The sequence below is a fragment of the Pseudomonas sp. NBRC 111139 genome, assembly GCF_001753955.1.
GTDB classification, from domain to species: Bacteria; Pseudomonadota; Gammaproteobacteria; order Pseudomonadales; family Pseudomonadaceae; genus Aquipseudomonas; species Aquipseudomonas alloputida.
In genome coordinates this window covers 1-113,945 of record NZ_BCBP01000024.1, presented here as the reverse complement: position 1 = coordinate 113,945, position 113,945 = coordinate 1, and the positions used below count along the sequence as shown (strand labels likewise).

General features: G+C 63.6%; 103 protein-coding genes, 1 pseudogene and 1 riboswitch (1 of these 105 running past the window's edge). Of the genes and pseudogenes, 47 read left to right on the top strand and 57 right to left on the bottom strand.

Annotated features, from left to right (window positions below):
* The 3 genes from BJQ17_RS08535 to BJQ17_RS08525 all read left to right on the top strand — a co-directional run.
* On the top strand, positions 1–283 hold the final stretch of the coding sequence (locus tag BJQ17_RS08535; protein ID WP_070095892.1) for an MFS transporter. Its footprint begins 923 nt before the window's first position; only the last 283 of its 1,206 coding nucleotides appear in the window; its start codon lies beyond the left edge, outside the window; the stop codon is at positions 281–283.
* Between the two features lie 81 nt (positions 284–364).
* Complete coding sequence (locus BJQ17_RS08530; RefSeq protein WP_003248033.1) at positions 365–910, top strand: cupin domain-containing protein; 546 nt, start codon at positions 365–367, stop codon at positions 908–910.
* A gap of 2 nt (positions 911–912) precedes the next feature.
* On the top strand, positions 913–1,212 hold the full coding sequence (locus BJQ17_RS08525; protein WP_012052548.1) for a hypothetical protein: 300 nt from the start codon (positions 913–915) through the stop codon (positions 1,210–1,212).
* Here the strand turns inward: BJQ17_RS08525 and BJQ17_RS08520 are convergent.
* Together BJQ17_RS08520 and BJQ17_RS08515 are read right to left on the bottom strand one after the other, a co-directional pair.
* Complete coding sequence (locus BJQ17_RS08520) at positions 1,185–1,799, bottom strand: 2-hydroxychromene-2-carboxylate isomerase (protein ID WP_003248019.1); 615 nt, start codon at positions 1,797–1,799, stop codon at positions 1,185–1,187. The two genes, BJQ17_RS08525 and BJQ17_RS08520, sit on opposite strands and share 28 nt — an antisense overlap.
* 29 nt (positions 1,800–1,828) lie before the next feature.
* The gene (locus BJQ17_RS08515) at positions 1,829–2,560 is read right to left on the bottom strand and encodes an SDR family oxidoreductase (protein ID WP_014859932.1); all 732 of its coding nucleotides are present in this window, start codon (positions 2,558–2,560) and stop codon (positions 1,829–1,831) included.
* Between the two features lie 89 nt (positions 2,561–2,649).
* Between BJQ17_RS08515 and BJQ17_RS08510 the strand changes: the two genes are divergently transcribed.
* Entirely contained in the window at positions 2,650–3,213 is a 564-nt protein-coding gene (locus BJQ17_RS08510; protein WP_070095891.1) for a TetR/AcrR family transcriptional regulator, read from the top strand.
* On the top strand, positions 3,200–3,793 hold the full coding sequence (locus tag BJQ17_RS08505; RefSeq protein WP_014859933.1) for a DUF4157 domain-containing protein: 594 nt from the start codon (positions 3,200–3,202) through the stop codon (positions 3,791–3,793). Before BJQ17_RS08510 ends, BJQ17_RS08505 begins: the two co-directional genes overlap by 14 nt.
* Positions 3,794–4,054: 261 nt before the next feature.
* Here the strand turns inward: BJQ17_RS08505 and BJQ17_RS08500 are convergent, their stop codons facing one another.
* The 5 genes from BJQ17_RS08500 to peaA all read right to left on the bottom strand — a co-directional run bounded on the left by BJQ17_RS08500 (position 4,055) and on the right by peaA (position 10,382).
* Complete coding sequence (locus BJQ17_RS08500; RefSeq protein ID WP_003248011.1) at positions 4,055–5,728, bottom strand: fatty acid CoA ligase family protein; 1,674 nt, start codon at positions 5,726–5,728, stop codon at positions 4,055–4,057.
* Between the two features lie 134 nt (positions 5,729–5,862).
* Positions 5,863–6,981, bottom strand: a complete 1,119-nt coding sequence (peaD, locus tag BJQ17_RS08495; RefSeq protein ID WP_003248009.1) for a quinohemoprotein amine dehydrogenase subunit beta — start codon at positions 6,979–6,981, stop codon at positions 5,863–5,865.
* A gap of 31 nt (positions 6,982–7,012) precedes the next feature.
* On the bottom strand, positions 7,013–7,336 hold the full coding sequence (gene qhpC / locus BJQ17_RS08490; RefSeq protein WP_003248007.1) for a quinohemoprotein amine dehydrogenase subunit gamma: 324 nt from the start codon (positions 7,334–7,336) through the stop codon (positions 7,013–7,015).
* 1 nt (position 7,337) lies between these two features.
* A complete protein-coding gene (gene peaB / locus BJQ17_RS08485; protein ID WP_014859936.1) occupies positions 7,338–8,768 on the bottom strand; it encodes a quinohemoprotein amine dehydrogenase maturation protein in 1,431 nt (476 codons plus the stop codon).
* A 48-nt stretch (positions 8,769–8,816) separates the two neighbouring features.
* Positions 8,817–10,382 (bottom strand): quinohemoprotein amine dehydrogenase subunit alpha, encoded by a 1,566-nt coding sequence (peaA, locus tag BJQ17_RS08480; RefSeq protein ID WP_070095898.1) that lies wholly within the window; start codon positions 10,380–10,382, stop codon positions 8,817–8,819.
* A 403-nt stretch (positions 10,383–10,785) separates the two neighbouring features.
* Here peaA and BJQ17_RS08475 point away from each other — a divergent pair, with 403 nt between their 5' ends.
* The 5 genes from BJQ17_RS08475 to BJQ17_RS08455 all read left to right on the top strand — a co-directional run bounded on the left by BJQ17_RS08475 (position 10,786) and on the right by BJQ17_RS08455 (position 16,336).
* Entirely contained in the window at positions 10,786–12,279 is a 1,494-nt protein-coding gene (locus BJQ17_RS08475; RefSeq protein WP_003248002.1) for an aldehyde dehydrogenase, read from the top strand.
* Positions 12,280–12,418: 139 nt separating this feature from the next.
* On the top strand, positions 12,419–13,732 hold the full coding sequence (locus BJQ17_RS08470; protein WP_070095890.1) for a hypothetical protein: 1,314 nt from the start codon (positions 12,419–12,421) through the stop codon (positions 13,730–13,732).
* 208 nt (positions 13,733–13,940) lie between these two features.
* Positions 13,941–14,462, top strand: coding sequence for a 2,4'-dihydroxyacetophenone dioxygenase family protein (locus tag BJQ17_RS08465; RefSeq protein WP_004575243.1), 522 nt, complete (start codon positions 13,941–13,943; stop codon positions 14,460–14,462).
* Between the two features lie 34 nt (positions 14,463–14,496).
* Positions 14,497–15,315 carry an SDR family NAD(P)-dependent oxidoreductase gene (locus BJQ17_RS08460; protein ID WP_004575242.1) on the top strand — a complete coding sequence of 273 codons (819 nt, stop codon included), beginning with the start codon at positions 14,497–14,499 and terminating at the stop codon, positions 15,313–15,315.
* Positions 15,316–15,325: 10 nt separating this feature from the next.
* Positions 15,326–16,336 (top strand): alcohol dehydrogenase catalytic domain-containing protein, encoded by a 1,011-nt coding sequence (locus BJQ17_RS08455; protein ID WP_004575241.1) that lies wholly within the window; start codon positions 15,326–15,328, stop codon positions 16,334–16,336.
* A gap of 59 nt (positions 16,337–16,395) precedes the next feature.
* On the opposite strand, the gene BJQ17_RS08450 is transcribed toward BJQ17_RS08455, so the two are convergent.
* On the bottom strand, positions 16,396–17,670 hold the full coding sequence (locus BJQ17_RS08450) for a carbohydrate porin (RefSeq protein ID WP_070095889.1): 1,275 nt from the start codon (positions 17,668–17,670) through the stop codon (positions 16,396–16,398).
* Between the two features lie 194 nt (positions 17,671–17,864).
* A complete protein-coding gene (locus tag BJQ17_RS08445; RefSeq protein ID WP_004575239.1) occupies positions 17,865–19,604 on the bottom strand; it encodes a sigma-54-dependent Fis family transcriptional regulator in 1,740 nt (579 codons plus the stop codon).
* A 251-nt stretch (positions 19,605–19,855) separates the two neighbouring features.
* Between BJQ17_RS08445 and BJQ17_RS08440 the strand changes: the two genes are divergently transcribed.
* Positions 19,856–21,109: an MFS transporter gene (locus BJQ17_RS08440; protein WP_070095888.1), complete on the top strand. Its 1,254-nt coding sequence runs from the start codon at positions 19,856–19,858 to the stop codon at positions 21,107–21,109.
* A gap of 52 nt (positions 21,110–21,161) precedes the next feature.
* Here BJQ17_RS08440 and BJQ17_RS08435 read toward each other — a convergent pair whose 3' ends face one another.
* From BJQ17_RS08435 to BJQ17_RS08410, 6 genes and pseudogenes are all read right to left on the bottom strand, one after another.
* Positions 21,162–22,454 carry an NAD(P)/FAD-dependent oxidoreductase gene (locus BJQ17_RS08435; RefSeq protein ID WP_070095887.1) on the bottom strand — a complete coding sequence of 431 codons (1,293 nt, stop codon included), beginning with the start codon at positions 22,452–22,454 and terminating at the stop codon, positions 21,162–21,164.
* Complete coding sequence (locus BJQ17_RS08430) at positions 22,447–23,124, bottom strand: S8 family serine peptidase (protein WP_070095886.1); 678 nt, start codon at positions 23,122–23,124, stop codon at positions 22,447–22,449. Before BJQ17_RS08430 ends, BJQ17_RS08435 begins: the two co-directional genes overlap by 8 nt.
* The gene (locus BJQ17_RS08425; RefSeq protein ID WP_003247992.1) at positions 23,114–24,847 is read right to left on the bottom strand and encodes an ABC transporter ATP-binding protein; all 1,734 of its coding nucleotides are present in this window, start codon (positions 24,845–24,847) and stop codon (positions 23,114–23,116) included. The genes BJQ17_RS08430 and BJQ17_RS08425 overlap by 11 nt, the downstream gene beginning before the upstream one ends.
* Before the next feature lies 1 nt (position 24,848).
* A complete protein-coding gene (locus BJQ17_RS08420; protein ID WP_070095885.1) occupies positions 24,849–26,759 on the bottom strand; it encodes a sigma-54-dependent Fis family transcriptional regulator in 1,911 nt (636 codons plus the stop codon).
* A 342-nt stretch (positions 26,760–27,101) separates the two neighbouring features.
* Complete coding sequence (locus tag BJQ17_RS08415; protein ID WP_029380666.1) at positions 27,102–27,338, bottom strand: hypothetical protein; 237 nt, start codon at positions 27,336–27,338, stop codon at positions 27,102–27,104.
* A gap of 342 nt (positions 27,339–27,680) precedes the next feature.
* Positions 27,681–28,071: pseudogene (locus tag BJQ17_RS08410) on the bottom strand (CsgG/HfaB family protein); the annotation flags it as partial.
* Between the two features lie 221 nt (positions 28,072–28,292).
* Between BJQ17_RS08410 and BJQ17_RS08405 the strand changes: the two are divergent.
* From BJQ17_RS08405 to BJQ17_RS29815, 6 genes are all read left to right on the top strand, one after another.
* Complete coding sequence (locus BJQ17_RS08405; RefSeq protein WP_003247984.1) at positions 28,293–30,395, top strand: type VI secretion system Vgr family protein; 2,103 nt, start codon at positions 28,293–28,295, stop codon at positions 30,393–30,395.
* Positions 30,392–30,967 carry a DUF4123 domain-containing protein gene (locus BJQ17_RS08400; protein WP_003247981.1) on the top strand — a complete coding sequence of 192 codons (576 nt, stop codon included), beginning with the start codon at positions 30,392–30,394 and terminating at the stop codon, positions 30,965–30,967. The genes BJQ17_RS08405 and BJQ17_RS08400 overlap by 4 nt, the downstream gene beginning before the upstream one ends.
* Entirely contained in the window at positions 30,964–31,806 is an 843-nt protein-coding gene (locus BJQ17_RS08395) for a hypothetical protein (protein WP_003247980.1), read from the top strand. The genes BJQ17_RS08400 and BJQ17_RS08395 overlap by 4 nt, the downstream gene beginning before the upstream one ends.
* Positions 31,799–33,670, top strand: coding sequence for a hypothetical protein (locus BJQ17_RS32040; RefSeq protein ID WP_232435425.1), 1,872 nt, complete (start codon positions 31,799–31,801; stop codon positions 33,668–33,670). Before BJQ17_RS08395 ends, BJQ17_RS32040 begins: the two co-directional genes overlap by 8 nt.
* A 422-nt stretch (positions 33,671–34,092) precedes the next feature.
* Positions 34,093–34,614, top strand: coding sequence for a hypothetical protein (locus tag BJQ17_RS08385; RefSeq protein WP_256559502.1), 522 nt, complete (start codon positions 34,093–34,095; stop codon positions 34,612–34,614).
* Between the two features lie 3 nt (positions 34,615–34,617).
* Positions 34,618–34,890, top strand: coding sequence for a PAAR domain-containing protein (locus tag BJQ17_RS29815; protein ID WP_004574333.1), 273 nt, complete (start codon positions 34,618–34,620; stop codon positions 34,888–34,890).
* A 245-nt stretch (positions 34,891–35,135) separates the two neighbouring features.
* On the opposite strand, the gene BJQ17_RS08380 is transcribed toward BJQ17_RS29815, so the two are convergent.
* From BJQ17_RS08380 to mnxG, 20 genes are all read right to left on the bottom strand, one after another.
* Complete coding sequence (locus BJQ17_RS08380; protein WP_003247974.1) at positions 35,136–35,372, bottom strand: hypothetical protein; 237 nt, start codon at positions 35,370–35,372, stop codon at positions 35,136–35,138.
* Between the two features lie 68 nt (positions 35,373–35,440).
* Positions 35,441–36,292, bottom strand: coding sequence for a CsgG/HfaB family protein (locus tag BJQ17_RS08375; RefSeq protein ID WP_012052154.1), 852 nt, complete (start codon positions 36,290–36,292; stop codon positions 35,441–35,443).
* Between the two features lie 34 nt (positions 36,293–36,326).
* Positions 36,327–36,740 carry a curli assembly protein CsgF gene (locus tag BJQ17_RS08370; RefSeq protein ID WP_003247970.1) on the bottom strand — a complete coding sequence of 138 codons (414 nt, stop codon included), beginning with the start codon at positions 36,738–36,740 and terminating at the stop codon, positions 36,327–36,329.
* Positions 36,737–37,138, bottom strand: coding sequence for a curli production assembly/transport protein CsgE (gene csgE, locus BJQ17_RS08365; RefSeq protein ID WP_070095883.1), 402 nt, complete (start codon positions 37,136–37,138; stop codon positions 36,737–36,739). The genes BJQ17_RS08370 and csgE overlap by 4 nt, the downstream gene beginning before the upstream one ends.
* Complete coding sequence (locus BJQ17_RS08360; protein WP_003247967.1) at positions 37,135–37,662, bottom strand: type II secretion system protein; 528 nt, start codon at positions 37,660–37,662, stop codon at positions 37,135–37,137. The genes csgE and BJQ17_RS08360 overlap by 4 nt, the downstream gene beginning before the upstream one ends.
* Complete coding sequence (locus BJQ17_RS08355) at positions 37,637–38,011, bottom strand: type II secretion system protein (protein WP_003247965.1); 375 nt, start codon at positions 38,009–38,011, stop codon at positions 37,637–37,639. The genes BJQ17_RS08360 and BJQ17_RS08355 overlap by 26 nt, the downstream gene beginning before the upstream one ends.
* A gap of 5 nt (positions 38,012–38,016) precedes the next feature.
* Positions 38,017–38,496 (bottom strand): type II secretion system protein, encoded by a 480-nt coding sequence (locus tag BJQ17_RS08350; protein WP_003247963.1) that lies wholly within the window; start codon positions 38,494–38,496, stop codon positions 38,017–38,019.
* Positions 38,493–40,358 (bottom strand): secretin N-terminal domain-containing protein, encoded by a 1,866-nt coding sequence (locus BJQ17_RS08345; RefSeq protein ID WP_070095882.1) that lies wholly within the window; start codon positions 40,356–40,358, stop codon positions 38,493–38,495. Before BJQ17_RS08345 ends, BJQ17_RS08350 begins: the two co-directional genes overlap by 4 nt.
* Entirely contained in the window at positions 40,355–40,861 is a 507-nt protein-coding gene (locus BJQ17_RS08340) for a hypothetical protein (RefSeq protein ID WP_070095881.1), read from the bottom strand. The genes BJQ17_RS08345 and BJQ17_RS08340 overlap by 4 nt, the downstream gene beginning before the upstream one ends.
* Positions 40,861–41,424 (bottom strand): type 4a pilus biogenesis protein PilO, encoded by a 564-nt coding sequence (gene pilO, locus BJQ17_RS08335; RefSeq protein WP_070095880.1) that lies wholly within the window; start codon positions 41,422–41,424, stop codon positions 40,861–40,863. Before pilO ends, BJQ17_RS08340 begins: the two co-directional genes overlap by 1 nt.
* Complete coding sequence (locus tag BJQ17_RS08330) at positions 41,411–41,953, bottom strand: pilus assembly protein (RefSeq protein ID WP_070095879.1); 543 nt, start codon at positions 41,951–41,953, stop codon at positions 41,411–41,413. The genes pilO and BJQ17_RS08330 overlap by 14 nt, the downstream gene beginning before the upstream one ends.
* Before the next feature lies 1 nt (position 41,954).
* Positions 41,955–42,734, bottom strand: a complete 780-nt coding sequence (locus BJQ17_RS08325) for a hypothetical protein (protein WP_003247953.1) — start codon at positions 42,732–42,734, stop codon at positions 41,955–41,957.
* Positions 42,718–44,400, bottom strand: coding sequence for a GspE/PulE family protein (locus BJQ17_RS08320; RefSeq protein ID WP_070095878.1), 1,683 nt, complete (start codon positions 44,398–44,400; stop codon positions 42,718–42,720). Before BJQ17_RS08320 ends, BJQ17_RS08325 begins: the two co-directional genes overlap by 17 nt.
* Before the next feature lie 60 nt (positions 44,401–44,460).
* Positions 44,461–44,994 (bottom strand): response regulator, encoded by a 534-nt coding sequence (locus BJQ17_RS08315; RefSeq protein WP_019437656.1) that lies wholly within the window; start codon positions 44,992–44,994, stop codon positions 44,461–44,463.
* Positions 44,995–45,243: 249 nt separating this feature from the next.
* Entirely contained in the window at positions 45,244–45,885 is a 642-nt protein-coding gene (locus BJQ17_RS08310; RefSeq protein WP_070095877.1) for a SurA N-terminal domain-containing protein, read from the bottom strand.
* Positions 45,886–45,897: 12 nt separating this feature from the next.
* Positions 45,898–47,388 (bottom strand): ABC transporter substrate-binding protein, encoded by a 1,491-nt coding sequence (locus BJQ17_RS08305; protein WP_256559501.1) that lies wholly within the window; start codon positions 47,386–47,388, stop codon positions 45,898–45,900.
* Positions 47,389–47,582: 194 nt separating this feature from the next.
* Positions 47,583–48,248, bottom strand: a complete 666-nt coding sequence (locus BJQ17_RS08300; RefSeq protein ID WP_012052145.1) for an SCO family protein — start codon at positions 48,246–48,248, stop codon at positions 47,583–47,585.
* Complete coding sequence (locus BJQ17_RS08295) at positions 48,245–48,901, bottom strand: SCO family protein (RefSeq protein ID WP_070095875.1); 657 nt, start codon at positions 48,899–48,901, stop codon at positions 48,245–48,247. The genes BJQ17_RS08300 and BJQ17_RS08295 overlap by 4 nt, the downstream gene beginning before the upstream one ends.
* Positions 48,898–50,874, bottom strand: coding sequence for a cytochrome D1 domain-containing protein (locus tag BJQ17_RS08290; protein ID WP_003247941.1), 1,977 nt, complete (start codon positions 50,872–50,874; stop codon positions 48,898–48,900). Before BJQ17_RS08290 ends, BJQ17_RS08295 begins: the two co-directional genes overlap by 4 nt.
* 18 nt (positions 50,875–50,892) lie before the next feature.
* Positions 50,893–56,736, bottom strand: a complete 5,844-nt coding sequence (gene mnxG, locus BJQ17_RS08285; RefSeq protein ID WP_070095874.1) for a manganese-oxidizing multicopper oxidase MnxG — start codon at positions 56,734–56,736, stop codon at positions 50,893–50,895.
* A gap of 328 nt (positions 56,737–57,064) precedes the next feature.
* On the opposite strand from mnxG, the gene BJQ17_RS08280 reads away from it, so the two are divergent.
* Both BJQ17_RS08280 and BJQ17_RS08275 read left to right on the top strand, forming a co-directional pair.
* On the top strand, positions 57,065–58,138 hold the full coding sequence (locus tag BJQ17_RS08280) for an enoyl-CoA hydratase/isomerase family protein (protein ID WP_070095873.1): 1,074 nt from the start codon (positions 57,065–57,067) through the stop codon (positions 58,136–58,138).
* Positions 58,139–58,154: 16 nt separating this feature from the next.
* Positions 58,155–59,306: an acyl-CoA dehydrogenase family protein gene (locus BJQ17_RS08275; RefSeq protein WP_014590771.1), complete on the top strand. Its 1,152-nt coding sequence runs from the start codon at positions 58,155–58,157 to the stop codon at positions 59,304–59,306.
* A gap of 101 nt (positions 59,307–59,407) precedes the next feature.
* Here BJQ17_RS08275 and BJQ17_RS08270 read toward each other — a convergent pair whose 3' ends face one another.
* Positions 59,408–60,340, bottom strand: coding sequence for a LysR family transcriptional regulator (locus BJQ17_RS08270; RefSeq protein WP_003247933.1), 933 nt, complete (start codon positions 60,338–60,340; stop codon positions 59,408–59,410).
* Between the two features lie 124 nt (positions 60,341–60,464).
* Between BJQ17_RS08270 and BJQ17_RS08265 the strand changes: the two genes are divergently transcribed.
* Entirely contained in the window at positions 60,465–60,725 is a 261-nt protein-coding gene (locus BJQ17_RS08265) for a DUF2790 domain-containing protein (RefSeq protein ID WP_003247932.1), read from the top strand.
* Position 60,726: 1 nt separating this feature from the next.
* On the opposite strand, the gene BJQ17_RS08260 is transcribed toward BJQ17_RS08265, so the two are convergent.
* Positions 60,727–61,413, bottom strand: coding sequence for a tRNA (adenine(22)-N(1))-methyltransferase TrmK (locus tag BJQ17_RS08260; protein WP_070095872.1), 687 nt, complete (start codon positions 61,411–61,413; stop codon positions 60,727–60,729).
* 136 nt (positions 61,414–61,549) lie between these two features.
* Here BJQ17_RS08260 and BJQ17_RS08255 point away from each other — a divergent pair, with 136 nt between their 5' ends.
* Positions 61,550–61,930 carry a RidA family protein gene (locus BJQ17_RS08255; RefSeq protein WP_004577524.1) on the top strand — a complete coding sequence of 127 codons (381 nt, stop codon included), beginning with the start codon at positions 61,550–61,552 and terminating at the stop codon, positions 61,928–61,930.
* A gap of 214 nt (positions 61,931–62,144) precedes the next feature.
* A complete protein-coding gene (locus BJQ17_RS08250) occupies positions 62,145–64,145 on the top strand; it encodes a U32 family peptidase (protein WP_003247926.1) in 2,001 nt (666 codons plus the stop codon).
* 458 nt (positions 64,146–64,603) lie between these two features.
* Here BJQ17_RS08250 and BJQ17_RS08245 read toward each other — a convergent pair whose 3' ends face one another.
* Positions 64,604–65,929, bottom strand: coding sequence for a sigma-54 dependent transcriptional regulator (locus BJQ17_RS08245; RefSeq protein WP_003247925.1), 1,326 nt, complete (start codon positions 65,927–65,929; stop codon positions 64,604–64,606).
* Positions 65,930–66,269: 340 nt separating this feature from the next.
* Here BJQ17_RS08245 and BJQ17_RS08240 point away from each other — a divergent pair, with 340 nt between their 5' ends.
* Entirely contained in the window at positions 66,270–66,536 is a 267-nt protein-coding gene (locus BJQ17_RS08240; protein ID WP_003247923.1) for a hypothetical protein, read from the top strand.
* A 106-nt stretch (positions 66,537–66,642) separates the two neighbouring features.
* Here BJQ17_RS08240 and BJQ17_RS08235 read toward each other — a convergent pair whose 3' ends face one another.
* The 4 genes from BJQ17_RS08235 to cobW all read right to left on the bottom strand — a co-directional run bounded on the left by BJQ17_RS08235 (position 66,643) and on the right by cobW (position 73,158).
* Entirely contained in the window at positions 66,643–67,233 is a 591-nt protein-coding gene (locus BJQ17_RS08235) for a VWA domain-containing protein (RefSeq protein WP_012052138.1), read from the bottom strand.
* Positions 67,234–67,310: 77 nt separating this feature from the next.
* Complete coding sequence (locus tag BJQ17_RS08230) at positions 67,311–68,324, bottom strand: ATP-binding protein (RefSeq protein WP_004577135.1); 1,014 nt, start codon at positions 68,322–68,324, stop codon at positions 67,311–67,313.
* Between the two features lies 1 nt (position 68,325).
* Positions 68,326–72,087 carry a cobaltochelatase subunit CobN gene (gene cobN, locus BJQ17_RS08225; RefSeq protein ID WP_070095871.1) on the bottom strand — a complete coding sequence of 1,254 codons (3,762 nt, stop codon included), beginning with the start codon at positions 72,085–72,087 and terminating at the stop codon, positions 68,326–68,328.
* A 3-nt stretch (positions 72,088–72,090) separates the two neighbouring features.
* Positions 72,091–73,158: a cobalamin biosynthesis protein CobW gene (gene cobW, locus BJQ17_RS08220; protein ID WP_003247913.1), complete on the bottom strand. Its 1,068-nt coding sequence runs from the start codon at positions 73,156–73,158 to the stop codon at positions 72,091–72,093.
* Positions 73,159–73,257: 99 nt separating this feature from the next.
* Positions 73,258–73,475: riboswitch (cobalamin riboswitch) on the bottom strand.
* A 99-nt stretch (positions 73,476–73,574) separates the two neighbouring features.
* Here cobW and BJQ17_RS08215 point away from each other — a divergent pair.
* The 3 genes from BJQ17_RS08215 to BJQ17_RS08205 all read left to right on the top strand — a co-directional run bounded on the left by BJQ17_RS08215 (position 73,575) and on the right by BJQ17_RS08205 (position 75,473).
* Positions 73,575–73,952: a glyoxalase superfamily protein gene (locus tag BJQ17_RS08215; RefSeq protein WP_010954367.1), complete on the top strand. Its 378-nt coding sequence runs from the start codon at positions 73,575–73,577 to the stop codon at positions 73,950–73,952.
* The gene (locus BJQ17_RS08210; RefSeq protein WP_003247908.1) at positions 73,949–74,308 is read left to right on the top strand and encodes a hypothetical protein; all 360 of its coding nucleotides are present in this window, start codon (positions 73,949–73,951) and stop codon (positions 74,306–74,308) included. The genes BJQ17_RS08215 and BJQ17_RS08210 overlap by 4 nt, the downstream gene beginning before the upstream one ends.
* Before the next feature lie 145 nt (positions 74,309–74,453).
* Complete coding sequence (locus BJQ17_RS08205) at positions 74,454–75,473, top strand: branched-chain amino acid aminotransferase (RefSeq protein WP_003247906.1); 1,020 nt, start codon at positions 74,454–74,456, stop codon at positions 75,471–75,473.
* Between the two features lie 684 nt (positions 75,474–76,157).
* On the opposite strand, the gene BJQ17_RS08200 is transcribed toward BJQ17_RS08205, so the two are convergent.
* Positions 76,158–76,586: a multidrug/biocide efflux PACE transporter gene (locus tag BJQ17_RS08200; RefSeq protein ID WP_003247903.1), complete on the bottom strand. Its 429-nt coding sequence runs from the start codon at positions 76,584–76,586 to the stop codon at positions 76,158–76,160.
* 92 nt (positions 76,587–76,678) lie between these two features.
* Here BJQ17_RS08200 and BJQ17_RS08195 point away from each other — a divergent pair, with 92 nt between their 5' ends.
* From BJQ17_RS08195 to BJQ17_RS08180, 4 genes are all read left to right on the top strand, one after another.
* Entirely contained in the window at positions 76,679–77,533 is an 855-nt protein-coding gene (locus BJQ17_RS08195; RefSeq protein WP_003247901.1) for a LysR family transcriptional regulator, read from the top strand.
* Between the two features lie 154 nt (positions 77,534–77,687).
* Positions 77,688–79,433 (top strand): hydantoinase B/oxoprolinase family protein, encoded by a 1,746-nt coding sequence (locus BJQ17_RS08190; protein ID WP_070095870.1) that lies wholly within the window; start codon positions 77,688–77,690, stop codon positions 79,431–79,433.
* A 13-nt stretch (positions 79,434–79,446) separates the two neighbouring features.
* Positions 79,447–81,531, top strand: coding sequence for a hydantoinase/oxoprolinase family protein (locus tag BJQ17_RS08185; protein ID WP_070095869.1), 2,085 nt, complete (start codon positions 79,447–79,449; stop codon positions 81,529–81,531).
* Positions 81,532–81,679: 148 nt separating this feature from the next.
* Positions 81,680–82,636, top strand: a complete 957-nt coding sequence (locus BJQ17_RS08180) for a helix-turn-helix domain-containing protein (RefSeq protein WP_003247896.1) — start codon at positions 81,680–81,682, stop codon at positions 82,634–82,636.
* 59 nt (positions 82,637–82,695) lie between these two features.
* Here BJQ17_RS08180 and BJQ17_RS08175 read toward each other — a convergent pair whose 3' ends face one another.
* Both BJQ17_RS08175 and BJQ17_RS08170 read right to left on the bottom strand, forming a co-directional pair.
* A complete protein-coding gene (locus BJQ17_RS08175) occupies positions 82,696–83,589 on the bottom strand; it encodes a DUF2950 domain-containing protein (RefSeq protein WP_070095868.1) in 894 nt (297 codons plus the stop codon).
* Positions 83,586–85,046 (bottom strand): DUF3300 domain-containing protein, encoded by a 1,461-nt coding sequence (locus BJQ17_RS08170; RefSeq protein WP_070095867.1) that lies wholly within the window; start codon positions 85,044–85,046, stop codon positions 83,586–83,588. Before BJQ17_RS08170 ends, BJQ17_RS08175 begins: the two co-directional genes overlap by 4 nt.
* A gap of 245 nt (positions 85,047–85,291) precedes the next feature.
* Between BJQ17_RS08170 and BJQ17_RS08165 the strand changes: the two genes are divergently transcribed.
* Entirely contained in the window at positions 85,292–85,543 is a 252-nt protein-coding gene (locus BJQ17_RS08165; RefSeq protein WP_054889559.1) for a hypothetical protein, read from the top strand.
* 81 nt (positions 85,544–85,624) lie between these two features.
* Positions 85,625–86,344, top strand: coding sequence for a TorF family putative porin (locus tag BJQ17_RS08160; RefSeq protein ID WP_003247889.1), 720 nt, complete (start codon positions 85,625–85,627; stop codon positions 86,342–86,344).
* Here the strand turns inward: BJQ17_RS08160 and BJQ17_RS08155 are convergent.
* Positions 86,341–87,213: a DMT family transporter gene (locus tag BJQ17_RS08155; protein ID WP_070095866.1), complete on the bottom strand. Its 873-nt coding sequence runs from the start codon at positions 87,211–87,213 to the stop codon at positions 86,341–86,343. The genes BJQ17_RS08160 and BJQ17_RS08155 overlap by 4 nt on opposite strands.
* 135 nt (positions 87,214–87,348) lie before the next feature.
* A complete protein-coding gene (locus BJQ17_RS08150) occupies positions 87,349–87,771 on the bottom strand; it encodes a RidA family protein (RefSeq protein WP_003247881.1) in 423 nt (140 codons plus the stop codon).
* Between the two features lie 189 nt (positions 87,772–87,960).
* Here BJQ17_RS08150 and BJQ17_RS08145 point away from each other — a divergent pair, with 189 nt between their 5' ends.
* Positions 87,961–88,287 carry a hypothetical protein gene (locus BJQ17_RS08145; protein WP_003247879.1) on the top strand — a complete coding sequence of 109 codons (327 nt, stop codon included), beginning with the start codon at positions 87,961–87,963 and terminating at the stop codon, positions 88,285–88,287.
* A gap of 44 nt (positions 88,288–88,331) precedes the next feature.
* On the opposite strand, the gene BJQ17_RS08140 is transcribed toward BJQ17_RS08145, so the two are convergent.
* Together BJQ17_RS08140 and BJQ17_RS08135 are read right to left on the bottom strand one after the other, a co-directional pair.
* Complete coding sequence (locus BJQ17_RS08140; RefSeq protein WP_003247877.1) at positions 88,332–88,544, bottom strand: PLDc N-terminal domain-containing protein; 213 nt, start codon at positions 88,542–88,544, stop codon at positions 88,332–88,334.
* A gap of 103 nt (positions 88,545–88,647) precedes the next feature.
* Entirely contained in the window at positions 88,648–89,118 is a 471-nt protein-coding gene (locus BJQ17_RS08135; protein WP_012052122.1) for a hypothetical protein, read from the bottom strand.
* A 161-nt stretch (positions 89,119–89,279) separates the two neighbouring features.
* Between BJQ17_RS08135 and BJQ17_RS08130 the strand changes: the two genes are divergently transcribed.
* The gene (locus BJQ17_RS08130) at positions 89,280–90,287 is read left to right on the top strand and encodes a GlxA family transcriptional regulator (protein WP_003247873.1); all 1,008 of its coding nucleotides are present in this window, start codon (positions 89,280–89,282) and stop codon (positions 90,285–90,287) included.
* 38 nt (positions 90,288–90,325) lie between these two features.
* Here BJQ17_RS08130 and BJQ17_RS08125 read toward each other — a convergent pair whose 3' ends face one another.
* Positions 90,326–91,009: a TetR/AcrR family transcriptional regulator gene (locus BJQ17_RS08125; RefSeq protein ID WP_004577026.1), complete on the bottom strand. Its 684-nt coding sequence runs from the start codon at positions 91,007–91,009 to the stop codon at positions 90,326–90,328.
* 148 nt (positions 91,010–91,157) lie between these two features.
* Positions 91,158–92,048: a hypothetical protein gene (locus BJQ17_RS08120; protein WP_003247870.1), complete on the bottom strand. Its 891-nt coding sequence runs from the start codon at positions 92,046–92,048 to the stop codon at positions 91,158–91,160.
* A 260-nt stretch (positions 92,049–92,308) separates the two neighbouring features.
* Here BJQ17_RS08120 and BJQ17_RS08115 point away from each other — a divergent pair, with 260 nt between their 5' ends.
* From BJQ17_RS08115 to BJQ17_RS08100, 4 genes are all read left to right on the top strand, one after another.
* Entirely contained in the window at positions 92,309–93,289 is a 981-nt protein-coding gene (locus BJQ17_RS08115) for an aliphatic sulfonate ABC transporter substrate-binding protein (RefSeq protein WP_003247868.1), read from the top strand.
* A 16-nt stretch (positions 93,290–93,305) separates the two neighbouring features.
* Complete coding sequence (locus tag BJQ17_RS08110; protein ID WP_070095865.1) at positions 93,306–94,670, top strand: LLM class flavin-dependent oxidoreductase; 1,365 nt, start codon at positions 93,306–93,308, stop codon at positions 94,668–94,670.
* 133 nt (positions 94,671–94,803) lie between these two features.
* A complete protein-coding gene (locus BJQ17_RS08105; protein WP_003247865.1) occupies positions 94,804–95,640 on the top strand; it encodes a bifunctional allantoicase/(S)-ureidoglycine aminohydrolase in 837 nt (278 codons plus the stop codon).
* Between the two features lie 89 nt (positions 95,641–95,729).
* Positions 95,730–96,329, top strand: a complete 600-nt coding sequence (locus tag BJQ17_RS08100; RefSeq protein ID WP_060545450.1) for an START domain-containing protein — start codon at positions 95,730–95,732, stop codon at positions 96,327–96,329.
* Positions 96,330–96,403: 74 nt separating this feature from the next.
* Here the strand turns inward: BJQ17_RS08100 and BJQ17_RS08095 are convergent, their stop codons facing one another.
* Positions 96,404–96,826, bottom strand: a complete 423-nt coding sequence (locus BJQ17_RS08095) for an Lrp/AsnC family transcriptional regulator (protein ID WP_003247861.1) — start codon at positions 96,824–96,826, stop codon at positions 96,404–96,406.
* 187 nt (positions 96,827–97,013) lie between these two features.
* Between BJQ17_RS08095 and BJQ17_RS08090 the strand changes: the two genes are divergently transcribed.
* Positions 97,014–98,066 carry an ornithine cyclodeaminase gene (locus BJQ17_RS08090; protein ID WP_054889557.1) on the top strand — a complete coding sequence of 351 codons (1,053 nt, stop codon included), beginning with the start codon at positions 97,014–97,016 and terminating at the stop codon, positions 98,064–98,066.
* A 152-nt stretch (positions 98,067–98,218) separates the two neighbouring features.
* On the opposite strand, the gene BJQ17_RS08085 is transcribed toward BJQ17_RS08090, so the two are convergent.
* From BJQ17_RS08085 to pobA, 3 genes are all read right to left on the bottom strand, one after another.
* Positions 98,219–99,100 (bottom strand): LysR substrate-binding domain-containing protein, encoded by an 882-nt coding sequence (locus BJQ17_RS08085; RefSeq protein WP_003247855.1) that lies wholly within the window; start codon positions 99,098–99,100, stop codon positions 98,219–98,221.
* 44 nt (positions 99,101–99,144) lie between these two features.
* Positions 99,145–100,935, bottom strand: coding sequence for a gamma-glutamyltransferase (ggt, locus tag BJQ17_RS08080; RefSeq protein WP_070095864.1), 1,791 nt, complete (start codon positions 100,933–100,935; stop codon positions 99,145–99,147).
* A 149-nt stretch (positions 100,936–101,084) separates the two neighbouring features.
* Entirely contained in the window at positions 101,085–102,272 is a 1,188-nt protein-coding gene (pobA, locus tag BJQ17_RS08075) for a 4-hydroxybenzoate 3-monooxygenase (protein ID WP_014753390.1), read from the bottom strand.
* A 173-nt stretch (positions 102,273–102,445) separates the two neighbouring features.
* Here pobA and BJQ17_RS08070 point away from each other — a divergent pair, with 173 nt between their 5' ends.
* The 3 genes from BJQ17_RS08070 (at position 102,446) to BJQ17_RS08060 (ending at position 104,717) form a co-directional block, all read left to right on the top strand.
* Complete coding sequence (locus tag BJQ17_RS08070; RefSeq protein ID WP_003247849.1) at positions 102,446–103,324, top strand: helix-turn-helix domain-containing protein; 879 nt, start codon at positions 102,446–102,448, stop codon at positions 103,322–103,324.
* 75 nt (positions 103,325–103,399) lie between these two features.
* Positions 103,400–103,798, top strand: a complete 399-nt coding sequence (locus BJQ17_RS08065; protein WP_003247847.1) for a MerR family DNA-binding transcriptional regulator — start codon at positions 103,400–103,402, stop codon at positions 103,796–103,798.
* A 19-nt stretch (positions 103,799–103,817) separates the two neighbouring features.
* Complete coding sequence (locus tag BJQ17_RS08060; RefSeq protein WP_003247838.1) at positions 103,818–104,717, top strand: hydroxymethylglutaryl-CoA lyase; 900 nt, start codon at positions 103,818–103,820, stop codon at positions 104,715–104,717.
* Positions 104,718–105,249: 532 nt separating this feature from the next.
* Here BJQ17_RS08060 and BJQ17_RS08055 read toward each other — a convergent pair.
* Complete coding sequence (locus BJQ17_RS08055) at positions 105,250–105,768, bottom strand: MgtC/SapB family protein (RefSeq protein ID WP_003247836.1); 519 nt, start codon at positions 105,766–105,768, stop codon at positions 105,250–105,252.
* Between the two features lie 169 nt (positions 105,769–105,937).
* On the opposite strand from BJQ17_RS08055, the gene BJQ17_RS08050 reads away from it, so the two are divergent.
* From BJQ17_RS08050 to BJQ17_RS08030, 5 genes are all read left to right on the top strand, one after another.
* Complete coding sequence (locus BJQ17_RS08050; protein ID WP_003247835.1) at positions 105,938–106,177, top strand: DUF3203 family protein; 240 nt, start codon at positions 105,938–105,940, stop codon at positions 106,175–106,177.
* A 121-nt stretch (positions 106,178–106,298) separates the two neighbouring features.
* Positions 106,299–107,702 (top strand): cytochrome c oxidase accessory protein CcoG, encoded by a 1,404-nt coding sequence (gene ccoG / locus BJQ17_RS08045; protein WP_070095863.1) that lies wholly within the window; start codon positions 106,299–106,301, stop codon positions 107,700–107,702.
* 50 nt (positions 107,703–107,752) lie between these two features.
* Positions 107,753–109,162 carry a GntR family transcriptional regulator MpaR gene (mapR, locus tag BJQ17_RS08040; RefSeq protein ID WP_054889555.1) on the top strand — a complete coding sequence of 470 codons (1,410 nt, stop codon included), beginning with the start codon at positions 107,753–107,755 and terminating at the stop codon, positions 109,160–109,162.
* Between the two features lie 57 nt (positions 109,163–109,219).
* A complete protein-coding gene (locus BJQ17_RS08035) occupies positions 109,220–110,881 on the top strand; it encodes a PAS domain-containing sensor histidine kinase (RefSeq protein ID WP_070095862.1) in 1,662 nt (553 codons plus the stop codon).
* Positions 110,882–110,943: 62 nt separating this feature from the next.
* Positions 110,944–113,010, top strand: a complete 2,067-nt coding sequence (locus BJQ17_RS08030; RefSeq protein ID WP_003247824.1) for a PAS domain-containing protein — start codon at positions 110,944–110,946, stop codon at positions 113,008–113,010.
* Positions 113,011–113,019: 9 nt separating this feature from the next.
* Here the strand turns inward: BJQ17_RS08030 and BJQ17_RS08025 are convergent, their stop codons facing one another.
* Positions 113,020–113,766 carry an SDR family oxidoreductase gene (locus BJQ17_RS08025; RefSeq protein ID WP_003247822.1) on the bottom strand — a complete coding sequence of 249 codons (747 nt, stop codon included), beginning with the start codon at positions 113,764–113,766 and terminating at the stop codon, positions 113,020–113,022.
* Positions 113,767–113,945 lie beyond the last annotated feature (179 nt).

Here is a 113,945-nt window from a genome sequence, read left to right as displayed (position 1 = left end):
GGCCACCACGGCCCCCTGGCTGTGGGCTTGCTATTTTGTTGCGGCGGCCGGCATGGGCTTCGTCTTCCCGGCGTTTTCGGCACTGGCGGCCAATGCCATGCAGGCCTCCGAACAAGGCGCCACGGCCGGCTCCATTGGCGCCGCCCAAGGCATGGGCGCGGTGATCGGGCCGCTCGCCGGTACCTTGGTGTATGCCCTTGATCCGCGCTTGCCATTCATGGCCGTGGCCGTGCTGTTGCTGCTGGTCGGGCTATGGCCAATGCCGCGTGAGCAGCGGGTTTGAGAAGCACAGCGCGCAAGGGCGCAGAGTGTGTTTTAATGCGCATCGCTCATTATTATTGACACCTCTGATTACAAGGCGGCTATGGACACGGGGACGCGACTCAAACTGGTGCGTGAACGCAACAACCTCTCCCAACGGGAACTGGCCCGTCGCAGCGGGCTGACCAATTCGACGATCTCGCAGATCGAGCAGAATCGCGTCAGCCCTTCGGTCAGCTCCCTGAAAAAACTGCTCGAGGGCATCCCCATGAGCCTGGCGGAGTTTTTCAGCTTCGACGAGCCGGTGCGTGAGGAACGCTACGTATTCCGTGGTGGCGAACAACCCGACCTGGGCCGCAATGGCCTGCGCATGCTGCTGGTCGGCGCCAGCGTCGAAGGCCGCCAAATGCGCATGCTGCGTGAGCTGTACGCACCCGGCGCCGACTCTGGCGAGCCGATCGTGCACGCTGAAGGCGAAGAATGCGGGTTGGTCACCCGTGGCACCGTCGAGCTGTGGGTCGACGGCCAGGTCAGCGTCCTCAATTCGGGCGACGGCTACTACATCCCCACGACCCTGCCGCACAGTTTCAAGAACATCGGCCCGGATGAGGCCGAGATCATCAGCGCCAACACGCCGGCGAATTTCTGATCTTGACGCACAGACCGTCACTGAGCGCCCGGGATGTCTATCAGTGCCTGCGTAATGTGGCCCTTGGCGTGCACCACCTTGAGGTGGCTGCACGCCGCGAGGGTGGCTTGGTCGATGTCGGTATCCAGGGCTGGCAACTGACGTTGGCCTTGGATACTGAAGGCTTGGCGCATTGCGTTCATTGCCAAGCCCCCGGCGGCGAACAGGCCGGGCTCGAGCACTGGCAGCGCTATGGCACCAACCCCACCGACCTGCTCAGCCTGTGGGAGCGCACTCAGCTGGAGAGGCTGCTGGCCCCCTGACGCAGCGCCTCCTCGACAAAGTCCAGGCGGTCCTGGCCGAAGAACATGCCATCACCGACAAAACAGGTGGGCGCGCCAAACACCCCGCGCGCCACAGCGGCCTCGGTGGCCTGCTTTAGCGCAGCTTTTACTTCGCTGTCAGCGGCCAGGGCATGAAAAACCTGCGGGTCGAAGCCTGCCTGCACGAGTGTTTCATTCAGCACAGCGCTGTCGCTCAGGTTGCGGCGCTGTACCCACAGCCCGGTGAACAGCACCGATAGCAATGCCTCGAACCGATCCGGTGAATGCAACTGGGTACCTGTCACGCCGCGCATCAACGTCAGGGTATTGACCGGAAAGCCCGGCGGCACCCCGAACGGCACACCGTAGCGTTGGGCAAAGCGTGCCAGGTCGGTGAACATGTAGCGCCCTTTGGCCGGGATCATGGCCGGCGAAGCATTGCCGGTAGCCTGGAAAACCCCGCCAAGCAGCATTGGCCGGTAGCGCAGCGTAGCGCCGTGGCGGGCACACAGGTTCGGCAGTTGGGTCCAGGCCAGGTAACTGGCCGGGCTGCCCAGGTCAAAAAAGAAATCGACAGACGTGTGCATGGTGACGGTCCTTGCGTGTTAACGGGGGTTTACCAGCGTTCCATCCAGGGGCGCAGGTCCAGCTCGAACGTCCAGGCGTCGCGGGGCTGGGCGTGCAGGAACCAGTAACTGTCGGCAATGTGCGCCGGGTCAAGGATGCCATCCTGGTCCTTGAGGGCATAACGCTCGGGGAAGCTGTCACGGATGAAGGCCGTGTCGATGGCACCGTCCACCACCACATGGGCGACATGGATGTTGCGTGGCCCCAACTCGCGCGCCATGCTCTGTGCCAGGGCACGCAAGCCATGCTTGGCGCCGGCGAAGGCGGCAAAACCGGCTGCGCCGCGGGTACCGGCTGTAGCGCCGGTGAACAGGAGGGTGCCGCGCTCACGCTGAACCATGCGCCGGGCCACCGCCTGCGCGGTGAGGAAACCGGCAAAGCAGGCCATTTCCCAGATCTTGAAGTACTTGCGTGGGGTTTCCTCGAGAATGCTGCACGGCACATTCGCGCCGATATTGAAGACAAATGCCTCAATCGGACCTATATCACGCTCGATAGTCTCCACCAGCGCGGTCACCTCCTCTTCCTTGCGCGCATCAGAGCCAAAACCGTAGGCCTGGCCGCCAGCGGCGTGTATTTCCTCCAGTAGCGGCTGCAGTTTGTCGGCCTGGCGCCGGGTTACGCAGGCAATATAGCCCTCACGCGCAAAGCGCTTGGCGATCTCACCCCCAGTGGCGTCGCCCGCCCCGATCACCAGCACGACTTTTTGTTGTTCTGACATGCCTGCCTCCATGGGTAAATGATCGTTTAGTAAACGAACGCTATGCTATGATCGCGGTCATCGTCAAGCCTGTCTGCCGAGGCATGTGAATGCGCTATTCCAACGAACACAAACAGCAAACCCGCGAACGGTTGCTGGCCAGCAGCGGCGCGCTGGCCAAACGCGGGGGTTTTGCCAGCACCGGCGTGGCCGGGTTGATGAAAGCGATCGGCCTGACCGGCGGTGCCTTCTACAACCACTTCCCGTCCAAGGACGACCTGTTTACCGAGGTGGTACGCCAGGAGCTGAGCAACAGCCCCCTGGCACGCCTGGCTTGCCAAGGCGCCAACCGCGAACGCCTGGGCCGCTGTCTGCAGCAGTACCTGAGCCTGGCCCACCTGCGCAATGCCGAAGGTGGATGCCCGCTGCCGCCGCTGGGTGTGGAAATCGCCCGGGCCGACACGCCGGTGCGTGAAGTGGCTGAGCACTGGCTGGTAGAGTTGCACCAGGCCTGGAGCACAACGTTGGAGGATGAGCAGCTGGCCTGGGTGCTGATAAGCCAGTGCGTAGGGGCATTGCTGGTCGGGCGCATGCTGGCCAGTGAAGGCGTGCAAGCGCAGGTACTGGGCGCCAGCCGCCAGTTTGTCGAACAGGCCCTGCATGAGACGGATTAGTGCCCTGCTGGGTTTGCTATTGGCCCTGCCAGCGCTTGCCGAACAGGCCTGCCCGCCTGGGCAGTATCAAGTGTGCCTGATGGGCTGCTTCTGCGCCCCGATCGACCCAGGCCAGGCCGGGCAGATCCTCAAGGATGTGGAGGTCATGGCCTCGTCCAGCCTGACCTACGCCTTGCGCCAGGCCCGCGACGAAGCCACGGCCAGCGGTGTGCAGCCGATTCCGTTGCATATTCGGGCGCAGCTTGAACCTTGGTATGACTTTGCCGTGCTCGACGCGGCGCGCTTCCGGGTGGGGGATGAGCAACAGATGAGCGCAGCCAATGCGCTATTGCAGAACCCCGATGTGAACGCCGTTACACTGATCGACACGATCATCTTCCGCCGGGCCGCCGATGCCGAGGACAACGTGGCCTTGTGGGCGCACGAGCTCAAGCATGTGCAGCAGTATCAGGAGCTGGGCGTGGAGGCGTTTGCCCGACGCTATACGCGTAACTACGACGACCTGGAGGGGCCGGCCTACAAGATCGAGGCCGAAGTCGACAAGGCGCTGCGCGAGCGTCGTTCAGGCCTGGCCCGCTGATTGGCCAGGGATGTTGGCCAGCAGGGCCGGCCCCTTCGCGGGTGAACCCGCTCCTACAACGGCATGTGTTCAACTCCCGCTGTGTGTCCGCGACCGCGTAGGAGCGGGTTTACCCGCGAATACGGTGGCGGCTGCGACGGTGAACAGCGGGTAGAGATTGGCCAGCAGGGCCGGCCCTTTCGCGGGTGAACCCGCTCCTACGGGCGACCGCGCAGGATGTTCGAATCTTGAGCAAGGCGTTCACCTTGGGCACGTGAAAGGTCATCTGGCAGACAGCTCTTCGACACTGATCTCGCGCATCCGGAACTTCTGCACCTTGCCCGTAACCGTCATCGGAAACGCGTCGACAAAACGGAAGTACCTGGGCACCTTGAAGTGCGCAATCCTTGCCCTCGCCCACTCACGCAACGCTTCCTCACTGACAGCATGCCCCGGGTGCAGGCGCACCCAGGCCACGATCTCTTCACCGTACTTGCTGCACGGCACGCCAATCACCTGCACATCGGCCACCGCCGGATGGGTGAAGAAGAACTCCTCCAGCTCGCGCGGATAAATGTTCTCGCCGCCGCGAATGATCATGTCCTTGCTGCGTCCGACAATACGCACATAGCCCTGCTCGTCCATCACCGCCAGGTCGCCAGTGTGCATCCAGCCCTCTGCGTCGATGCTCTCGGCGGTGGCTTTGGGGTTGTTCCAGTAACCCAGCATCACGCTGTAGCCGCGGGTGCACAGTTCGCCGATCTCGCCACGCGGGACAGTGTTGCCTTCGGCGTCCACCACCTTGCTCTCCAGCCGGGGCTGGGTGCGACCGACGCTGGTCACGCGACGCTCCAGGTCGTCAGCGGCACCGGTCTGCAAGGACACCGGGCTGGTCTCGGTCATGCCATAGGCAATCTGCACTTCGGCCATGTGCATCTCGCCAATCACCCGGCGCATCACCTCGATCGGGCAGGTCGCGCCGGCCATGATCCCGGTGCGCAGGCTCGACAGGTCGAACTCACCACGCTGCGGATGGTCCAGTTCGGCAATGAACATGGTCGGCACACCATACAGCGCAGTGGCTTTTTCCTGCGCCACTGCCCGCAGCGTGGCCAGCGGGTCGAAGGCATCGCTGGGGTAAATCAGTGCGCTGCCGTGGGTCATGCAGCCAAGGTTGGCCATGACCATGCCGAAGCAGTGGTACAGCGGCACCGGCACCACCAGCCGATCGTGCTCGGTAAGGCCCAGGCTTTCACCGACCATGTACCCGTTGTTGAGGATATTGCTGTGGCTAAGGGTGGCCCCCTTGGGGAAACCGGTGGTGCCTGAGGTGTACTGGATATTGATCGGGTCGTCGCAACGCAGTTGTGCCTGGCGCGCGGCCAGGGCCTCGCCGCTGACGGCCTCGGCACGGGCCTGCAATGCGTGCCAAGCCAGGAAGCCCGGCGGTGGCGACAGCGCCAGGCTGACCACGCCACGCAGCTCGGGGAAGCGCTCGCAGATCAGCGCGCCCGGTTGGCCGTTGGCCAGGCCCGGGAGCAGGCCCTGCAGCGTGGCGTGGTAATCGGAGGTCTTGAAAGCATCGGCACAGATCACCCAGCGGCAGCCGGACTGGCCAAGGGCGTAGTCCAGTTCGCTGGAACGGTAGGCCGGGTTGATGTTGACCAGGATCGCGCCAACCTTGGCGCTGGCAAACTGGGTAATGCACCACTCGGCGCAGTTGGGTGCCCAGATGCCAAGACGGTCACCGGGCTGCACGCCCAGGGCCATCAGCGCGCGGGCGTGCTGGTCGACGGCGTCGGCCAGTTGCCGCCACGTGTAGCGCAGGGCCTGATGGTGAACCACCAGCGCCTCACGCTCGGGGAAGCGGGCCACGGTGGCGTCGAAGGCGTCGCCAATGCATTGGGTCAGCAGGGGCTTGTCCTGGTTGCCCTGGGTGTAGCTTGGCTGGGGCATAGGCGTTCTCTTGTTGTTCTTGTGTTTTCTGTGCTGGCTTCTTCGCGGGTGAACCCGCTCCTACAAAAACCTCCACCGGCCTCAAATGTGGCGCCGTCCTTTGTAGGTTTACCCGCGAAGAGGCACACACCGGTTTAGCGAACGAACACCTGCGGCGTCGTGGTAGACATGTCACCACCCGGCAACTTGATGTTCTTCACCTTTTCCAGCGTATCCGGGTTGAACACCGCCAGGTCATTGAAGGTGCCGCCCAAGTAAAGCTTGTCGCCCTTCTTGTCGAACGTCACGCAGTAGTAGGTGTGCTCCAGATTAGCCGCCTTGATCAGCTTGCGCTGTTTGATGTCGTACTTGGCCAGGCGGTTGAGCACGCCGTAGATCTGGTTCGGGTCCTTGGGCGAGCGCAGGCCGGTGAAGTACAGCTCGGTCAGGTCGGCGAACTCCTGGGTGTGGGTCTTGCCGGTCTTCAGGTCGATGCTCAGGTAGCCATACAGCGGTTCGGCGGTGGCCGGGTCCTGCTTGTCATCCTTGAACTTGGCAATGGTGTACAGCATGGTGAACTCATGGCGCGGGCTCTGGTGCGGCCAGAAGTACAGCACATCCGGGGCGCTGTAGCCTTTGCGGTTCCAGTTGCGCAGCGGCAGGGCTACCGAGTATTTGCCGGTCTTCACGTCCATCTTGTAAATGTCCGGCCCGGCAACGTACAGGCTGCCATCGTCGGAGGCGCGCATCAGGTACACCTGGCGCGGCATCGGGAAGCTGCGTACGGGCTTGGCCTGAAGACCATCGGCGGTGCTGAACACCTCCAGCCGGGGTGGCTTGACCACGTAATGGTCGTTCAGCCTCTGGGTCGGGTTGACCGTGGCATACACCTCTTTGCCGTCTGGGCTGATGGCGAACGAATAGATCGACCGGCCGACTTCACCGGCTACGCTGGACAGGTTGGCGTGGAAGGTGTTCTTGCAAGTGTCCAGGTCGATGCCGTAGATGTCGCCGTAATGGTTGTTGAGCACGTAGGCGGTGCGATTGTCCGGCGCCATCATTGCGGTGCCAGGGCCGAACTTGTCCGGCATCCGGCAGCTCTTGTAGACCGTGTCACTGGCCACATCGACTACATGCAGGTTGTTCGGGTAGTTGGTCACGATCATGTATTCGTGGCCAGCCTTCAGTGCCGGGCCAGTGTCGTCGGCCTGTGCCAGCCCGGCGCCCATGGCGGCGATGGTGAGCGCCAATGGCGCGCAGCGTCCAGCTTTCATGCGGTTTCCCCTTGTCATTCTTGTTGGGCCGTCACTTGTCTTTCGGGAACACGGTGCCGAGGTTGCGCCAGTCCTCTGCCGAGTTGGTCGCCTGGGCGTTCCAGTCCTGGTAGGTGCTCATCATGTCCGGCACCTGGGCCGGCCACCAGCAAGGGTCGGAACAACCATAAAGGTCGGCCTCCATCGGCTGGCACAGCGAGCTCACGCCGCCAAAGGCGTCCACCTCCCAGCCGGGGTCGGTAGTGGCCGTGCAGCCGGCCACCGCGCTCATTGCCATCACGTCTTCGACACGGTCTTCGGCGGCGGCCTGCTCCAGGATGCGCGCCTTGTTGTTCAGGGGCTTCAAGTGCTTCATGTCAATGCGCCTTCCGCGGGGTGATGTAGCGATCGATGAAGGCCGGGTTGGCGGCCATGATGCGGCTGTAGACTTCAATGCCGAAGTCCACCCAGTCGCGCATCAGTTCGCAGTAGTGATACGTCGGGTGCTGCGGGTCGCCGTAGCGCGCATAGCTTTCGTGGTAGCAGCCGCCGGAGCACAGGTTGCGGATACGACAGCTTTCACAGCCGGTGTTGCTGCGGTCCAGGCGCTGCGACAGGAAGTCGTTGAGCTGCACCTGCTTCACGCCCTGGTGCACGTTACCGAAGGTGGGCAGGCTGGAGCCGGTGAAGCGGTGGCACAGGTTCAACTCACCTTCGTGGTCCACTGCCAGCATCTTCAACCCGGCGCCACACGGCAGGGCCTTCTTGTGGCCTTCGTGGATGTCGGTGATCAGCTGATGCAGGTTGGAGAACCCGATGTTGCGGTGCTCCAGTGCCGCCTCCAGGTAGCGCCGGCCGAGCGCCTTCATGTTGGCGAAGACTTGCACCAGCTCGTCGCCAGTGAGGTTGAAGTCGGCCATGTCGCCAGAGGTAACCGGGGCAAAGCCGACCTCGGCGAAACCCATTTCGTTGAACAGGTGGTTCCAAATGGTTTCAACGTCAGTAATGCCACGGGTCAGCGTGACCCGCGCGCCCACCGGCCGGCTGGTGTAGCGCGACAGCAGCAGGTCGGCCTTGCGCCGCACCACGTCATAGGTGCCCTGCCCGCCCACGGTGATACGGTTGCGGTCATGCACGGTCTTGGGGCCATCGATGCTGATCGACAGGCCAAAGCGGTGGGCGTTGAGCCAATCGATGATTTCTTCGGTCAGCAAAGTAGCGTTGGTGGTCATGATGAACTCCACCTGCTTGCCCGCTTCGGCGAACCGCCGCTCGCAGTAAGCCACCATGTGTTCGATCAACGGCCGGTTGGACAGCGGTTCGCCACCGAAGAACACCACGCTGTAGCGCTGCTCGTTGGGTGATTCCTTGAGCAGCATCTCCACCGAGGCTTCGGCGGTGGCGGTACTCATCTTCTTGCCGGCGGAAGGCTTGTCCAGGTCTTCCTTGTAGCAATAGGTGCAGCTGAGGTTGCAACCGGTGTTGACGTTGAGCACCACGGTGTTAAGTGCGGTGCGCTCGACTTGCCTGAGGGCGATTTCCGGGGTCAGCGGCGAGCCGTCGCTGACCAGCTCCAGCGCGATCAGCTCGCGCAGGGTGTCCTGGATATCGTCGCCGGCAAACTGCTGGCCAAGGCGCTGCATCAGCTCCTCGGCCGAGCAGCCTTGCTGGCGCAAGGTGTCGATGATGCCGCCGGTCACCGCGTCAGCGGTGAACAGCGAACTGCTGGGGATATGGAACAGCATGCGGTCGGCATCAACCTGTACTTCGTGCAGGTTGCGTTCGACCAGGTTCAGTAGTACGCCCATGGCGACCTCCCGATAATCGATCCGTTGGAAAACCGTTGCAGCCTGCCGTTACGGCAGCGGCGGGTTATTCCAGCGCTGTACGGTGACGATCATGTGCCCTTCGCCGGTCTGGCCACCGTCGGCCAGCGTGGCGATGACCTTCAGGTTACCGGCGTTGTTGGTCATCATCTTGCGCTCAGGGTTGGGTCCGGCACCGCCTGGCACGAACACACCGTCGGCCTGCATCTGCCCGGCGAACTTGACGTCTTCATCCTCGACAGCACGCTCGTTGAACGGCTCGACCTTCCAGCTGGCCGGCAGGTAGCCGATACGCAGCGGCTGGCCATTGGCATCCTTGCCCCAGGCTTCGGCCTCGAAACGCCCCTGCACTTTCGGCACGGAGGCACCGTTCTCGCCAATGCGCGCGATGGAGAACGCCGGCACGACCTTCACTTCATCGACTTTGTCGTAAACCGCCAGGTTCACGCCCTTGAGCGCACCTACCGCCACCTCGCGCAGCCCTGGCCTGGCATCGGCCGCGGCACGGGCCTTGACCCTTACCAGGGTCGGGGTCTGCTCCAGCACTTCGGTCACTTCCACCCCGGCGCCCAGGTCCGGCTTGCCAGTCAGGCCGCTGCCAACCAGGGTGATTTCGCTTTCGCCTCCGGCTTTGATGAACGCCGGTTGTACCGCCAGCAACTGCGCCTTGCCTTCTTTTACGGCGCTGAAGTCCAGGCCGCGCTCATCGTGATCGGCTTCGAACATACGGCCTTTCATTTCGCCATCCAGCGCGGCGAACACCTGACGCAGGTTGGCATCGCCAACCTTCACATTGCCCCGCCATTCATAACCGTTGTACAGGATGGCCGAGCCGCTGCCGTTGAACGGTGTACCGTCGGCGTAAGCGCCCTTGACCTCGACCTTGAAGGTATCGCCCTCTCCGGCCGTGACGCTCATTACCCCACGTACATCGCCCTTGGCCAGCATATGGCCGCTGAATGCCCACTGCCCCGGCAGTACGTCCGCCTTGGGTTTGGCCTTCTGCCATGCGTCCCAGGCCGCGCTGTCCATCGGGAAGCGCTTGGCAAGGTCCGGCACCACTTGCTGCAGGGCGATCGGCAGCCAGTCGCGGTCACGCGCCTGGGCCTGGTATTCAAGGGACGGCCATTGGCCAAGGTGGAAGTGGACCAGGTGTTCCCACTCCTTGGCCGGGCGCCGTTGCAAGGCGACACGGGCACCCGAGTGGCAACGGCCACAGGTCTCGCTGAGCTGGGTGTCGAAGTGCTCGACGGTATTGAGCCGACGCTCCATGGCGTAACGCACGCCATCGGTTTCGCTGGGCGCCAGGCCCTGTTTGTCGGCCAGGTATTTGACCAGCGTGCGACGGTCGTCGTCGCTGATCTGAAGGCCATGCATCACCTGCATGCGGGCGATGCTCATCAGCCAGCCTTCCGGCGTCTTGCGCTGGTGGCTGATGCGGCTATAGGTGTCGTTGCCTTCGGGGATATGGCACCCCATGCACTTGTTCTGCAACAGGCTCGGGCCCTGCTCGGCCGCCATGGCCTGGGTGCTCAGCAGCGCGGCGGCGACCAGCGCCAGTTTGCCCGCATGCCGCCGGAGTCGAGTCGTCTTCAAGGTCAGACCTCCACGGTTGTTGTTCTTATCGTTTTCGCACGCTTTGGTACAGCAGGTGTGCATGTGACGGTTGTGATACAGGAACTGTGCCAGTTAGGGTAAAAGCGTTTCCTTTCAACCCTTTAAGCGGTTTTCGGGGCTTGGCCAGGAGCCGGGATGGCCATTTGCAGCGTGCCATTTCGCGACAGGGTGTTTCATGTTGAGACAGGGCCCGCGAAGAGGCCGAACAGCCACTGTTTCACCACCGTCTCACACCGTCTCAATGTGCAACAGCGCAACCTGGCAAACGCTGCCTTGCGCTCAGGCAAAACCCAACGCCCACAACGCTTTGCGGCCATCTGCCCAGGTTGGCACGGCCATTGCGCCAGTGCCCGTCACATCCAATGACAAGAGGCACAGCCCCATGCTTTCCGAACTGCCCATCCTGCCCGCCACCCGCGCCTTTCTCGAACGCAAGCTGAAGATGCGCATCGGTGCCGACTGGCAGGACGCCGCCAGCGGTCGCACCCTGTCGTTCCGCAACCCGGCCACCGGCGAGGTGCTGGGTGAAGTGCCGGCCGCCGAGGCCGAAGATGTCGACCGCGCCGTGCGCGCTGCGCGCCAGGCCTTCGACGACTCGCCCTGGAGCCGCATGCGCCCGCGCGAGCGGCAGAACCTGCTGTGGCGCCTGGCCGACCTGATGGAGCGCGATGCGCGCCAGCTGGCCGAACTGGAATGCCTGAACAATGGCAAGAGCGCCGCCGTGGCCCAGGTGATGGACGTGCAACTGGCCATCGACTTCCTGCGCTATATGGCGGGCTGGGCCACCAAGATCGAGGGTAGCACCGTCGAAGCGTCCATGCCGCTGATGCCTAACGACCAGTTCCACGGCTTCGTGCGCCGCGAGGCAGTGGGCGTGGTGGGCGCCATCGTTGCCTGGAACTTCCCACTGCTGCTGGCCTGCTGGAAGCTAGGCCCGGCACTGGCCACCGGCTGCACCGTGGTGCTCAAGCCTGCCGATGAAACCCCACTGAGCGTGCTCAAGCTGGCCGAGCTGGTCGACGAGGCCGGCTACCCGGCCGGCGTGTTCAACGTGGTTACCGGTACTGGCCTGAACGCCGGCGCCGCGCTCAGCCGCCACCCCGGCGTAGACAAACTGACCTTCACCGGCTCCACCGAGGTCGGCAAGCTGATCGGCAAGGCGGCCATGGATAACATGACCCGCGTCACCCTGGAACTGGGCGGCAAATCGCCGACCATCGTCATGCCCGACGCCAACCTGCAGGAAGCCGCAGCCGGTGCGGCCACGGCGATCTTCTTCAACCAGGGCCAGGTGTGCTGCGCAGGCTCGCGGCTGTATGTGCACCGCAAGCACTTCGACAATGTGGTGGCCGACATCGCCGCAATTGCCAATGCCATGAAGCTGGGCAACGGGCTGGACCCGGCGGTGCAGATGGGCCCGCTGATTTCAGCCAAGCAGCAGGACCGCGTCACCGGCTACATCGAGCTTGGCCGCGAACTGGGTGCAACCATCGCCTGCGGGGGTGAAGGTTTCGGGCCTGGTTACTTCGTCAAGCCGACGGTGATTGTCGATGTGGACCAGCGTCACCGCCTGGTACAGGAAGAAATCTTCGGGCCGGTACTGGTGGCGATGCCATTCGATGACATCGACGAAGTGATCGGCATGGCCAACGACAATCCCTACGGCCTGGGTGCAAGTATCTGGTCCAACGACCTGGCCGCCGTGCACCGCATGATCCCGCGCATCAAGTCCGGCTCGGTGTGGGTCAACTGCCACAGCGCGCTGGACCCGGCGCTGCCGTTTGGTGGCTACAAGATGTCTGGCGTTGGTCGTGAGATGGGCTCAGCGGCCATCGAGCACTACACCGAGCTGAAATCGGTGTTGATCAAGCTCTGATCCTTTTTCCTGTACCGGCCTCTTCGCGGGTGAACCCGCTCCTACACCCGGTATCACGTGCCTTGTAGGCGCGGATTCACCCGCGAAGAGGCCGGTACAGGCGACACAAAAACAACAATAAAAACCATGGAGCAAACCCATGAGGCACACACTCGCCTGCACATTGGCCCTGCTGTTAACCGCCCCCGCCAGCCAAGCCTACGAGCTGTACAACCACGATGGCACCACCCTCAACGCCAACCTCGAAGCCCTGTTCGGCGTCTTCCACAGCGACGAAAGCTTCAACCAGGCCGGCAACCGCCAACCCGGCAGCACCGCCTGGCAGGAAGGCTACGTCAAATACGGCCTCAGCGGCAGCCAGACCCTGGCCGATAGCGGCACCCTCTACGGGGCCTTCAGCCTGCTCAGTTCCGCCACCTGGGGCGATGGCGACGCCGCCGGCCTGACCCTGGGTGACGAACGCCGCACCGCCATCGAAGACCTGTATTTGGGCTGGCGCTCGGCCAACCTGTTCCCGGCGCTGGGCGAAGATGGCGTGGACATTTCCGGTGGCCGCCAGGTCGTCACCCTGGGTGATGGTTTTCTGATCCAGGGTGACCCGGTCAACCTGGGCAAGGTCGACCTGGGGGCCAACTTCGATCGCGGCGGTGCCTACTACCTGGCCGCACGCAAGGCCTTCGACCGCACCGCCGTGCTGCGCCTGGGTGGCAACCAGGGCTGGCGCGGTGACCTGATGTGGTTGAAGTCCGACAACCATTACCAGGCCGACACTTCCCTGGCGGTCGCCAACCTGGAGCACGTCGCCGATACCGGTACCGTCGGCCTGAGCTGGATCCGCGGCCTCGACGTGGACCAGCGCTACGCACAGATCATGGGCCTGGAACACCGCGACGGCATGGACACCGCCAGCCTGCGTGGGCGCGGCAACCTGGGCGTCAAAGACCTGGAGCTGGCCGCCGAGTATGTGACCCAGGACAAGACCGACGGGCGCGAGAATGCCTGGTACCTGGAGGGCAACTGGACCTTCTCCCAACTGCCCTGGTCACCCACCGCCACCTACCGCTACAGCCGCTTCTCCGAAGGCTTCGACCCGCTGTTCTATGGCCTCAGCCGGGGTTACGGCACCTGGTTCCAGGGTGAAGTGGCAGCCAACTATGCCGGGCCCTTCAACAAGAACAGCCAAGTGCACCATGTAGCGCTGAAAGGCAAGCCACGGGACAACCTGACCGTCGGCGCGCTGTACTTCGACTTCGACACGCTGGACACCGACCAGGGCAACCTTGGCGGGCGCGAGCTGGACCTGTATGTGGAATGGATGGTCAACGACCACCTGCTGATCAGCCCGGTGGTGGGGTTCTACAAGCCGGAGCGCAGTGCGGCCAATGGCGGTACGCAGTTGGGCGGGCGGGATACCGGGACTTACCTGCAATTGATTGTCGGGACCTTTTTCTGACCTGCAATAGCGGGGCGCGGCGCGCCCCTTCTGCACCACCGCGCTTGATCAAATTTGATCATCAAGCCTGCCAAGCTGCATGAATTCTCACCACCTTAACCCGCTCTAACCCGCGTAAATCAGGCCTTTCAGGGCTTGGCACAGGCTGTGCAAAAAGATCCTCGCGAGCCAACGCTCGACCATAAAAACAACACATCGAGGCCTGTTCATGAACACCACCCTGAAGCCAAGCATTATCCAACTGCCGCCTGAGCCCCATGCCGCCATCGTCGACCGCTACGGCCTGCATGGCGGGCACATCGGCACCGGCGAAGATGAATCGCCCTGGGTCCCGTTCGGCGATTGCGCCGCCATACGCCACCTCAGCTTCGATGTGCGAACCGGCAGCGTATGCAACATTCTCTGGGTCAAGGGCGGCGGCCGCATCGGCACCCACCGGCACCGCGCAGCGGTGTCAGCAGTAACGCTGGAGGGCACCTGGGGATATTACGAGTACGACTGGGTATCGCGGCCCGGCAGCTTTGTCTACGAAACCCCAGGCACCGCCCACACCCTGTATTCCGATGACCCGCAAGGCATGAAGGCACTCTTCTGGATTCACGGGCCCATCGAGTTTTTCGACGAGCACGGCCAGCACACCGAAACCACCGACGTGTTCTGGTTCATCAACCATTACGTGAGCCATTGCGAAAAACACGGGCTGCCGATCAATCAGGCGTTGTTCCTGTGAGCGGGTGTAGCGGTCAACGGACAGGGAGGTGCTGATGAAATACTGGGAACGATTTGCCGTCGAAGGCTTGACCTGTGTGGTCACCGGCGCCGCCAGCGGCATTGGCCTGGCCTATGCCGAAGTAATGGCCGAAGCCGGGGCACAGGTCACCCTACTGGACCTGGACGCCGAACGCCTGCAGGAACAGGTAGCGCGCTTGACCGCGCTGGGTTTCGCCGTGCACGGTGAAGTGGTGGACGCCACCGATCGCCAGGCGATGTATGCCTGTTTCGAACGCATCGGCGAGCGCTATGGCCGACTGGATGTTGTGTTCGCCAACGCCGGCATCGACGCTGGCCCCGGCTTTCTGGACAGCGAGGGCCAGCGCTGCGCTGAAGGCGCACTGGAGACGTTGGACGAAGCGCACTGGGACAAGGTGCTTGCAACCAACCTCACCTCGGTGTTCACCACCCTGCGTGCGGCAGTGTGCTTGATGAAACCGCGTGGCCAGGGCCGCATCATCGTCACCACTTCCAATGCCGCGATCATAAATGAAGCCATCGTCGGCACCCCCTACATGCCAGCCAAGGCCGGCGCTGCGTCACTCGTGCGGCAGGCCGCGATGGAACTGGCCCGCTACGGCATCAACGTAAACGCGATCGCGCCTGGCCCGTTCGTGACCAACATCGCCGGGGGCCGTTTGCGCAACCCGGCCGACCGTGCGGCCTTCGCTCAGCGAGTGCCGCAACATCGGATCGCCTCCACCGAAGAAATCAAAGGCCTGGCCTTGTTCCTGGCCTCACCGGCCTCGGATTACGTCACGGGCGCGCAGATCGTCATCGATGGCGGGCAGATGCTCGGCCGGGTGGACTGAGGAGGCGATGATGCAAGCAATTCTGTTCAAGGGCCTGAACCAGCCCTTGCAATTAGGCACAGTTGCGATGCCGGTGCCCGCTGCCGACGAAGTGCTGATAGAGGTGTGCCGCTGCGGCATCTGCGGCAGTGACCTGCACATGACCCAGGACCCTGCTTTCGATATTGCCCCAGGTAGCGTGCTGGGCCATGAATACAGCGGGCGCGTAGTTGAATGTGGCAAGCAGGTAAACAACCTGAAAGTCGGCGATGCCGTGGCCGTGGCACCTTTGCGCGGTTGTGGGCAGTGCGCCAGTTGCCTGCGCGGTGAGCCTGCCTGGTGCCCCGCGTTCAGCTTGCAGGGTGGTGGTTTTGCGCAGTGGGCGACTGCCAAGGGCCACCAGTGCCGGGTAATTCCGAGCAGTGTCGGGCTCAAGGACAGCGCCCTCGCCGAGCCCCTTGCCGTGGCTTTGCACGGGGTGATGCGGGCAGGGCTCAAGCCTGGCGCGAAGGTACTGATTCTGGGCGCAGGGGCTATCGGCCTGGCAGTGGCCTACTGGGCCAGGCGCTTGGGTGCAGCCACCGTCGCCATCACCGACTTGGGCGATTGGCAGCGCGAGCGCGCCTTGCATCTTGGGGCGACGCACTTTCTGGTAGGCGACGGCGCACTGCCGGCGTGTATTGCTCAAAACCTGGGCAGCGCGGCCGACATCGTTTTCGAGTGCGTCGGCCGCCCAGGCCTGATTGCACAGGCTATCGACCATGTGCGCCCACGGGGCACGGTTGTGGTGCTTGGGCTGTGCACGGTCGCGGACAGGTTCATGCCGTTCCAGGCAGTGTCCAAGGAGGTGAACCTGGTCATGTCGGCGTTTTTCAACATGGACGAGTTCTGCGCCGCTGTAGATGTGCTGGACGGCCCGGATGCCACCCCACTGACGATGGTCAGCGAAACGGTGTCGCTGGCCGAAATGCCCCTGGCATTCGAAGCCCTGCGCCAACGCCAGCATCAATGCAAGGTCATGGTTGCCCCCCAGCAGGCCTGATCCCTTCAGCCATCACCGGTAAAAACCTCCCGCTTCGGCGGGAGGTTTGCGTTCAGGGCCTACAAACCGAGCGCGGAACCGAGGTTGTACATGACCTCCAGGGCTATTACCGCACCGTCGCCACTCACTGGCGCGCTGGGGTTGTAGAAGTTGTCCGGGTTGAAGATGTACTGCACGCTGGGCTCCAGTGCGAGGTTGCGGGTGACTTGCCAGTGCGTGTTCAGCTCGATGCGTGATACACCTCGACGCGTACGCTCATCGCGGCCGGTGGCAAGCAGCCGCGCGTGCTCTTGCCAGGCTGCCTGGCGCGCACCCAGGCGCAGGTAGCTGGCCTTGAGGTTGAGCGTATCCTGCGGCCGACCGAACGGGCCAAGGCGGGTCACACCAACTTCGGCGAAATGGGAAAAAGGCTGCATGTCATCGGCGCTCCAGGACCAGGCGCCAAACACCTGCCAACCCCGCTCGGGCACGGCGGCCTCGCCTTCTCTGGCCAATGTCTGGCGGAACTTGAACAGCAGCCCATCGCTCCCCCTGCGCAAGCGGCCGTCCATGGGGTCGATCTGTTCGCCGGTGTTATGAAAACCGTTCAGTTCGTAATGGTACGCATAAGGGTCCTGGGTAAAATCCGCTTTCGCCCCTACCCCGGCCAGCCAGGTGACACCGCTGGCGTCACCCGGGTCCCAGTCAAACCCCTTGGTACGTTTGAAGTAGTGCTGGGGGTTGGATTCGAACACCCCGCTGTGCAGGTAGTAACCTGAATCGAAACGGTATCGGGTGTAGCCACCCCAACTGCCGTAGGGGTACGGCAGGATACCGGTGGAGTTATCGATGACCGGGTCGTTGCAGGTGATCACGTTTTCACAGTTGGCCATGTAGAAGTGCTGACGGGCATTGCTGCGGCCCACTGCCAGTTCCAGGCGGTCCTGCAACAGGCGCTGGTTCCAGGTAAAGCGAGCCAGGTAGCCGGTATCGATGTCGTTGTGCATCGGTGCCCCGGCAAAGAAACTCCCGGCCTTGCCCTGCCAACTGTCCTGGGCGGGCTGCCCCTCGCCACGCATGAACGGGAAGAACACGTACTGCAGGTTGAACGATGCCCCGGCGATGTTGGCCAATGCATCAAGGTCGCCCTCGACTCCGGCAAACACGTTGCCGCTGTTGGCATAGTGGTAAGGGTCAGGGCCGGTATACAGGTTTTTCACCGACAGGTTCCACACTTGCAGGTCCAGCTTGATCGCCTCCTGTGCGTGGGCAGCACACGCAAAGGCGGTCAATGCAATGGACAAGGCGGTAACGCGAACGCCAGGCACCCAGGTGCCGCTCGGTTGAGCATTCATGATGCACTCTCTGTTTTTGTTGTTATGAAGTGCGACCTGAAACTACCGCTTCAGGAAGTCGCGCCTGGTGCATCGCAAGGGCTGTGCCAGCCCCCTGGACGCGGCGAAACTCCCTGTGCCATGGGGTTTGTGCAACGGTACCCGTTACCTGGCTTGATCAAATTGATCCGCTTTGATCAAGCTCGATGATCAACTCAGCCCTGCCCGTGCGCCTTCAGGCGGTAGGCCAGTTGCGGGCGGCTGATGCCCAGTTGCCGTGCGGCGGCGGACAAGTTGCCATTGCAGGCCTGCAACACCAGCCGGTATTGATCCAGCTGCTGGTTGTGGATAGCGTGCTTGAGCTCGGCCATGGGCGAGCCCTGCGGGTCAGGCTCACTGGCCGCTTTGCACAGGCTGCCGTCACCGCCCACACCCAGCCCGGTGCGGGGCGCCTGCTCACCGGACGGGAACAGGTGCTGGGTGCGGATGGCCGCTTGGCCGGGTGCCGCGATCACCCCCCGCTCCACCAGGTTTTGCAGCTCTCGCACGTTGCCGGGGTAGCTGTAGTTGAGCAGCGCTTCCACGGCCCGGGCACTGAACCCGGTAACCTGCTTACCGTGCAGTTGGGTGAAGTGTTTGAAGAAGTGCTCCATCAGCAGCGGGATGTCATCCCGGCGCTCGCGCAGCGGTGGCAGGTGGATGGGGAACACGTTCAGCCTGAAGAACAGGTCTTCGCGGAAGGTGCCACGGGCAATCGCCTCGCGCAGGTTGGCGTTGGTGGCAGCAATCACCCGCAGGTCGACCTTGATCGGCTTGTTGCCCCCCACCCGCTCGATTTCCCCCTCTTGCAAGGCGCGCAGCAGCTTGGTTTGGGCGCTCATGCTCAACGCCTGGATTTCATCCAGGAACAGCGTGCCGCCAGAGGCGCGCTCGAAGCGACCGGCACGCGCCTGCGTTGCACCGGTATAGGCCCCTTTTTCGGCACCGAACAGCTCGGCTTCCAGCAGGCTTTCCGGCAAAGCCGCACAGTTGACGGCCACCAACGGCTGTTGCGCGCGCGGGCTGAGCCGATGCAGCGCCTTGGCGAACACTTCTTTGCCCACCCCCGATTCACCGCTGAACAGCACCGTGGCACGGGTGGGTGCCACTTGCGCAATCTGATGACGGGCAACGCTGAACGCAGCAGAAATACCGACCATATCGTCCTGCAGCGGCAAGCTGCTGGCCGTGCAGGCAGGCTGTACCGCTTCGCCCTCGGGTGGCGACCAGATCGAGTTCATCTGAATGAAGTGCGAAGGGTCCCAGTAGCGCTGCTCGGCGCCGAGTTCATGATTGGGCAAGCGATCTGCCGTATCGCCGACAATCCGGCAGCAGCGGCCGCCTGCGGCCACGCATTCGACCTCACGGTACACCACCAGCTTGCCGATAAAGGCGCTGGCATAACCGGCGGCGTAGCCGAGGGTCATCCAGCACGCAGCCTCGTCGCCAACCCCGTAGTGGGCTATGTGCTCATGGGCTTCACGCGAGTCGTGCCACAGGTATTCCCCGTGGAAGTGGCCGCGTTCGATGTCCAGGTCAAGGTCGACCGTTTCCACCCGCACCACACCCTGCAACGCATGCAGCCGGCCGCCGGCAATGAACGAGCTGCGCTCGTCCGATGCCGGCCAGCGCTTGCGTACCAGCGCGGCATCCTGGCTACCCGCCGAATAACCGATGCGCATCAGGATGCGCCGCGCGCCTTCGCGCCCGACGCTTTCGATCAACTCGCGGCGCAATGCACCCAGCGCGCTGGAATGCAGCATGACCATGCTCTGGTCGTCCAGCCAGATACGCGCATCCTCATCTGAAAACCGCAGGTAGCGACGCAGGTCGGCCGGGGTCGGGCTGCTGGTTTCATAGGCCTGAGGGGAACGCGACACAGCTTCGCGGGGTGCCGCGATGGATGAACGACTCATACCTTCTCCTATTGTTCTTGTTCTGCGCACGGGCGGTGTCACGCGATGGCCAGGCCGATATTTGATCATCAACTTTTGCCAGCTTGATCAACAAAGATCAAGGCTTGCGCCGCTCCAGCCCCGGCTCAAGGCCTTGTATGCAAGGGCCTGGGGCTGGCCTGCGCAATTGGCCTAGCGTTTGCTATCACCTGCTGGCGGACGCCTTTGAACGTCGCGTATTCCAATAACAATAATCATGCAGGAGATACACCATGCGCCGCTGGTTCTCTTCCTACGAAAACCGCTTGCTGTTCGTGCTCAGCCTCAGTTTCGGTTTTGTTTTCTTCGACCGTAATGCAATGAGTTTCCTGGCGCCCTTCGTGGCCGACGACCTGTCCTTGAGCAACACCCAGATCGGCTTGCTGGTATCGGCCTTGTCATTGACCTGGGCACTGTCCGGGTACCTGCTTGGCGCCCGTTCCGACCGCAGCGGGCGCCGCAAGCCTTACCTGTTGGTGGCCGTGATCGTGTTTTCGGTGTGCTCGTTCTTCTCCGGGCTGGCCAGCACCTTCTTCATGCTGCTGGCTGCCCGCCTGCTGATGGGGGTGGCCGAAGGCCCGATACTGCCTATCTCGCAAACCCTGATGGCGATGAACTCCACGGCAAGCCGCCGCGGCCACAACATGGGCATCATGCAGAACTTTGGCAGCAACCTGCTGGGCTCATGCATAGCGCCCCTGCTCCTGGTGGCCCTGGCCAGCCACTACCACTGGCGCCTTGCATTCATCGTCGCGGGCATCCCCGGGTTGATTGCCGCGTGCATGATCTGGAAGTACGTACGCGAGCCCAGGGAGGTAGTCATTGCCCAGCCGACGACACCGTCCGCCTCGCAGCCCGTCGCAGCAGGTTCGCTGTTAGAACTGCTGCGTTATCGCAACGTCTGGTTGAGCATGCTCATCGCCTGTTTCTACGTGGCGTGGATGGTGCTGGGGTGGGCGTTCATGCCGGTGTACTACATGAACGAGCGGCAGTTCGGCTCTACCGAAATGGGTATCTTGATGAGCGTGCTGGGTGCCAGTGCCACGCTCTGCAGCTTCATCGTGCCTGCGCTTTCCGACCGCCTGGGCCGGCGCATGGTAGTGGTGGTGTTCTCCCTGATCGGGGCGCTCACGCCGCTGACAGCGCTGTATTTTCAAGGGCCGTTCTGGATGCTTTGCACGGTGTTGTTCATCACCTGGTCGGCCAGCGGAGTGGCGCCGATCTTCATGGCCACCATTCCATCAGAAACCGTACCGGTTCATCGCATTGCCGCCTGCGTCGGGCTGGTGATGGGCATGGGTGAAGTGGTCGGCGGCGTGCTCAGCCCGGTGCTGGGCGGCTGGCTGGCGGACATTCATGGTCTTGGCGCACCGTTGCTGCTACAAGCAGGGTGCGCAATCGTTGTTGGAGTGCTGGGGTTGGGGCTGATTGAAACTGCCCCCCTGCGCGCAGTCGGGCGCAGCAACCTGACGGCGGTAAGCGAGTAGCGGTCCAGAGGCTCCGAACCGGGATCCTGGGGACGCCATGCAGCCCCGGGGTTCAGGTATAGCCCTGTTCTGTGAGCCAACGTCGCACCATTTTCTGATGCTCAACCTGCTGTCCCTCAAGCACAGCACTGAGCGCCAGGCCAGCCTGAAGCCCGCGAACTATCGGTGCCAGTTCTACACCTTGCAAATGCCAAACCCCCAGCGGCTGGTCCGCCGTCACCACGACCTCGGCTTCATCCACCAGCCCGTCACGCAGCACCGGCCGCCGCTCAACCCGCACCGCTTGCCAATCAGCCGCCTGATGCAGGGGTTGCGCATCCGGCCAACCCTGGCGCCGGGCCCAGAACGGTTGCCCCACCCGGCTTTGTTCCTGGGCATAGAAATCCCGGCCAATGCGGGCAAAACGCAAGAACAGCTGCTCGACCCGCTGCTGGTGAAACTGCCGCGCCAGCTCGGCCCGCTCAGGCCTGCGCAGCAACGTGTTGATCACCACCGGCGCCTGCAATGCCGAAGAGAGCGACTGAAAAATCCCGTTGCCCGACAGCGGGTCAACAGCCATGGCGGCATCCCCCACCCGGATCCAGTCCTGCCCGACACATTCACCCGCCAGAATGGCGCTACTGCTGCGTGCATGCACCTGTGCCGGTATCAATGCCTGATCGTTGAACAGTTCAGCGACCAACGCACTGCGGCCCCGCAACGCCACGCAGTACGCTGCCAGCCCAGCCTTTCCCGGCAGCCCGGCAGCGTCCTGGGTGACTTGCCAGTAACAGCGGCCATCTTCCAGCCGTGCCATCCACGCCCAGCCATCCTCCAGGCTCTCCACCGCCGACGCAGGCGCACCCGGGCTACCCTGCCAGACATTGAGCAGGCTGACCGTTTCCGGCCCACGCAGGCGGTCTGTGGCCAGGGGTGCCTGACGGCCTCGAGCCTCGACCAGGAAATCAGCAGTCAGCACCTGCCCATCGTCCAGGCGCACATGATGACCGACCCCCTGCACGACCTCACGCACCCGCCCCTCGACCACACTCACGCCTGCGCGCTGAAGGTCTTCGCGCAGCGCCTGGTCAAAGCGTTGCCGGTCGAGCAAAAACTCCTGGTTCATCTGCAGATGCTGGCCGTTCCAGCGTACCTGGCGGGTGGCCGGCATGGCCGCCTGGCTCAAGGCCCCACCCAGGCCTGCATGACGCAAGCCCTCCAGCACCCGCTGCGAAACGCCTTCAACTGCCGCGAAACGGCGCCACTGCGACACCACCGTCACGGTGTAACCCAGCCGCCGCAAGCCAATGGCCGTGGCGGCACCCGCAGGGCCGGCGCCCAGCACCACAATGCGCAGCTCAGCCATGGCGGGCTCCTCGTCGCTCGGGCCCCTTGAAGGCCGCATGTTCACGCAACCAGTCATGCACCTGCTGGCGGTCCATCCCCTGGGCATCACGCAGCAAGGCGGCAATCTTCCCGCTCAACGCCGCGCAACCCAGGCTCGCACCCGCCCGCTCACTCGCACCCACGTACGCGCCAAAATCCGCCTGTCGAGTACCCAGCCACGACCACTGGCCCGGTGCACAGCGGGCGTCGCCAGTGACCCGAATGACACCCGGGTAGCTGGCCGGGAACACCGGCCCACCCTGCGCCGGGCTGGATGCACACAACAGCACACCTGCGGCCAAAGCCTCGGCACAGGCCTGGTGCAGCACGGGCCGGTCCTGCTGCAAGCCCAGGCTCAGGTTGACCAGCGTGGCCCCCGACTCCACCAGCCACAGCAATGCGGCAGCCACCTGCAACGCACTGGTGCTGGCCTGGGCACTGAACACCTGGGCTACCAGCACCGACACAGGACCAGCCTGGTGTTGCAAGCTGGCGAGCACTGCACTGCCGTGCCCAAGTTGGTCGGGGAGCATTTCACCTTCGCGCAACTGGCCGTCTTCCAGCCAGAAACGGCGGGCGTCCCGCAAGCCGTTGGCCTGCTCCGGCGAGCAGCCGCTGTCGATGATGCCAACGCGCACGTCAGTGCCCATGCTTGATCACCTCCTGCGCCAGCACCTGCAACTGGCCGTCATGCAGTTGCAGGTGCAGGTCGGCATCGGCCAGGGTCGAAGCCCGGTGGCTGATCAGGATGCGCGTGCGGCCGGCGAACAGCTGGTCGATGGCCGCGATCACTTCACGTTCGGTGGCCTCATCCACCGCCGAAGTGGCCTCGTCCAGCACCAGGATCGCCGGGGCCTGCAACACTGCACGAGCAATGGCGATGCGTTGTTTCTGCCCCCCGGACAACTGCTGGCCACGCTCGCCCAGCAAGCCATCCAGGCCCAACGGCAGGCTGTCGACGAGGCTGTCCAGCCGCGCCAGGCGCACCACCCGTTCCAGTTCATCACGGCTGGCCTCGGGCACGCCATAAGCCAGGTTCTGCGCCAGGGTGCCACGGAACAGCACGATGTCCTGGCTGACCACGGCGATTCGCCGGCGCAGCGCAGCCAGGTCCAGGTCGCGCAGGTCGACGCCGTCCAGCAGGATGCGCCCGGCGTCCGGGTCGTAGAAGCGCTGCAGCAGGTCGATCAGGGTTGACTTGCCCACGCCGGAGGCACCGCTGATGGCGACTTTCAGGCCACCCGGGATGCTCACCTGCACGTTGTTCAGTACCGCACCCTGGCGCCCCTCATGGGCAAAGCTCAGCGCCTCCAGGCGCAACTCGCCTGGGCCATCGGGGATGGGCTGCGGATTGACTGCCTGATGCACGGTCACCGCTTCGCGCTTGAGCTCCATGACCCGCCCCAGGCTCACGGCCATGCGCTGCACCGCCACATACAGGCCCAGCAGGCTCTGCACCGGCCCCACGGCCATGCCCATGTAGGTAGAAAAGGCGATCAACGCGCCCAACTGCCAAGTACCCTGGATCACCCACCAGCCACCGACCAGGAACGCACAGGCGCGGCACCACGAGGTGAGCGTGCCGGGGATGGCCTGGGTGAAGAATTCGGTCACCTGCACCTTTAACAGCTGGCGCATGTAACCTTGCCCAAGCTGGTCCAGGCGCCCTGCTTCCCGGCCTTGCTGGCCGGCCGCCTGGATGAACTTCATCGCCGGCAGGGTCTCGACCAGAAAAGACGACACATCCGCCGAGCGCTCACGCAGGTTGCGCACTTCGCGTTCCACCTTGCGCCGCATCCAGCGCAGCCACAGCACCTCGATCGGCACCAGCAGCGCCAACAACAGGGACAACTGCCACGACAGCATCAGCATCAACGCCACCGCGCCCACCAGGCCGATCACCGCCGACACCGCCGAGAACAGCGAGTCCACGGCAAAGCGCTGGATCTCTGCCACATCGCCATCCAGCCGCGAAAGAATGTCGCCGATACGCCGCCGCCCGTAAAAGGTCGGCGACAACTGTTGCAGATGGCGGTAAAGGTCGTCGCGCAAGGCGAACAGGATGCGCCCCGACAGGCGCGTGTGCAGGTAGCGGTTGACCCCAGCCAGCACCGTGCCCAGCAGGCCCGCGCCGATCATGATTGCCGCCATGTGCCAAAGCGTTTGGTAATCCTTGGCCAGCAGCCCCTCATCGATCAGGGTCTTGACCAGCCAGGGTTGCGCCAGCGCCAGCAGCGATGCACCCAGCGACAAGCCGAGCAACAGGCCGATGGCACGCCGGTGTGGGCGCACGAAACCATACAGCCAGGCCAACGCCTGGCGCATGAGTACAGGGTCGCTGGAATCCACCAGCCTTGCGAACAGGCCGCCCACGTCAGCCGCGCAACTGCTTGAGCTTGCGGTACAGCGTCGCCCGGCTGATACCCAGTGCCTCGGCGGCGGCCGAGACGTTGCCCTGGTGGCGCGCCAGAGCACCGCGGATCTGTTCCAGTTCACTGTCCTTGAGGCTGCCGGAGGGCGCTGCGCTGCTGGCGAGTTCGTCCAGCAGGCAGTCGGTAAGGTGATCGAGTGTCAGCACCTGCTCGCCATCCTCGCGCATGGCCAGGGCGGTGCGCACCACCATTTCCAGCTGGCGGATGTTGCCAGGCCAGTCGAAGCCTTCGAGCAACGCGGTCAACGCCGGGTCGAGGGTTACGCCACGCGCATCAGCCTTGTCCAGCAGGCCCTGGATGATCGCCGCCAGGTCATCACGTTCGCGCAGGGCCGGCAGGCGCAGCGACACGCCGTTGACCCGGTAGAACAGGTCTTCACGGAAGTGTTGTTCCTGCACCAGGCGCTTGAGGTCGCGGTGGGTGGCGCAGATCAGCGCCACGTCGATGTCCTGCTCGTCACCCGCCCCCAAGGGTGCTACGCGGCGCTCCTGCAGCACCCGCAGCAGGCGTGCTTGCAGGGCCAGCGGCATGTCGCCGATTTCGTCGAGGAACAGCGTGCCGCCATGGGCCTGCATCAGCCGCCCGACCATGCCACCCCGGCGCGAACCGGTGAAGGCGCCCTCGCGATAGCCGAACAGCTCGGACTCGATGAGCCCTTCGGGAATGGCCGCGCAGTTGACTGCCACAAACGGTTTGTCGGCACGCGGGCTGGCCTGGTGCAAGGCCCGAGCGACCACTTCCTTGCCGGTACCGGTTTCGCCCAGCAGCAACACTGGCAAACCATTGCCAAGCCCCTGGCGAGCCATGCGCAGGTTGCGCGCCAGGCGTTGATCACCTCCGGCCAGAGCATCGAGTGCAGGCGACTGTTTGCTCAAGGCCGGCTTGCCAGGTGGTGTGCTGGGGCTGACCCGGCCATGGCGCGGCAGCTGTAGGGCACGGAAATAGAACTCGCCCTTGGCGGTCTGCACGCTGCTCACCCCGCCCTGCCACAGGCGAGCGATAAAGGCCGGGGAACGTTCGCCCAGCAGGTCGGTGCTACGCCGCCCAATCAGTTCGTGACGCGGCACCTGCAACAGCTGGCAGGCACTGTCGTTGGCAGCCAGCACTTCGCCGTCCAGGCTCAGGGCCAACAGGCCGTGCCAGGCACTGTTGAGGTACTGCGGGCGGCTGTGGAAGGCCAGCACCAGGTGCTCCGGGTGGCACAGGCCAAACAGGCGGCTTTCAATGTTGCCGGCTGCCAGCATCAGGGTCGACAGGCTGTCCTGCGGTTGCGCCATCACCCCTTCGCGGGTGATGTCGAGCACGCCGATCACCTCGCCGCGCGGGTCGCGCAGCGGCACGGAAGTACAGGAGAACGGGCTCAGGCGGTCAAGGTAATGTTCGCCGCAGTTGATCAGCGTCGGCCGGCCTTCGACCACGGCCGTGCCGATGGCATTGGTGCCACGCAGCGATTCGCTCCAGCAACTGCCCGGGTGCAGATCGCGCAGGCCTTCGCGTTGCAGCACGTGCTTCTGGCCTTCGATGGCCAGCACGTTGGCCTGGGCATCGCCGAGGATGACGATGCCAGCCTTGCCCTGGCGCGCGACCAGGTAGTCGAGTTCGGGGGTAACGGCATCGATCAGCAGGCGGTTGCGCTCCAGCAGCAGGCGCAGGTCATGGCCCTGTTCCAGGCCCAGGCCGACCTGCTCGCCCTGCAGGCAGTCCAGGCCGTGGCCCAGGCTGCGGCACCAGGAGGCGTCGATCTCGTCGCGCAGCATGCCCAGTGGTAGTTCGCCTTCGCTGGCCAGCTTCAGGCGGGCCTCGCGGGATTCGTGCAGCGGGTCGTGGGCGTTTGTTATAAGTTGTCGCGCCATTTTCTACTCCGGCTGTGCCCCGCGATGTGACGGGGTACGGGCTTGGGAATTTTCCGCAGTGTGCGGGAGAAATGGCTGGCCGTCATCTGGTAGTGAATGGATTGGGGTGTAGCTGGCCAGGTTACTTTAAGCGGGCGCAATCCCTGTGGGCGCTGGCTTGCCGGCGATCACCGGCGTTGCCGGTGCGATCCACCGCGTCGCCTGCTTCGCGGGCTTGCCCGCTCCCACAGGGTGGCACCAAGCCTGAGGACTGCGCATACCTGTGGGAGCGGGCGAGCCCGCGAAGCAGGCCCTCGAGGTCAATCAGGGATATCGATCGCTATCACCAATACCCAAGCCCCGTCAGGCACTCGACGCCGCCTTCCGCCCAGCCAGCTGCTGCCTCTCCACCCCATCCAGCAACGCCTCCACCACCGCCTTGGCCGAATCCAACCCATGGTCATTGCTCAACAGCAGATCACGGCAGGTGCCCTTGGCCAGTTCCAGCGCCTTGAGGTTGGTCGCAAACGCCCCTTTCAGCAGCGTGGACAGGTGCACCAGCGCATCTTCGTAATCCACGCCGGAACGAACGGCGAACAACGGTGGATGGCTGCATTCGCAGGTGGAGAAACTGGAGGCCGCCGTGGTGGCGCGTACAGGAGGATCAGGTAAGCCTTTTGTCATTGTGTCGCTCCTTGATTCACTGGAGTCGCCACACAACGTGACCAAACGAATGGGTGGCGACTGTACGCGGGTTGGTCAACCGGGAATCAAGGAAACCGGCGCGCACGGAGGCGCCCCACGCACAGCCGCCATAAAACGAAACAGCCGGGCACAAAAAAGCGCCAACTGTATCGCAGAGCGGGCGCTTGTGCGCCTTGATGATTGCGGGTGACCAAACCCGACTGCTGGATTGACAGCAGCGGGAAAAGACTACCGAGGTCAGGGAAGGGTTTCAAGCTGAGGGCATGCGCAGTAACACTTCTGTTGCCTGATCGCACTCCTGGCGGGCTGCCACAACCGCCGCTCGATCCCCTGCGCCACCAAGTGCTCCACCGCCGCTTCAATCGCCGACAGCACGCACAGCTGCGCCGGTTCATTGGTGGGATACCCCACCTCGGCTTCCAGCAGTTTCTTGAACTCGATGAACTTGAACACGCCGGCACTGCGCCCTACCGCGTCGATGGTCTTGCTGGTCATCACGTTGGCCAGCACCTGCCGTGCACACGTCCACAGCGCGCAGGTTGACGGTGACCTGGTCCACCCGGTACTCGCCGGAGATGTCGATCCCCAGGTAGCAGGCACCTTCGCCACCGCTGCGCACGTTGGTGTCGGTTGGGCCTCATCTGGTTGATGGAGCCCGTTAGGGTTGAGCAAGGAAGATAAACACTGAGTTACAAATATCAGAAGCTTCCTACTTGGCGCCAAATCATCAACACCCCGTTTATTTCCATCCCTCCACGGCGCTCGTACCCTTCCAGTACACCCTCACCCTGAACGCTACTCCACGTTGCAGCGCCCACAGGGCTGTGCCCCGCGCATCAAGGACATGCCATGTACCGACAATCCGATCTGCGCTTCAGCTTCCAGCCCTTGGCCGGTGATCATGAATTCGAGGTAGTTTCATTCGAACTTGACGAAGCCATCAGCGCACCCTTCCAGCTGAGGCTGGAATTGATCAGTCACGAGGATGACGCCGACTTCGGTAATTTGCTCGATAAACCGGCGCTGTTCACTATTTGGAAAGGCCAGCGCCCACTGCGCTTCGTGCACGGTCTGATCAGCACGTTCAGCCAGGGCGAAACCGGCTTTTACCGCACTCGTTACCACGCCTTGGTCGAGCCGACGCTGGCCCGGGCCGAGTTGCGTTCAAACTGGCGCATCTTCCAGCAAAAAACCGTACCGCAAATCCTTGAACTGATGCTGCAGCGTCAAGGCATCAGCCGTTATGAAATCAGGAGCATCGGTGAGCACCAGGTACGCGAGTTCTGTGTGCAGGCCGGTGAAACCGACCTCCATTTCATCGCCCGCCTGGCGGGCGAAGAGGGTTTCGTCTATTGCTTCGAGCACACGCCGAAACACCATCAACTGGTCATCACCGACCGGCTACTGACGCTGGGACAGATCAGCCGATGGGCAACAACTGCCGATGAAGACAATGAAGGCTTTTTCGAACAGGACGAGGTCGGTCCCGACCAGGTACTGTACCGGGCCATGGGCGGTGGCGATCAGGCCAGGCCTTGCCTGAAGCGCCTGCATTACAGCGAACAGGTTCGTACTTCGCGGCAGGTGCAACGTGACTACACCTTTACTAACCCACAGTATCGGCAGGAACACCGAGCATCCGACAGTCGTATCACCCATCAGTCCCGGAACTATGAGCGTTTCGACTACCCCGGCCGTTACAAGCGTGATGCGGTTGGCGTGCCCTTCACAGCCAACCGTCTCACCGCCCTGCGTCATGATGCCTGCATTGCGGAGGTTGAAGGCGACGATGTACGGCTGCAGCCAGGCCTGAGTTTCACCCTTGTCGAACATCCCCGCAAAGATCTCAACGCACACTGGCGCGTGATGCGTGTGCACCATGAAGGCAGCCAATTCACCAGTCTGCAGGAAGAAGCAAGCGGTGCCGATCAGAGTACACGCTACACACAGAAAGCCGTGCTGGTGCCCGGCCGAATCGAATGGCGACCCGCACCGCTGGACAGGCCTCGTATCGATGGCCCACAGATGGCTACCGTTGTCGGTCCAACCGGCGAAGAGATCTATTGCGACGAATGGGGGCGAGTCAAGGTCAGCTTCCCATGGGATCGGGAAAGCAACAACAATGAGTTCAGCTCCTGCTGGGTACGCGTGTCGCAAGGCTGGGCCGGGGGCAGCTGGGGCTCGATGGCCATCCCGCGCATCGGCCAGGATGTGATCATCCAATACGTCAACGCCGACCCCGACCAACCAATGATCACCGGACGCACCTACTGCGGGGATCAACTGCCACCCTATGACCTGCCGGAACACAAGACCCGCATGACCATCAAGAGCCAGACCCACAAGGGCAATGGCTTCAACGAATTGCGATTCGAAGATGAACTGGGTCGCCAAGAAGTGTTCATGCATGCAGAAAGGGATATGAACACCAAGGTCAAGCACGACCAGACCCTCAATGTCGGTAACGACCGCACCACTGCAACAGGCCGGGACCACACCACCAGCATTGCGCGTGACGAATCAATCGAAACAGGCCGGGACCGCCGCGATCATGTTCACCAGGACCGTTTCACCAGGATCGACCGCAACGACATCCACACGGTCGGTAACTCAAGCCGCACCAAGATCACCGCCGACCACAGCCTGAACATCGGCGGCGACCAGTCTCTTGTCATCGAAGGCACGCGTGCCATTGAGGCCCGCACGGCGCAACGCCTGTTGACCCGGGCGTACATGCTTCAGGGTACGGAACGGATCCACATCCGTGGTCCGAGCGGCAAGATCATTTTCGATGCCGACGGTATCACCATCGAAGCGCCCAACATCCGCTTCAAAGGCAACGTCACCTACCAGACACCGGTACAGGCCCAACTCGATGCCATCGAAGCCGCTGTCCGCGAGGGCTCGCCGCTGATCGAAGAGTGCCCTTTTGCCGGTGAGGATGACGCATGAGCCTGCACCGCCAACTAACTGAGGGAAGCCTGTGCACGGGGACCGTGAACGCAAGCCTGTTCGTGCTTGCCGAAGCGTCGGCCAATCCGGACCTGCTGGGTAGGCTGGAGTTTCATGCCAGCCAACACCACAGCCTTTGGTATCTGGAATATGACGCCGGGTTGGAGAGGCATGCCCCAATACTCTTCCAACTCATCGCGGGCAGCGAAGTGGACGCGTGGCTAGGCGCACTGAAGGGGCGTTTCACCGGTACCGTGATCGAGGCCGCCTTGCCCCTTGAAGCGCTCGCACGGCACCTGCGCCGCTTTGGCAAAGCTCAGGCAGGACGACGTCGTTATTTTTTGAGGCTTGGTGACCCCCAATCATTAAGCCTGTACGTCGCCTCACTGACCTACCGCCCAGACATCCTGGGCCGGCTGTTCGACAACGGACGGGTACGCAGGCTCTACTTCCACGATGCGCGCACCGGGCTTGCGCTCGGCGCACAGCCGCTGTTTGAGCAAGCAGAACATGGCAGCGAACGGGAGGGCTGCCTGGCTTGGCTGCCACTGCGCCATGAGGTGTCGGGATGATTCTGCAAAGTCTGGATCTGGATGCACTACAAGGGGCGGTACTGTGGTCAACCAACCGCAGGCTGTCTGACTTCCTGCTAGAGACGTTGAATGGTTCGCTTCCACGCTTTCATACCCGCGGCGAGGATGTTCCTCCCTTCGTAGCCAAAGCGGGGGCGCTCGTCAGCAAAAACGGTTACACCTGCGGCAAGGAGTACAGCTTGCTCGTGCTCAGCCATTTATTGTTAGGCTTGGGGTGGTGGGCCGATCCCGCGTGCGAATCGGTGTGGTCAATCAGACAAGCACCTGGCCTCACCCAGAATGAGCAACTTGACCTGCTGACCATGCAGGCGGCAAATCACCGTTCACGGTGGGAGCGTCAGCTTACCCCCATGCACGACATCACACTGGGGATGTTGCGCTGGACCGACGACGACCGCGACCAAGACCGCCGGTGGCGATCGCTGGAACAACTGATGGCCCTGCGTGGCGTACCTGAAGACGCATATCATGCGTGCTATTGCCGCTATGAGTCGGATGCCTGCAGCCGCTATGCGCTGCCCGTCATCGACCACGTGGAGCTTAACGGAAACGAAATCCGCGCCTATCGCTATTACGGCAAACGGCTACCGCAGCCCTCCGACGACCTGCACAAGCTGTCCCAATTGTCCCGCAACCGAGTGCTGCTGCATGTCCTCCTGGCCATAGCATTCGGTCGTTACTTCTTCCTCAACCCTTTGTTCACTCCCTGGGTGAAGTCGCTGGAGGCCACCGACTCGCCCAGCGAGCGACGCCACGCGTTGGCAAGTCAACTTGCAGCTCATCAACAGGCACTCAAGGAGCCGAGCCCGCATGTTTGAATCATCTGCTTTACAAGCCTTGAGTCATGCCGCACTCAACGGAGCGCTACCCATTCCTCCAGACATTTGCGTGCCGTGCTCTCTTCCCGGTGCAATGTTTTCGCTCGACGGTGGTGATGGCTGCGACCAGTTACTGGGCATTCCGTCGCAGAACGGCGTTGGCCCCGCTTGGTTTCGCAACAACCCCTGGATCCGCGACCCAGTACGCAATCACCGCGACACCTTCCTCCAGCAAGTGCTGGAACATGCTGGCGATACGCTGGGCAATGCCTGGCTGGCAGATTTTTACGCCTTTGCCGCTCGCGAAAAGCTGCAATTGGTATGCATCGACGATGAAATCCGCCTGGACGAACTGGCCCCGCCAGTACTCGACCACATGGGCAAGCGCGACCAGCAAGGCTTCGGCTTCACCCTGCACAGCAATTTCCTGTTCACCGACCACAAGATCTACTTCGCCACCTTCACCCACGTAGAGTGGCGCGAAGCGCAACGGGAAGAATACATCGACGAGCACGGCACCCAGCGCATCAGTCCACCCTACACCTGGCACACACCCAGCGGCCTGTACCCAATCAACCTGGCCTGCGAACAGCTGGCCCGCCACTATGCCGAAGCCAAGGGCCGCGCACGCCTGTGGCAAGGCGTTATCGGTGCGGGCGAATTCGCCCTCGGGCTTCTGGCAGTCATCCCGGTGATGCGGGGTGTCAAGGGTGCCCTCACCCGCGGCCGCTATGCTTTCGTCGCCCTGGAAGCCGCCCTGGCAGCAGACGCCATGATCGATGGCAGCAGCCGCATGATCACCGGCGAAGGCCTGAGTATCGGCGAGCAGTTCTTCACCGACCTGGCGCGCCTGGCCGACCCAGGCACCGCCGAGGCACGTGGCAAGCAAGTGTTCATGGCCATCAACCTGGCCTTGCTGCTGCCGGCCGCCATGGGCGGCGCCCGCTGGCTGATGCACAAGCTGCGGCCTGGGAGTATCACTACCGTGCACCTGGACAACGCCGCACTGTCGCAAGAAGACGTCCGTCGCCTGGGCAACCGCAGCGCTGGCGAAGTCACCGTACTGGAAACCCGCATCCAGCGCCGCACCCGCGAAGGTGAGCTATCGGTCACTGCCCGCGAACTGCACTCGGTAGACCGCAATGCCAGCCAGGTCGCACTCGACGTGGTCGGCGGCAAGGCCGACTACGCCTTCATGGCCACCACCCTGCGTGACCGGCTGGTGGCACTGATCCAGCACAGCGTCGGCCCAGTGCGTATGGGCGGTAGCCTGACCCGCGTCGTCGCCGATGCCGGCGAAGAAGCCTTGGCAGCGGCCCTGGTCAGTCACTGGAAGGTCAAGCCCGAAAACATCCTCGGCATGAGTACCCACCCCTCCCGGCCCAGCCAGTTCGGCTTGAAGAACAAGAGCGACCAAGGCATCGACATGCTGGTGTACGTACCGCCTCCGCCTTCGATGACGGTACGAAATCCGACGACGCAGGAAATGCGCCATCACATTGATGGGCTGAAAGGCACGGCGCCGCTGAACGAGCTGAAGTTCGAGGCGGGGACGTTGTTGGTGATAGAAGTGAAGACGACCCTTGGAAAAAGCAGGACGCCTGGATTCCTGAACACACAAATGGCCGGCGGAAGTGCGAATGTGGAGCGTATACAAAGATTGATAGCACGAAGGAAGGGAGGCTGGAACATCGACAACCTGAAGGTAGCAATGCCTGAGATTGCAGCCAAAGCAACACATCTGCGCAATGCAATGAGCAGCGGAAAAATCTCATACCTTCACGCGCAGGTGTTTCTTGCTCCTAGCGGACAGCTAAACAAGGTTGCGGGCAACTCGACCGGAATTCAGATAAATACCTGGTGACGAAAATGGCATCAACCTCTAGATCTCGACTAACCAGTAGCCTCAGAAACATTCGCGATTGGGCATCATCTGACGCATCACTTGAAAGACGCAGAATCACTGATTACATACAAGGGAATGACAGCATCGCTATTGCCGCCGACGAAGTATTCAGGCTCGGCATGAATAGCATAGGAGACAGTCTACTCCAAGCCGCTGAAAACCCATACGCGAAAGCGCCCCAAACACTGGCTACGGGCATATTGAGGCTATTAGTAGGAAACAGCGTAATCATCGAGAATCTTAAAGGCACTTCCCGAACCGGCCTTGATGATCTGGATGGCATCACCCATGTAATGCTATGCGCCCTGGCAACCGGACAATTTACGGTGGTAGTACCTTGCCATGATGCAGTCTTCTCCGGCATTAACAATGGCTACGGTGTGAGAGATGGTCACAATCCACCGATTGGCACCACGCTACGTTACGCCGCCTTTGGCCTGAGCATCATCGGCGACTGGCTAGACAAACCGCTAGACCTCGACAAACACGCCCTGCCCCGCGACCCTGCCTGGGGCCAGCTGGTCGCTCACTGGCGCGAGCCCGACCCCGACAAGCTGATGCCGATGCTGGTCACCGCCTGCGATACCCACGTTGAACGCATCGCCCTGACTTCCCGCGAACTCGACTCCGGCAGCTTCGAATTCGGCTCGCCCTTTGAAGCCGTCTACCCTGCCGAAATCCTCGCCATTCTCAACCTGCGGCGCTCGATGGGCCTGCCAAACCCTTCCATCGACCACCCACTGATGAAGACGCCCTACGCTCAGCTGACCTGCCCGCCAGGCATGCGCTTCGAGCCGGATGAGTTACTGATGAGTTTCCTGGCTGCGGCCTGCAAGTATGATCCCGATGCCGTACCGGCTGGGCTTTACGAAGCCGTCGTGCAGAACAGTGCAGAGGATTGAGCGATGTCCAGAAAAGGCGCAATTCGCAAAGGCGACCCTCACAGTGGCGGAGGCCGGATGGGGGAAGGAAGCGGGATGGTTGTCAACGGGCGGCCGCAATGCATCCTTGGTGATCATGCGCCCTGCCCGCTTCATGGTGGGACATTTGCACTGGTATCTGGCGGTGATCGTGGTGTGCTGTGCAACGGTATTGCGTTGGTGTTCGAGCCGGCAGAGCTTGCGTGTGGATGCAGGGTTTCATCCACCTGCTCGGGACCTTACGCCAAAGATGAATGAGCGCGCAGCGGATCTTCGGGGCTTGTTCCACACATTGGTTTCGGGCCAATTAATCTTTTGCCAATGCGCCCTCACCTGACAATCAGCGGAGCAACCCTCGATATCGGATCGGACAAACGAGGCGGATAAAGATAACCACACAGAAGTGGCCGGACCGAAACAAGTGTGTGCGGGCTTGCCGCGCGGGCGGCGTTCGATCTTACAGGCGCCCAATCCCGATCGCCAAGCACCTGGACGCCCCGCCCTCAGTCCTGCACCGCATTCCCGCGCCCGGCCAACGGTTGCCTCTCAACCCCATCCAGCAACGCCTCCACCACCGCCTTGGCCGAATCCAACCCATGGTCATTGCTCAACAACAGATCACGGCAGGTGCCCTTGGCCAGTTCCAGCGCCTTGAGGTTGGTCGCAAACGCCCCTTTCAGCAGCGTGGACAGGTGCACCAGCGCATCTTCGTAATCCACGCCGGAACGAACGGCGAACAACGGTGGATGGCTGCATTATCGCGACACAAGGTCCACACATCGACCGCGCAGGTGCCGTTGAATCTGCTTCAAGGCTGCTGATTCTGGCTCAAGAACTTGTCCACCGTGGCCTTGCCATCAGCTGGATCCCCCGCCACCTGCCACAACCGCCGCTCGATCCCCTGCGCCAGCAAGTGCCCCACCGCCGATTCAATCGCCGACAGCACGCACAACTGCGCCGGTTCATTGGTGGTATACCCCACCTCGGCTTCCAGCAGCTTCTTGAACTCGATGAACTTGAACACGCCGGCACTGCGCCCTACCGAGTAGATGGTCTTGCTGGTCATCACGTTGGCCAGCACCTGCCCGGTGCGCACGTCCACAGCGCGCAGGTTGACGGTGACCTGGTCCACCCGGTACTCGCGGGAGATGTCGATGCCTAGGTAGCGGGCGCCTTCGCCGCCGCTGCGCACGTTGGTGTCGTAGGCAATGATGCCGCCCTCCAACATCAGGTTGGCGGCCTGCAACGGTGGTAGCTCGCCCATGATGTTTTCCGCCACATCAGGCTTTTTCTGCGATGCGCGGATGATCTTGCGCTCGGTCAGCAGGTTCTGCAGCCCTTCACGCTCCAGCACCACGAACCAGCCGCTGGCACTCAAGGCGTCCATCAACATGCTGGCCGCGCCTTGGGTGACGCTGGTGGAAAACGAGCTGGCCGGGGTCGGCTTGTACTGCCCGGTCTGGTCGCGGAAGCCGTACACCACGGCCATCAGCCGGCCTTTGGGCCGTGGCATGTTGATCAGGTCGTAGTAGGTCGAGGCCCGAGGGGTCAGGGTCGGGGTTTCCGAGTCCTGTTCGGCCGACATGGGTTCGCGCAGGCTGCAACCACTTTGCAGGCCCAGGGCGGTGAGGATCAGCAGCGCGCTCAGCAGACGTTTCATGGTGTTCTCTCCCCAACATAAAAGCCCTTCCCTCTCAGGGGTTCAGGCCGCTGACCTCAATGATCGAAATTTCTCCTGTGGCACGATCGGTGACCTTGATGCTCAAGGCCCCGGAATCGTCGATGACGTCGATGAGAAACGCATCGGTCGCCATGCTGCCGGTGTTGCCGTTACTGATGTTGTCCAGCAACTGCGACAACATCCGCGACTCCAGCTGGTTGCTGAAGCGCTCAAGGGCCGTGGTGCCGGTAAAGGCCGAGGCGCGGTCCTTGAGGTCCGGGTCGTCGTAGTCGTTCTGCGCCTGGGCGTTGTTCAGCAGCCAGGTGCCGTTCAACGGGTTGCCGCCAAAGGCCGGGTTGACCGGGGTGTACACCAGCTCGGTGGCCTGGGCAGCACAGGCGCTGGCCAGCAGGCAGGCGGCAATGCAACGGGGTATGCGGTGGTTCATAGCTCGTCCCTCTCCAAGTCGGTGGTGTCCTGTAGCAGGCGTTGCAGCTTGCGTTGAATGATCTGCTGCTTGACTAGGTCGGCAGCGGCGACGGCCTCGTCTTTGAGCTCGGTGGTATTGGGTGGCAGGAAGCGGCGGTACACCACTTCACGCTCGAACTCCACCGTCACCAGGCTGCCCCAGCGGGCATCGGGGCGTTCGCGTACCACCAGGTTGAAGTCCAGACGGCTGGTGGCACGCAGGCGGTCGGCGAAGTAGTAGTAAAAGTCGTGGCCAATGTGCGAGATGGTGTTGTCGACGATAAAACCCTGCATCTCGTCTTCAGCACCCGCCTTGGCGCAGGTGGCCCCCCCAGCCATCAGCAGCAGGCTCAGGCACAGCGCAGTCAGGCACTTCATGGCGTGTCTCCCGGGCCCGCATTCGTCTGCACACCGCGTGCACTTTCGGTAAAGGCCTGCTCGGCGACGAACTGCCAGTCGCTGTAGTGCTCCATCCCCTCGAACCCGCTCCATTCGGCGCTGAAGCCACTGCGCTTGAAAGGGGTGGCGTCCGAACGGCTGTAGACGCCAGTGATACGACCGTCGATCGAGCGCAGCAGGCCCCATTCGTCGCTGTTGCTGATCGGGTCAGGGTAAAGCCTGCGGATGTGCCGTTTGGCCTGCGGGAAACGGTTGTCCTGCAGCAGGTCGGCCAGGTCTTGCGGGTACTGGGCCAGCCCGGGGGATGCGCGGTAGTAGCTGCGCAGGGCCTGGGCGTACTGGCTGCCGACCCACAGCAACTGGCGTTCGCGGTCGCGCTGGGCGGCGCTCGCCCAGATCGTGCCGGTGGCCGCCAGGGCCACGCTGCTGACCGCGATCAGCAGCAGCACACCCAGGTAGGTGAAGCCGCCGTTGGCCTTACCATTCAGCGAAGAGGCTGCCATCACGCGCCCTCCCTGTGGCACCGCTCTTGATATCGGCCACGCCGCCCGCCACGCCCTCGGGCGGCGGCACCAGCTGCCAGGCATCGCTGCGCTCGGTGATCGGGTCGACCGGTGTGTTGCGCAGGTAACGTTGCTCCACCAGTTGTTCCAGCGAATCGGGGTAGTGGCCGGTATCACCGTAGTAGTGGTCCAGCGCCTCGCGCAGCACTGCCAGGCTCTGACGCAGGGTGGCCTCGCGCGAGCTTTCCAGGCTGTTGAAGTAGCGCGGCATGGCGATGGTCATCAGCGTGGCGATGATCGCCATCACCACCAGCAGTTCGATCAGGGTGAAGCCTTTGCTGCGTTTCATGGCTGTCACCATTGCCCGTAAGGGATATTGTTCAGGCCTTTGCCGCGGGCCCTGGAATACACGTCGAACACGTCTTCGCCATCGCGCGGGTTGTCGGGGCTGCTGTCGTAGGCGCGCAGGCCCCAGCCGCCTTCGTCTTCATCCTTTGCCGCCACCAGCGGGTCGTGCGGGATGCGCCGCAGGAAGTAGAACTTGGCGCCCTTGGCACTGCGCACATCGCGCACGCCCTCTACCAGCACCTGCAGGTTCGGCGGGTAGCCACTGCTGTCCACGCGCTTCTCGATGTAGCCGGCGTCGAAGGCCCGCTTGTAGGCATCGATGGCGTCGCGAATCTGGTACAGCGCCTCGCGCAGTTGCTGCTCCTTGCCGCGGCGTACCACCGTTTCGGTCAGCGGCGCGGCCATGCTGGCGAGCAACCCGAGCAGTGCCAGGGTCAGCACCACCTCGATCAGGCTGAAGCCGTGCATGCGACGCCGCGCGTTCATGGCCGTGGGCTCCCGTTGACCGGGGCGACCGCCATCTGGCTGTCCACGACCGGTTCATCGGTGGTCGGCGCATTACCGGGTACGTCCATCGGCGGCAGTGGCGCCATCTGGCGCACCTGCATGGCCGACTCGGTGCCCGTGGAAAACTCCATGTCCGACGGGCTCTGGTACGGCAGGTTACGTACGATGCGCGGGGTGATCGCCAGCACCAGCTCACTCTTGCTCATGTCGTCCTTGTTGCTGCCGAACAGCCGGCCCAGGCCCGGGATATCGCCAAGGCCGGGAATCTTGTTGCCACTGGCGTTGTGGTCGTTGCGCACCAGGCCGGCCAGCACCTGGGTTTCGCCGTCATGCAGGCGCAGGCTGGTCTGCGCGTTGCGGGTGTCGACCTGGACCGGGATGGTGCCCTGGCGGGTGGCCTCCAGCGGGGTGGCGTTGCTGACCTCGAGCGCCACCTTGATCGCCACTTCGTTGTTCAGGTGCACGGTGGGCTGCACTTCAAGCTTCAAACCGACGTCCAGGTAGGTGACGCTCTCGGTAATGACCGGCCCTTGGGTCGACGGCACCGAGGTGGCGCTGATGATCGGTACCCGCTGGCCGATGTGGATGCGCGCTTGCTCGCGGTTGCTGACGCGGATCACCGGGCTGGCCAGGGTGTTGATGTCCTTGTCCTGGGCGTTGATCTTGGCCTGCGGCGCCGGCGCAATGCTGATGCGGCTGGAATTGATGCCCTTGAGCTGGTCGAGCACGCTGACCGGGTTGCCATCGTCGTTCAGCACGCCGAAGGTGTTCGGCCATTGCAGGCCAAGGTCGAGGATGCGCGAGGTGGCCACCTCCATCACCTCCACTTCCAGCACCACCTCGGGGTTGGACTGGTCCTGCGACTGCAGCAGCTTCTCGGCCATGCGCACCGCGTCCGACGTGTCGCGCATGGTCAGGGTGTTGAGGCGCTCGTCAACGAACACGTCGCGGGTCTTGAGCATGGTCTTGACCATGTTCAACGCGGTATTGGCGTCGATGCTGGTCAGGTAGAACGTACGCATGACCAGTTCCTGGTAGTCCTTGGTCTTCTGCGGCGAATCGGGGTAGACCATGACGGTGTTGTCGTTGACGATCTTCTGGCGCAGCTGGTTTTGTTCCAGCAGCAGCGCTATCGCGTCCTCGATGCGCACCTCGCGCACGAAGATGGTGGCTTTCATGTCCGGGCGCAGGTCCTTGTCAAAGATGAAGTTGATGCCGGCCACCTGCGACAGCACTTCGAAGATGGTCTTCAGGTTGGCATCGCGAAACTCCAGGGTGACCGGCCGTTCGAGCTTGCTGCGTAATTGCGGGTACGGCTGCGCGGTGCGTGCCTGCACGTTTTCGATGTCGCTGCGCAGGGTTATGCCCTTCTGGTTCTGCGGGTCCAGACGCAAGACTTCGCGCATGTAACGTTCGGCACCGAACAGGTCGCCCTGGCGCAGCGCCGCCTGACCAAGCGCTACGCGTTCGTCCAGGGTACGGATCAGCTCCAGCTGGCGAATGCCATCCTGGGCGCGGCGGTTGTTCGGCTCCAGGGTGAGCACCCGGCCATAGCCCATGCGGGCATTGGCGAAGTCATGGCGGACGCGGTCGCTGTCGGCCTGGGTAATCAAGGCCTCGACAGCCGCCTGGCGGCTGTGGGCCAGGGCGATATTCAGCTCTGTGTCACGCGGGTCGTCGCGCAGGGCCTCTTCCAGGCGGGCGATGCCGGCCTCGTACTGGCCCTCTTTCATCAACTGGTCGCTGTCCTGGCGAACCGCACTGGAGCCGCAACCGGCAATGGCCACGCACAGCGCCACGAGCAGAAACGGAGCAGGCTTGCACAGCTTTGACGACTTCATGGTGCGCTCCCGACAGACAAGGTCTGCGACTGGTGCAAAGGCAGGTAGACCAGGTTCAGCTCGCTGGCCGATACCCGATCGAGGCGATAGGTGTCTTCGATCACGTCGCCTTGGCGCACGACGTAGAGTTTTTCGCCGCTCTGCAGGAAGACCTGCAGGTCGTCGCGGTCCCCCATGCGGCCGATGAACTGGAAAGGCAGCTCCGGGGCCGTCGGGGCCGCGGCGACGACAGGTGCGGTCATAACCGGTTGTTCGGTGACCGTGGCCAGGGTTTGGGGTGGCGTCCATTGCTGGGTTGGGAACAGGTCGCGGGCGGCCTGTTCCGGCCCTTTCGCGGGTAAGCCCGCGCCGACCATGGACGCAGCGCTTTCTGTTGCAGGCGCGGGTTTACCCGCGAAGGCCGCGACGCCATCGTCCTGGCCAAACCAATGGTCCGGTGCCCAGGCCAGCGCCGCGCTCACGCCAAGGAAGCCGGCCCAGATGACTGCACGTTGTGTGTTCATCATGACCTCGACAGGTAAAGGGTCATGCGCAGGCGGGCATTGAGCTCGCTGTCGCCGATGCGTTTGCGTTGCAGCTCAAGGTCTTCCAGCACCAGCGTCGGCAGTTGCTTGAGCAGGCCCTTGATAAAGCCGCGAATCTGCGGGTAGCTGCCACGCACTGGCAGCACGATCTGGTAGCGGGCCAGCTGGGTCTTGGGGTCGATGCCCAGCGCGTATTCACCGCGGGCCAAGCTGATGCGCTCGGCGCTGGCCAGGCGGTACAGACGCTCGATCAGCTCGCTGGCCTGGGGCTGACCGGGCAGTTGCTGGCGCAGGCTGTCGAGGGCCTGCTGCTCGGGCTGGACCGCAAATTTCAGCTCACCCCGCTTGACACGCCCTACCTGTTCGCTGGCCTGCGCTTCGCTGGCGCGCAGTTCGCGTACGCTTTGCCATTGCGGCAGCACGCCGGCACACCCCACGCCAATGGCGAGCAGGCCTACGGCTACGGCAGCCAGGCCTACCGGGCCGACAACGCGTAGGCGCTCCTGGAGGATCAGGCGGCTGAACGATTCAAGGGCGCGCATGGCCGATCTCCCAGGTGGCGGTGAGGGTGAAGCGCACCGGGTGCTCGGGCCGCGCAGCGAGCACTTCGTGGTTGAGCAGCGACACGTCGCTGAGCTCGTCGCTGGCTTCCAGCCGCTGGTGGTACTGCAGCATCGCTTCGAGGTTGCGCGCCTCGGCGGCAATGCGCACCTGGCCCTTGCGCGCATCCGGCGTCAGGCCGAGCAGCGCGACGTCGTCCTGCGGCATGGCTTCAAGCATGGCGAACAGTTGCTGCCAAGGACGTTGCAGTTGCTGCGACACACTGCGCATTTGTGCCAGGCGCTCAGCCTGCTCCCGGCTGGCAGCGCTGTTCTTGGGTTCTGCGATGGCCGGGCGGCGGCCCAGTTGCAGTTCCAGGCTATGGACGCTGGCTTCCAGTGCCACTTGCTCGGTCTGCAAGCGTTGCTGCAGCAGCACCAGGCCGGCGACCACGGCGCTGGCAAGGACGAGCAGCGACCAAACCAGCGGTCCGCTGCGCCGTGGCTGGAATTCCAGGTCGAGGCGGCGCATGTCAGGCCACCGCCCGCCACATGGCGCACAGCGGGTCGGCTTCGCTGGCCGGCTGGCACAATTGCACGGCCGCCAGTTGCGGCACGTCGCAGCGGCCCGGGGCATGCAGGTACACCCGCGGCAGGTGCTCGCCGTACAGCTCACAGGTACGCTCGATCAGTGCTTGCAGGGCCTGGTCGCTGTCAGCGCAGCCTTGCGCCAGCACTTGTTGCCAGGCACCGCCGGCGGCCAGCAGCAATACACTGCGGCGCGGCTCGGCCAGCACGAACAGGAAGTCCCCCTGCTCCAGCTGTGACCAGCAACGGTTGTAGGCAGCCATCAGGTATGGCTGCACCGAGCGCAGGCTCAGGCGGCTTTCCCGGCCCAGTGCCTGCAGCCGCTGCAGCAAGGCTTCGGGCAGCGCCGTGGCGATGCGGGCGGCACCGGCAGGCTCCGGTGACAGCACGATGCGCCAGTCGTCCAACGGCTGCCCGTAGAGGTTTTCGAAGCAAGCGCGGGCATAGGCGTCCAGCTCGCGAGGGTGGCCGATGGCGTCACTCCAGGGCACCAGGCAGAAGCGGCTGTAGCGGGCCGACAGCAACACCCGCAACTGGGCGCCACGTACCGCATGCTCGGCCAGCAGTGCGGCCAGCCCGTCGACGGCAGCATCCCAGGTCGGTTGGATGGCGTCGCTGCTGAACGCGCGGCTGCCCAGCCATTGGTGGTGATTGTTGTGCCAGCGACCCAGGCCGACACCCTCGGCGCCCAATACGGCGCAGTAACGGTCAGATGAATGTGACACGGTTGATCTCCTCAAGGGTGGTACGGCCATCGCGGACCAGGTCCAAGGCCGAGGCGCGCAGCAGGCGCAGGCCGCGCTGGCAGGCAAGCGTCTTGATCTGCGCCAGCGGGCGGCGCTCCACGATCATTTGCCGCAGGTCGTCATCCAGGTGCAGCAGTTCGGCAATGGCACTGCGGCCGCGGTAACCACTGCCACGGCAGTGGCCGCAGCCCTTGACACGGACGAATGTCCAGCCGGCCACCCCCTCGCGGGTCAGGCCTGAGCCATACAGGGTGTCGTCATCGTGTTCGCAGGGCGTGGCGCAGTGCGGGCAGGCCAGGCGAATCAGGCGCTGGGCCAGCACCGCGTTGAGCGCAGAAACGAAGCTGTAGGGGTCGACCTGCATCTGGCTGAAGCGGCCAATCACGTCGAACACGTTGTTGGCGTGGATGGTGGTGAACACCAGGTGGCCGGTGAGCGCCGATTGCACGGCAATCTGGGCCGTGTCGGGGTCACGGATTTCACCGACCAGGATCTTGTCCGGGTCGTGACGCAGGATCGAGCGCAGGCCTCGGGCGAAGGTCAGGCCCTTCTTCTCGTTGACCGGGATCTGCAGCACGCCGGGCAGTTGATACTCGACCGGGTCCTCGATGGTGATGATCTTGTCCACGCCATGGTTGATCTCGCTGATCATGGCGTACAGGGTGGTGGTCTTGCCGCTGCCTGTAGGGCCGGTGACCAGGATCATGCCGTAGGGTTCTGCCGCCAACCGGCGCAGGGCGCGCAAGGTTTCGTCGGCAAAGCCCAAGGCTTGCAGCTGCACGCCGCTGACCCGGTCGGACAAGTCCTGCTTGTCGAGCACCCGCAGCACGGCATCTTCACCGAAGATGCTAGGCATGATCGACACCCGGAAGTCGATTTGCCGGTCGCCCACGGCCACCTTGAAGCGGCCGTCCTGGGGCACGCGTTTTTCGCCGATGTCCAGCTCGGCCATGACCTTGATGCGCGAGATCACCTGGTCGGCGAAGGCGCTGCCACTGGCCTTGCCGGCACCGTTGAGCACGCCGTCGATCCGGTACTTGATGGTCAGGCCCTGGCCGGTCATGCCCAGGTGGATGTCGCTGGCGTGCAGCTTGAGGGCGTCGTACAGGGTGGAGTTGACCAGCTTGACCACGCGGCTCTGGTCTTCGCTGATACTGGCCAGCGACAGGCGTTGCAACGGGTCGCTCTCGCTGCTGGCTTCGGCGTCGTGGTCAAGGGCATCGACTGCGTGGAAGCTTTCTTCATGACGGGCCAGGAAGGTGGCCAGGTCGGCGGCGTGGGCCAGGTAAAGCGGCGCGCCTTGCAGTACGTCGTCGATCCAGGCCAGGCGGGCGTGGTCGAAGGGGTCGGCGAACACGCCCAGCAACTGGCCGCCTTGCTCGATCAGCACACATTCACGCTTGAGGCACTGGGCCAAGGCCACCTTGTCGAAGCGTGGGGTGCTGGCCAGCAGGCTGTGGCTGTCGAGTACCGGGTAATGCAGGGTCAGGCCAAGGCGCTGGGTGAAGGTGTCGGGGGTGTCGCAGGCCAGGCGTTCCAGGCAGTCGAGCAGGCGCTCGTCGGTGGCTTGCAGACGGGCCTGGGCCAGCAGTTCGCGGGGGTAGGCGCATAGCGCTTCCGGGGTTGCATCGAATGCTTCTGGCATGGCCTGCGACTCCGCTCAGGGGCGCGTCGCAGGCTGGCTCGGCCAGGGGTGCGGGCGCCGCTATTCCCCTGTGAGCAGTTGATCGTCGTCGGGCCCTGGTGGCTTGGCGCCGTTACGGCGGCGGTCGGCCAACACCCAGCTTCCATCGTACAACTGCAGGGGGAACGATTCGTTCCTGTTCTGGCGTCGTTCGACGAACCCTTCGGCCGGGTTGTCCGTGGCCCTGCGCCGGCGCTCGATGCCCAGCAGGTCGAAGATCGCACGCGCCAGCTCCATCAGTGGGAACGGCTTGAACAGGACGTGACTCACACCGAGTTCGGCGGCCCGCTCACGCACCTCGACGGTGGGGTGGGCGGTGATCAGCACGAAGTGGCATTGCCTGTTCTTGCGTACAGCCTCCAGAACCTGAAAACCTTCCATGTCGGGCAGGCGGTAATCCAGCACAACTACTTGCGGTGCCAGGCTTTCAGCCTGTTCGATACCACTGGCACCGTCGTGGGCAACATGAACTTCCAGGCCTTGCGCCTGCAGGTACGCTTGCAGGTTCTGCGCAAGAGTCTGTTCGTCATCGACTACCAATACTCTGTTCACCAAGGTCGACTCCCCAATACTGCCCGGTTCCCCGGTCTGCGAAGTACGCCCTTGTAGAGACTTGAGCAGGCTTCGTGCCAGGCGTGAATAGTCATGTTGCACCACTGTAAGCCACTGATTTTACTAGGGTGCCGGCCAGTAACCGACATACGCTGAGCAGGCGCACCCCACCCGTTCCCCACAAGCGGGGAAAATGATGGCACATTGCCAAACCTTAATTCCCCAGGATTGGGGCAAGCGCCATCAACGGCCTCAGTTGGCGATCTCCACTTTAGCGGACTCGCGCAAACGTTGGCGCACGGATTGGCGCGCCTGCGCCTCCCGCTGACCGATGAGCGTTGCCCTGGCCAAGGCGAGGCCGTGTTCGCGTATGACCGATGGATTATCACTTTGGTTCTGCGCTCCTTGCAGTCTCTCCTGGTTGGCATCATAAAATGCCTCCACTTCGCCCTGGCTCGGCGCGTCGACTGCGCTGAGCTGGGCGTACACTTGCTGGGCCGCCATCTCATGCCGGGTGTATTCAGTGTACTGTGCCCTATCGAAGCCTGCCTCTGCCAGCCGCCTTTCGAATAACGCCGGGCTGCCAAATGCCGCTTCCACCTCGCCAATCTGTGCCGACACGTGTTCATCGCTGATGGCTATGCCTTGGCGTTGCGCTTCCTGCCACAACAGCTCCTTGTCGATCAGCTCGTCCAGCGCCTGGTCACGCAGGCGTTTATACAGGCCTGGATTGCGGATGCTGGTCACCGCCCGACCCTGGGCGTCCAGGTACTCGCTGAAGTAGCGCTCCAGGCGCATCAACCCGATCTCGACACCATTGACCCGCGCCGCTGGCACATCGGCCCAGCTCACCCTGGTCAGCACCAGCAACAGGCACAACCACACGATCCGCATGACAACCTCCGCTCAAGGGCTGACCGGCACTGGCCGGTAGGGGGTGACCGCAGTAAAGCGTGGCCCGGGCAGGGCCACCGCCACCACATGGGCACCTGCCATGCCCTGGCGGCGACCAGGGCCAAAGCCCAGTGCCGGGGTCAGGCCGGTGGGCACATCGTGCAAGCCTTCGAGCGCAGCGATCAGTTGCTCGCGGCTGGCATCCCGTCCAATCTGCTTCAGCGCTTCGCTCAGCAGGCGCAACGCGCACAGCGTATTGACCTGCAACGACACCTGGCGCGGGTCCAGGCCCTGGCGCTGCTGCAGCCCGGCGAGCGTTGCCTGGCCTTGCTCGGTCCAGTCCTCTGGCACGTAGGGGTAGGCCAGAAACAGCCGCTGCGACCACTGCGCCGGCAAGCGCGCCACAGCGCCGGCTACCTGACTGGAAGCGGCGAACAGGTAGGGCTCGCGGCCCGCCACCTGCAACTCCGCCGCCAACTCGGCAAAGGCCTGGGCGCGGCCAAGGAAGACGATGCCCTGCCCGTCCACCGCCTGGCCGTCGAACGCCTGGATAGCGGGTGGCGCCCAGCCCTGCTGTCGTAAACGCTCGCGCACCTGCTCGGCCAACGCGGCGTGTTCGTTGCCGGCATACACCACGCGTAACTCATCCGGCGCCAAGCCCAGCGCCACACGGGCATGGCCTGCCAGGCTCAGCAATTGCTCGGGCAAGCCGGGCAGCGGGTCGAAGATCTGTGCGCTGCCGCCGCTGCGCGGGGTACTGCCGACCATCGGCACGTTCTGTGGCGCCAGCAAGGTCGTCAGGCGCTGGTCGAGCATGGGCGCCAATGGCGCGATCAGGGCGAACACCCGCTTTTGCTCGAGCAACTGTTGCAAGGCGCGTTCGGCACTGACCGGGTCGGAACCTGGGTCTAGTACGACCAGTTCCAGGCGCCGCCCGTGAATGCCGCCTTGCTGGTTGAGTTGACCCACGCCGTCTTCCAGCACGGCGCGCACCACCTGCCCGGCTTCAGCCAGCGGACCGCTCGCGGGCAGCAGGGTCCCAAGGCGCAGCACGCCCTCTTCCACACCAGGGTCACGTTCTTCGGCCAAGCGTTTGAGATAGGCGGTGAGGTTGCGCTGGTCGGCCAAGGTCAACTCGAAGCGTGGCATGGCCGGGTCGAGGCGATTGCCAGCCGGGTCGATACCCTGTTGGATGGCCCGCGCCAGGCTGCTGTCGGTGTAGGCCGGGTAGCGGCGGCCGTTGGCCTCGCGCGGGCCCTGGCCGAGTGCCAGGCGTTGCCAGTCGAGGCCGGGGGGGCGAACACCGCCTTCGGCACGGCCACGGCCGTCGTTGCCATGGCAACTGGCGCAGGGCAACACGCTGGCGGGGACTGTGATGTCACTGGCGCCGACCCGGGCTTGCAATTGAGCGTCGCTACTGGAAACGCCCTCGCGGTAGAGGCGTTTGCCGGCTTGTTCGTGGTCGGTCAGGTCCAGGGCCAAGGCTGAGGTCGAAGATGCCATGCCAAGCACGCATGTGAGCCATATCGCAAGCCCTGTGGGCGCGGCCTTGTGTCGCGAAAGGCGCGCGCAGCGCGCCCCTCTTTCTGCGCGTGAGCTGCCACTGCCGGGGCTGCTGCGCAGCCCTTTCGCGACGCAAGGCCGCTCCCACAAAAGCGGATGCCACAGAGGCCAATTCCCCAGGCGGCCCATGATACTCACCGACCGGCCAGCGGCTGGGTCAACAGCTGCATGCGCTGGGCAATCGCCGCTGGCGGTGCATCCGGGCGAATCTTGCTCCAGCGTTTACCTGCAACATCACCGGCAATCAGCTGCGTCGAATGCTGCTCGGGACTCGGCAGGAACTGCCCTATACGGCCAAGCACCAGGTCGACATTGGCCTTGTCACCGGTCAGGAACAACCAGTTCGGCCCATCCACCCCTTGCTTGGCGGCGAACGCCTTCAGCGCCTCGGGGGTGTCGTTCAGCGGGTCACTGCTGATCGACACGAAGGTCACCTGGGCGGCCAGGGCTGGCCCCATGGCCTCGCGCACCTCGCGCAGCTTGCGGGTGATCAACGGGCAGGCATCGGTGCAATGGGTGAAGATCACGTTGAGCATCACCACCTTGTCCTTGAGCACGTCACTGTAAAAGCGCAGCTCGCGGCCATTCTGGTCCTTCAGCACGGTGTCGGTGAACCAGGTCTTGGCGTCGCGTGTACCGCCACCACTGGCCATCGCCTGCGGTGCTGGCTGCGGCTCGGGGGGTTGCGGCGCATGGCCTTCGTGGGCGAACGCCACCGACGTGAGGATCCACAGGCAGCCACCCAGTACCAGCCAGTCGAATGCGCGCATGCCAGCGCGGTGGGAGGTTGCAGTGCTCATGGTTGCACCTCGTGATGGTCGGCAATGGCGGTGCTCTTGGCATGTACCCGGCGAGCACTGAGGCGGTTGATTTCATCGATCAATACGCCCGGGTCGGTGAAGCCGTAGTAACGCGTCCAGTGCCCGCTACGCCCGTCACCCACCAGTATCAGCGGCGGGTGCTGGCTGAGGTCGGCGTTGAAGCTGCCCAGCCCCTTCAGGGTTTCGGTGATGGCGTACGGGGTACCGGTCAGCCAGCTCCAGCCCGGCCCTTTCTGGAATGCCTTGGCATAGTTTTGCAGGCGCTTGGCGTCGTCACGCTGAGGGTCGACACTGATCGACACCAGGCGAACCTCCTCGCCTACCCGGCCGCCCAGCTGCTGCTGGACCTTGCCCATAATCGACGACACCACCGGGCATACCGTGGTGCAGCTGGTGTAAATGAAGCCCATGACCACCAGATGGTCACCCACCAGGTCTTTCTCAAGGCGTACCGGCATGCCTTCCTGGTTCAACAGCGACACATCGGCAAAACGCACACTGGCCTTTTCCTGATGCGCCGCCGGGGGCTGCCCGGCATGGCCGTCATGCTCGTGACCGGCGTGGGCCATGGCCAGGTGGCTGGCAAATGCCAGGCTCAGGGCCAACAGTGTGCAAGCAGGCTTGGCGTTCATCGCACATTCCTCACGTCAGTCTGGGAAGCGTTGGTTGCAGCAGCCGGCAGAACGCGCAGGCTGGTGTAGTTTTCTTCGGCAAACTTGCGCCCCAACGAGGGCGACTGCACATGCAGGTACCAGGCGCCGGCCTCAGGCAAGTTCAGCGCCGCCTGGTAGACCCCCTCGCCCACCTCTTGCAGCTGCAGGTTGCGCGGCATCGACGATGGCGCCAGGAAGTAGCGCAGGCTCAAGTCGTTCAGGCCCAGGCGCGGCTGCCCGTCGTCACCGACAATCCGTACCCGCGCGGTGAAGTCGCTGTGCTGCGGCAGCGGCTGGTCGAGGCCAATGAACTCGGCACGCGCACCTTTACGTTTGCTGGCATCGCTCCCTGCGGCCACTTCGGTACTGAAGCAATGAATGATTTGCGGCTGGTTGAGCAGGAAGGCAACGTCGAACTTGCCGGCGGCGGGCAGCTTCACCGTCGAGCCATACACCCCGGGGGCCACTTCGCGCAGGCTGCGGTCAACGACGATGGCGGCGCGGGCCTGGTGGCCGCGGTTGTTGTAGCCGGACATCGGTGCATTCATGCCTTCGGCATAGAAGTAGGTGGTGTTGTCCACCGGGTTGACCACGAACACCGAATTGTCATCACGCGATACCGACAGCCCCTGGGCCAGTGGCAGGTCGCCGGCCTGGCGCGGCGCGGCGGGGCCAGCCTCGAAGCCTTGCACGATGGGCGCACGCCCCTCGCCCAGGCTGGCCAGATTGATCATGCTCACTTTCGGCGAGGCCAGGCCACGCACATAGGCATAGCCTTTGGTGAACGTCAGCTGGTACGGTTCGGCCGCCACCGGGATGCGGTGGATCAGCTTGTCGGTACTGGCGTCGATGACCAAGGCCTGGTTCTCCAGGGTATTGAGCACGATGCCGTAGCGGCCATCATGGCTGAAGCGCATCGGCCCCAGGCCCTGTTCGGCCTGGACCGTGTGGCGCAACTGATGGCTGCGGGCATCGAACACCCGTACGCTGCCCTCCTCGCCATCGACCACGTACACGGCCTGGGACAGCGCCGAATAGCTGACCGACAGCGGGTGCGGGCCTACCTTGATGGTCTTGGCCAGGCGCATTTCCGGGATGTCGATGACGCTCAGGGTGCCGCTGTCGCGATTGCTGACATAGGCATAGCGCGAGTCGGCGCTGAAGGCGATTTCGTGGTGCCCGGTACCGGTGTTGAAGTGCTTCATGGCGCTGCGCCCCGGCACGTCAATTACTGTTACCCCGCCTTTGCCCGGGTCGCTGCTGTTGTTGCCAACCCACAGCCGATGCTGGTCCGGCTGCAGGGCCACGCGCAGCGGCTGGTCGCCGGCGTCCAGGTCGGCCACGCGGGTGAAGGTTTCGGTATCGATCACCGAGACCTTGCCCCGCTCGGGTATCGACACGAAAACCTGCTTGTCGTCGCTGGTGGCCGCCCAGTCCATGGGCCGCCCTGGCAGCTCGATGCGGGCCATGGTGCTGGTCACGCCCCCCACCGACACCGTCGGGTCGATCACTGTCAGGCTGGCGTCATTGTTCAACATCAGCAAGAAGTAGCTGTTCAGGTCGAGCAGCGGCCGGGCCCCGATGCTGCTCTTGAGAAACAGCGCGACCCGCGCCTTGCAGCTCTGCTCGCGGTCCCCGGCCGGGGCCGACTGCGCCGGGTCGATCCACGCCCCCGGGGCCATGCCCGACAGCGGTTGGCCACTGGTCTGGTCGCTGAGCTTGAAGCGGATGTTGGCGAAGCCGCCCTCCTTCAGTTCGCCGCCGGCCAATGGCCGGGCCTCGAACTCCACGTTCACGCCGTCCCGGCTGAGCCGGTGCAAGGCCTGCGAGCCGCCCCGTTCCTGCAACAGCTCGCGCGGGTCGCACCATAGCTTTTCGTACGCCACGCCCAGGCCGATCAGCGCTACCCCCAGCACTACCCCCAAGTAAGCAGGGCGAGTCTTTTTGTTCATGCTCGCGTTCCCCTTCCGTCACTGCGCCGGGGCCGTTGCCGGCGGCGCTTCGTTGGTCACCCGCAAGATCCCCCACAGCCCCGAGAGGTTGCCGTAGGCGGCGTAGTCGCGGAACAGGTAGTCACCCGCCACCGCGTTGGCACCGCCGGCACTCGGCAACATGAAGCTGAAGTGCGCCGCTGGCAGTACGCTTTCCTGCGCGCCGATGTACATGGCCATCGGGTTGTAGCCAAAGCGCACCGAACCGATACCAGGCAGGCCAATCGGGTAACCGTCCGCATCGCTCTTCTCGGCCTGGTAGTTGTGCAGTGGCCATACGTGCCCGTCCAGCTGGTAGACCATGCCGCGGCTGCCACCACTGGGCATCACGATATGGTTGCGTACCGGTTGGCCAGGCTTGGCGTACAGCACCGGGGTTTGCGGGTCGCCACCGACCAGGGCGTTGGCGTAGGCCATGTGGGCGTTGGGTACATCACCAAAGCCCAGGCCATTGGCGCGGCCGAATGGCGAGTCGGGCGCCATGCCGAAGCGCAGCCACAACGGTTCGGTCTTGTAGTTGACCGCCATGTTGCCGTTGTCTTGCGGGTCACCGGCAGCACCGTTGCCTTCGGTATTGATGCCTTCTACCGGACGACCATCGGCCCAGCGCATGTTCAGCGCGCGCTGCCACACCGTGACGAAGTCGCGGTAGTCCGGCTGGCCGCTGACCTTCACCGTGGCCTGGGTACGGGTAGCAGTATCCTCGGTCCAGGTGGCGGTTTGCGGCAGGATGCTCATGGCGCCCACCAGACCTTTTTGCGGCTGCTTGATGAAGTCTGACGGGGTCAGGTTGAGGCCGCCGAACTCGATAGGCGTGGTGTTTATGTTGTCCACCGTGCGGCCCAGCTGCGACACCGGTTTGCCTTCACGCTCCAGGTGGCCGGCGTAGTACTGGTACTCCTTGGTCGGGTAAGCGCCGCTGGTGCCGGCACGTGGTGGCACGGTCTGCACCGGGTTCAGGCCAACGTTGGCACCGTCTGACTTGGTGATGTCGTAGGCCAGCAGTTGCGCATGCAGGCCCACGTGGCTGGACGGCCGCATCAGGTTGTTGGCAAAGGCGGTGGAGCCTTCGCTGTCGAAGCGGTCACGCTTGACCACGTTGTGCATCACTGCAGTGCTCGGCAGGTCTGGCATCACCAGTGGCAAGCGGTTCTCCAGGGTGATGCTGATGCAGTCGCCGGCATTGGCGCGCAGTACCAGCGGCTCTACCGGGACACCCGCCTTGAGCTTGCCGGTGGTGGCATCGAGGTCAGCCTTGCGCACGTACAGGATCGCGGTCGGGTCATGCAGCGGCGCACTGTGGCCACCGATGGTGAAAGGCTCCCCATCTTCGGGGTCTACCCCGCTCACCAGCGGGATGGCGGTTCTACGGCTGTTGAACACCAGGGTGCCGCCGTTGGCCTTGAGCGCGCCACCGACATGCTGGCCGACGCCCGCCGGGTCATTGATGCTGACGCCGTTACGGTTTTCGAGGATGTCGTTGGCCAGCGCTGCGACGATCTCGTAGCTGCGCTTGACCGTGGTGCGGGTACCGATGCCGTTCGGGTTGGCCGTGGTTTTCGGGCAGATGCCGTTGAAGTTCACGGTGTTGCGCATGGCCACCGGCTGCGGGTTGTTGGGCAGCGGGAACAGGTCGGCACGCTGCGCGGTGTAGTTGCGCATGATGCCCCAGATACCGTTCCAATAGCCCTCCAAGGCCGCGTCCAGCGAGTACAGGTAGTCGCCGTTGGTGGCTGCCGAACTGGAGATCATCGACACCGGCGCCATGAAGCCCAACTGCTCGGAGATGCCGATCATTTGCGACGACTTCCAGCCCGAGTTGGAGCTGTTGCCGAAGCCAGAACCGTTCTGCAGCCATTTCACGCCGTGCAGGGTGACGTTGTGCTCCTCTTCATGGCCACCGGCGTGCATGCGCAGGCGCACGTTGTCGCCGGAATAGGTGCGCAGCAACGGGGTGAACGGGTCGCCCGGCTCGGCGCCAGCCGTGTTGACATGCGGCGGGAACAGCGTAGTGCCGCCGGTAGGGCCGACTGCCGAGGTAATCGCCGATGGCGACAGGTTCATCGCCGGGATGGCGCGGTCGGTACGGGTTTGCAGGGCATAGCTGAGGTCGCCGGCCAGGCCGTCGGCCTGCATGCCACGCTTGCCGTCCGGGCCGACCTTGTTCGGGTCATACACGCGCAGGGCCAGCGGCTCGTTGCGGTAGTTGACGACGAACATCCCCGGGTCATCCACCGAGATCGCCTGCGGGCATGGCCGGCTTGGGCAGCCCGGGTTGAGACCGCCGCGTTTCTCGACGATGGCTTCGAGCAGGTTCGACGCCTTGCCGCGCACGGGCGGGTTGATGGCGTAGCGGAAGCTGTCGGCTGTGGCCGGGTACGACTGGGCATTGGGAATGCCGTCCGGCCCTGCGCCTACGTACACCCCGGCTTCATAGGCATGCTGGAAGTCACTGTACTCCAGGAAGAACTCGCGGTAGCTGTCGTTCTTGCCGTCGCCATCGTGGTCGCCGGTCTGGATCACCGCCTGCCACGAGGTCGGGCCGCCGTCCTGGCGCGTGGCCGGGTTGTACAGCTGCTCGCCGGTTTCGGCGTGGTACCAGGTGGAGCCGGCCGGTTCGGCCAGCACGGTGGCATACAGGCCCAGTTGCTGGTGAGTCGATGGGCCAAGGTGGTCATGGGTGAAGATGGTACCCAGGCCGCGGTCGACGTTATGCACGTTCACCAGCGGGTCTGCGAACCAGCGCTGCATCGCGGTACGTGCGCCCAGCCAGTCGGCGCGACCAAAGCGGCCGAAGTACGGGTGCTGCCTGGCTTTCGGGCAGGCTGCGGTGCCTTCGCGGCTATCCCCTTCAGTGCAGCCATTGTAATTACGAATGGCCTCTACGCGCTCGACCACGCTACCGGGCGAAAGTATGCCGTCTTCGTAGTTCCAGCCGTTGGCCGAGCCGTCGGCAGCGGTCAGGTCCCACTTGGGCAGGTGGATGTGCTGGCCGATCACGTCGGTCGGGGTGCGCACCTGGTAATCGTCCATCTCATAGATGTTCGGGATCAGGTTGGTGTGCTGGTACATCGCGCAGTCGAAGGTGTTCATGCGCATCACCAGCGGCTCTGGCGGGCGCTGCTTGGTAATGACCGGCCAGGCGTCTTCCCACAGGGCAATGATGCGTGCCTGCGGGAAGTGGTAGCCCACTTTGTTGTACACCGCGTCGAACTGGATGTTGGCCCCTTTGTAGATGCGGGGGCGGTCGGCAGTGAAGGCCGAGGCGCCACGGAAGTTCACGCCCGTCAGGCTCTCTCCACTGTTGAACTCCCCAACCCCGGAAGACTGGGTCAGGCGTTTTCCACGGTCATCCATGCACGGCTCGTAGTACGGCGCACCTGCAGTCGGCAACGCGCCGTTGGTGCGGAACGCCTTGGCCACCGGCTGGCTGCCGGGGATCAAGGCATAGCTGGGGTGTTCAGCCATGGCGTGGAACTGCATGGCGGCCTGCTCGACATCGGTGCCCTCTTCCGGCAGGTAAATGGGCTTGGCCTTGTGCACGACCTTGGTGAAGTCCAGTTTGGTGGTGGTGGTCTCCGCCACGCCACCGGCGGACACACCGTCCAGTGCATGGCGGCCAAGGCCGCCGTCCCAGCCATCGACCTGGTTCGCATCCAGGTTGGCCCACAGGGCTTTACCACTGTCTTTCAGTTGCCGGGCCAGGGCCGGGTCGAGCATGTCCAGGGGCGGGGTTGGCGGGCGGTTGCCCACGCTGCTTTCCATGCCGCCGATCCAGAACGGGTAGCCTGGGTTTTTCAGCGTGCCGTCGGCGTTGCGGTTGGCCTCGGTGCGGTCGACCAGCGCCAGCGAGCCCACGGCCTTGCGCACGGGCGCCTCGCTGGCGTGGTCGTCATCATCCTCGTCTTCGTGGTCATCATCGTTGGCAGCAACCAACGCTTCGGAGAGCTTGGGCACGACCACGACTTTGCCGGGCATGGGCGCCATGGCCTTGCCAGGCAACGGCACGATGGCCGGAATCGGCGTACCGGCAACGATCTCGCCATCGGGCAGGGCCCGGGCGCCAGCGGCCGGCTTACCGCTACGCAGGGCGAACGGGGTACTGTGGAAGCCATTCTCGCCCTGCCCGCTCACCTCCAGCCGCGTGCCTTCCTCGAACACGTCATGTACCCGCCACATGGCCCACATGCCCTGGGCGAAGTGCGGGTAGAAGTGACAGTGATAAATGGCATCGCCGGCAACGCGGTTGCGGTTGCCCGAACCACCGTTGGCGATTTCGTAGGTGTAGCCGACGCCGGCGCCGATGCCTTGGGCATCGATGTAGTCGGAGTTGTCGTCATTGGGGTTGAACAACCACTGATGGCCGTGCAAGTGGAAGATGTGCTGCTCGTGCCCGTTGTGGGTGTTGCGGAACTTGGTGAAGTCACCGATATAGCTGTGGTGCACGTTGGCAGGCTCTGAGGGGTAGAGGGCCATGCTGGCCTTGACCCCGACGGCGCTGGCCGGCGGCACCTCGCCCGGGCGGATGTGTTCCAGGCCGACGTTGGCCGGTACATCCACCAGGGTGCCTATATCGCCGACCGTGTGGGCGCTGAGGAAGAACTCCTCATAGGCACACGACAGGCAGTCGTGCATCGGCCCCACCCCCAAGCGGTTGGCCACCACTTCGGCACCCATCCCACCAGAGCCGTAATTGATCATGAACGAATCGCGCGCCGGCTCCAGCACGTGGCCCATCACCGGGTCGGCCCAGTAGCCAGGGAAGGCCTGGGTACCGGCAACCTCGTCGGCGAACTGCGAGGCGAAATCACGGAATGCTTCCAGTCGGTTGGGCAGCGCCGGGTTGCGTTTGCCCACGCTTTCCAGCGGGTAAGTGGAACTGGGGAAGCTACCGTCAGGGTTGGGCCCCATGACGATGGCATCGGTTTCGCTGCTGATGATCTCGTTGCCGTTGACCATGGCAATGATCGGTTTGCCGGCCTTGCCTTCGGCGATCCACGGTTCGACCTGCGGATAACGGGCTTCGTAGTCGATCACGGGCTGGCCGGTGGCGGTTCGCCCCGTGGTGGCCAGGCGCATTTCTTCTTCAGTGAGGGTGTTGCGGTAGGTACGGCCCAGTTTGGGCACGACCACCACCTGGCCGAACAAGCCGTTGGAGACGTTGCCCGCCGTGCCCTCGCCGCCGAACGTAGCGGCTTTGCTGGTGGCGGCGAAGGCCCCTTCGCGCTCGGCATACAGGGTGTAGCTGCGGGTGCTGCCGGGGCTGACGAAGAAGTTGCCGTTACGCCCGGTATAGGCGGAAATATCGGCAATGCTGTTCACCGCCTGCATCCCGTTGACCTGGAAGCCGACCATGCGCTCGGCCACCTGTTCGTCGGCGACAAAGCCTTCGCCGCCTTCGTTTTCAACCTCCGGCCCCTCTGCCTCACCCTCGGGCTCTTCAGCCTCGATACCGTGCTTGTTGGGGTTCGCCTTGTAATCCAGCAGGTTGGTCAGGTTGACCGTCAGGCAGTCACCGGCCGCCACGCGCAGCACGATAGGCCGCGGGCGCTTGTCCGGGCGCAGGGTGACCTTGCCCGGTACCGCGGCCCCGCCCTTGCTGAGGGGGACCTGCTTGTCGTCCACCACGTCCTCACGAAGGGCAAACATCATGCCGTTGGCGTTTTGCGCGCCAAGGCGGTTGAACATCAGTGGCTGGTCCAGTGCCACCACGTTGGCGACCAGGGTGCGCTGGCACTGCACAGCCGCCTCGCTGGTTGCTTCCCAGCCAAGCAAGGCCAGTACAAGTGATGACAGGATGGGGCCTTTGAGTGGCGTCGACATGCTGCACCTCCGGGACACAGGATCTCTGCCGGGAGCTGGAGCAAGGTGTGTGCCAGAAGAAAAATCCAATATTAATCAATAACTTGTACGATCAACCGCAACGGATTGGGGAGGATCCCCCAGCAGGTTCCCCCGAATCGGGGGACGAAATCCCGTGGGGGCAAAGGCTGCTCCACAGGCGCGCGCTGGCCTCACACAAGGTAAAAACGCACGGTACCCTTGCACAATTGTCGATTGTGCAAGGCAAATTCGCATGCCAGGATCCTGCGATCCTCCAGCGAACTCCAGACTTCACTTGGAAAATCAATAACAAAGCAGGGAGAACGCAATGACTGCACACGCTCATACCCCGGCAGCAACCGACCATGTATTGGCCGAGGTCCGCAACCAGATCGGCCACCTGACCCTGAACCGCCCAGCCGGTCTCAATGCCCTGACCCTGGACATGGTGCGCAGCCTGCGTCAGCACCTGGACCAGTGGGCCGACAACCCGCAGGTACGCGCCGTGGTCCTGCGCGGCGAAGGCCCCAAGGGGTTCTGTGCCGGTGGCGATATCCGCTCGCTGTACGACAGCTTCAAGGCCGGCGACACGCTGCATGAAACCTTTTTCGTCGAAGAGTACGCCCTCGACCTGGTCATCCACCGCTACCGCAAACCGATACTGGTGGTGATGGACGGCTTCACCCTCGGGGGCGGCATGGGCCTGGCGCAGGGCTGCGACCTGCGCGTGGTCACCGAGCGCAGCCGGCTGGGCATGCCCGAAGTTGGCATCGGCTACTTCCCGGACGTGGGCGGCAGCTACTTCCTCTCGCGCATCCCCGGCGAGCTGGGCATCTACCTGGGTGTCAGCGGTGCCCAGATCCAGGCGGCCGACGCCTTGTATTGCGGCCTGGCCGACTGGTACCTGGCCAGCGACCAGCTCGCCGCCCTCGACCAGGGCCTCGACCAGCTCGACTTCAGCGACCACCCGCTGAAGGACCTGCAAAACCTGCTGGCCAGGCTCGGTACCCAGGTACTGGATGATGCGCCACTGGAAAAGCTGCGCCCGGCCATCGACCACTTCTTCGCCCTGCCCGACCTGCCAGCCATCGTCGAGCAACTGCGTGCGGTGAGCCTTGGCGACAGCCACGCCTGGGCGGTGGCCACCGCCGATCAGCTGGAAACACGCTCGCCTCTGGCCATGGCGGTTACGCTGGAGATGCTGCGCCGGGGGCGCGAGCTGGGCATTGACGACTGCTTTGCCATGGAACTGCACCTGGACCGCCAGTGGTTCCAGCACGGCGACATCATCGAAGGCGTGCGTGCCCTGATCATCGACAAGGACAAGCAGCCCCGCTGGAACCCGCCGACCCTGGCCGCGCTGCAAGGCCAGCGGGTCGAACAATTCTTCGAAGGCTTGTGAGCCCGGGAGTACACAGATGCAAGACCTCGAACTGAGCGAAGAACAGATCATGATCCGCGACATGGCCCGGGACTTTGCCCGTGGCGAAATCGCACCCCATGCCCAGGCTTGGGAAAAGGCCGGCTGGATCGATGATGGCGTGGTGCGCAAGATGGGCGAACTGGGCCTGTTGGGCATGGTGGTGCCCGAGGACTTCGGCGGCAGCTACACCGACTATGTCGCCTATGCCCTGGCCGTGGAAGAGATCGCCGCCGGCTGCGGCGCCACCGGGGCGATGATGAGCATCCACAACTCGGTAGGTTGCGGCCCGCTGCTGGCCTACGGCACCGCCGAACAGCAACAGCAGTGGCTGCCTCGCCTGGCCAGCGGCGAGGTGATTGGCTGCTTCTGCCTGACCGAGCCACAGGCCGGCTCCGAGGCGCACAACCTGCGCACCCGCGCCGAGCTGGTGGATGGCCAGTGGGTCATCAACGGTGCCAAGCAGTTCGTCAGCAATGCCCGCCGTGCCGGCCTGGCGATCGTCTTCGCAGTGACCGACCCGGAGCTGGGCAAGAAAGGCCTGTCGGCGTTCCTGGTGCCCACCGACAACCCTGGGTTCAAGGTTGATCGCAGTGAGCACAAGATGGGCATTCGCGCCTCCGACACCTGCGCAGTGACCTTCGACAACTGCCGCATTCCTGCCGCCAATATCCTCGGTGAGCGTGGCAAGGGCCTGGCCATTGCCCTGTCCAACCTCGAAGGCGGCCGTATCGGCATTGCCGCCCAGGCCTTGGGCATCGCCCGCGCCGCATTCGAAGCGGCGCTGGTCTACTCGCGTGACCGCATACAGTTTGGCAAGCCGATCAACGAACACCAGAGCATTGCCAACCTGCTGGCCGACATGCAGGTGCAGGTGAACGCCGCACGTTTGCTGATCCTGCACGCCGCCCGCCTGCGCAGCGCCGGCAAGCCGTGCCTGTCGGAAGCGTCACAGGCCAAGCTGTTCGCTTCGGAGATGGCCGAGCGGGTGTGCTCGATGGCCATTCAGGTGCATGGTGGGTACGGCTATCTGGAAGATTACCCGGTGGAGCGCTACTACCGGGATGCGCGGATTACCCAGATCTATGAAGGGTCGAGCGAGATCCAGCGCATGCTGATTGCTCGGGAATTGAAAAACTATCCGCTGTAACGCAAAGGCAACGCGGTTCTTGGGGGCGCGGGCGACGCTGTGGCTGGCACCGGCTTTGCCGGTGTTCGCGGGCGCGCCCGCTCCCACAGGACCCTCTCGCCTCAGCGCCAATACCGCGCGTCATCCACCACCCTGGCATGCCCCTCGAACAGCGCCGGCAACTGCTCCTTGAGGTAGTCGATCCAGGTGCGCACCTTGGCGTCCAGGTAGTGGCGTGACGGATACATCGCATACAGCGCACTCTCCCTCAACCGATACGGTGCCAACAACCGGCGCAAGCGCCCCTGCTCGATCGCCTCGCTGGCGGTGTAGAACGGCAGCAGGCCAATGCCCATGCCCAGCTCGCTGGCCACCAGCATGGCGTCGGCAACGTTGGTGGAAAAACTGTCATTCGGCGCAATCACGCACTGGTCAACCCCTTGCGGGAACACCCAGTCGCCTTCGTACATCGGGTAAGCCATGCGCAGGCAGCGATGGCCGTGCAAGTCTTCGGGGCGCTCCGGTACACCGTGGGTATCCAGGTAACCGGGGGCCGCGCAGGGGATGCTGAAAATGTTGCCCAGCGGCACAGCGATCAGTTGCGAATCCGGCAGCGCACCGTCCACGGTGATTACCACGTCATGCCCTTCTGCCAGCGGGTCGGGGTTGCGCTGCGACAGCGTCAGCTCGATCACCACTTCCGGGTATAGCGTGTTGTAGCCGGCCACCAGCGGCATCAGCAACAGCCCCATGCCGTGCGGGCAGTGCAAACGCAGATGGCCGCGAGGCGTGAGGTGCGCCCCTCGCGCTTCGCCCACGGCTTCTTCGGTCAGCAGCATGATCTGCCGTGCACGCTCCAGAAACCGCTCACCCGCCTCGCTCATGCGCAAGCGCCGGGTGGTGCGGTGCAGCAGGCGGGTCTGCAGCTGGTTCTCCAGCTCGGCAACGATGCGCGAAACCTGCGCTGCAGAAATATCCAGAGCATTGGCAGCTGCAGCGAAGCTGCCACATTCCACCACACGGGTGAAGGTACGCATGGCATGCAGCATGTCCATGAAGGTGTGCTCCTTTCTTTGTCTTATTCTTGCGTTACAGGCAGGAATCTATCACGGTTTAGCCCATTTATTGTGGATGACCAATGAATAGATCATTAGCCATCCATTAAAAAAGGAGCCTGTCATGAAACGCTCGATCGCTGTCCTTGCCATTGCCGCTGCCTTCGCCTCGTTCGGTGCTTTTGCCGATGCCGGCAACAACCAGCCAGTCAGCAGCCAATATGAATACGGCATGCCGCTGGACGTGGCCAAGGTCATCTCCATCACACCGGCCAGCAACGCAGCCGACTGCCAGGTAGGCACCGCACACATGGTGTACGTCGACCATCAGGGCCAGAAGCGCGAAATCGACTACCGGGAAATGGGCAACTGCTCGCAGCAGTGAGTCAGGCCAGCACCTGGGTGATCCAGCCCACCTGCTGATTGAAATCGTCGACCTTCGCCTGAGGCACCGCACCGCGGGCCCGCTGGAAATTGGCCAGGGTCTGCTGCTTCTGCCGCAGCATGCGCCGCCACTTGACCACAAACGCCTCGCTTTTCTCCTGCATCAACACGGGGCCGAAGTACAGCTGTTCAGCGCTATACACCCCCCTGCCCGGCTCGGCGACGATGATCTCGTAATCAAAGCGGTTTTCCCGTAGCAGCTCTTCGCTGACGATCTGGTAACCATTGCCCGCCAGCCACTGGCGCAGTTCGCGCTCACCGCCATTGGGCTGCAGTACCAGGCGCGTGACGCCGCCAAGGCGCTGCTTGCCGGCTTCGAGTATCTCGCACATGGTGTCGCCGCCCATCCCGCAGATGCTCACCACCGAGATACGGTCTTGCGGTTCGACCGCTGCCAGCCCATCGGCCAGGCGCACCTGCGCTTGCAGGCCGTTTCTGCGCACATTGCGCTGGGCCGAGGCGAACGGCGTCTGTGCCACTTCACCCGCTACCGCGGCCTCGAGCACGCCACGCAGCATCAAGGCCACCGGCAGGTAGCCGTGGTCCGAGCCAATGTCGGCCAGGCGCGCGCCCTGTGGCACATGGGCGGCCACACGCTCCAGGCGCCTGGACAAAGTCTGTTCGTTCAACGTAAACCCCTGGTTTTGCAATCGCCTGCGATTCTGACGGCGAACGCCGCGCATTTCAAACGCCGAGGCACCCTCGACCGGGCAGGTGCGCTCGCGTAGGCTTGCCGTTTTCCTTCCGTTGCAAGGCAGACACACCATGGCACATGCAGACATCATCTACACCCCGGACCCGGACGCCGAGTCGATTTCCTCGGACGTTGCCGAGTACAACGGCGTGCTGGTCACCACGCAAATCCCGACCCACGCCGACGGCAGCCTGGAACTGGGCGGCATCGTCGAGCAGAGCGAATGCACCCTGCAGGCGCTGAAAGTGGCCCTGGAAAAGGCCGGTAGCGGTATGGACCGCGTGCTGCACCTGACCATCTACCTGACCGACATGGCCGACCGCGCAGCGTTCAACGAGGTGTACCAGCGCTTCTTCAGCAAGCCCTGGCCGGTGCGTGCGGCGGTGGGTGTGGCTTCACTGGCCTTTGAAGGCATGCGTGTGGAAGTGACGGCGATGGCTGCCAAGCGCTGAGCTGCGCTTGTTGGGGTGCGCAGCGCCCCCAACATCGTTGACTGACTGCAAGATCGCCGGGGCCGCTCTGCGGCCCTTTCGCGACGCAAGGCCGCTCCCACAGTTGCGCGTACCCGCAGCCAATCCCGCACCTCTCGGCACCCCAATGATGCCGCCAGCCCGTTTCACCGCTACAATGCCCGCCTAAACCGTGACAGCCCGAAAATATAACGACATGTCCCTTCCAAAGAATCACCTGGAACTGCTCAGCCCTGCCCGTGACGTGGCCATCGCCCGTGAAGCGATCCTGCACGGCGCTGACGCCATCTATATCGGCGGCCCGAGCTTCGGCGCGCGCCATAATGCCTGCAACGAAGTCAGCGATATCGCCGAGCTGGTCGAGTTCGCCCATCGCTACCATGCACGCGTGTTCACCACCATCAACACCATCCTGCACGACAACGAGCTGGAACCGGCGCGCAAGCTGATTCACCAGCTGTACGATGCCGGCGTTGACGCGCTGATCGTGCAGGACCTTGGGGTGATGGAGCTGGACATCCCGCCGATCGAGCTGCATGCCAGCACCCAGACCGACATCCGCACCCTGGAACGGGCCAAGTTCCTCGACCAGGCTGGCTTCTCGCAACTGGTACTGGCGCGGGAGCTGAACCTGCAGCAAATCCGCGCCATCGCCGCCGAAACCGATGCCGCCATCGAGTTCTTCATCCACGGCGCGCTGTGCGTGGCGTTCTCTGGCCAATGCAACATTTCCCATGCGCAGACCGGCCGCAGCGCCAACCGTGGTGATTGCTCGCAAGCCTGCCGCCTGCCCTACACGCTGAAAGATGACCAGGGCCGCGTGGTTGCGTTCGAGAAACACCTGCTGTCGATGAAGGACAACAACCAGACCGCCAACCTGGCTGACCTGGTCGATGCCGGCGTGCGCTCGTTCAAGATCGAGGGCCGCTACAAGGACATGGGCTATGTGAAGAACATCACCGCCCATTACCGCAAAGAGCTCGATGCCATCCTTGAAGACCGCCCTCAGTACGCCCGCGCGTCCAGCGGCCGTACCGAACACTTCTTCCTGCCCGACCCGGATAAAACCTTCCACCGCGGCAGCACCGACTACTTCGTGACCGACCGCAAGGTCGATATCGGCGCCTTCGACTCGCCAACCTTCACCGGCCTGCCGGTGGGCGTAGTGGAAAAGGTCGGCAAGCGTGACATGCAAGTGGTCACCGACGTACCGCTGACCAACGGCGACGGCCTCAATGTGCTGGTCAAGCGCGAAGTGGTGGGCTTCCGCGCCAACATCGCCGAACCGCGTGGCGAATTCGAAGAAGACGGCCAGAAGCGCTACCGCTATCGCGTCGAGCCCAACGAAATGCCCGAAGGCCTGCACAAGCTGCGGCCCAACCACCCGCTGTCGCGCAACCTCGACCACAACTGGCAACAGGCCCTGCAACGCACCTCCTCCGAACGCCGGGTCGGCGTGGAGTGGCACGCTGTCCTGCGCGAGCAGCGCCTGATGCTTACCCTCAGCAGTGAAGAAGGCGTGAGCGTGCAGGTGGCCCTGGACGGCCCATTCGGCGTAGCCAACAAGCCGCAGCAGGCACTGGAGCAGTTGCACGACCTGCTCGGCCAGTTGGGCACCACCCTGTACCACGCCGACCGCATCGAACTGGATGCCCCGCAGGCGTACTTCATTCCCAACTCGCAGCTCAAGGCCCTGCGCCGCGAGGCCATCGAGGCACTGACTGCAGCACGCGTGCAGGCGCATCCGCGTGGCGGGCGCAAGGCCGAGACTACGCCACCGCCGGTGTACCCCGAGTCGCACCTGTCGTTCCTGGCCAACGTATACAACCAGAAGGCCCGCGACTTCTACCACCGCCACGGTGTGCAACTGATCGATGCGGCCTATGAAGCGCATGAAGAACACGGCGAAGTGCCGGTGATGATCACCAAGCACTGCCTGCGCTTCTCCTTCAACCTGTGCCCCAAGCAGGCCAAGGGCGTGACCGGCGTGCGTACCAAGGTGGCACCGATGCAGCTGATTCAGGGTGACGAAGTACTGACCCTGAAGTTCGACTGCAAGCCGTGCGAGATGCATGTGATCGGCAAGATGAAGAGCCACATCATCGACCTGCCGACCCCGGGCAGCGCGGTGGCCCAGGTGGTGGGGCATATCAGCCCCGAAGACTTGCTCAAGACCATCCCGCGCGGACCGCACTGAGTTCGCCGGGCAGGGCCTCTTCGCGGCTAAACCGATGCGTGTCCACCCCCGGTGTAGGAGCGGGTTTACCCGCGAATACGGTAGCCGCGACAACGGTGAACGGCCGGTGGACATTGGCCAGCAGGACCGGCCCTTTCGCGGGTAAACCCGCTCCTACATGGGCTTGTGGATTCCGTGTAGGAGCGGGTTCACCCGCGAATACGGTAGCGGCGACAACAGTGAACGGCCGGTGGACATTGGCCAGCAGGCCCGGCCCTTTCGCGGATAAACCCGCTCCTACGCAGGCTTGTGCTTCCCCTGTAGGAGCGGGTTTACCCGCGAATACGGTAGCCGAGACAATGGTGAACGGCGGGTGGAAATTGGCCAGCAGGCCCGGCCCTTTCGCGGGTGAACCCGCTCCTACACGGGCTTGTGTAAGAGCGGCTTCAAAGAACAGCGCAAGCGTACCTCAGTAGCGCTCAGCGTATCTGGTGCTTGTGCAACAACCGATAGAACGTCGGCCGTGAAATGCCCAGCACCTTGGCCGCTACGCTCAGGTTGTCGCTGTGCCGGTTGAGCACATCGCACAGCGCCTGGCGCTCGGCGCGCTGCTTGTATTCTTCCAGCGTGCCCAGCGGCTGTTGTTCCGGGTCGAGCAGTTGCAACCCCAAGTCTTGCGCCTCAATCTGCCGTCCTTCGGCCAGCACCAACCCGCGGCGCACGCGGTTGGCCAGTTCGCGCACATTGCCCGGCCAGTCATGCCGCCCCATCGCCGCCAGGGCATGGTCGCTGAACGACCGTGGCCGACGCCCGGTCTCCACACTGTAGAAATGGGCAAAATGGTTGGCCAGCATCGACAGGTCACCATGCCGGTCGCGCAACGGCGCGGTCACCACCTGCAATACGTTCAGGCGGTAATACAGGTCTTCGCGGAAACGCCCTTGCTCGATGGCCCGCTCAAGGTCCACATGGGTGGCCGCCAGCACCCGTACATCCACCGGTATGGGCTGGCTGCCACCCACGCGCTCGATGTGCTTCTCCTGCAAAAAACGCAGCAAGTTGGCCTGCAATTCCAACGGCAGGTCGCCGATTTCATCAAGAAACAATGTGCCGCCATCGGCCGCTTCGATACGCCCGGTCTTGCGCTGGTGGGCACCGGTAAAGGCGCCCTTCTCATGGCCGAACAGTTCGGACTGGATCAAGTGCTCGGGGATCGCCCCGCAGTTGATCGCGATGAACGGCTGCTCGCTGCGTTGCGACTGACGGTGCAAGGTGCGCGCCACCAGCTCTTTGCCGGTGCCGCTCTCCCCGCGGATCAGCACAGGCGATTCGGTGGGTGCCAGTTTACCCAGCAACTTGCGCAACTCGCGGATAGGCCGGCTTTCGCCGAGCAACTCATGGGTTGCCTCATCGACCTTGATGGCCCCCTTGCCGCGCAAGCGCGCCATGCCGAAGGCCCGGCCCAGGGTTACCTGCACGCGGGAGACGTCGAACGGCAGGGTATGGAAGTCGAAAAACCACTCACACACAAAATCACCGAACGCCGGCATGCGCAACTGATCGGCGCTGAGCACGGCAATCCATTCGGTGTTGCTGCGCTTGATCATGTCCTTGACCGCGTCCGGGTGCCTCAGGTGCGAAGCCTGCAAGCGCAATAGCCCGACATCGCACGTGTGGTCCAGCGCAGCCCCGAGCATACAGCTGTCCACATCCCAGCCTGCGTTGCGCAGGCCAGGTAACAAGCGGTGGCAATCGTCGCAGGGGTCGACGATAAGCAAACGGCGTTGAGCGGCAGGCTGCTGCATGACCGATCCTTGGCGCCAGTTTTTGGTTTTTTGAAGTAAAACAGCAAGTTGTGGCGCCCGTTTAACAGTAGCAACGAAGTTGACGGTTCCCAGTACCGTCTGTCTGCCGAATCATTTTTTTACAAACCGCCACGGGAATTTTAGCACTTTATCGACATCACATGGCGGCGCAGGCAAGAACAGCGTCGACCCTGAAAAAAATTTACAGCCAATGTGTGACTTACCCACGAACAACGAGCATCAGTAGACATAACCCCGCGCTGCACTTCGCGATCAATGAGGCGACTTTGAAGCAACGCGGACTTCACTTCGATGTTTGGGACCATAGAGAGACCGAACCATGAATGCCCCGCTCCGTGTCAACGAAGCACTGCTGATTGCCGACCACGCCTTCGAACCTTTCCAGTGCGTAGCCTGGGATGCACCCAATGGTACTGGTGAACTGAGCCTGGCAGTGATCGACCGGACCAGCACCCGCATCGGCGCCAAGCAAGTGTCGTCGCGCATCTACTCCGACCCGGCCCAGTGGGCCAGCCTGATCGAAGAAGTGCGCGCCGAATTGTGTGAAAAGGGCTACGACCTGCAACCGTGGTCGATGCCGAAGTAATATTGGCCAGCACAACAAGTGCGTGCATGGTCACGCACTTGTACAACTTCTCTGTTGCTGTTGTGGCAACTTTCCCAATTGCGACAACGTGTCGCAACCTGCCAGTTCAATCCACCACCTTGAATTGTTGCAAGTGCTGGTAATCAGCCTGCAATTGTTCTGCCAGACGCTGAGCGCGTCCCAGGCGCACGGGCGCCAGTTCCATATCGACCAACAACGTGGCGCATGGCATCGGCTGCACGGTATTGCTGTGCTGCAGGCGACCGTCGGTGAACACCAGGCAACGCAAGGCCTCTTGCGGATGGGCTCGCTGCCGCGCCTGTAGCCAGTGCCGCGCCTGTTCCAGTGCGGCGATCAGCGGCGTGCCCCCACCTGCTCCCAAGGCCTGCAGCCAGGGTTGCAAGGCAGCGGATGCCTTCAGCCCGTGGCGCTGCCACTGTGGTGTGCGCCCGCTGGCAGTCAGCAGGGCCAGGCGGGCGCGTTGTCGATAGGCTTGGTCGAACAATGCCGCCAGCAGCCCTTTGGTCTGTGCCAGCGCCTGATGGCGCCGGGTTGAAGCCGAGGCATCGACGATCACCAGCCACAATTCTGCCGGCCTGCCTTGGCGCTGCTGCCAGCACAGGTCCTGTCGCTGGCGTGGCCGCCCTTTGAGCAAGGTCGGCAGCCAGGCTACCCGGCCGGCCGCCGCATTTCGCACGAGGCCACGGCGGGTACCGTTCTGCTTGCCTATGCCCGTTCTGGCATCCGCCCCGTTGGCTGGTGGCTGGGGGATGCTCAGGGCTTTTTTGCCCAGTTCGGCACCTCGCGGCGGGCGCCGCTGGCTACCGGCTGTGCCGGTAATGCCCCCCAGTCGCCCTGCCCACCCTGTTCGCCCGGGTTGCCGGCGCCAGGCTGCTGGTCAGGCGGCTGTGGCGCCGACGGCGGGCTGGCCTGGGGCGTCATACGGCGGCGATGGCGCAAGGCGAATTCGGCCACCGCCTCGACATCCACTTCTTCGATAGCTGCAGCCCCACGCCAGGCACAGTGGGCGCGCGCAGCGCGCAGCCACACCAGGTCGGCGCGCAGGCCGTCCACGCCGGCGGCGTAGCAGCGCTCGGTAATCCAGGCAAGCGCCTGGTCATCCAGGGCAATGTCGGCCAAGGCCTGGCGCGCCGCGTGGCAGCGCTCGCGCAGTTGCGCCTGGGCCTGGGCCCAGTGTGCGCAGAACGCCTGAGGGTCACTGTCGAAGGCCAGACGGCGGCGAATGATCTGCTGCCGGGCCTCGGGCTCCGGCAAGCCCTCCAGCGCCACGTTCAAGCCGAAACGGTCGAGCAACTGCGGGCGCAGTTCGCCCTCTTCCGGGTTCATGGTGCCGATCAGTACGAAGCGGGCGCTGTGCCGATGCGAGATACCGTCACGCTCGATGCGGTTTGTGCCGCTGGCAGCCACGTCAAGCAACAGATCGACCAAGGTGTCGGGCAGCAGGTTGACCTCATCGACATACAGCACACCGCCGTCGGCCTGGGCCAGCACGCCCGGGGAAAACTGCGCCTTGCCCTGCCCCAGCGCGGCATCCAGGTCGAGGGTGCCGACCAACCGCTCTTCACTGGCGCCCAATGGCAAGGTGACGAACGGGCCTTCGCCAAGCAGGTCGGCCAGGCCACGGGCCAGGGTGCTCTTGGCCATGCCACGCGGCCCTTCGATCAGCACACCACCGATCCTGGGGTCGATGGCGGTCAGGCACAGCGCCAGCTTGAGGTCGTCTGCACCGACCACGGCCGCCAGCGGAAATTGTACGGGTTCACTCATTTCAAGCCTGTTCCTCGCCATCGAGCAGTTGGTCCTCAAGGGCTTCGCGGTAGTCGCCCGGCGCCTGCCACAAGCCGCGCTGCTGGGCCTCCAGCAGGCGCTCGGTGAGGTCGCGCAGGGCCTCGGGGTTGTGCTCGCGCATGAAATCGCGGGTTGCCGGGTCGAGCACATAGGCATCGGCCAGCCCCTGGTAATGATGGTCGTCGATCAGGTGCGTGGTGGCGTCGAAGGCGAACAGGTTGTCGACTGTCGCGGCCATCTCGAAGGCACCCTTGTAGCCGTGACGCTTGACCCCGTCGATCCACTTGGGATTGAGCGCACGCGCGCGGATCACCCGGTTCAGCTCTTCCTTGAGGGTACGGATGCGCGGTCGGTCGGCCTGGCTGTGGTCGCAATGGTAGCTGGCCACCACCGCCCCGGACAGGGTTTCCGAGGCCGCCAGCATGCCGCCCTGGAACTGGTAGTAATCGTTGGAATCGAGCAGGTCGTGCTCGTGGTTGTCCTGGTTCTGCAGCACCGCCTGCACCTTGGCCAGGCGCTGGGCGAACTGGGCGCGGGCCGGGGTGCCGTCGTCGCTGCCGCCGTAGGCATAGCCACCGTGGTTGAGGTAGACCTCTGCCAGGTCGTCGCGGCTGTGCCACAAGCGCCCGTCAATGGCGTTCTGCACCCCGGCACCGTATGCGCCGGGTTTGGCACCGAACACCCGCCAGCCAGCCTGACGTGCAGCCTGCTCGGCATCCACGCCTTGAGCCTGCAGCGCGGCCCGCTCGCTGCGCACGCGGGCAGCCAGGGGGTTGAGGTCGTCAGGTTCGTCCAGTGCGGCCACGGCCTGCACGGCGGCGTCGAACAGGCGGATCAGGTTACCGAAGGCATCGCGGAAGAAGCCGGAAACGCGCAAGGTCACATCCACCCGCGGGCGGTCGAGCAGGCTCAACGGCAAGATTTCGAAGTCGTCGACGCGCTGGCTTCCGGTGGCCCAGACAGGCCGCACGCCCATCAGCGCCATGGCCTGCGCGATGTCGTCGCCGCCGGTGCGCATGGTCGCCGTGCCCCACACCGACAGGCCGAGCTGACGCAAGTGATCGCCGTGGTCCTGCAGATGGCGCTCGAGGATCAGGCTGGCCGAGGCGAAGCCCAGGCGCCAGGCTGTGGTGGTGGGCAGGTTGCGCACGTCCACCGTATAGAAGTTGCGGCCGGTGGGCAGCACATCGAGGCGCCCTCGGCTAGGCGCACCACTGGGGCCGGCGGGCACGAAGCGCCCGGCCAGTGCCGCCAGCAGGCCATGCATTTCAGCCGTGCCGCAGGCGTCCAGGCTGGGTGCGACCGCTTCACGCAGGGCCTGCACTACAGCGTGCACCGGTTGCCACTCACTCAGGTCGGGTAACTGTGCTGTGCCTTCCAGCGCCTGCCCGATCACCTGCAGTGCCAACAGCTCAAGGCGCTCGCGGGTGTCGCCACAGGTGCGCCAAGGTTCATTGCTCATGGCCTGCAGCTGTTCAGGGCGTATGCCCTGCCACGGCTGCCCAAGGTCGCAGTCGAGCGGGTCCCAGCCCGGCACCAGTGCTTTGGCCAAAGCCCGCAGCAGGCTGGCATTACCGCCACGGCCGTCGCCACGCTCGACCCGCAACAACGCCAGCAGCGTATCCAGGCGTAGCCGCCCTTCAGGTGACTGACCAAACACGTGCAGGCCATCGCGAATCTGCGACTCCTTCAGGTCGCACAGGTAGGTATCCAGGCGCGGCAGCCAGAGCGCCGCATCGTCCAGTTGCCCTTCCAGTTGCAACTCACGGTCGATGTGGTTGGCCTTGACCAGCTCGAGGATGTCACGCTGCAACTCGCGGGCACGCCGTGGGTCGAGCAACTGCGCTTCGTAGAACTCGTCGGCCAGTTGTTCCAGGTGGCGCAGCGGGCCATAGGTTTCGGCACGGGTCAGCGGCGGCATCAGGTGGTCAATGATCACCGCCTGGGTGCGGCGCTTGGCCTGGGCACCTTCGCCCGGGTCGTTGACGATGAACGGGTAGATGTTCGGCAGCGGACCCAGCAGCGCGTCCGGCCAGCACTGCGCCGACAGCCCGACGCCTTTGCCGGGCAGCCATTCGAGGTTGCCATGCTTGCCGACGTGGATCACCGCATCGGCGGCAAATGCGTGACGCAACCAGAAGTGAAATGCCAGGTAGCCGTGCGGCGGCACCAGGTCAGGGTCGTGATACACCGCGCTGGGGTCCACCTGGTAGCCCCGCGCCGGCTGGATACCGACGAAGGTCAAGCCAAAGCGCAGGCCGGCAACCATCAGCCGGCCGCTGCGGTACATCGGATCCTGTTCGGGCGGCCCCCAGCGTTCCAGCACTGCCTGGCGGTTGGCCTGCGGCAGGCGCTCGAAGGCCACCTGGTAGTCGACCAGGCTCAGGCTCTGGGCACAGGGGCGCTGGTCGAGGTGGTCGAGGTCGTTGGTCACCCCACCGAGCAGCTGATGGATCAGTTGCGTACCGCTGCCCGGCAATTCGGCCAGCGGGTAGCCTTCGGCCTGCAGCGCCTTGAGGATGTTGAGTGCGGCGGCGGGCGTGTCCAGGCCGACGCCATTGCCAATGCGGCCATCGCGAGTCGGGTAGTTGGCCAGCACCAGGGCCACACGCTTCTGGGCATTGGGCAGGCGGGCCAGCTCGACCCAGCGGCGGGCCAGCTCGGCGACAAAGTCCATGCGCTCGGGGTGGGCGCGGTAGCAGACAACGTCGGACTGGCTGCGCTCGCTGCGCCAGGCCATGTCCTTGAAGCTGACCGGGCGCGTGATGATGCGCCCGTCCAGCTCCGGCAATGCAATGTGCATGGCCAGGTCGCGCGCGCCCAGGCCCTGCTCGCTGGCTTCCCAGCCTGGCTGGTTGTCCTGCGCGCAGATTGCCTGAAGCACCGGGATGTCGCGGCGAAACGGGCGCAGGTTGGGGCGCTCGGGGCTGGACAAGGCGAAACCGGTGGTATTGACCAGCACTTCGGCGCCGACCTCGTCCAGCCAGGCTTCGACCTGTTCCAGGCAGGCGCTTTCCTTGAGGCTGGCCACGGCGATCGGCAACGGGTTCAGGCCGGCAGCCTGCAGGCGCTGGCAGAACACGTCGATGAAGGCGGTATTGGCCGCTTGCAGGTGCGAACGGTAGAACAGCAACGGCGCCACTGGCTGCTCGGGGTGCCAGTGCGGGTACCAGTCCTCGAGTGTCGCGCTGCCCTTGGCGGGGTGATAGACCGCCGTGCGCGGCAAAGGCTGCGGCTCGTCCCAGGCATAGTCGCGGCCCAGCCATTGGCTGGCCAGGCAGTTGAACAGGTTGATGGCGTTGGCCTTGCCGCCCTGGCGCAGGTAATGCCAAAGCCGCTCGGCCTGCTCACCGCGGACGTTGCCCAGGCGGGTCAGCTCCGGGTCCGGGCGGTCATCGCCCGGCACCAGAATCAGCTGCACGCCACGGGCGGCCAGCTCGACCAGTTGTTCGACACCATAGCGCCAGTAACCAACGCCACCGTGCAGCGACACCAGGATGACCTTGGCGTGGCGCAGCACCTGGTCGACATACAGGTCGACCGAGGCATGGTTCTGCACCTGCATCGGGTTGGCCAGGCGCAGGCTGGGAAAGTCTTCGGGCAATTGCTCGGCGGTGTCGGCGAGCAAGGCCAGGTGTGAATCGCCACTGCAGAGAATCACCAGCTCGGCGGGTGTCTGGCCGAGGTCGGCAATGCTGTCATCCGGTACGAAAGCACCGGGCTGGGTCCGCAGCAGGTGCATGGGTCAGGCGCCCAGTGCCTGGCGCAGGCGCGCTTCCAGCTGGGCAGCATCGAGGTCCTGGCCGATCAGCACCAGGCGGGTGATGCGCGGCTCATCGGCGCGCCAGGCGCGGTCGAAGTGCTTGTCGAAACGGGTGCCCACGCCTTGTACCAGCAGGCGCATCGGCTTGCCCGGGATGGCGGCGAAGCCTTTGGCGCGCAGGATACCGAACTCCACCACCAACTGGGTCAATGCATCGAGCAGCAGGCTTTCGTCGGCTTCTGGCAGGTCGATGGAGATGGAGTCGAAAGCGTCGTGGTCATGATCGTCATGATCGTCGCCGTCGTGGTGCGAATCGTGGTGGGTTCGGCGGCCATCGATATGCGCCTCGGACTCGGCACCCACGCCCAGCAGCACCTCCAGTGGCAGCTTGCCGCTGCTGGCCTCGATCACTTTCACCGCCGGCGGCAGTTCTTCGGCCACCTCGGCACGCACCTTGGCCAGGCCTTCGGCGTCGATCAGGTCGGCCTTGTTCAACACCACCAGGTCGGCGCTGGCCAACTGGTCAGCGAACAGCTCATGCAGGGGCGATTCATGGTCCAGGTTAGGGTCGAGCTTGCGCTGGGCATCGACCTGGTCCGGGTAGGCAGCAAAGGTGCCGGCGGCCACGGCCGGGCTGTCGACCACGGTGATGACCGCATCGACGGTGCAGGCGTTACGGATTTCCGGCCACTGGAATGCTTGTACCAATGGCTTGGGCAGGGCCAGGCCGCTGGTTTCGATGAGGATGTGGTCGAGGTCGCCACGGCGGGCCACCAGCTCGCGCATCACCGGGAAGAATTCTTCCTGCACGGTGCAGCACAGGCAGCCGTTGGCCAGCTCGTAGACGCGGCCGCTGGCTTCTTCTTCGGTGCACCCGATGCTGCACTGCTTGAGGATCTCGCCATCGATGCCCAGTTCGCCGAACTCGTTGACGATGACCGCAATGCGGCGCCCCTGGGCGTTGTCGAGCATGTGGCGCAGCAAGGTGGTCTTGCCCGATCCGAGGAAGCCGGTGACGATGGTGACGGGGAGCTTGGCCAGTGTTTTCATGTCGCATTGCCCTTGGCAGTGTGGCGCGGGCATGCAGGACGACAGCCGCAGGCCAGGCCGGCCGGGCTTGTTCGCCACCGGATCACCCCGCCCGGTTGAAAGTCGAAAACGTGACGAGGCAGGTCTCCTGGCTTGCACCGTTCCATGTCCCCGTTCAGTCGAACAGCGGGCTGGCGGGATGACGCCTTCCCGCGCGCTGGCGCAGTGGCTGTGTCGATCCGTTGTCGGTGCTTACAGTTGCGGGGGCAGCCGCGGCTTGTACCGCGTTCCCGTCTTAGCTCCGGCCATGCCGAAGAACCTCGAAGTGGCAAGGCTACGCAGTGGCTGGCGGGTGGTCAACCATTGCTGCCGGCTGGTCGACCATAAGGGGAGCAACTGCGCTACAGTGGCACCTTTTCAACGGACAAGGACGCCCCATGCCCCTCGCCCCCGCCATACCTGTACTGCGCATATTCTCGATCGACAAGGCCAAGGAGTTCTACCTCGATTTCCTGGGTTTCAGCCTGGACTGGGAGCACCGCTTCAGCCCGGACTTGCCGTTGTACATGCAGATCCACCGTGATGGCCTGATCCTGCACCTTTCAGAGCACCATGGCGATGCCTGCCCTGGCTCGACCGTGTTCGCCCGCCTCGACGACCTGCACGCGCTGGAGCGTGAATTGCAGGGTAAACAGTACGGTTTCGCCCGGCCTGAGGCCGAGCGCCTGGATTGGGGCCTGCAGATGCAGGTGTGGGACCCGTTCGGCAACCGCCTGCGCTTTTGCCAACAGATTGATGACGAGGCCAACCCGTGAAGGCATTGGGCAAACGCGAAATGGGCCGCCTGGAGCGGGAGTTGGTCGCGTGCCTGACCGATGCCTGCGAAGCCGCCAAGGCGGAGATTGTCGGCTTCAGTTGGCTTACCCATCGCCTCGACCCCGAGGACTTTCCGGGCAGCCTGCGTATTACCTGGGTATTCGAGCAAGAGGCCGATAAAGCCGCTGCAGTGGCGGGCGACGCAAAGGCACGTATGCTGGCACTGACCTGCCAGGCATTGGACCACGCTGGAATACAGCTGGACCATCCCGCTTGGCATGTACGCTATGACAGCGAAGAGGCCTGTGCACGGGTGCATGGCGGGGACTGGGGAAAACGCCTGCAGGGGCATTGACCCTGCGGTTTGACGATAGTATCGCTTCGCAGCCTATCAATTCGTGACTGGCCGTTCCCGATCCGCCAAGGATGGTTTAAGGTGGCATGGTGCGCATATAACAGCAGCCCGAGCGATCGGGCACTTGCAAGACAATGAGGGTGTCATGAGCAACGAAAGCATTAATTGGGACAAGCTGGGTTTCGACTACATCAAGACCGACAAACGCTACCTGTCCGTATGGCGCAATGGCGAGTGGGACAAGGGCACCCTGACCGAAGACAACGTACTGCACATCAGTGAAGGCTCCACGGCCCTGCACTACGGCCAGCAGTGCTTCGAAGGCCTGAAGGCCTACCGTTGCAAGGACGGCTCGATCAACCTGTTCCGCCCGGACCAGAACGCGGCCCGCATGCAGCGCAGCTGCGCACGCCTGCTGATGCCGCACGTGCCGACCGATGTGTTCATCGAAGCGTGCAAGCAAGTGGTCAAGGCGAATGAAAAGTTCGTGCCACCGCACGGCAAAGGCGCCCTGTACCTGCGCCCGTTCGTGATCGGCACCGGCGACAACATTGGCGTGCGCACCGCCCCCGAGTTCATCTTCTCGGTGTTCGCCATCCCGGTTGGTTCGTATTTCAAGGGCGGCATGAAGCCGCACAACTTCCAGATTTCCAGCTTCGACCGTGCTGCCCCACAGGGCACCGGCGCGGCCAAGGTCGGTGGCAACTACGCTGCCAGCCTGCAGCCGGGCGCTGAAGCGAAGAAGGCCAACTTCGCCGACGCCATCTACCTCGACCCGCTGACCCACACCAAGATCGAGGAGGTCGGTTCGGCCAACTTCTTCGGCATCACCGCCAACAACGAGTTCGTCACCCCGAAATCGGCCTCGGTACTGCCCGGCATCACCCGCCTCTCGCTGATGGAACTGGCGCAATCGCGTCTGGGCCTGACCGTGATCGAAGGCGATGTCGAGATCAGCAAGCTGGACCGTTTCGTGGAAGCCGGTGCCTGCGGTACCGCAGCCGTGATCACTCCGATCGGCGGCATCGAGTACAACGGCAAGCTGCACGTGTTCCACGACCTGGAAAAGGTCGGCCCGGTTACCCAGAAGCTCTACAACGAGCTGACCGGTATCCAGAGCGGCGATGTAGAGGCACCGGCAGGCTGGATCGTCAAGGTCGCCTGAGGCGCATCAGCTGTATGAAAACGGGGCATGCCAGCGATGGCATGCCCCGTTTTTCATGGGTTTACGCGGCCACCTTGAGGTACGGGTTTACCCGCGAATACGGTGGCGGCAGCGACGGTGAACGGCGGGTGGAAATTGGCCAGCAGGCCCGGCCCTTTCGCGGGTAAACCCGCTCCTACGACGGCCTGTGTCCAACCCACGAGGTGTGTCCACCACCGTGGTAGGAGCGGGTTTATCCGCGAATACGGTAGCGGCAGCGACGGTGAACGGCGGGTGGAAATTGGCCAGCAGGGCCGGCCCTTTCGCGGGTAAACCCGCTCCTACGACGGCCTGTGTCCAACCCACGAGGTGTGTCCACCACCGTGGTAGGAGCGGGTTTACCCGCGAATACGGTGGTGGCGGCGACGGTGAACGGCGGGTGGAAATTGACCAGCAGGGCCGGCCCTTTCGCGGGTAAACCCGCTCCTACACGACGGCCTGCGCCCAATCCCCGACGTGTGACCACCACCGTGGTAGGAGCGGGTTTACCCGCGAATACGGTAGCGCCGGCGACGGTGAACGGCGGGTGGAAATTGGCCAGCAGGCCCGGCCCTTTCGCGGGTGAACCCGCTCCTACACGACGGCCTGCGCACAACCACCGACCTGTGTCCACCCCTGATCAATGAACCGCGCCGGGTGGCCGAATCATGCCAGGCGCCGCTGCACCAGCAGGTGCCGGGCTTTGTCGAACGCCCAGTTGTACACCACGGTGTAGGGCAGGATGATCACGAAGAAGCCCAGCTCCACCATGAACGCCTGCAGCAGCGAAATCTCCAGCATCCAAGCCGCCACCGGCAGGCACCACACCACCAGGCCGGCTTCGAAGCCAAGACCGTGCACAAAACGCGTACTGGCCTTCCAGTTGATGCGTTCGGTTTGCACCCAGCGATCAACCAGTGCGTTGTAGACCATGTTCCACAGCATGGCGATCACCGACAGGGTCACCGCCAGCGCGCCCGCCGTTGCCAACGACTTGCCCATGATCCAGGACAGCAGCGGCGCACACAGCAGTACCGCAAAAACTTCATAGCCAACGGCGTGGACCAGGCGTTCGGTGAAAGACACGTTTTTCATTGCACATTCCATCCATTGCGGGAGTCGTGCTTCCCATTTTCTTTGATAGAACTGATACTCGCGACATAGCTACCATCGGTTTTATCAATACCATGCGTTACTCTCCCGAAGCTCTGGTCGCCTTTACCGAAGCCGCCTCACTCGGTTCGTTTTCTGCGGCGGCGCGCAAGCTGCGCAAAAGCCAGTCCACTGTCAGCATCGCCATCGCCAATTTCGAGGCCGATATCGGCTGCCCGCTGTTTGACCGCAATGGCCGCCACCCCACGCTCAATGAGGCGGGCAGGCAGGTGCTGAGCCATGTCGAGGCGATTCTCGATGCCAGCGCCCAGCTCGATGCGCTGGCAGTGCGACTGGCGCAAAATGTCGAGGCGCTGGTATCTGTGGTGATGTCGGACAGCTACAGCGTAACGTTCCAGGGGGCGGTGATGACTCGTTTCGCCCAGCACTACCCCCATACCGAGCTACGCTGCGGCCCGGCGGAGGACGCTGATGTGATCGAGATGATCCAGCAGGGCCTGGCCCATGTCGGCATCCTTGCCACACAGCCCGGCTACCCCGCCGACGTGGCCGTGGCGCGCTTGCCGGAGCAGGCAGAGTTCGGCGTGTATGTCGCCAGCGAGCATCCGCTGGCAAGCCTGGCGCAGGTAAAGGCGCAGCATCTGGAGAACGCACGACAGCTGTATATCAAGACCTATGCCCCCAGCCTGCACCATGGCCGTGGCCAAGCGTGGTCGGCACCGGATTACCTTACCCTGCTGGAGTTCGCCGTGCGCGGGTTTGGCTGGGCCGAGCTGCCCAGGGCGCTGGTAAAACGGTTTGGCAACGAGCTGGTGGAGTTGCAGATAGCGGGTTACCCCCGGCGGGTGGATATGGATGTGGCCTGGTCGAGCCGGCGTGCCTTGGGGCCGGCCGGGCAATGGCTGGTGCGACAAATGTTGGGGCAATAGTTGTGTCGCCTGCCCGAACTTGAAGTGCGCCCAGACACAACAACCGGTACACCCAGCGACAAGCCTTCCCCCCACCCCGCCCCTTAGCCTGTCACCACGCGCCGCCCCGCTGCGGCACGCACCCAAAAAGCACAAGAACAAACGTTGGTGACCTATGCAGACAGTAGATCCGATCACCCTTGCGGTTGTCCGGGGTGCGCTGGAGACAGCGCAACGCGAAATGACCCTGACCCTGGAAAAGACCGGGCGCTCCAGTGTGTTCAACCTGGCACACGACTATTCCAACTCGCTGTTCGACCACTTGCCGGAAATGATCCTGCAGGGCCAGGACATTCCCATCCACCTGGGCTCGCTGATACCGGCCATGAAATGCGTGGCCGAGTTCTTCGGCGACGACATCGCCGAAGGCGACGTGATCTACCACAACGACCCCGCCTACAAGGGCAGCCATATTCTCGACTGCTGCATGTACAAACCGGTGTATTACCAGGGCGAGCTGGTGTTCTGGACCGTCTGCAAGGGCCACCTGACCGACATCGGCGGCCCGGTGCCGGCGGGCTACAACCCCGATGCCAAGGAGATCTATGCCGAGGGCCTGCGCATTCCACCGGTCAAGCTGTGGGAAAAGGGCAAGCGTCGTGAGGACGTGATCAACTTCATGCTCACCAACATGCGCGCCCGCCCCTATCAGGAAGGCGACCTCAATGCCCAGTATGGCGCCTGCAAGGTCGGCGAGCGGCACTTGCTGGAGCTGCTGGACAAGTACGGCGTGGCACAGGTGCGTGCCTCCATCGCCGAACTGAAGAACATGGCCGACCGACACATGCGGGCGCTGTTGCGCGATGTGCCGGATGGTGACTACAGCGGCACCGCCGTGCTCGAAGATGCCGGCCACGGCCTGGGTGAACTGGCCATCACCGCCCATGTGCAGATCCGTGGCGACCAGGCCCATGTGCGCATCGAAAGCCCGCCGCAGGTGCCGTACTTCATCAATTCCTATGAGGGCAACTCGGTATCCGGGGTTTACCTGGGGCTGATGATGTTCGCCCAGGTGGCGCCGCCTTACAACGAAGGCCTGTATCGCTGCGTAACGGTCGATGTCGGCCCCAGGGGTACGCTGTGCAATGCCGAGGAACCCGCGCCTCACGTCAATTGCACCACCACGCCGATGGAAACCCTCGCCGATGCCGTGCGCACGGCACTGGAACAGGCCTCGCCACAGCGGGTAACGGCCTCCTGGGGGCATACCAGCGGCATCAACATTGCCGGCCGCGACCCGCGCAACGGCAATAGCGAGTACGTGACGATGGTGCTGGCCTCGATCATTTCCGGTGCCGGTGCCAACAAGGTGATGGATGGCTGGCACGCCTGCGGCCCGCTGTGCTGCTTCGGGGCGCTGATGAGCGGTGACATCGAGCTGCTCGAACACGCTTATCCGGTGCTGATCCACCGCTACAGCCTGATGGCCGACAGTGGTGGCGCCGGTGAGTTACGCGGGGGTTCGGGCACCCGCCTGGAGATCGAGCCACTGGACCACGCCATGACCGTGGTCGGCTTCGGCGAGGGCCGCCAGTTGCCCACCGCTGGTGCCGCCGGGGCTCGCAATGCCCTGCTCGAGCCCAAACTGGGCCGGCTGATCCATCGCCATGCCGATGGCCGCGAAGACCACTACACGCAGAACCCCATGCTCACCCTGCAGCCCGGCGAACGCATCATCAACATCAACCCAGGGGGTGGTGGCTACGGCGACCCACTGCGCCGTCGGGTCGCAGCAGTACTGGAGGACGTGCGCAACGGCCTGGTCTCGCCACAAGGCGCAGCCCTGGAATATGGCGTGGTCCTCGATGCCGATGGCCAACTGGACGAAACAGCCACCCGCCTTGCCCGCGCCCCGCGCTAACCGGAGAACACGCATGCGTAACCAATATCGCCTGGGCGTAGACGCCGGCGGCACTTTCACCGATTTCATCCTGGCCGATCGCGACGGCGGCGTGCAGCTGTTCAAGGCCCCCTCCACGCCGCAGGACGGCACCTTGGCCATTCGCGCCGGCCTGGCACAGATTGCTGACGCCACCGGGCGCAGCCCGGCCGAACTGATCGCCAACTGTGACCTGTGCATCAACGGCACCACCGTGGCCCTCAACGCGCTGATCGAGCGCACCGGGGTCAAGGTGGGCCTGCTGTGCACCGAGGGGCACGAGGACAGCCTGGAAATCCGCCTGGGCCACAAGGAAGAGGGCCACCGCTACGACGCCCACTACCCGCCGGCACACATGCTTGCCCCACGCCACCTGCGCCGCCCGATCGGTGGCCGAATCCTTGGCGATGGCCGTGAGCACAGCCCGCTGGACGAAGCCGCCATCCATGCCGCCATCGACTACTTCCGTGCCGAAGGCGTGCAGGCCGTGGCCATTTCCTTCCTGTGGTCGGTGCGCAACCCCAGCCACGAACAACGGGCCGCCGAACTGGTACGGGCTGCCCTGCCCGAGGTGTTCGTCTGCACCGGCTGCGAGGTGTTCCCGCAGATTCGCGAATACACCCGCACCTCCACCACCGTGGTCAACGCCTACCTCAGCCCGGTAATGGCACGTTACGTGGCGCGCATCGACAGCCTGTTTCAGGCACTTGGCGCACAGCAGCCAGTACGCTACTTCCAGTCCAATGGCGGGTTGGCGCCCGGGCACCTGATGCGTGAGCGCGCCGTCAACGCGATCAACTCCGGTCCGGCCTCAGCGCCACAAGCCGGGCTGGCGGTAGCGAGGCCGTTCGGGATCGACAACGTCATCACCGTGGACATGGGCGGCACCTCGTTCGACATCACCCTGACCAATGGCGGACGCACCAACTTCAGCAAGGACGTGGACTTCCTGCGCCAGCGCATCGGCGTGCCGATGATCCAAGTGGAGACCCTGGGTGCCGGCGGTGGCTCCATCGCCCACCTGGACGAGTTTGGCATGCTCCAGGTCGGACCGCGCAGCGCCGGCGCCATGCCTGGGCCGGTGTGCTACGGCAAGGGTGGCCACGAACCCACGGTCACCGACGCCAACCTGGCACTTGGCTACCTGCCCGACGGCGCACTGCTGGGCGGCAGTATCCGCCTGAACCGCCAGGCCGCGCTGGACGCCATCCGGAGCACGATCGCCGAACCGTTGGGCATCAGTGTGGAACGCGCGGCATTCGGCATCACCACCCTGGTCAACCTGAACATGGTCAACGGCATCCGCCGCGTATCGATCGAGCGCGGTCACGACCCGCGTGACTTCGCCCTGATCGGCGCAGGCGGTGCGGCGGGCATGCACGTGGTGCGCCTGGCCGAAGAAATCGGCATGCACACCGTGCTGATCCCCAAGGTGGCCTCGGGCTTGTGTGCGTTCGGCCAGATCCTGTCCGACGTGCGCTACGACCAGCTCACCAGCCTGTCGATGCGCCTGGACGCCGGGCACGTCGACCTGGCGCAACTCAACCAGACCCTCACCGAACTGCGTGAGCAAGGCCTGGCCAACCTGCGCGAAGACGGTTTTGGCGACCAGGCCAGCAGCTGCCACTACACCCTGGAGATGCGCTACCTGGGGCAGATTCATGAGTGCAGTGTGGACCTGCAGCAGCACAGCCTGGACGAGGCAGGGCTGGCCGCGCTGATCAGCCGCTTCCACAGCCGCCACCAGACCCTGTACTCGTACAGCGAACCCGCCAGCCCGGTGGAGCTGGTGAACCTGGAGTGCTCGGTGATCGGCCACCTGCCACGCCCGCCGCAACCCGAGCTGCAGGGGCCGGCCGAGCCCCCCGCCCCCACCGCGCAATCCGTCCGCCCGATGCTGTTCAGTGCCGACGGTGAATGGCAGCCCACACCGGTGTTCAACGGTAACCACCTGTTGCCAGGGCAGACCGTGCATGGCCCCTGTGTGATCGAGGAAGACACCACCAATATTGTCCTGCCACCCGGCTGGCAGGCTCGCCTGGAGCCTTCGGCCACCTACCGGGTGACACGCGGGGGTTGATCTTGCGGTCGGCGCGCGCCGATCATGGGCCTGACAACCGCCCGGCAGTTTTACGCTGCCGGGCGGTTTGTACAATAACAAGAGCTGCTTGAGTAGCTTGCCTGCAGTTCCTTTTTTCAATGCTGCCCTCTTTGAAAAAGGACCCACCATGCCCACAGAACTCTCGACCCACGGCTGGCCACAGCCCGAACGCCAGGCACGCTGGGCCGAAGCCATCAGTGACACCTATTTCCCATTGAGCCTTGAATTTGCTGCCGGACAGCCGTTCGATGGCCACCTGCAGCGCTGGAGTACGCCGAGCACGCCACTGAGCCTGTCGCGCCTGCGGTCCAGCCAGCTGGGTTACTCGCGCAGTAACGCGCACATCGGCCAGGACCATGAAGCGTTCTACCTGGTGACCGTGCCGCATGGCAGCGAGGTGCACTTTGAACAGGACGGCCACCAGATCAGTTGCAGCCCGGGCGGTTTCATCGTCGAGCGCGGCGATGCACCCTACCGCTTCCACTACGGCACACAGAACGACTTGTGGGTGCTCAAGCTGCCCGAGCGTGCGCTCAAAGCCAACCTGCTGGGGCACAAGCGCTATACCCGGCATTGCTTCGATGCCCGTCAGGGCCTGGGGCGCATCTTCGTCGAGCAACTCGACCTGTGTGCCCGCCATTTCGACACCAGCCCCCCGGCAGCCCGGCATCTACTGCTGGAACAGGCCTCCGCCACCCTGCTGCTGGCCTTGCAACAGGATGAGCGCGTGCTGGGCAGCGAAGGCAGCAACCTCAGCACCCTGCACCTGACGCGGGTCGAGCAGTACGTGCAGCAAAACCTGGGTGACCCCGAGCTGTCGCCACAAACCATCGCCAGCGCCTGTGGGCTGTCGCTGCGTTATCTGCACAAGTTGTTCGCGATCACGCCCTACACCCTTGGCGAGTGGGTACGCCGTCAACGCCTGGAGGCCGTGCACCGGCAACTGCTTGACCCGCATTGCCACCTGGCGATCGGCGAACTGGCATTTCGCTGGGGCTTTGCCGATCAGGCGCAGTTCACCCGGGCATTTCGCCAGCAGTATGGGTGCACGGCGAGCGAGGTGCGGGCTACGCGTGCGCACTGATCACAACAACGGAAAATGGCCCGCTTCCACAGGGGCACCGTCGCGTTGGCTTGGCGGGCTCAATCCCCCGCCGCCACATCCACCACTTTCCAGCTGTCGTCCGGGTCGAAGCGTTTCATCTCCTTCGCCAGCCTGTCGCCATGCGGCCCGAGGTCTTTCTCGAACACTTGGCCGTCATGGCTGATCATGAAGCTCATCACCCCGGTGTCGTCGTACTTGGCCGGCCAGGCGACCATGGCGAAGCCACGGCTCATCTGGTTACCGATCAGGTAGCTGTAGGCACCGCCCGGGGCGGATGGGCCCTGTGCATCCAGGATGCGGAAGTGGTAGCCATACCAGGCGTCACCGACCACATCCTGGCCGAACAGCGGACCCAACGGGCTGACGTCACCGTCGCCATCGTCATCCCAATACAGCCCGTCATGCTTGCCCGGCTCGCTGAAAATCTTCTGTGCGTACTCCAGCGCACCATTGCCGTTATGGTCCTGGGTCGCGTAGTCCATTTGCGCATCGTGATAGGCCAGCAGCGACTGCAGAACACCCAGCTCGTTGCGCCCGATACGACGGGCGCGGATTTCGGCACTGCCCGCCTTGAGGTCGAAGCGCCAGCCCTGGCTGGTTCTGGTCAGCGGTATGGGCAAGGTCCAATGACCGGTGCCCACCGCCAGGATGGCCTTGCCCTCGCCTGACATGTCGATGCTGTGCTGTGCGCGATACTGCTCGAGAAAGGTATCCACATCGCTGCGTTGCACACCACCGCGCGGTATATAGGTGCGCCAGTCATCGCCCAGCAACTGGGCCAGGCGGGCTTCATCAGGTTTTTCCTGGCCCAGCGCCGCGACAAAGGCTTCCACGGCCTTCTCCGGCGTTGGGAAGGCTTGCTGGGCAGCGGCCATGAACGACCAGGCCAGACCTGCCGTCAGCAGCAATGCAGCACGTGTTGGGCGCTTCATCGACGGCCTCCTGCGCCGCGACGCGCGGGCGCACTGGGCCGGGAGATCGGGTGCCCGGCGGCACGAGACGCACCGGGCCGCTGAGCGAACGACTGGCTGGTACGGCCGCGGTTGGCCTGCACGCTGGTGCGCGACGGCGAGCGCACACCGTCGAAGGCATTGTTGCGGGCACGGCCTGCCGTATTGGCAGGACGGCTCTGCGCCGGCTGCCGCACCTGGCCGTCGCCCTGCCGGCGTTGATTGGCCAGGTTGCCGTTCTGCTGGCGGCCTTGATCATTGCGGGTTTCCTGCCGACGGTCAGTCGCCCGCGCGCCATCATCACGGGACGGCATGCGGTTGCCGTCAGGATTGCCTGCCTTGGCCTCGCGCATTTGCTCGCGGGCCTGACGGTTACTGGTAGCCGGCCGTTCGATACCTGCGCGGTCCATCGATGCCCGGGCTTTGTCTCGGGCCTGGGCCCGTTGGGCGTCGTCGCCGCGGAACGCGGTGCGCTGAGTGGCACCGTCCAGCTGGCGGCCGTACTGCTGACGGCTGCGAGAATCACGGTATGGCACACCGTCGCGGTTGGCGGCATTGTGCTGCCATTTGTTCTGGTTGTTGGTGATGCGGTTGTTGACGTTGAGGTTGTTGTAGCGGTTGACGTCAATGTCGATGTCATTGTTGTCCCAGTCGCAATCGCCCCACAACGAGGCGACGATCGCCACGCCGGTACCGAAGGCCAGGCCGGCCACCAGCGCGGAACCGGGGTAGTACATGGGCGGCGGCGGGTAATACACCGGCGGCGAGGCCGGGTAGGCCCAAGTGCCATAGGTGGTGGTCGGGTTATAGCTGGGCACATACACCACTTGCGGGTCGGCCGGCGCGATGACGATGGTGGTGGGCGGGCTGCTGGCCGCTGCCCCTTGGGTGCTACTGCCGCTTGCGGCTGGCGCCGGTGCGGTCTGCACGGTGACGTGCTGGTACTGGCTGCTCTGCAGATTGCCGGCAGCCTGCGCCTGGTGGCGCAAACGCTGCACGCTGCCCATGACATCATCGGGCTGAGCGAGAAAAGCATCGCCCAGGCGCTGCACCCAGACCGGGTCCTGCCCAAGCGTTGCCAGCACCTGCGGGAAGGCTACCAGTGCCTGTACGCTAGGGTCCCAGGGCTGCTTGGCCACTTGCCTGACTGCATCGTCGCCGGTGGCCTTGGGGTTGGCCTTGGACCAGGTCACGGCTTCATTGACCTGCCCCGGGTAGGTTGACGCCATCAGCACCTGAGCCAGCAACTGATCGGGGTACAAGGCAATGGGGGCAAGCATCTGGTCCAGTTGCTCCTGGGAGAACACCGGGTCCTTGGCTACGGGCGTGGCAGCGGAAGGCGCCGGATCCGGCGCGGGCACGTCTGCGGCCTGCACCAGGCCCGGGGCAGCGCTCAGGCAAAGCAGTGCCGACAGGACAGCAAACAATGGCATGCGCATCGCTTATCCCCATGAGGTCAGACCGCGTGGGTTAAGGGTAGCAATGGCAGTGCTTTTGACCAGACGAGGGGACGCAAACTTTTCGCGCTTCAAAGGTGGGATGGTTGATGCGTTTGAGTCTATAGGTGCGCTTCGCCGGAATCGTCGATAGTCACTATCGAGCAGGGCAATTTCTACCGAACGCTGTGGCCGCATAACCTAGCGCCATCCCCACGCTGCCGCCTAGACTGCCCTGGAGCTAACCGATGAATACCTTGGCCCGCGACCTGTGCGCCACCCTTGTCGTTTTTGCCATCGCCGTGATCAGCGGCTGTGCCAGCCACCCTGAACTGCGCCCGTACAGCGCCGAGGAAACCCGCCAGTTGCAACTGGAAGCCTTGCAGCGCCGCGGCCTGTCACTGGACAATTACGAGCAGCAACGGCGGGTGATCCTGCGTGCCGGTAACCTGCCTGTCGTGACGGAGGCCGCCGACGCTGAACGTTCGACCAAAGGCTGAACGGGCTAACCGGCGGTTCCCTCCCTCCACGTGCGCAGGTATCCTCTACCGCTCAACCGCAAGCCTTCCAGGACGGAGACCATGATCAGGCCCCTTCTGTTGCTGAGTGCTGCGCTGCTTTTAAGCCCCGCGTCGCAAGCCCAGCAGATGAAACGCCAACTGGGCGATTTCGACTTCACACTCGGCACCACCCCCTCACGCAGCATGGCGCAAGGGCTTATCTCACCCAGTGCCGTTGGCGCATTCCATGGCGGGCTCGACCTCAGCCACCCCAATGGCTGGTACCTGGGCCAGTACGCCCCAAGCATGGGCGTCACCCCTGACTCGACCCTGCGCCTGGACAGCTACCTGGGCTACAAGCACCATTTCGACAGCAGCCTGGGCTACGAGGTAGGGCTGATCCATTACAGTCAGCCCAATATCGCAGGCCCCGACAGCTACGCCCTGTATGGGGGGATTTCGGTGCTGGGCAGCCGCTTCGGCGGGGCGCTGCGCGACAACCCCGACAACCGCACGGGCACGCTGTTCGCCGACTTCGGCCATCTGCCGATGTTCGACGTCGACTTCACCGTCAAGCTCGCCCACCACCGCCTGGGCACGCCGTTCACCATTGGCGATGGCAGCCAGGTGAATACCTTTTCCGATTGGTCACTGGAGCTGTCGCGGCCCTGGCTGGGCATCGACCTGAACCTGATCTACAGCAACTCCAGCCTGAGTGGCGCGAGCTGCGATGCCTATTCGGGCATCAATACCTATTGCGACAGCGTGGTCACGCTCAAGGCCCAGCGCAGCTTTTTTTAACGGCGCGGCGCCAGCGCCAGGGCAATACCGCCCAACACCACCACACAGGCGATCAACAAACGCAACGACACCGACTCGCCGATCAGGGCAACCCCGCCCAGTGCGGCAATCACCGGCACGCTGAGCTGCAGGGTCGCCGCCTGTTGCGCACTGATCTGCCGGACCACGCCATACCAAACGGCATAGCCTGCGCCAGAAGCCAGCACACCGGAACCCAAGGCATACAACAAGCCAAGTGGCGTGAGGTGCGGGCCGGCCCCCAGCAACAGCATCGGTAGCAGCAGCACCAGGCACGGCAAGCTGCGGGCAAAATTGCCGGCAGTGTCGGCCAGCGGCCTGGGCGAGCCTTTGCCCAGTAGCGTATATACCCCCCAGGCCACACCGGACAGGGCCATCAGCAAGGCACTGGCCAACGGCGGCGCCGAGACGCCAGGCAACAGCAGCACCAGCAGGCCGGCAAAGGCGATCAGCATGCCCAGCAGCATGCGTATAGTGATGTGTTCGCCCCTGTACCACGCAAAGCCGAACATGGTGATCTGCACGGCACCGAACAGCAACAACGCCCCCACCCCTGCCCCCAGTTGCAGGTACGCCGCAGAAAACAGGAACGCGTACAGGAACAGGGCCAGACCGCCCCACCAACTGCCGCCCATGGTGTGCACCGGGCTGCGCAGGCGAATCAGCAACAGCAGAAACAGCGCACCACTGGCCAGGCGGACCATGGTGAAGGACACCGGGTCGATGGCCCCGTCCTTCAGCGCCAGCCGGCAGAACACCGAGTTGGCGGCAAACGCCACCAGGCTGAAAAGGGCAGGCCAAAGCCAGGCGCTGGTCTTGCGGTCAGTAAGCGTGGTCGTGCCTGTACTCATGGTGTGGTCACCTCTGAGTGGGATTGTTGTTATAGCGGCATTTAGTCAGGACCGGCACCGATATACAAGGAAGAATCCACCGTGGAGGATGGCACCGGTTACGGCGGTGTTCGCGGGTAAACCCGCGCCGGCTTTTCAGGTTTTGAGCAAGACGGCGGCTACTGCTTCGATCTCCACCAGCATGCCGTCCAGCGCCAGCCGGGGCACCGGTATCAGTGTGCAGGTCGGTTTCATGTGCGCCCCCCAGGCCCTGTCGGCCTCGGCCACCCACTGGTGCAGGCGCGCTTCGGAGTGCTCGACAATCAGCAGGGTCAGCTTGAACACCTGGGCCAGGCTGGCACCTTTCGACGCCAGGGCCCGTTCCAGGTTGGCCAATGCCTGCCGGGCCTGATCGGCGAACACGGGTGACAACTGGCCCTGGCTATCCTCCCCACCCTGACCGGCGATGAACAGCAGACGGCTGTCAGCGCGCACTTCGGCGACATGGGAGTAGGCGTTGCCACTGGGGTCGTAGAGGCCTTCGGGGTTGCTTAGCTGGAATGCGCTTGATGGGGTCACGACAAGCCCTTGCTCGGTTGGAAGAGCGTCGGAGTATCGGACCTTAAGTTAACTCGAGGTCAAGCCTGAAGTAGGACATTTCGTACAAGGCATCGTCATGTTGGAACCAAGCGTGTGTTTGCGCAGCGGCTGTCAGGCCTTAGATTGCAAAGCCCGGCATGGAGGCCTTTAACCAACAAGGAAAAACCGATGAGCAAATTTGATTTTCAGCTGGCCTATACCATCAAGCCGCACAGCGCTCCACGCGATGAAACCGATGCGGCACAGGCACGTCTGCACCTGCGGGAAAAGCTCGGCCTGGACACCGTCGAGCACATTGAAACCACGCTGCTTGGCATGATCACGCTCAATGGCACCACCCTCGCTGACCGCAAGCGGGAAGCTGAAAAGCTGGTCCGCGATTACATCCATGACGCGCTCAAGGAACTGCGCGTACTGTCCACCGTGAAGTTCTACGGCTGCCTGATGGTGGACGGGCTGGGGCCAGCCATGCGTTTCGACATCCTGCCCAAATGACCCTCGACGGCCTCAGGCGCCCCCGCGCCCGAGGCCGCAAACCGTCATTTTTCCTGCAGCACCGCCCTGCCCTTCACCGCCCGCGGCCCGCGCCAGGCCCAGAACAGCAAACCGGGGAAGGGTGCGTAGACCACGAAGACGATCCACAGCATCTTGCGCTCGGCGCGCCGTTCACTGCCGATGATGTGCCAGATGGCCCAGATCTCCAGCAGAATGACCAAGGCTGCGATGATGATCCAGATCGTACCGATTTCCATGAGCGCTCTCCCAATGGCATGTATTGGGTTGGGTTGCTGCAAGCGCTGAGGGTTCAGATTGATTTGACTCACCGCGCCTCTTTGCAGGCGCGGCGAAAAGGCCTTATTGCCGTGGTGCATTCTCCAGCGCAGCCTTCAACGCCGCTGCATCGGTGAACGCCCGCTGGCTGACCAGCACGCCCTGCTGCAGTTGTAACCACTGCACCTGGCCCTCCTGCCCGGGGTAACGGCTGGCCACTCGCCCATCACGGTCGAGCAGCACCCGGTAGCTGTAATCGCGCATGGCCGGGACAGCGAAGAGTTTGCTGATCAGCGCAGGCATGCGCTGAATGTCGGCCACGAATACAGCGGCGCGTGCTTCCAGGTAGCCCTTGGGCTGCTCGGCCAGTGCCGCCTTGACCAGCTTGGCACCGTCCATATCGCGCGCCACCAGCAGTATCTGCGTGTCGGCAGCAAGGCTGTAGGCCTGGTCGTACTGGTCGAGCAGTGTGAACGGGGCAAGCTTGTCGCCCTGCTCCAGGGCGTTGGCCAGCAACGGCAACAGGCTGAGCAACACTACAGCGGCATATCTCATCAGGGGCATCCTCAATGACGGAAGGTCAGCATAGCGGTAAAGCGCCAGGACAGGCAGGTTTGCCTGAACACGACCTGTAATACGACACAGCCACCCGGGAGATTGTCTTTCCTCCGGGCACCGTCCACACTCTGCGGGCCAGCCAGGAAGCGGAGTTCAGAGTGCCCACGCCACGCCAGTTCAGCCAAAAGACCAGCACCAGCAACATGCTACGGCTCAAAACAAGCAGCGCCAATGCCCAGGCGCCCTATCGGGTCGACTTTATCCTGCTCGAACACTTCTCGATGGCCAGTTTCACGGTGGCCATGGACGTACTGGTCACGGCCAACCTGCTACGTGCCGACAGCTTCCAGTTCACCCCGCTGTCGCTGGACGGCGACCGGGTGCTCAGCGACCTGGGGCTGGAACTGGTAGCCACCGAGCTGTCCGCTGCGGCGCTGAAGGAGCTGGACCTGTTGGTGGTCTGTGGCGGCTTGCGCACACCACTCAAGTACCCGGAACTCGATCGCCTGCTGGACGATTGCGCGGCCCACGGCATGGCCTTGGGCGGCTTGTGGAACGGCGCCTGGTTCCTTGGCCGTGCCGGGGTGCTGGACGACTACGGTTGCAGCATCCACCCCGAGCAACGTGCCAGCCTGTCGGAGCGCAGCCCGCAAACCCGCATCACCCCGGCCAGCTTTACCCTCGACCGTGACCGCCTCAGCGCCGCCAGCCCCAATGGCGCCATGGAGCTGATGCTGGGCCTGGTACGCCGGCTGTATGGTGATGGCCTGGCCGAAGGTGTCGAGGAAATCCTGTCATTCTCCGGTGCGCGCTACCGCCAGGTGGGTCCTGGGGCGAAGAAGTCCATGAGCCTGCACCTGCGCACCATTGTCGAGCTGATGGAGAACAACCTCGAGGAAACCCTCAGCCTCGACCAGCTGGCCGCCTACAGCGGGCGCTCGCGGCGGCAGATCGACCGCCTGTTCCAGGCCCAGCTGGGCACGTCGCCCCGGCGCTACTACATGGAGCTGCGCATCACCAAGAGCCGCCGGCTGCTGCAGTATTCCGACCTGTCGGTAATGGAAGTGGCAGTGGCCTGCGGGTTTGTCTCGGTGTCGCACTTCAGCAAGTGCTATGCGGCGTATTTCGGCTACCCGCCGTCGCGCGAGCAACGGCTGGGCGAGTGACCGAGGCCCTTTGAGCCAGCCCAGGCGCTCGAGCAATCTCAGGTACGAGGCTCGAGCTGGATATACCGCAACACCGCATCACAGATCATGGCTTTGTGGCGCAGCTTTATTTGCTCATCAGACAGGTCGATCTGGAAGATCTCGCCAAAGGTATGGCGGTTCGACACCCGGTAGAAGCAGAACGAGCTCATCAGCATGTGCAGGTCGATGACCTCGATGCCGGCGCGGAACACGCCTTCCTGAACGCCACGGCGCAGGGTGTTGCCCAGGGCCTCCAGCACAAGGCTGCTCATTTCGCGAATGGCCGGCGACTGCTTGACGTACTCGCCATAGTGGATGTTTTCGGTGCAGATGATGCGCACGAAATCGACGTTGCGGTCATGGTGATCGAAGGTGAACTCCACCAGCCGGCGGATCGCCTGCTCAGCCGGTAACGACTCCAGGTCCAGGCTCTGTTCGGTCTTGCGGATATCCCCGTACAACTTCACCAGGCACTCGCAATACAGCTGCTCCTTGCTGCCGAAGTAGTAGTAGATCATGCGCTTGGAAGTGGCGGTGCGTTCGGCGATGGCGTCGACGCGGGCGCCGGCCAGCCCTTGCTGAACGAACTCGTTGATGGCGGCCTGGAGGATGTCCTCGCGTGTTTTCTCAGGGTTGTTCTTGCGCGTTTTGCGCACCCCTTCGGTTTCAGGCTGGCCGAGGCCGACTACGGAATCACTCATACCCACTCACAGGCTGTTTATTGGAATGCCGGGATTATCCGTTAGCGCGGCCATGCAGGGAAGCACGCTGTTGGTCGGGTAGCCATGATGCCTTGGGCTCGAGCAGCGCGGTCAGCCTGCAGGCACTGATCATCAGCCAGGCGCACAGTCAGTTACGCTGGGCAGTAGCAGTCGCGGGCGCCGGCGCGGGCGTCAGGCGCAGCACGCGGTTACGCCCACCTTCAGCGAGCAGATAACCCCCGATACCATCGGCGATGATCGCCTGGGGAGCCTTGAGGAAAGTCAGCACCGTTTGCTGGCTGCCATCGGCATCGATGCGCAGCAGGCGCGCACGGTGTGTGTTGTCCTCGCTGATCCATAGGCCACGTTGATCACAATACAAGAATGTAGGGTTACGCAGACCGTCGACCACCACCGGGTCGCTGCCATCGTCGGACAGGGAGCGGACCCTGCCATTGGCCTTTTCGGTGTACAGCAGGCGGCCGTCGCTGCAGCGGGTCAGGCCTTCGGTTTCGGTCAGGCCGGACCGCAGTACATCCAGCTGCCCGCTGCTCCAGTCATAGCGCATCAGGCGACCATTGCCCTTGCGGTCTTCGATGGCATAAAGATAGTTGCCTTCGTTCCAGAGGCCTTGCACGCTCTCGCCGTCGAACAGCCGGGTGACCTGGCCATCGCGGGACAGGCTGACAGGTGCCAGGCCACCTTCCTGGCTGAACACCCAGCCGCCCTGCGCCGCGACCATACCGTCGGGCTTGGACAGGTTATCGATCAGCACGACGCGCTCGCCCGTAGCCGTGATCTTGAGGATGCTGCCCCGGCCGTCATCCAGTTCACGGCTGACCAGCAGGCTGCCATCCGTTTGCGGTAACAGCGAGGCGGCTTTGGTTACGTCGCGATGCAACACCTCAACATCCCAGCCGGTAGCGGCCTGAACCGGGTAGAAACTCTGCCACGCGAAGAAGCCCAAGGTGGCCGCGAGCAGGCCGGAGGTAGCAGTCAAGGCGATGCGGGCGCTGCGCTTGCGCAGGATGTGCGGCATGAAGGGGGCTCCTCGGAATCGTTGCGGATCCTAGCAAGCGAATGTGAAAAAAATGTCGAAAGCTGCACAAACGGGTGCTGCAGGACCCGCCGATCTCAGCCCATGGCGCCTCCAACAACGATAGGCACCCTGCTACTAAAAACAAAAGGATATAAAAATAACTAAACAATCTAACAAACTGGAATATATAAATTGAAAGCCAAACGCCACCTCCTTAGTCTGGGCAGATCGCCTCTCACCCGATTCAAGGAGCAATGCCCATGCCCAAACATGCCTTCTCCCCATTACGCCGTCTGCTGATCGGCGGTTTACTGGCCAGCGTCGCCAGCGCCCTGCTGCCCTGGTCCGAAGCCATTGCCGACGACGCCAGGACACTGCGCATCGGCTACCAGAAATTCAACAGCATCAACATCCTCAAAGGCAGCGGCGCCCTGGAGAAGGCCCTGGCACCGCAAGGTGTGAAGGTCAGCTGGCATGAGTTCGCCGCAGGCCCCCAGCTACTGGAGGCACTGAGCACCGGCGCCATCGACCTCGGCCACGCAGCCGATGCCCCCTCGGTGTTCGCCCAGGCCGCCGGCAAGCCTGTGGTCTACCTGGCCGCCGAACAACCCTACCCACGCGGCATTGGCCTGGTCGTGCGCGAGCAGGACCACCTGGCCAGTGTGCAGGACCTGAAAGGCAAGCGCGTGGCCACCGGCCGCGGCTGGAATGCCCAGTACCTGCTGGCCGTAGCCCTGCAGCAGGCTGGCCTCAGTTACAAGGACATTACCCCCGCCTACGTCAACAATGCCGCCGATGCCGTGGCCGCCCTGCAATCGGGCAGTGTGCAGGCCGTGACCCTTTGGGACCCATTCCTCGCCGCCGCAGAAAGCCAGCCAGGGTTGAAGAACCTGCGCGACGGCAGCGGCCTGTCCAACAACCGCACCTTCTACCTGTCCACAGCCCGCTATGCCGACGAGCACCGTGCACTGCTGAAAACCTTCTTTGCCGAGCTGAGCAAGGTCAGCCAGTGGGCCAACGCCAAGCCCGCCGAAGTGGCCGCGCTGCTGGCACCGCAGCTGGGGATCAGCACCCAGGTGCTGGAAGTGGCCAGCGAACGGCGCAACTACAACGCCGTCGCTATCACCCCGCAGATCGTTGCCGAACAACAGAAGCTGGCGGACACCTTCCAGGGCCTGGGCCTGATTCCACGCAAGCTACAGGTGGCCGAAGCGGTCTACCCGGCTTCCGTGTTGCCTTGAACGGAGCGCGCTGACCATGCCTCGCCCGATCCGCTTCAACGCCTTCAGCATGAACGCTGCCAGCCACCAGTCCCCTGGGCTGTGGCGCCATCCGCGCAACACCAGTGTGGCGTTCAACCGCCTGAGTTACTGGACCGACCTGGCCCGCCTGCTCGAGCGCGGCCTGTTCGACGCCCTGTTCATCGCCGATGTGCTGGGTATCTACGACGTCTATCAAGGCAGCCCGCAAGCCGCCCTGCGCGGTGGCGTGCAGGTGCCGGTCAATGATCCGCTGCTGCTGGTGCCGGCAATGGCCGGGGTGACCGAGCACCTGGGTTTCGGTGTCACCTTTTCGCTGACCTACGAACACCCCTACCCCTTCGCCCGGCGCATGTCCACGCTCGACCACCTGAGCAATGGCCGGGTCGGCTGGAACATCGTCACCGGGTACCTGGACAGCGCTGCGCGCAACCTCGGCCTGGCGCGTCAACTGGGCCACGACCAACGCTACGACCTGGCCGAGGAATACCTGCAGGTGCTGTACAAACTGTGGGAGAAAAGCTGGGACGACGACGCCGTGCTGCTGGAGCGTGAAAGCGGGCGCTATATCGAACCCTCGCGGGTACACCCGATCAACCATGTGGGCGAGCACTTCCAGGTGCCCGGCATGCACCTGTGCCAGCCGTCGCCGCAACGCACCCCGGTGCTGTTCCAGGCCGGTGCGTCGGCACGCGGCCAACAGTTTGCCGCACGGCATGCCGAATGCGTGTTCATCAGCGGGCCAACGCCGACGGTGTTGCGCCGCTACGCCGACGGCATCCGCCAGGCCTGCGAAGCGGCCGGGCGTGGCCGTGACGAAGTGCTGATCTACGCCCAGGCGCTGTTGATTGTCGCCCCCACGCGGGAAGAAGCCGAGGCCCGCTTTAACGACTATCGCCGCTATGTCGACCTGGACGCTGCCCTGGCGCTGCTGTCAGGCTGGACCGGTATCGACTTCGCCGGCCTCGACCCCGATGCACCGATCGAGTACGTCGAGAACGATGCTGGCCGTGCAGCCCTGGCAGCCTTTACCGCCGCCGACCCCACTCGCCGCTGGACCGTACGCGAAGCCGCCGAGTTCGTTGGCCTCGGCGGTCGCGGCCCCGTGCTGATCGGCGCTGCCAGCGAGGTGGCCGACCAGCTGGAAACCTGGCTGGACCATACCGGCATCGACGGTTTCAACCTGACCTACGCCGTGCAACCGGACGACCTGGCCAATGTGGTCGACCTGCTGGTGCCCGAGCTGCAACGGCGCGGCCGCTACCCGCTGAGCTACACCGAGGGCCCCTTGCGCCACAAGCTGTTCGGCCGCGGCGGCCAGCTGCCCGAACGGCACGTTGGGCGTCAGGTCAGCATTCAGTGATCAAATACCGGGTATTCCAACATTTAATTTGTGGATGGCACGCACTCGACCCTATTCTGTGGCCACATCCCCTGCGCCGCACCGGCCGGTGCGGTTCAAGGCATGGGGAGAGAACAACAAGTCGAGATCGTCCATGTCGAACCATTCGTACTTCGCCCCCCACGGTGGGCACCCGGCTCAAACCGAGCTGCTGACTGACCGTGCCATGTTCACCGAAGCCTATGCCGTCATCCCTAAAGGCGTGATGCGTGACATCGTCACCAGCCACCTGCCCTTTTGGGACAAGATGCGCATGTGGGTCATCGCCCGCCCGCTGACCGGTTTTGCCGAAACGTTCTCCCAGTACATCGTCGAACTGGCCCCGGAAGGCGGCAGCGAGCGCCCTGAGCTGGACGCCGACGCGGAAGCCGTGGTGTTCATCGTCGAAGGCGAACTGGACATCACCGTCGAAGGCAAACACCACACCCTGGTACCTGGCGGCTACGCCTTCCTGGCCCCGGGCGCCGAGTGGAGCCTGCGTAACAACAGCAAGTCCAACGTCACCTTCCACTGGCTGCGCAAGCACTACCAGAAGGTTGAAGGCCTGGACGTGCCGGAATCCTTCGTCACCCACCGCGACAACGCCACCGTCATCGAGATGCCGGGCACCGAAGGCCGCTGGAAAACCACCCGCTTTGTCGACATGGCCGACATGCGCCACGACATGCACGTGAACATCGTCACCTTCCAGCCGGGCGGTGTGATTCCGTTCGCAGAAACCCACGTGATGGAACACGGCCTGTACGTGCTGGAAGGCAAGGCAGTGTACCGTCTGAACCAGGACTGGGTCGAAGTGGAAGCCGGCGACTTCATGTGGCTGCGCGCCTTCTGCCCGCAAGCCTGCTACGCCGGCGGCCCAGGCAACTTCAGCTACCTGCTGTACAAGGACGTGAACCGTCACGTACACCTGACACTGAACCCTAAGCGCTAAGCCCAGGCTGATGCCCGCAAGCCCGCCAACCTGGCGGGCTTTCTGTTTGCCGCGCATACTGAAATACCCACCCCTGCAGGGTACCGGCCATGAACCGCTGCCTGCTGCTCGCGGCCTTGCTGCTGTGCGCCTCTGCCCTGGCCGCCGATGACTGGCACCTGGCCTACGACCGCGAAGGCATTCGCGTGTACCTGAAAGATGCAGGCGACTCGCCCTACCAGCAATTTCGTGGTGTCAGCACCATGAAAGCCAGCCTGCGCACGCTCACTGACCTGCAGGATAACCTGCGGGTGGCCTGCAAGTGGCTGTACGCCTGTGACCAGATGCGGCTGCTGGATGTGGAGGGTGACAACACCTGGGTGTACCTGACCACTCAGCTGCCTTGGCCGGCGAGGTCACGGGACATCGTGCTGAAAGTGACCAGCGAACGCCTGGTCGACGGTACCCTGGTGCGCCACCTGAGCGCCGATCCCGACAGGATCCCCAGGGTTGACGGCCTGATCCGGGTAGAGCACCTGAGTGGCGTGTGGCAGATGAGACCGCTGGGTGACCGGGTGACCGAGGTGACCTACCAGTTGCAGGCCGCCCCTGCCGGGGATGTGCCGGGGTGGCTGGCCAACCGGTTTGTGGTGGATACACCGGTGGTGACGTTGCGAACGTTGCGAGCGGTGGCTGAGCGCCAACCTTGAAGTGCCGCCAGGCCGCAGACCGACTGCAGCAGGGCCAGCAGCTTTTTATGCAATACCCCTCTCTGGCTCAGCGGTCACATCTTGTAGGTCGACAGCAGGATGCTGGTCTCGGTGTTCTCGATATGCGGGATCGAGCGGATGGTGTTCAGCGCCCGGTCGAACGCTTCGAGGGTGTCGGCGCGCAGCTCTGCCATCAAGTCCCAGCGGCCATTGGTGGTGTGGATGGCCACCACATTGGGATGCCCGCGCAGCGCGTGCTTGACCTCTGCGGCATGGTGGCCGCTGATGCCGATGCTGGTGATTGCCCGCACCCCCTGGTCCAGCGCATCGGAGCGCAGACGCACCGTATAACCGATGATCACACCCTGCTCTTCAAGCCGGGTGATGCGGTTATGCACCGTTGCCCTGGCCACCTTCAGCTTCTTCGCCAGGGTCAGCACCGGGGTACGTGCGTTGTCCCGCAACAGTGCAATCAGTTCCCGATCGATCGTGTCCATAAGCCTGCCAAATAATCAGATTGCTACGTTGGGTTGGCAGATTGTCCAGAAGCCTGACGAAACTGACAACCTGTATGCTTCCGATTGGCGCAACCTGTCATCAAAATGTTCATGCGGCTTCACTTCGATAATCTCAAGCGCTTACCCCGCACTGCCGGGCAAGCGCACAATAACAAGGTGCAAGAGCATGACGTATTTCATTGATGTTCCAACCATGTCGGACTTGGTGCATGACATTGGCGTAGCGCCGTTTATTGGCGAGCTTGCCGCTGCCCTGCGGGACGATTTCAAACGCTGGCAGGCGTTTGACAAGTCCGCGCGCGTTGCCAGCCACTCGGAAGTGGGCGTGATCGAACTGATGCCGGTCGCCGACAAAAGCCGCTATGCCTTCAAATACGTCAACGGCCACCCGGCCAACACTGCACGCAACCTGCATACGGTGATGGCCTTCGGTGTACTGGCCGATGTCGACTCCGGTTACCCGGTGCTGCTGTCCGAACTGACCATCGCCACCGCCCTGCGCACCGCAGCGACTTCGCTGATGGCAGCCCAGGCACTGGCCCGCCCGAACGCGCGCAAGATGGCGCTGATCGGCAACGGCGCGCAAAGCGAATTCCAGGCCCTGGCCTTCCACAAGCACCTGGGCATCGAAGAAATCGTCGCCTACGACACCGACCCGCTGGCCACCGCCAAGCTTATCGCCAACCTCAAGGAATACAGCGGCTTGACCATCCGCCGAGCCAGCTCGGTAGCCGAGGCAGTGAAAGGCGTGGACATCATCACCACGGTGACGGCCGACAAGGCCTACGCCACCATCATTACCCCCGACATGCTGGAGCCCGGTATGCACCTGAACGCCGTGGGCGGTGACTGCCCAGGCAAAACCGAGCTGCACGCCGATGTGCTGCGCAACGCACGGGTGTTCGTCGAGTACGAGCCACAAACCCGTATCGAAGGTGAGATCCAGCAGCTGCCGGCGGACTTTCCGGTGGTCGACCTGTGGCGCGTGCTGCGCGGTGAAACCGAGGGCCGCCAAAGCGACAGCCAGGTCACTGTGTTCGATTCGGTGGGCTTCGCCCTCGAAGACTACACCGTACTACGGTACGTACTACAGCAAGCCGAAAAGCGCGGGATGGGTGCCAAGATCGACCTGGTGCCGTGGGTTGAGGACGACCCGAAAGACCTGTTCAGCCACACCCGAGGCCGCGCTGGCAAAAGCCGCATCCGACGGGTTGCCTGACATTGAATCGGTTTAGTCGAACGTGTGGGAGCAGGCATGCCCGCTAAGCAGGCTGCACGGTGCATGGCACGGGCTTAGCCCGTGCTCGCCGGAAAAGCCCACAGTGATCGCACTGGCGTTGGGTCGTGTGCAAGCGTATTTCCCACTGACCGTCAGATCCCACCGCCCGCCAGCAACTGCGTCATCACCTCAGCCAACGCCTTGACCATCACATCCGCCGTCGGCCGGTGCACGATGACGATCTCATAGCTGTCGACCTCCGGCAGCCCTTGCCCGGCCCCCAGCACCCTGTGCTCGCCGGTGGCCGCCCTGGGTGGCAGCAGGCTGATACCCATGCCATCGGCGACCGCAGCCTGGATGCCACTGAGGCTGGAACTGGTAAAGCTGATGCGCCAGCGCCGCCCCATGCCTTCGATGGCGTTGATCATGTCCTCGCGGTACAGGCCGCGTGGCGGAAAGGTGACCAACGGGATCGGGTCCAGCTCGAAGGCAGGCGTGTGTGCGCTGTCGATCCACTGCAGACGCTCTGGCCAACAGGCCACACCCTCACGGCTGTTGCGCCGCTGCTTGAGCAGCACCAGGTCAAGTTCGCCATTGTCATAGGCCTGGCTCAGGTCACGGCACAAGCCGCTGGTCACTTCGAGCTTCACCTGTGGGTGCAGCCGGCTGAATGCTGACAGCGCATTGGTGGTACGCCCGCCCACGAAGTCCTCGGGCACACCAAGCCGTACCGTGGTGCCCACCATCGCCCCGGCCAGGGCTTCAAGCATCTGATCGTTCAGGGCCAGCATGTGCCGGGCATAGCCGAGCAAGGTCTGCCCGGCGTCGGTCGGCAGCACATCACGGTTGCCTCGCACCAGCAGGCGGTGGCCAACCATGTCTTCCAGGCGGCGCACTTTCTGGCTGATCGTCGACTGGGTCGAATGCAGCCGCGCGGCAGCGGTGGTGAAGCTGCCGCAGTCGGCCACCACGACAATGGCGCGCAGCAGGTCGAGGTCGAACAGAGCCCTATTCGATTTCACGCTGATAGACATCTAGATATTCAACAACTGAATGGCAAGTCTGCGTTCTATCACGGCTAGTCACCGAGGGCCACTCCTTCCCGCCGAGGATCGGCACCGCCTGACCAACCCTCGCCGCTGCGCTGGATGATCTGCATGCCGCTGGTCATGGTCATCGGTGTCACCTCATGGCCCCAGGCTGCCAACTGGCGGATCAGCGCCGGGCTGCTCAGCCCTGCTTCCACTTCGGTGCCGGCATTGCGGCTGCCGAAGTTGGGCAGGCCCGCGGCCTGTTGCGGGTCGAGCTGCCAATCCAGCAGGCCGACCAGTGCCTTGTTCACGTAACCGATGATTTGCGAACCACCCGGCGAACCGACGCTCGCGACAAACTCGCCCGTGGCACGCGAGAACACCAATGTCGGCGCCATGGCCGACAGCGGCCGTTTGCCCGGCTGCACCCGATTGGCCACAGGCTTGCCGTGCTCGTGGGGGATGAACGAGAAGTCGGTCAGCTGATTGTTGAGCAGGAAGCCCTTGACCATCAGGTGCGAGCCAAATGCGGCCTCCACCGAGGTGGTCATGGCCAGGGCCTGGCCGCTGTCATCCACCGCACTGAGGTGAGAGGTGGAGATGCGCAGTGGCGAGCGGTCGGGCGCAAGCGCCAAGTCCGCTCCTTGCGGCTGGCCCGGGCGGGCGCGCTTCATGCTGTGCTCGCCGATCAGCGCCACGCGGCTGGCCAGATAAGCAGAATCGGTCAGGGCCTTGACCGGGACGGGCACGTAGTCGTTGTCGGCCAGGTACTGAGCGCGGTCGGCGTAGGCCAGGCGCTCGGCCTCGGCGATCAGGTGCACGGCCAAGGGCGGGGCTTCCAGGCGGGCCGGGGACGAGGTGGCCAGCGGTCGCAGCGCTGCCAGGTCGCGTTGCGGCGCGGTGCGCTGCACGGCTTCGAGCAGGCCCAAGGTCTGCAGCACGGTCACCCCACCCGAGGAGGGTGGCGGCATGCCGCATATTTGCCAGGCCTTGTAGGGACCGCACAACGGCTCGCGCTCCTTGGCCTGGTACTGCTGCAAGTCCTGCAGCGACAGATACCCGGCATTGGCATGGCCACGCACCGTGGCGACGATGGCTTCGGCAATTTCACCGCTGTAGAACACCTCGGGCCCCTGTGCGGCGATCTGCTCCAAGGTATGGGCCAACTCAGGGTTGCGCAGGATCGTACCCACGGCCAACGGCCTACCCTGTTCATCCAGGAAGTAACGGGCCATTGCGGGTGAACGGGCAATGTAGGGGTCCCCGGCCAGTAGCGTGTGCAGGCGCTCGGAAACCGCGAAGCCGTTCCGTGCCAAGGCGATGGCCGGGGCGAACAGGTCGTGCCAGGGCAACTTGCCGTGCTGCTCGTGGGCCTGTTTCAGGGCACGCAGCACCCCGGGCACGCCCACCGAACGCCCACCGATCTGCGCCACCCGGAACGGCATGGGTGTGCCATCGGCTTGCAGGAACAGTTTTTCCGTCACCGCCGCAGGTGCTGCCTCACGCCCGTCGAATGCCTGCACGCGCTTGCCATCCCAGTACAGGATGAACGCCCCGCCACCGATCCCACTGGACTGCGGCTCGACCAGTGTCAGCACCATCTGCATGGCGATGGCGGCGTCAATCGCACTGCCGCCGGCACGCAACATCGCCCGCCCCGCTTCACTGGCCAGCGGGTTGGCTGCGGCGACCATGTGCCGGCTGGCGTGCACCGGCTGCAAACCGCTGCGGTAACCGGAGGCCAGTTCCGGTGGCGCGGGCAATACCTGGTCGGCACCGGCCCAGTTACTGGTAGCCAGCAGGCACAGAGCGCCGATCAGCGGGGTGGGATATTTCATCGTCATGCATCCTGCCATCACCTATTCAGCGAAGCACTGTCGGTCATACGCAGTCTCGACTTCAAGCCTTGGTGTAATACCGGCAAGCCATTCGCTGACCAATGCAGCCCTTGCTCTCTGCGTGAGTGCCAGGTTCGCGCAATGACGGATCAGGTCACTTCTTCGAACGGCAGCCCCACATAGTTCTCGGCAATGTTCACCAGCCCCGCCGGCGAGGTCAGGAAGTACTCGCGGTCAGCTTCCTGCATCTTCTGGTCCCAGGCGTCCTTGTGGCTACCGAAGTCATGCAGCAGTTGGGTCATGAACCAGCTGAAGCGCTCGCCCTTCCACACGCGGCGCAGGGCCAGCGGCGAGTATTGCGCAAGCAGGTCGACGCGCCCTTCGTGGTACACCTTGACCAGAATGCGGTACAGGTAGTTGACGTCCGAGGCCGCCAGGTTAAGGCCTTTGGCACCCGTAGGGGGGACGATGTGCGCCGCGTCACCCACCAGGAACAGGTGACCATACTGCATGGGTTCGACCACCAGGCTACGCAGCGGCGCAATGCTTTTTTCCAACGCGGGGCCTGTGACCAGGTCCGCCGCCACCTCGGCGGGCAAACGGGCTTTCAGTTCGTCCCAGAAACGCTCGTCAGACCACTCCTCGACCCGATCCTGCAAAGGTACCTGCAGGTAGTAGCGGCTGCGTGTTTGCGAGCGTTGGCTACACAACGCGAAACCGCGCGCATGGTGGGCGTAGATCAGCTCGTGATTGACCGGCGGTGTGTCCGACAACAGGCCCAGCCAGCCAAACGGGTAAACCCGTTCATACTGCTTCAGCACACCCTCCGGGATGCTCTGCCGCGAGATGCCGTGGAAGCCGTCGCAGCCGGCGATATAGTCGCAGTCAACCCGCTGCACCCGGCCATCCTTTTCGAACGTCAAGTAGGGCTTCTCGCCTTTCAATTCATGCGGCTGAACGTTGGCGGCTGAATAGATGATCGGCGCACCACTGGCTTCACGGGCCTGCATCAGGTCACGGGTGACCTCGGTCTGGCCGTAGACCATCACCGTCTTGCCACCGGTCAGCGCCTTGAGGTCCAGGCGTTGACGGCGCCCGCCAACCAGCAGCTCGACCCCCTCGTGCACCAGGCCTTCACGGTCCATGCGCTCGGCCACGCCGGCCTCGCGCAGCAGGTCGACCGTGCCTTGCTCCAGCACCCCGGCGCGGATACGGCCTAGTACGTACTCGGCGGTCTGGCGTTCGACGATGATGTTATCGATACCGGCCTTGTGCAGCAGCTGGCCCAGCAGCAGGCCAGACGGACCTGCACCAATAATTGCAACCTGAGTTTTCATTGTTGTTGTCTCTGTTCGGACGATACCGGCCCGGGACTGGCAGCGGGGCGGCATCTGCTGTTAGGGTTTGCCATTGCATTTTTACTGGCAGAAAACGCCGTTTAAGTGTGCTATTCCATAAAAAACCTGCACTTTTACGAAAAGCGTTCGATTAACGGACAGGCCAACCCCAGATGAAATCCACCCTCCCCGGCGTCCCGTTGTTCAAGCTGTATGGCGAAAATCAGGCCTGGCCCGGTACCGACCTGCTGCACTGCGAGTCGATCCCGGCACGCAGCCGCCTGCATCACTGGGAGATCAAGCCGCACCAGCATGCCGAGCTGTTCCAGCTGCTGTATGTACAGCGTGGCCAGGCCCAGGTGGAGATCGAGGGCGTGCGCAGTGCCATCGGCGAAGCGGCGATCCAGGTCGTGCCACCGATGACCGTGCATGGCTTTCGCTTCAGCGCCGATATCCAGGGCTATGTCCTGACCTTTGGTACTGCCCTTGTAGCGAACCTGGAACAGCGCTTGGGCGCGCCACTGACGGTGCTGGCACAGCCTGCGTGTTATCCGTTGGGCCATGACCGCGTGCACCTGCGCAGCCTGGTCGACACCTTGCAGCGGGAGTACCAAGGCAATGCCCCGGCACGCGCCGCGATGCTGGAAGCGTTGGTGACCGCGCTGATGGTGTGGATCAGCCGCCGTCAGCAGCAAGGGCAGGCACCGCGTAACCGTGATGAACGTGACCGCCTGTTGCTGGGGCAATACTTGCGCTTGGTCGAAGCGCATTACCGCGAGCATCTGTCGGTTGAAGACTTTGCCGCGCGGCTGAATATTCCGAGTTTGCAACTGAACCAGCTGTGCCGGGCACTGAGCGGCCAGACTGCATTGCAGGTGGTGCACCAGCGGTTGTTGCTGGAGGCGCGACGCAACCTTATTTACACGCGGATGAGCATTGGGCAGTTGTCGGATAGCCTGGGGTTTACCGACCCGACCTACTTCGCCCGGTGGTTCAAGCGCTTGAGTGGGCAAACGCCCAATGCGTATCGCAGATCAGGGTTGTCGGAATAATCCTTGGCGGCCTCTTCTTGACGTATACGTCAACCTGCCCTCAGGATATCCGCATACCCCACGCCGAGCCCGAGCATGAGCACTCAGACCTACAGCATCTCCGACCTGTCCCGCGAACTGGACATCACCACCCGCGCTATCCGCTTCTACGAAGAACAGGGCCTGCTCAGCCCTGAGCGTCGTGGCCTGGAACGCATCTACTCACCGCGCGACAAGGTCAGCCTGAAGCTCATCCTGCGCGGCAAGCGCATTGGCTTTTCCCTGGCCGAGTGCCGCGAGTTGATCGAACTGTACGACCCCACCAGCGGCAACCTCAAACAGCTCAACAGCATGCTGGCGAAGATTGCCGAGCGCCGCGCCCAGCTGGAGCAGCAGATGCTGGACATTCACCAGATGCAACTGGAACTGGACACCGCCCAGGAGCGCTGCGAACAAGCCCTGGCCGCCACCCTGAACAACAAAGACAACCGCTGAACGCCACAGGAAACCCGCCATGTCCTTGCCCAAACACGTCCGCCTGGTCGAAGTCGGCCCCCGCGACGGCCTGCAGAACGAAGCCCAGCCCATCAGCGTCGCCGACAAGGTACGCCTGGTCAACGACCTCACCGAAGCGGGCCTGGCCTATATAGAAGTGGGCAGTTTCGTGTCCCCCAAGTGGGTGCCACAGATGGCCGGCTCTGCCGAGGTATTCGCCGGCATCCAGCAGCGCCCCGGTGTGACGTATGCCGCACTGGCGCCGAACCTGCGCGGTTTCGAGGACGCCCTGGCTGCCGGGGTCAAGGAAGTAGCGGTGTTCGCTGCCGCCTCCGAAGCGTTCTCGCAACGCAACATCAATTGCTCGATCAGCGAAAGCCTCAAGCGCTTCGAACCCATCATGGACGCTGCGCGCAGCCACGGCGTGCGCGTGCGCGGGTATGTGTCATGTGTGCTTGGCTGCCCTTATGAGGGCAAGGTCAGCGCCGAGCAGGTGGCCCCGGTGGCCCGCGCCCTGCACGACATGGGCTGCTACGAGGTCTCGCTGGGTGACACCATTGGCACCGGCACCGCAGGCGACACCCGACGCCTGTTCGAGGTGGTGTCGGCCCAGGTACCGCGCGAGCAGTTGGCCGGACACTTCCATGACACTTACGGCCAGGCCTTGGCCAACGTCTATGCCAGCCTGCTCGAGGGCATCAGCGTATTCGACAGCTCGGTAGCCGGGCTGGGCGGCTGCCCTTACGCCAAGGGTGCTACCGGCAATATCGCCAGTGAAGACGTTGTGTACCTGCTGCAGGGGCTTGGCATTGAAACCGGCATCGACCTGGGCCGGCTGATAGCCGCCGGCCAGCGCATCAGCGGCGTGCTGGGCCGCGACAACGGGTCGCGGGTAGCACGGGCGTGCAGCGCACAATAGGTCACACCGGTGTCACATTGGTGTGGGTGAAGTGTTACCTCCCGCACATTTCACAGCAAAAAATCGGGTAACAGGGAAACAAATCGGCAGAATTTCAGGCTGAGCGATGTCGACCAAAATTCTTAAGTCATTGATTTTAAAGGGTTTTTAAAAGTTGGCACGCACCCTGCTATATCTCTGGTACAAGAACAAAAAAAACGCGATACCCAATAAAAACAACAGGTAACGGCTCTGACATAACAAGAACAACACGGCAGAGGCGTAGCAAGCAGATTTTTTTGGAGTCGACACGCTTTTCAGGGGTTCGCCCCGCGGTCTGGCACAGAACAATAAAACTACCTCAAGGTAGCGGCAGCCAGGTTCGGATCAGCAATGATGAAAGCAGGTCAGCGCTCAAAAAAATACGTTTGCTCTTGACCCCGCATGGGGGTCGCCCGCAACACCAGGACAAGCCGACAAAAACAACAAAAGGCCGGTCCCAATAATAAAAAAAGAGCAGGCAACAACGCTTTGAGGGGAGCTTCGGCTCCCCTCAGTGCTTCCTGCCCTCTTCCTCCTTCTGCTTCTCCTCATCTTGTCCTTCGACCTTCTCCACCAGCAACGGCATCGTGCCCAGTACCAGCAGGGCCAGTACCGTGCTGATCAGCGCCGTGGCTTCGCGCCCCATGCCAGCCGCCGTGCCAATGGCAGCCGTCATCCATAGCCCGGCAGCGGTCGTCAGGCCCTTCACATGGCTGGTGTCCTGGCCGTTACCCTTCAGAATGGTACCCGCACCGAGAAAACCGATACCGGCAACGATGCCCTGGATCACCCGACTGAGTGCCTGTTCATCGGCCCCCGCCATACTGGGCGCCAGCACGAACAGGGCGGCGCCCAGCGACACCAGCATGTGGGTACGCACCCCGGCAGACTTGCCCTTGTGTTCGCGCTCGAAGCCCAGTACTGCGCCGAGCACAGCAGCCATCAGCAAGCGCACAAGGATTTGCGTGACCTCGCGCTCATCGGTGACATCGGCGAATTCCGCCTGGATTGCTTGCCAGATGACGTCCATCGCAGTTGTGTCCCCTGCTTGAGCTTCATGAATCCGCCCGCCACGTCAGCAGGCCTGCCCTCTGCAAGGTTGACCGTCACACGTACTGCAAAGTGCCGCTCAGCTTGCTGATGCAGCAACTGGCCCCTGACCGCGGTCCACCCTGTAATCACCCCGGGAGGACCCCACCATGCCCATTGAAATCGACGAAACCACCCGCCGCTGCACACTGATCGGCGAAGGCCTGCGCATCGAGGGCGAAGGCCCGGATATCGAGATCATCACCGACGAACAGTTGCGTATGTCGGTGGCCATACTGGCCGGCCAACGCGTGCCCATTACCGAAACCGAGGCCGATGCACTGACCGTGGCGGGTGCGGTGGATAGCCGCAGGCATCTGAAGGCCAGCGCGCCAGGCTCGGTGATATGAGGCTTGGCGGGGCCATGCGGCAAATCTGATATGGTTTTTATCGTAAAATCTGAACCTGTGCTGATAACAGCTTCAGCGCCATAGTGCTCATGCCTGATCGAGGCCTGATGAGCACCGAACCATGAACGATAGAATCCCTTTTACAGAGATCGCCACCGCCCCAGCCAACATCCAAGCGCGACGCACCGACAGCGGCATCCAGACCCGCAGCTTTACCGGGCTTTACCGTAACCTGCGCATCGGCTTTGCCGGCGCCCTGTTCGTACTGTTCTTCGGCACGGCCTGGCTGAACTGGAACGGCCGCCAGGCCGTACTGTGGGACCTGGGAAACAGCAAGTTCCACATCTTCGGCGCCACCTTCTGGCCACAGGACTTCATCCTGCTGTCGGCGCTGCTGATCATCTGTGCCTTTGGCCTGTTCGCCATCACCGTCTACGCCGGGCGCGTCTGGTGCGGTTACAGTTGCCCACAAAGCACCTGGACCTGGCTATTCATGTGGTGCGAAAAGGTTACCGAGGGGGACCGCAACCAGCGCATCAAGCTGGCCGCGGCGCCCTGGAGCCTGAACAAACTGGCCCGTCGCACGCTCAAACACAGCCTGTGGTTGGCCATTGGCGTGCTCACGGGGCTGACCTTCGTCGGCTACTTCACCCCGATCCGGCCACTGGCCGCAGAATTGCTCACCTTGCAACTGGGCGGTGTGGCACTGTTCTGGGTGCTGTTCTTCACGGCCGCTACCTACATCAATGCCGGCCTGCTGCGTGAAGCGGTGTGCCTGCACATGTGCCCGTATGCGCGCTTCCAGAGCGTGATGTTCGACAAGGACACCCTGGCGGTCGCTTACGACCCGCGTCGTGGCGAGGCCCGCGGTCCGCGCAAGAAAGGCAGTGATGTCGGTGCCCAGGGACTGGGCGACTGCATCGATTGCACCCTGTGCGTGCAGGTGTGCCCCACCGGCATCGACATCCGTGATGGCTTGCAGATGGCTTGCATCGGCTGTGCCGCGTGCATCGACGCCTGTGATGGGGTAATGGACAAGATGGGTTACGCCCGCGGCCTGATTGGCTACAAGTCCGAGCACAGCCTGCAAGGCGGTACCACGCACTGGCTGCGCCCGCGCCTGTTGGGCTACGCTGCCGCACTGCTGGTCATGATCGGGGCACTGGTGGTGGCCCTGCAGATGCGCCCGATGGTATCGCTGGATGTGATCAAGGACCGCGGCCTGTTCCGTGAAAACGCCCAAGGCCAGATCGAGAACATTTACCTGCTCAAGGTCATCAACAAGACCGAACGTTCCCAGCACTATCAATTGCGCCTGCTGGACGCTGACGGTTTCACCCTGCAGGGCAATAGCGCACTGGTCATCCCTGCTGGCGAAATGAGCGAACTGCCGGTGTCGGTGGCAATGCTCGCCGAGCGCCCGACCAGCAGCTCGCAGACGCTGAGCTTTGAAATCAGCGAGCGAGACAACCCCGCTATCCGCAGCGTGGCGCACAGTCGCTTCGTCGCCCCCATGAACCGCTGATCCCTTACACTCACGCCACCTTGCCTGCCAGGCTTTGACAGAAGGCCAGAATGAAACGCTACGAACGCTTCGCCGATGACATTGCCGAACTGATCCGCTCCGGGGTGCTGGGCCCCGGCCAGCGCGTGCCGTCCGTACGCTACGCCAGCCAGACCCACGGGGTCAGCCCGTCTACCGTGTTCCAGGCCTATTACCTGCTGGAACGCCGCGGGCTGATCCGCGCCCGGCCGCGCTCCGGGTATTTCGTCAACGCCCACGTGCCGCGTCAGTTCTGCGAGCCGCAAGCGCTGCAGCCGGTGAGCGAGTCTACCGATGTCGACGTCAGCGCCTTGGTATTTTCGATCCTCGACTCGATCAAGGACCCCAACACCATTGCCTTCGGCTCAGCCTTTCCCAGCCCTGAGCTGTTCCCGCTGCAACGCCTGTCGCGCTCACTGGCCAGTGCCAGCCGCAGCATGGACCCGCGCATGGTGGTGACCGATCTGTCCCCCGGCAACCCGCAGCTGCGCCGGCAGATCGCCCTGCGCTACATGGTCGGTGGGCTGATGCTGCCGATGGAAGAGCTGCTGATCACCAACGGCGCACTGGAGGCCCTGAACCTGTGCCTGCAGGCCGTGACCCAGCCGGGCGACCTGGTCGCCATCGAGGCCCCGGCCTTCTATGCCTGCCTGCAGGTGCTGGAGCGGCTCAAGCTCAAGGCCGTGGAAATCCCCGTGCACCCGCGCGAGGGCATGGACCTGGGGGTGCTGGCGCAGACCCTGGAAAAGCACCCGGTAAAGGCCGTGTGGTGCATGACCAACTTCCAGAACCCGGTAGGTGCAAGCATGCCGGAGGCCAAGAAACAGGCCCTGGTGGAGTTGCTGGCGCGCCATCAGGTGCCGTTGATCGAAGACGACGTGTACGCCGAGCTGTACTACTCGCAACAGGCGCCCAAACCCGCCAAAGCCTTCGACACCCAAGGCCTGGTCATGCACTGCGGCTCGTTCGCCAAAAGCCTGGCACCGGGCTATCGCATTGGCTGGGTGGCCGCCGGGCGCTTTGCGCAGAAGATCGAGCGGTTGAAACTGATGACCTCCCTTTGTGCTTCCATGCCGGCCCAGGCGGCCATCGCCGACTACCTGCAACACGGCGGCTACGACCGCCACCTGCGCAAGCTGCGCTACGCGCTGGAGGGCCAGCAGGCCAACATGCTGGCAGCCATCGCCCGCCACTTCCCGGCGCAGACACGGGTCAGCCAGCCCTCCGGCGGCTACTTCCTGTGGCTGGAACTGCCCGAGCAGATGGACGCCCTCAAGCTGTTCCACATGGCCCTGGCCCAAGGCATCAGCATCGCCCCTGGGCCGATCTTTTCGCCCACCCGACGCTTTGGCAATTGCATCCGCCTGAACTACGGCAGCCCCTGGCATGACGGCGCCGAACAGGCCATGGAAACCCTCGGGCGGATCATTCGCTCGTTCTGATAGCGAGGAGCCCGAGGGGCAACTATAGTTGCTCGATCCGATCATCAGGCCTTCGTCATGCAGCCAGATACGCTTGCGTCCTTTGCACAATTGCAAGCGCGTGTCGCAGAACTGGAAGCACGCCTGGCAGAGCGCGAAGACAGCGTCCAGGCGCATGACAGGCTGCTTGGAGAACTGCTCGACAACAGCCCGGCCAACGTGTTTGCTGCCGACCGCAAGATGCGCCTGTTGGCCATCAACCGCACGGCGCGCGAAACCTTCGAGCGTTACCGAGGCTTCGTGCCGCAGATTGGCGACTACGTACCCCAGTTCCTGACCAGTCAACCCGACATCATGGGCCGCCTGGCCCCGATATGGCCGCGCATACTGGCAGGGGAAGCGTTCATCGACACCGTCACCTTCGGGCTGGACGACGCACCACGCCACTACGAAATTCGCTACCACCCGTGGCTCGATGCTCAGCAGCGAATTCAGGGCGGCTACCTGTTCGCCTATGACATCACGCAGCGCGTGACCGAACAGGAACGCCTGCAGCAGGCCGAAGAAGCACTGCGCCAGGCGCAGAAGATGGAGGCGGTCGGCCAGTTGACCGGCGGGATTGCCCATGACTTCAACAACCTGCTGGCCAGCATCCTTGGCGCGCTGGAACTGGCCGGGCAACGTCTGGTGCAGCAACGCCTGGCGGACACCGCGCAGTTGCTTGAACTCAGCCGGCACAATGCCCAACGCGCCGCAGCCTTGGTGCAGCGCTTGCTGGCATTCTCACGGCAGCAGACGCTGGTCCCGCAACGGGTCGATGTGCAGCAACTGGTGGCCGGCATGCACGACCTGATCAGCAGCTCCACCGGCCCCTATGTCGATTACCACGACCAGACACATGCCGGACTATGGCCCATCCGAATAGACGCACAGCAACTGGAAAACGCGCTGCTCAACCTGTGCATCAACGCCCGTGACGCCATGCCGCTTGGCGGCACCTTGAGCATCGGTTGCGCCAATGTCGAAGTGCAAGGCGCCGAAGCCAGACAGCGGGGCCTGGCCACTGGCCAGTTTCTGCGTATCCGCGTTGAAGACACCGGCATGGGCATGTCCAAAGCAGTGATGCAGCGCGCCCTAGAGCCCTTCTTCACCACCAAGCCGCTCGGCCAGGGCACTGGCCTTGGGCTGTCGATGGTCTACGGCTTTGTGCGGCAATCCGGTGGCCAGCTGGTCATCGATAGAACGCCTGGCCAGGGTACGGCCATCAACCTGTATCTCCCCTGCGATGAAAGCATCGCCGCCGCTTCACCCAACCCCCACGTCGAGGGGCCTGCGCCTGCGGCCTCGCTTCAGCAGCGCGCGTGCAGGGTTATGCTGGTGGAAGACGAGCCGGCCCTGCGCCTGGTCATGCTGGAGGTATTGATAGATCAGGGCCATGAAGTTCAGGCATTCGAAGATGGCCGGCAGGCATACAAGGCCTTGCGGGAAGCCCCTGCACCGGACTTGCTGATCACCGATGTCGGCCTGCCTGGGGGTATCGATGGCTACCAACTCGCGGACGCCTGTCGAAGTATTGCCCCCCATGCAGCGGTGCTGCTGATCACAGGCTATGACCTTGCGCACAGTACGGCAAAAGTGCGGCCCGACCGGCGCACCGAACTGCTGGCCAAGCCATTCGATCTTCAAGCACTTGCCCAGGCGCTTGAACGGCTGCTGGGGAGCACCGCCCAGTCACCCTGAGTGGCTATTCGCCTGCAGGTGAACACGTTAAAGTCAGGACTTTTCATTGGCCGGACGCAGGCATGCCTTCTCGTGATCTGAACTCACTGCGCCAACAAGTCGAAGACCTCCAGCGACAGAACACACTGCTGGAGCAACGGCTTGCAAGCCACCAGGCGCACGACCAGGACTTCTATCGCTCACTGTTCGACACCATGGACGAAGGCTTCTGCATCATCGAGTTCTTCGATGGCCCCCATGGCCCCCTGAGTGACTACGTGCACGTGCTGGCCAACGCAGCCTATGCCAAACACGCCGGCATCCCCAACGTGGTCGGGCAAAAACTGCGCGAGATGGTGCCCGATGAGGCGGATGACTGGGTGGCCCGCTATGGCGCGGTGCTTCGCACCGGCGAACCGCTGCACTTCGAGCAGGAACTGATTGCCACGGGCCACGTGCTGTCGGTGACCACTTTTCGCATAGAACCTGCCGAGAAACGCCAGGTAGCGGTACTGTTCAAGGATGTCACCGAACGCCGGCGTGCAGAGCAGGCCCTGCAGCGCCTGAACGAAGAGCTCGAACAACGGGTGAATGCCGCACTGGCGGAGCGACGCTTGTTTGCCGAGCTGGTCGATCACAGTGTGGTCAATGTGCATGTGATCGACAAGGACCTGCGCTGGCTGGCTGTCAATCGCCAGGCCAGGCATGACTTCCACCTGCTGTACGGGAGGACACCCGAAATCGGCGACTACCTGCCCGGGTTGTTCGAGGATGGCACCGCCGGCCAGACGCCTGTTCTGCCGATGTGGCAGCGCGCCCTGGCAGGCGAGCAGTTCATCGAGATCGGCACCTTCGGCAAGCCCCCCGCGCTGCGCCATTATGAGTTGCGCTTCAACGCCTTGCGCGACCCAGAAGGCGAGGTACATGGCGCGTTTCTGTTCGCCTATGACATCAGTGAGCGAGTACAGGAGCAGGAACGCTTGGCCAAGGCCGAAGCGGCGCTGCGCCAGGCACAGAAGATGGAAGCCGTAGGCCAGCTCAGTGGCGGCATAGCCCACGACTTCAACAACTTGCTGGGCGGCATCCTGGGCGCCCAGGAGCTGATGCGGCAACGCCTTGAGCAGTCACGCTTCGACGCCCTGGCGCCCTTGCTGGAGCTGTCCAGCAGCGCGGCGCAGCGGGCCTCTTCGCTGGTGCACCGGCTGCTGGCCTTCTCCCGCCAGCAGACCCTGCAACCCTGCTCCACGCAAGTGGCCACCTTGGTGGCCGGCATGGAAGACCTGCTGCGCCGCACCATCGGCCCGGCGATTACCTTGAGCAGCCGCTTTGCCAGCCAGCTGTGGCCGACCTTCATCGACCCTCCCCAACTGGAAAGCGCCTTGCTCAACTTATGCATCAACGCGCGCGATGCCATGCCTGCCGGTGGTGTGATCGAGATCATTGGCGACAACCTGCAGCTTGACGACGAGCAGGCCATGGCACTGGAACTGCCGGCCAGCGAGTTCGTGCGGCTGAGCATCGTCGACAACGGTAGCGGCATGTCGGCTGAAGTTGTCGAGCGCGCAGTCGAGCCGTTCTTCACCACCAAGCCGATGGGCCAGGGCACCGGCCTGGGTTTGTCCATGACCTATGGCTTCGTGCGCCAGTCGGGTGGGCAATTACGGGTGCTGTCGGTGCCTGGCGAGGGTACCCGCATCGAGCTGCTGTTACCCCGCCACCACGAGCAAGCCCAGGCGCCAATCAGCAAACCTCCGCGCGCGCTCTTGCAAAGAAGCAGCGAGACTGCAAAACGCATTCTGTTGGTTGAAGATCAGACGGCCTTGCGCCTGGTGATTGGCGAAGTGTTGGAAGAGCTGGGCTATCGGGTGGACGCCTTCGAGAACGGTCCGTCTGCCCTCACCCACCTGCAAAGCGGCGAACGGCCAGACTTGCTGCTGAGCGATGTCGGCCTGCCTGGCGGCCTGAATGGCCGCCAGGTAGCCGAACGCTGCCGTGAGCGCTACCCGGACCTCAAGGTGCTGTTGATCACCGGTTACGATGAGAGCGCGGCGCTCAGCGACGGCCAACCGCTGCAAGGTACGTTGGTGTTGACCAAGCCGTTCGAACTGGAAGCACTGGCAGAGCGGGTTCGCGAGCTGCTGGAACCTTGAGGGGCGCGCTCAGCGCCCGCCGCCCAGGTCGATGAAACTGCCGGTGGCATAGGAGGCTTTGTCCGAGAGCAACCAGAGGATGGCCTCGGCCACTTCCTCGGGATACCCTCCTCGGCCCATGGGCAAGCCAGGTTCAAGCTTGCTGACGCGATCCGGGTCGCCAGAAAGCGCATGGAAACCGGTATGGATATACCCCGGTCGTACGCCATTGACGCGCACGCCCTCGCCTGCCACTTCTTTGGCCAGGCCGATGGTGAAGGTGTCGAGCGCGCCCTTGGAGGCGGCATAGTCGACATATTCGTTGGGCGAACCCAGGCGTGCGGCGACCGATGATACGTTGACGATGGCCCCGCCTTGCCCGCCATGCCGGCGCGCCATGCGCAGCAGGGCGTGCTTGGCGCAGAGCATGGGGCCGACGACGTTGGTCTTCATGACGTTCAGCAGACGGAACTCGGACATGTCCTCGACCCTGCTCTGCTGGCCGATGGTGCCGGCGTTGTTGACCAGTGCGGTGATCGGGCCGAGCTCATCGTCGACGCGCAGGAACAGCTGGATGATTTCATCTTCGACGCTGACGTCGGCGCGCACCGCGATGGCCTCGGCGCCCAGGGCGCGGACCTGGCTGAGGATGGCTTCGGCGGCCTGGTCATCGGCGTGATAGTTGATGCAGATGCGGTAGCCCTGGCGGGCGGCCAGCAGCGCAGTGGCGGCGCCGATACCGCGGCTGCCGCCGGTGATGACAATGACGTTCTCCATGGGTTTGCCAATGGTTTGGGGAAGGGAGCATCGACAATAGGCGAAATGGCGCTGCGTTGGAATGACGAAGATCAGCACAGCCAACCCTCTGCTGTTGATGTGGCTGTTGATCTGGCTTTTGATGTGGCTTTTGATCTGGCTTTTGATCTTGATCTTGATCTTCGCGACTTCAGGAGGCT

Excerpts from the sequence above, each read along its gene's own strand:
- BJQ17_RS08070 (WP_003247849.1), top strand. The coding sequence starts at position 102,446 with ATGAAATCCACCCTCCCCGGCGTCCCGTTGTTCAAGCTGTATGGCGAA.
- BJQ17_RS08085 (WP_003247855.1), bottom strand. The coding sequence starts at position 99,100 with ATGTCTATCAGCGTGAAATCGAATAGGGCTCTGTTCGACCTCGACCTG.
- BJQ17_RS08105 (WP_003247865.1), top strand. The coding sequence starts at position 94,804 with ATGTCGAACCATTCGTACTTCGCCCCCCACGGTGGGCACCCGGCTCAA.
- BJQ17_RS08245 (WP_003247925.1), bottom strand. The coding sequence starts at position 65,929 with ATGCAGCAGCCTGCCGCTCAACGCCGTTTGCTTATCGTCGACCCCTGC.
- BJQ17_RS08280 (WP_070095873.1), top strand. The coding sequence starts at position 57,065 with ATGACTGCACACGCTCATACCCCGGCAGCAACCGACCATGTATTGGCC.
- BJQ17_RS08265 (WP_003247932.1), top strand. The coding sequence starts at position 60,465 with ATGAAACGCTCGATCGCTGTCCTTGCCATTGCCGCTGCCTTCGCCTCG.
- BJQ17_RS08295 (WP_070095875.1), bottom strand. The coding sequence starts at position 48,901 with ATGAACGCCAAGCCTGCTTGCACACTGTTGGCCCTGAGCCTGGCATTT.
- BJQ17_RS08135 (WP_012052122.1), bottom strand. The coding sequence starts at position 89,118 with ATGAGATATGCCGCTGTAGTGTTGCTCAGCCTGTTGCCGTTGCTGGCC.
- BJQ17_RS08270 (WP_003247933.1), bottom strand. The coding sequence starts at position 60,340 with ATGGACATGCTGCATGCCATGCGTACCTTCACCCGTGTGGTGGAATGT.
- BJQ17_RS29815 (WP_004574333.1), top strand. The coding sequence starts at position 34,618 with ATGTCCAGAAAAGGCGCAATTCGCAAAGGCGACCCTCACAGTGGCGGA.
- BJQ17_RS08120 (WP_003247870.1), bottom strand. The coding sequence starts at position 92,048 with ATGCCGCACATCCTGCGCAAGCGCAGCGCCCGCATCGCCTTGACTGCT.
- BJQ17_RS08185 (WP_070095869.1), top strand. The coding sequence starts at position 79,447 with ATGCGTAACCAATATCGCCTGGGCGTAGACGCCGGCGGCACTTTCACC.
- cobN (WP_070095871.1), bottom strand. The coding sequence starts at position 72,087 with ATGCACCTGCTGCGGACCCAGCCCGGTGCTTTCGTACCGGATGACAGC.
- BJQ17_RS08355 (WP_003247965.1), bottom strand. The coding sequence starts at position 38,011 with ATGAAACGCAGCAAAGGCTTCACCCTGATCGAACTGCTGGTGGTGATG.
- BJQ17_RS08290 (WP_003247941.1), bottom strand. The coding sequence starts at position 50,874 with ATGAACAAAAAGACTCGCCCTGCTTACTTGGGGGTAGTGCTGGGGGTA.
- BJQ17_RS08460 (WP_004575242.1), top strand. The coding sequence starts at position 14,497 with ATGAAATACTGGGAACGATTTGCCGTCGAAGGCTTGACCTGTGTGGTC.
- BJQ17_RS08055 (WP_003247836.1), bottom strand. The coding sequence starts at position 105,768 with ATGGACGTCATCTGGCAAGCAATCCAGGCGGAATTCGCCGATGTCACC.
- BJQ17_RS08065 (WP_003247847.1), top strand. The coding sequence starts at position 103,400 with ATGAGCACTCAGACCTACAGCATCTCCGACCTGTCCCGCGAACTGGAC.
- BJQ17_RS08190 (WP_070095870.1), top strand. The coding sequence starts at position 77,688 with ATGCAGACAGTAGATCCGATCACCCTTGCGGTTGTCCGGGGTGCGCTG.
- mapR (WP_054889555.1), top strand. The coding sequence starts at position 107,753 with ATGAAACGCTACGAACGCTTCGCCGATGACATTGCCGAACTGATCCGC.
- BJQ17_RS08520 (WP_003248019.1), bottom strand. The coding sequence starts at position 1,799 with ATGCACACGTCTGTCGATTTCTTTTTTGACCTGGGCAGCCCGGCCAGT.
- BJQ17_RS08035 (WP_070095862.1), top strand. The coding sequence starts at position 109,220 with ATGCAGCCAGATACGCTTGCGTCCTTTGCACAATTGCAAGCGCGTGTC.
- BJQ17_RS08370 (WP_003247970.1), bottom strand. The coding sequence starts at position 36,740 with ATGAACCACCGCATACCCCGTTGCATTGCCGCCTGCCTGCTGGCCAGC.
- BJQ17_RS08440 (WP_070095888.1), top strand. The coding sequence starts at position 19,856 with ATGCGCCGCTGGTTCTCTTCCTACGAAAACCGCTTGCTGTTCGTGCTC.
- BJQ17_RS08175 (WP_070095868.1), bottom strand. The coding sequence starts at position 83,589 with ATGAAGCGCCCAACACGTGCTGCATTGCTGCTGACGGCAGGTCTGGCC.
- BJQ17_RS08200 (WP_003247903.1), bottom strand. The coding sequence starts at position 76,586 with ATGAAAAACGTGTCTTTCACCGAACGCCTGGTCCACGCCGTTGGCTAT.
- BJQ17_RS08420 (WP_070095885.1), bottom strand. The coding sequence starts at position 26,759 with ATGGCGCGACAACTTATAACAAACGCCCACGACCCGCTGCACGAATCC.
- BJQ17_RS08320 (WP_070095878.1), bottom strand. The coding sequence starts at position 44,400 with ATGCCAGAAGCATTCGATGCAACCCCGGAAGCGCTATGCGCCTACCCC.
- peaD (WP_003248009.1), bottom strand. The coding sequence starts at position 6,981 with ATGAAAGCTGGACGCTGCGCGCCATTGGCGCTCACCATCGCCGCCATG.
- csgE (WP_070095883.1), bottom strand. The coding sequence starts at position 37,138 with ATGAAGTGCCTGACTGCGCTGTGCCTGAGCCTGCTGCTGATGGCTGGG.
- pobA (WP_014753390.1), bottom strand. The coding sequence starts at position 102,272 with ATGAAAACTCAGGTTGCAATTATTGGTGCAGGTCCGTCTGGCCTGCTG.
- BJQ17_RS08455 (WP_004575241.1), top strand. The coding sequence starts at position 15,326 with ATGCAAGCAATTCTGTTCAAGGGCCTGAACCAGCCCTTGCAATTAGGC.
- mnxG (WP_070095874.1), bottom strand. The coding sequence starts at position 56,736 with ATGTCGACGCCACTCAAAGGCCCCATCCTGTCATCACTTGTACTGGCC.
- BJQ17_RS08510 (WP_070095891.1), top strand. The coding sequence starts at position 2,650 with ATGCGCTATTCCAACGAACACAAACAGCAAACCCGCGAACGGTTGCTG.
- BJQ17_RS08450 (WP_070095889.1), bottom strand. The coding sequence starts at position 17,670 with ATGAATGCTCAACCGAGCGGCACCTGGGTGCCTGGCGTTCGCGTTACC.
- BJQ17_RS08350 (WP_003247963.1), bottom strand. The coding sequence starts at position 38,496 with ATGAACGCGCGGCGTCGCATGCACGGCTTCAGCCTGATCGAGGTGGTG.
- BJQ17_RS08340 (WP_070095881.1), bottom strand. The coding sequence starts at position 40,861 with ATGAACACACAACGTGCAGTCATCTGGGCCGGCTTCCTTGGCGTGAGC.
- BJQ17_RS08330 (WP_070095879.1), bottom strand. The coding sequence starts at position 41,953 with ATGCGCCGCCTCGACCTGGAATTCCAGCCACGGCGCAGCGGACCGCTG.
- BJQ17_RS08160 (WP_003247889.1), top strand. The coding sequence starts at position 85,625 with ATGATCAGGCCCCTTCTGTTGCTGAGTGCTGCGCTGCTTTTAAGCCCC.
- BJQ17_RS08300 (WP_012052145.1), bottom strand. The coding sequence starts at position 48,248 with ATGAGCACTGCAACCTCCCACCGCGCTGGCATGCGCGCATTCGACTGG.
- BJQ17_RS08445 (WP_004575239.1), bottom strand. The coding sequence starts at position 19,604 with ATGAGTCGTTCATCCATCGCGGCACCCCGCGAAGCTGTGTCGCGTTCC.
- BJQ17_RS08095 (WP_003247861.1), bottom strand. The coding sequence starts at position 96,826 with ATGGACACGATCGATCGGGAACTGATTGCACTGTTGCGGGACAACGCA.
- BJQ17_RS08395 (WP_003247980.1), top strand. The coding sequence starts at position 30,964 with ATGATTCTGCAAAGTCTGGATCTGGATGCACTACAAGGGGCGGTACTG.
- BJQ17_RS08090 (WP_054889557.1), top strand. The coding sequence starts at position 97,014 with ATGACGTATTTCATTGATGTTCCAACCATGTCGGACTTGGTGCATGAC.
- BJQ17_RS08250 (WP_003247926.1), top strand. The coding sequence starts at position 62,145 with ATGTCCCTTCCAAAGAATCACCTGGAACTGCTCAGCCCTGCCCGTGAC.
- BJQ17_RS08025 (WP_003247822.1), bottom strand. The coding sequence starts at position 113,766 with ATGGAGAACGTCATTGTCATCACCGGCGGCAGCCGCGGTATCGGCGCC.
- BJQ17_RS08165 (WP_054889559.1), top strand. The coding sequence starts at position 85,292 with ATGAATACCTTGGCCCGCGACCTGTGCGCCACCCTTGTCGTTTTTGCC.
- BJQ17_RS08100 (WP_060545450.1), top strand. The coding sequence starts at position 95,730 with ATGAACCGCTGCCTGCTGCTCGCGGCCTTGCTGCTGTGCGCCTCTGCC.
- BJQ17_RS08140 (WP_003247877.1), bottom strand. The coding sequence starts at position 88,544 with ATGGAAATCGGTACGATCTGGATCATCATCGCAGCCTTGGTCATTCTG.
- BJQ17_RS08230 (WP_004577135.1), bottom strand. The coding sequence starts at position 68,324 with ATGAGTGAACCCGTACAATTTCCGCTGGCGGCCGTGGTCGGTGCAGAC.
- BJQ17_RS08500 (WP_003248011.1), bottom strand. The coding sequence starts at position 5,728 with ATGCCCCAGCCAAGCTACACCCAGGGCAACCAGGACAAGCCCCTGCTG.
- BJQ17_RS08375 (WP_012052154.1), bottom strand. The coding sequence starts at position 36,292 with ATGAAACGTCTGCTGAGCGCGCTGCTGATCCTCACCGCCCTGGGCCTG.
- BJQ17_RS08435 (WP_070095887.1), bottom strand. The coding sequence starts at position 22,454 with ATGGCTGAGCTGCGCATTGTGGTGCTGGGCGCCGGCCCTGCGGGTGCC.
- BJQ17_RS08360 (WP_003247967.1), bottom strand. The coding sequence starts at position 37,662 with ATGGCAGCCTCTTCGCTGAATGGTAAGGCCAACGGCGGCTTCACCTAC.
- BJQ17_RS08240 (WP_003247923.1), top strand. The coding sequence starts at position 66,270 with ATGAATGCCCCGCTCCGTGTCAACGAAGCACTGCTGATTGCCGACCAC.
- BJQ17_RS08215 (WP_010954367.1), top strand. The coding sequence starts at position 73,575 with ATGCCCCTCGCCCCCGCCATACCTGTACTGCGCATATTCTCGATCGAC.
- BJQ17_RS08060 (WP_003247838.1), top strand. The coding sequence starts at position 103,818 with ATGTCCTTGCCCAAACACGTCCGCCTGGTCGAAGTCGGCCCCCGCGAC.
- BJQ17_RS08255 (WP_004577524.1), top strand. The coding sequence starts at position 61,550 with ATGGCACATGCAGACATCATCTACACCCCGGACCCGGACGCCGAGTCG.
- pilO (WP_070095880.1), bottom strand. The coding sequence starts at position 41,424 with ATGCGCGCCCTTGAATCGTTCAGCCGCCTGATCCTCCAGGAGCGCCTA.
- BJQ17_RS08465 (WP_004575243.1), top strand. The coding sequence starts at position 13,941 with ATGAACACCACCCTGAAGCCAAGCATTATCCAACTGCCGCCTGAGCCC.
- BJQ17_RS08345 (WP_070095882.1), bottom strand. The coding sequence starts at position 40,358 with ATGAAGTCGTCAAAGCTGTGCAAGCCTGCTCCGTTTCTGCTCGTGGCG.
- peaB (WP_014859936.1), bottom strand. The coding sequence starts at position 8,768 with ATGGGCGTACTACTGAACCTGGTCGAACGCAACCTGCACGAAGTACAG.
- BJQ17_RS08310 (WP_070095877.1), bottom strand. The coding sequence starts at position 45,885 with ATGCGGATCGTGTGGTTGTGCCTGTTGCTGGTGCTGACCAGGGTGAGC.
- BJQ17_RS08475 (WP_003248002.1), top strand. The coding sequence starts at position 10,786 with ATGCTTTCCGAACTGCCCATCCTGCCCGCCACCCGCGCCTTTCTCGAA.
- qhpC (WP_003248007.1), bottom strand. The coding sequence starts at position 7,336 with ATGAAGCACTTGAAGCCCCTGAACAACAAGGCGCGCATCCTGGAGCAG.
- BJQ17_RS08155 (WP_070095866.1), bottom strand. The coding sequence starts at position 87,213 with ATGAGTACAGGCACGACCACGCTTACTGACCGCAAGACCAGCGCCTGG.
- BJQ17_RS08110 (WP_070095865.1), top strand. The coding sequence starts at position 93,306 with ATGCCTCGCCCGATCCGCTTCAACGCCTTCAGCATGAACGCTGCCAGC.
- BJQ17_RS08195 (WP_003247901.1), top strand. The coding sequence starts at position 76,679 with ATGCGTTACTCTCCCGAAGCTCTGGTCGCCTTTACCGAAGCCGCCTCA.
- ggt (WP_070095864.1), bottom strand. The coding sequence starts at position 100,935 with ATGAAATATCCCACCCCGCTGATCGGCGCTCTGTGCCTGCTGGCTACC.
- BJQ17_RS08530 (WP_003248033.1), top strand. The coding sequence starts at position 365 with ATGGACACGGGGACGCGACTCAAACTGGTGCGTGAACGCAACAACCTC.
- BJQ17_RS08170 (WP_070095867.1), bottom strand. The coding sequence starts at position 85,046 with ATGCGCATGCCATTGTTTGCTGTCCTGTCGGCACTGCTTTGCCTGAGC.
- BJQ17_RS08205 (WP_003247906.1), top strand. The coding sequence starts at position 74,454 with ATGAGCAACGAAAGCATTAATTGGGACAAGCTGGGTTTCGACTACATC.
- BJQ17_RS08050 (WP_003247835.1), top strand. The coding sequence starts at position 105,938 with ATGCCCATTGAAATCGACGAAACCACCCGCCGCTGCACACTGATCGGC.
- BJQ17_RS08430 (WP_070095886.1), bottom strand. The coding sequence starts at position 23,124 with ATGGGCACTGACGTGCGCGTTGGCATCATCGACAGCGGCTGCTCGCCG.
- BJQ17_RS08145 (WP_003247879.1), top strand. The coding sequence starts at position 87,961 with ATGAGCAAATTTGATTTTCAGCTGGCCTATACCATCAAGCCGCACAGC.
- BJQ17_RS08400 (WP_003247981.1), top strand. The coding sequence starts at position 30,392 with ATGAGCCTGCACCGCCAACTAACTGAGGGAAGCCTGTGCACGGGGACC.
- BJQ17_RS08505 (WP_014859933.1), top strand. The coding sequence starts at position 3,200 with ATGAGACGGATTAGTGCCCTGCTGGGTTTGCTATTGGCCCTGCCAGCG.
- cobW (WP_003247913.1), bottom strand. The coding sequence starts at position 73,158 with ATGAAAACACTGGCCAAGCTCCCCGTCACCATCGTCACCGGCTTCCTC.
- BJQ17_RS08275 (WP_014590771.1), top strand. The coding sequence starts at position 58,155 with ATGCAAGACCTCGAACTGAGCGAAGAACAGATCATGATCCGCGACATG.
- BJQ17_RS08515 (WP_014859932.1), bottom strand. The coding sequence starts at position 2,560 with ATGTCAGAACAACAAAAAGTCGTGCTGGTGATCGGGGCGGGCGACGCC.
- BJQ17_RS32040 (WP_232435425.1), top strand. The coding sequence starts at position 31,799 with ATGTTTGAATCATCTGCTTTACAAGCCTTGAGTCATGCCGCACTCAAC.
- BJQ17_RS08305 (WP_256559501.1), bottom strand. The coding sequence starts at position 47,388 with ATGGCATCTTCGACCTCAGCCTTGGCCCTGGACCTGACCGACCACGAA.
- ccoG (WP_070095863.1), top strand. The coding sequence starts at position 106,299 with ATGAACGATAGAATCCCTTTTACAGAGATCGCCACCGCCCCAGCCAAC.
- BJQ17_RS08115 (WP_003247868.1), top strand. The coding sequence starts at position 92,309 with ATGCCCAAACATGCCTTCTCCCCATTACGCCGTCTGCTGATCGGCGGT.
- BJQ17_RS08405 (WP_003247984.1), top strand. The coding sequence starts at position 28,293 with ATGTACCGACAATCCGATCTGCGCTTCAGCTTCCAGCCCTTGGCCGGT.
- BJQ17_RS08180 (WP_003247896.1), top strand. The coding sequence starts at position 81,680 with ATGCCCACAGAACTCTCGACCCACGGCTGGCCACAGCCCGAACGCCAG.
- BJQ17_RS08470 (WP_070095890.1), top strand. The coding sequence starts at position 12,419 with ATGAGGCACACACTCGCCTGCACATTGGCCCTGCTGTTAACCGCCCCC.
- BJQ17_RS08125 (WP_004577026.1), bottom strand. The coding sequence starts at position 91,009 with ATGAGTGATTCCGTAGTCGGCCTCGGCCAGCCTGAAACCGAAGGGGTG.
- BJQ17_RS08030 (WP_003247824.1), top strand. The coding sequence starts at position 110,944 with ATGCCTTCTCGTGATCTGAACTCACTGCGCCAACAAGTCGAAGACCTC.